This is a genomic window from Microcoleus sp. Pol10D4, assembly GCF_036701555.1.
Classification (GTDB): Bacteria; Cyanobacteriota; Cyanobacteriia; order Cyanobacteriales; family Microcoleaceae; genus Microcoleus.
Window position 1 is genome coordinate 1 of the sequence record NZ_JAUBRA010000002.1, and the last position, 115,343, is coordinate 115,343.

Consider the following 115,343-nt stretch of genomic DNA (forward strand, 5'->3'; position numbering starts at 1 on the left):
GGTTTAACTGCTTATCAATCCATTCAACAAGCTCTGTCTATTGATGGCTCCCTTTTTTCCCCTAGTTGAGCAATTACATTTGCTATTCATCAGAAAAACCCGATCGCCCTTATTGACTAAAAGCGATCGCACACCCACATCCTCCTACAAATCAGCAGCATGGTGCTTCAATTCATCCAAAGAAACGTATTCCAAAGTCAGGGCGTGAGTCGCACCCAAAACCACAAGCGGCGCACATCCCGCATCCATTGCTTCCTTCCAGCGAGAAGCGCACAAACACCAGCAATCCCCAGGCTTCAAACCGGGGAAATTAAATTCAGGAACCGGAGTGCTCAAATCATTTCCATTCGACTTGGTGAATTGCAAAAACTCTTCTGTAAGTTGAGCACAAACAGTGTGAGCCCCAAAGTCGCCACCACCTGTATTGCATTTGCCGTCCCGATAATATCCTGTCATTGGGGAAGTGCAGCAAGTCTCTAACTTTCCGCCCAGCACATTTGTAGCTTCCGTCACCATCGCAACTCCTGGATAAAACTCTTCGATCTAATTTTACACAAATCGTTGTTTATATATTTTTTCCATCGCAAAGTTGATGAATTTTTGTCCTCTGCGTTCTACTTCTTGTTTTCTAATCACAATAAATCCCTGGGTTTCAAAAAAAGGTCTAGCTGTAATGCTGGCTTCGGTAAATAACTTGTTAATTCCTAAATCTTTGGCTTTTGACTCAATTTGTTTTAAAATTAGCCTACCAACTCCTTGCCTTTGAAAATCTTGATGACAGTAAAAGCGATCGATATGGCCGCTTGCTTCTAATTCCCCAAAACCTGCAATTTTCTCACCCTCTTCTGCTACAAAAGTAAATTTACTGCTTAAACTTTTAGTCCAACTTTCAATATCGATATCGGCTGGTGCCCAAGCATCTACTTGTGCTTTTGTGTAATCGCGGATATTTACTTCGTGTACGGTGTCGTAAAAAAGTTTTACAATTTGTTGGGTATCACCGATTTCGTAGGTTCGTACTCTCATAAATTATCTCACTGCGATCGCTTCTTTTATATTAATTTGGGATTTTTAACCGCTTCGGAACGCGGATGGATGTTGGCTTCTACCATTTTGTCTCATTTCTTGCAGGGCGATCGACCCCAAATTTCTCGCCCACCCCTTGACAAACTCTATTAGTCTATGTTAATGAAGCAGAAGCAAACCTAACTCGGATTAACAGTACATCAATCCAGCCGCTTAACGAATAAAGCTTGAAACTTATGACACAAATTGGGCCCGATCCAAACCGACCCTATCCGATGGCCGATCAGCGGCGTGTATGCTTCATCAAAAACTTTATTAAATCCCCCAACATTATCGTCGGCGATTACTCATATTACGACGATCCAATAGATGCAGAAAACTTTGAAAAAAATGTACTTTATAACTATGGAAACGATCGATTAATTATTGGCAAATTTTGTGCGATCGCCACCAACGTCAAATTCATCATGAACGGTGCAAATCACAAACTCGACGGCATTTCAACTTATCCTTTTCCGGTTTTTGGGAATGGTTGGGAAACAGCCATGAATTTATTAATGGAACTGCCAAGTAAAGGCGATACCGTCATCGGCAATGATGTGTGGATCGGCTATGAATCGCTGATTATGCCCGGAGTCAAAATCGGCGACGGTGCAGTCATTGCAGCTAAATCCGTTGTAGTAAAAGACATTCCCCCTTACACCATTGTCGGTGGAAACCCCGCCCATCCAATCAAACAGCGTTTTAGCGATGGTGAAGTTGCAGAACTATTAGAAATTAGGTGGTGGGATTGGGAAAGAGACAAGATTTCGCGCAATGTCAGCATAATTATGCAAGGCGATATTCAAGCACTCAAAAAAGCCGAGTAAACTCGCAAATACAGCGATATTAATTTTAACTCTGATCCTGTGTACCGGTTCCGGCGCGATCGAAGGCGAGCCAACTCCCAGCAGCCGATCCCGGATACATCTTCTAATCTGCGTTCATCAGTGTCAATCTGCCTGCATCTGCGGTCAAAAAATCCCCAAAAATCACCATGAAAACCCAGAGATACCCCGGTACAGCACCGCCCCTACAACTTACTTATTAGCGGGGCCCACAGCCTCGATCGCATCCTCCAGGGCGATCGATACATGAGTCCAATGACTTCCCCCCTGACAAAAAGCCACGTAAGGTTCCCGCAGAGGCCCGTCAGCCGAAAACTCCGACGTACTCCCATCAATAAAAGTACCCCCAGCCATCACTAACTGACTTTCATACCCGTGCATCGGAGCCGGCACCGGATCTAAATAGGAACCGACGGGAGAATTTTGCTGAACAGCCCGACAAAAAGCAATTAACTTATCAGCAGAACCGAATTCGATCGCCTGAATCACATCTCGTCTTCTAGCCAAAGGCATAGGATTCACTCGATAACCCAACTTATAAAAAACATAAGCCGTCAAATGATTTCCCTTCATCGCCTCCCCCACACAACCGGGAGCCATAAACAAACCCTGAAACAGCAACCGATTCAAATCAAAAGTTGCACCGCCGCTGCTGCCGATTCCCGGCGCCGTCAAGCGACAAGTTGCCGCCTCCACTAAATCAGCCCTCCCGGCCACGTAACCGCCTGCAGGGACGATCGTACCCCCCGGATTTTTGATTAAAGAACCAGCCATCAGATCCGCACCCACAGCAGTAGGTTCGCAATCATCAACAAACTCCCCGTAACAATTATCAACAAAGCAAATTGTGCTAGGATTCTGATGTTTGACTATGGCGACGATTTTTTCAATCTCAGAAATAGACAAACTCGACCGCCAAGAATAGCCGCAAGAGCGCTGGATAAAAACCAGGCGAGTCTTTGCTGAAATAGTAGAGCTCAATGCCTGCCAATCCACACTTCCTTCGCGAGTTAGAGGCAACTGACGGTAACTAATGCCAAACTCAAGCAGTGAACCTTGACCTTGCCCCCGCAAGCCGATCACTTCTTCTAAAGTATCGTAGGGAGAACCAGCCACTGCCAACATTTCGTCACCAGGACGCAGGATGCCAAAAAGAGCACAGGCGATCGCGTGAGTACCTGAAACAAACTGTACCCGGACAGCCGCGGCCTGGGCCCCTACCACTTCGGCAAACACTCCGTCCAAAGTCTCCCGACCCAAATCATCGTGGCCGTAACCCGTAACCCCTGCAAAATGGTGGACTCCAACCCGGTGGCTGCGAAAAGCTTTTAAGACTCGTTGAAGATTTTGCTTGACTGTAGTGTCAATACCAGAAAAAATCTGAAAGAGTGCCTGTTCTGCTTCCTGTAGCCGTGAAACGCTATTCATCTATACCTCGCTCACCCTTTGCGTGCGCGCTGTTCATTATGGCGTAGATGCGGCCCCTAGTTTGTAAACATAATATATTCATGACGATTGCAACTTCCAAAAAAACTTCTCCTGATTGGCCTGTCGTAGGCTTTATGGCCTTTCTGCACATCGGTGCTTTATTTGCTTTGCTGCCGGGTAATTTTAGCTGGTCTGCGGTCGGGCTAGCAGTATTCCTGCATTGGGTAACAGGTGGTTTAGGAATTACTCTCGGATTTCACCGCCTCGTCACCCACCGCAGTTTTCAAACACCGAAATGGCTAGAGTATTTTCTAGTTATTTGCGGTACGCTTTCCTGCGAAGGTGGCCCGATCGACTGGGTAGGAATGCACCGGTTACACCACATACATTCCGACACCGAAACAGATCCCCACGATTCCAATCAAGGCTTCTGGTGGAGCCACATGGGTTGGATGCTCTCGGATCTCCCGATCAGAGTTGAAATCCCTCGCTTTACTAAAGACATCGGCGACGACCCAGTATACAAGTTTCTCCAAGCATATTTTATCCCCATCCAAGTTGTCTTCGGTGTTTTGCTTTATTTATTAGGCGGCTGGTCTTTCGTGGTTTGGGGCGTGTTTATGCGGATCGTGGTGGTGTTCCACTGCACTTGGCTGGTTAACAGCGCTACCCACAAATTCGGCTACCGCACCTACGAGTCGGGCGATAGCTCGACGAACTGTTGGTGGGTGGCTCTGCTCACCTACGGCGAAGGCTGGCACAACAACCACCACGCCTTTCAATACTCGGCTCGCCACGGTCTCCAATGGTGGGAAATCGACTTCACCTGGATGACAATTCAATTGCTGCAATCGCTGGGTTTGGCAACCAAAGTGAAATTAGCAGAAAAATAGAGATCGGCAATTAGTCATTGGTTGTCGCTCATCAGTTTTGGACTAATGGCTGGTGACCAATGCCTAATCCTGTCTTTGCGATCGGTATAGGTTGGGTTGAACAGAGATCGATCCGTATGGTGCGATCGACCCAACCAAAACCAGAATCAGTTATAATATAATTGGGAACAAAAAAATTTGTTTGGCCACCAAATTTTTTATTTTCAAAATACAACCGTAAATCTTTTTCAATCCTAATCCCAAATCTATCATTGATTCTTTATTAGTTTGGGCAAGTGTGCAGCAAAAAAAGTTCACTGCTCAATCCAAACTATTATGCGTGAATCCCGGTCGGCATCTCATCAGAAATCAAAAAAAGAATGACAATAGCAACTCAAGAAAAACTCCAATACAATTGGAAGCACGTTATTAGTTTAGCAGGACTTCATATCGGCGCTTTGTTCGCCCTGCTACCCAGTAACTTCAATTGGACAGCAGTTGGTTTAACAGTATTTATGCACTGGATAACCGGCGGTTTGGGAATAACTCTCGGATGGCATCGTATGCTCACCCACCGTAGCTTTCAGACACCAAAATTCGTAGAATACTTTCTAGCATTTTGCGGAGCCCTTGCCTGTCAAGGAGGAATAATTGATTGGGTTGGGCTGCACCGATTGCACCACACCCACTCTGACCAAAATGCGCTCGACCCTCACAATGCCCAAAAGGGTTTTTGGTGGAGTCACATCGGCTGGATGCTATATAAAGGTCCAGCTCACGCTGAAATTGCCCGCTGCACAAAAGACATTTCGAGCGATCCATTTTACCAATTTTTGCAAAACTACTTTCTCCCGATGCAAATCGTCTTTGGCGTCTTGCTTTACTTAGCAGCAGGCTGGCCGTTTGTAGTGTGGGTAATTTTTGTACGCTTAGTTTTGGTGTATCACTGCACCTGGTTTGTTAACAGCGCCACTCACAAATTTGGCTACCGCACTTACGAAACAAAGGATAGTTCTACTAACTGTTGGTGGGTTGCGCTTTTGACTTACGGCGAAGGCTGGCACAACAACCACCATGCTTATCAATACTCGGCCCGTCACGGGATGGAAAAGTGGGAAATTGACTTCACTTGGATGACTATTCAAGTTTTGGAAGCACTAGGTTTGGCTACTAAGGTGAAATTACCAGCTAAGTAGCAGCATGGGGCATGGGGCATGGGGCATGGGGAATTGGTAACAACTCACAAATAACCAACTGTCAACTGCCCACTGTCAACTGCCCACTGCCTAATGAGTCCGTTTTTGCTCGCCCCGGCCGCGCAAATATTCCGCTAAAAATGCCAACCCTCCCGAACCTACTATCAACAGCACGCTGAGAGCATTAATATCAGGTTTCACCCCAGTCCGAATCCGGCTAAAAATTTCCATCGGCAGAGTTGTAGTCCCGCTACCTGCGGTAAAACTAGCAATCAAAAAATCGTCCATGCTGAGGACAAAAGACAGCAGACAACCGGAAACAATTCCGGGTATTAATTGAGGGAGCAAAACCTGGATAAAAGCTTCAACAGGCGTTGCACCCAAATCCAAGGCAGCCTCTTCTAAATACGGGTTTAAATCTGCCAATCTAGTAGAAACAGCTAGGGCGATGTAAGCCAGACAAAACACAATGTGAGCGGCGACAATTGTCCACAAACTCAGAGGAATAGCCAGCGCCGCTAAAAATACCAGAGTAGCAACTGCGGTCGCAATATCTGGAATAATAATCGGCAAGTAGGAAACTCCCTGATATAAACTCTTGCCAGGAAAGCGGTAGCGGGCTAAACCAACGGCCATCAAAGTGCCGAGTACAGCCGAAATTGCAACTGCACAAACAGCTACTGTTAAACTGTTTCTCAGGGCAATTAAAATCCGCGTATCGCTAAATAATTTAACGTACCAATCTAAAGTAAATCCTTCCCAGCCGGCGCTAAAACGCGATTTGTTAAAGCTGTAAAAGGTGAGTACCAGGATCGGCAGGTACATATAAAAAAACATCAAAACGGCAAATATCACCTGCCAAGAAATCTTAAATTTAGGTTTTAAGTACATATCGGCTTGTATGTCCTCCTGTGGATTTTCGGGGGTATTTTCCATTTCTCGGTAATTGGGAATTGGTAATTAGTAATTGGTTATTGGAACAGTCAACAGTCAACAGTCAACAGTTAACAGTCAACAGTTAACTAACTTAGATTGCATTACGATCGCCATATTTGAGCAAAAGGGCAATTCCGATACTCACTGCAAAGATTAATACCATACTCAGAGCCGAACCCAGCCCCCAATTTTGAGTCGCCCCCAAAAACTGATTGTAAATTAAACGAGCCGCCGTCATGCTCGAAGCTCCACCAAGCAACTCCGGATCGACAAAATCGCCCAAACAGCTAATAAATACTAGCAAAGAACCCGCAGCAATTCCCGGCATCGTCTGAGGTACTGTCACTTTCCAGAAAGTTTCCACCGGATTGGCGCCCAAATCCTGAGATGCTTCTAGCAACCTGCGGTCTAACTTTTCCAAAGAAGCGTAGAGAATTGTCACGATATAAGGCAAATAACTGTAAGCCATGCCGATTAAAACTGCGGAACTTTGATTGAGCAATTCCAGAGGAGGAATGCCTACAAGTGCCAGCAGCGAGTTGAGAACCCCCGTAGGACGCAGAATTGTAATCCAAGCATACGATCGCAACAGCGAAGAAGTCCACAGCGGCAAAACAAAGCCTAACAAAGTTAAATTACGCCACTTTTTCGAGACATTGAGGGCGATCCAGTAAGCCACGGGAAATCCCAGCAGCAAACACAGAATAGTAGTCCCCGTTGCGAAAAAGAGCGATCGACCCATCACCTGCAAATTCAGCGGCTCAAACACTCGCAGGTAATTGCCGATTCCCGAAGGATTCACCAAATCTCCCGGTTTAATATTCGGCACCAAACTAAGCTGAAAAATCACCAAAGTTGGTATGACTAATAATAAAAGCAGCAACAATCCAGAAGGGCCGAGCAATGCCAGCGGCCCAGCCCACGCCGACCACGGGGAAACAGTTTCAGCCTTCAAGGAAGAATTGGGAGGAAGAGGAGGGGGAGTTCTAGTTGAAACAGCCATAGAGCAATTTTTTTGAGTTTTTAACCGCTGATTAACGCGGATTAACGCGGATATAATACGGATAGAGTGTGCGATCGGCTGTACGGGGGCGGGTTGATGTAAATATTGGGTAAGAATCAGAAATTGCGTGTAAAACCCGCCCTACGTTTGACGATTAGCCGCTGGTTAATTTAGTCCAATAGCGATCGTACACTTCCATAAATTTCCCTACCGGAGCCACACCTTCGCACTTTTTCAAAATAGCTTCCGGAGGGAAAAGAATGTCGTTTTGGCGGACTTCCGGCGGCAACAAACTAAAAGCATCTTCCAAAGGAGTTGAAAAACTGAGCCGCTCTACTAAAGAAGCAGCGACATCCGGTTGCAGCATAAAGTTAATCCATTTATAAGCTGCTTCGGGATTGGGAGCACCTTTAGGAATTACTAAAGTGTCAGTCCACAGAGAAGAACCGCTTTTGGGGACGACATACTTCAATTTATCGTTCTCTGAATCTGAAATTACTTCATTAGCATCAGAAGAATAACACATAGCTACCTTCAAATCCCCCGTCAGCATTTGAGGCCGCCAAGCATCAGTAGTAAAAGATGCGATCGCAGGTTTGAGCTGCACCAACTTTTCGTAAGCTTGTTTCACTTGCTCTTGGTTCGTAGAATTCAGAGAATAGCCCAGCATCCGCAACGCAGCGCCCATGACTTCTCGAACATCACTCGCCAGCGTCATTCGCTTTGCTAACTCCTGTTTGTGCTGCCACAAATAGTCCCAATCTTCTGGCTCTTCTTTGAGTTGTTCGCTGTTGTAAATTAAGCCTGTGGTTCCCCAACTCAAAGGCACGCTGTAGCGGTTTCCTGGGTCATAAACAGGGTTTTGGAACTGTTTTTTGAGCCGATCGATCCCGCCCAAAATCGACTGGTCTAATGGGTTCAACAGCCCGAGTTCCGTCATTTGAACCACCATGTAGTCAGACGGGTAAATGACGCTGTAGGCGCGGGCCCCGCCGGCTTGAACTCTCGCCAGCATTTCTTCGTTGGAGCTAAACACGTCTGCCACTACGCGAATGCCGGTTTTTTCGGCAAAGCGATCGAGCAAAGCGTTATCGGTATATCCTGCCCAAGTATAGATGAAAAGTTGGTCGGCATCACCTTTGACGGGAGGAGCAGATTGTACGTCTGCAAGCCGCCAGCCACAACTAGAAAGAGCTAACCCGGAAATTGTCGCCGCCGAATTTTTTAGGAACTGACGGCGTGTAGAATTAGCCGGGAAAATCCTGGAAATTGGTAAGTTAGTCGGAGGCACAGTTAGATTTTAGATTTTAGATTTTAGATTTTAGATTTGGAGATTGAAGATTGAAGATTGGGGAATGGGTAATTGGGAATTGGGAATTGGGAATTGGGAATTGGGAATTGTCCTATGTTATTTGTTAGGAGAACCAACCACCAACAAATGACTAATGACTAATGACTAATGACTAATGACTAATGACTAATGACTAATGACTAATGGCTAATACCAACTACCAACTGCCAACTGACTAATTCCTATCGGTCAATGCGAGACAATCAGTAGTTCCCCAATAAGCGTAAATCGGCGTGTGCGGATCTGGGAAAGAGCCGCCGGTATTTGGCTGGCGCACTGTAATTTTATCGCCCGACGCCAACTCAACCACGTAATGAACGTGGGTGCCCATGTACATAGTATTTTTGAGCCGCCCTTCAAAACAGTTGACCGACACTTCCGGCTGGTAGAGATTCAAATATACTTTTTCCGGCCGGACGCTGACCACAACAGAGTCGCCTGTGACACCATTCCACATATCCGACTGCTGAACGATTATTTTCAGATTGGCTGATGTGCGAACTGTGATAGTCGATCGGTCGATCGATTCTACCGTACCCGCAAACAAATTCGTATCGCCAATAAAATCCGCCACAAAAGCCGTCTGCGGGCACTCATAAATTTCTTCAGGAGAGCCAATTTGCTCAATCCTGCCCTCGTGCATCACCGCAATCCGGTCAGACAGACTCATCGCCTCTTCTTGGTCGTGAGTCACCATCACAAAAGTCAAACCCAATTCTTGATGCAAATTCGACAGTTCCAACTGCATCTGCTTCCGCAACTTCAAATCCAGAGCACCCAGGGGTTCGTCCAGTAGCAAAACCGCCGGTCGATTTACCAGAGCTCTCGCCAAAGCCACCCGTTGCTGCTGGCCGCCCGACATTTGACCGGGAAACCTGTTGGCGAAAGATTCCATTTTCACCAATTGCAAAACTTCCCGTACCCGTTCTTCAATTTCCGCTTTCCCCAGCTTTTTTATCCGCAATCCAAAAGCGATATTGTCCCAGACATTCATGTGTCCGAACAAAGCATAGCTTTGAAACACAGTATTTACCGGACGGCGGTAAGCTGGAGTGTTGGTCATCGACTGGCCGCGAATCATCAATTCGCCCGCCGAGGGAGTCTCGAACCCAGCGATTAAGCGCAGCGTCGTAGTCTTGCCACAGCCACTGGGCCCGAGGATGCTAAAAAATTCTCCTTGGCGGATGTTGAGGTCAACTCCGCGGACTGCGGTTTCGCCGTTAAATACCTTAAAGACCTTGCGGAGTTCAACGTCAAGCGCTGTATCCGTTGCTGTCGTACCTTGGTTGAGTGCTGTCTGAAACATATTCGCCCTTTCCTGGGGGTAATGCACGCCACTTAAATACAGTTTAAGTTTAGACTTTTCTGTATTTTAGGTGAGGAATGTTGGATGTAACAGGTTTTGGGATTTGTTCTTTAAATTCTATCCCAGAGTGTTACCGGGTCATACCGAATGTCCTGTGCCCCGCACCCTATTCGAGCAATCGGCCATCTATTTATTCTCAGGACTTGGCGTGGGAGATGGTTTTTGCGGTTTGTCTGTTTTGGGTGCTTCTGCTTTTTTCCACTCTGACAAAGGTCGCTGGACGGCATTTTTAAAGTCAAATGGCACTAGCAGCACGGGCAAATTTTGGGCTGAATTTTGAGGGGGCGCTTCCGGTGGATTGGCTTGAGCGTACAAGAAGCGGCCGCTAAAGTCTGTTTTGCCTAAAACTAGGCGGTGAGTTTCCTGGTTGTCCAGTTTTACTGTGACTGTAGCTTGGGGTTGGTCGAGACCGTATTCTGGCAGTTTAGCAGCAGTAATATTAATCGTGCGATCGCTCTTTCCTGTTGCCAGCCTGTCTAGCAAAAAATCCACCGATGCCTGACTTGCGTGTGCTTGCACTGGCAATTTCATTTCCCAGCTAGACTTGCCTCCTTTTGTAGCATAAACTCGTTCAAAAGTCAATATTTTTTCGGGAGTTTTGACTGTAAAGAATTGTACGCGATCGGAGTTAAAAGCAAAAATTTTCTGTTTTTCTTCCTTAGCGGCTTCTTGTTTCGGAGATACTTGCATCTCGAACAAAGCAACCAACCCAGTCATACTAAGCGCGACGGCTATCAATACTAATGTATTTTTCTGCAATTTCATAATAACTGAGAATTGGGCATTGGGAATTGGGCATTGGGCATTGGGAATTGGGCATTGGGCATTGGGAATTGGGGAGTTTGTTATTAATAACAACTGACAACTGTCAACTGACAACAGTCAACAGTCAACAGTCAACAGTCAACTAACTTATCTTCTCTTCCACCAGATAGCGCCGCCAATTCCCAGCCCGAGTAAAGGCCACATTAGCCAAGCTAAAACCAGCAATCCTACTTGAATGGCTGTCATGTTAATGCGCCGGTTAGTAGCTTTTTTCGGACTGATAGAAAAGCTTTGCTGGTCTGGTTTACTCAACCAACTGACTGAATTGAGAAACACGTCGCTATTGAGTTGTTGGTCAAACCAACCGTTAGTCACAAATTGAGATGTGCCAATTACTACCATTCGCGATGTTTTTCCAGAGGTTGAAGGCACAGAAGGAGTTGCCGTTGGACTGGGAGATGCTGTGGGAGATGCTGTGGGAGATGCTGTGGGTGTTGGCGAACTTTCTGGAGATGCTGTGGGAGATGCTGTGGGAGATGCTGTGGGCGTTGGCGAAGTCGTCGGTAATGCTGGAGGCGTTGCTTCTTGCGACACAATCACCGAATAGCTGATTGGGGAAGCTGTTGGCGAAGTTGTCGGTGATGGCGAAGTTGTCGGCGATGGTGAATCTGTCGGAGATGGTGAATCTGTCGGCGATGGTGAATCTGTCGGAGATGGCGAAGTTGTCGGCGATGGTGAATCTGTCGGAGATGGCGAAGTTGTCGGCGATGCTTGGGGTGAAGGTGATGGCGAATCTGTCGGAGATAGTGAATCTGTCGGAGATAGTGAATCTGTCGGCGATGGTGAATCTGTCGGCGATGCTTGGGGTGAAGGCGAGGGCGAAGTTGGTGTTGGTGAAGGTGAGGGCTTTAAGGGAGTGCTGTCAGTGGACGATCGAACTAAAGCTACACCTAATAATAGCGGGCCTTGTTTATCGGTCTTCTGATCAAACTCCAATTTCTTAGTCGTCAAATCGCTTTCCGCCCAACTTTCCTGACTCGTCCAAATCAGCGGTTTTTCCTCTATCCCTGCTACTGGCGAGGTTTCCAAAGCACGCGCAAATGGATAAAATGAAATACCGTTGCCAAAACTTTGAGTAATCGGATGTTCGCCGTAGCGCCTGACTGTTGGAACCGTGGGGCCCAGGCCAAATCTTTGACCAGTGCCCGAAGCATCGATGGCCAAACGGGCGTCTAGTTTTACGCCCCATTCTTCCAGCAATTTGCCCAATCCCGTATCAATTGCCGGGTCTACCATTAACAATAAACTGCCGCCGCGATCGAGATAAGCTCTTAGTGCTTTAATTTCTGTATCGGAAAACGGTTTGTCCTGCCCCGGAATGATTAAAGCATCTGCATCTTCTGGCACTTCTTTACGTTCGGTCAAATTCAGCGTTTGGGCGTTGTAGTATTTATCTTTCAAAGCTTTTTCAGCTTGCTGAATTCCGCCTTGACCTTCCTTTATCGGGCGGGCTCCTTTGCCTTGCAAAAAGTAAACTGTAGCAACGCGAGTGCTCAGGATTTCTTCTAAGGCATTGGTCAGTTTGATCTCTGAAAGACCTTGATTTGGGTCGCTACCAAAAGCAGTGCCACCTTTTTGCAGAACTTGTTTTTTGTCGCCGGATTGCAGGTAAACTTCTCCGATGCTAGTAATACTAAATTCCCGCGCTTTTCCAGGTTGGGTCTGCGGGTCAACAAACTCGAATTGGAACTTTTCGCCTCCCTCGCGTTTGTAGCTTTGCAGCAATTCTTTAATTTGGGGGTTTTGGATGGGGTCAAATACCCAAACTTTGACTGTTTGTTGCAGGTTTCGCAGTATTTGTTGAGTCTGCGGGGCAAGGGTAAATTGTTGGCTTTCGGTTAAGTCGATGCGGACGGGATAGCGAACGGCTATGAAGTTAATTACTCCGAGAATCACAAAGACGGCGAGGGTAGCAATTAGGGCGTTGGTGCTGGCTTGAGTGGAACGCTGCCCCCAAAAGCTTTGTTCGTAACTCAAATATAGCAGCCAAAGTGCGATCGTCACTGCTCCGGCAATAACTAAACCGACTGTCAGGGGGTCCCATACTCCAGATACAAATGCTGCTGTTACCCCCGCAGCGATGAGGAGGGGCCCCAGCAAAAAAACGTATTTCCAATTTGTTTTGCTAATTTTCATAATGTAAATATTGAGTGACAAAATTCCGGTTTGAGGATATTATTCTATATCGCATTAGCCTGCAACCATGCTGTTAAATCTGACGGCTTGTTGAAATCCAGCACGGCATCTCCTAGTTCTTCTAATTCCTGTATACCTAATTGACGGATGCAGTTTTCGGTTTCCGGTTGTATTGTGCCTAAGCGCTTCACTAGCTGACGCAATATTAACGAGAGTTGAGCGGTTTTTGTCACCTGTTCTCTTGCTACATCTATGGCAATCTGCTGGTCTTGAATCCACAATTCTTGCTTCTGCAATTCATTTAATTCTTCCTGAGTGAAGTTTTCTTCGGTGGCAATTCTAAAAGCTTTCTGAATTTCGGGAACTGCACTGAGTGTTTCTGGTACTGTCTCCAGAGTGCTGGCTTTTTCGAGAAAGTAAATCCATTGCTCTGCTGTTGTTGCTAATTCTGCTAATTCCTTGGTAAATTTTGGCAGTTCGATAAATACTAATTCTATTGCAGTATCTGGACACTCAAACTGTTGCTCTTTTTCTTGAAAAACAAACCGCGACAAAAATTCTGGCTGATTTTCAAACATTTCAAAGTCGGCAATTTTCAAGGAAATTACTGTTTTTAGTCTTTCGTAGCGTTCTTTTCCTGTTAATTGTTGGCTGTAGCTTCTGGCAGCGTTGTACAAAACTCTGTTCCCAAAGGAAGGCACGTTTATCAGTTGAATTTCAACTAGGGCGATTCTGCCGCCGTTAATTGTGGCTTTGACATCTAGGTGTGTGTCTTGGGTTGCGAGATTTTGAGGTTCTGGTTGGGAGTCGATTATTTCTAAGTCTTCGATGATTGGCTGTGCTTCATAAAGGATGGCGTTTAAAAAATTAATCAGGATGTCTTTGCTGTCGCTGGAACCGAATATTTTTTTGAACGCAAAGTCGATTTTGGGATTGATAAATCTCATTGTTTGAGGTATTTTGTAGAATGATTAACTGGGAAAAAATAACCTTCCCTTTGCTCTTTACTTCTCTTTACTTTGGCAAAAATAACCTTCTCTGTCTCTGCCTTACCTAATGTTTTTAAGAACGCTGATATCGCAAGGCATCGATGGATTGGGCGGTCAGAAATACTCCTAAAATGATGTAACTGGCAAACATAATTAAACTGCTGGTGTCGAAAACTCCCTTGACAAGATTGGTGTAATTTGTTAGCAGCGACAAATGTCCTAATGCTGTTCCGAAGGGGCCACCGATACTGACGGCGACTGCATCGATCACCCAGAGAAATAATACTAGAGTGAAGGTGAGGATGGCTGATAAAATTGTGCTGTCGGTGAGGGAGGAAATAAACATTCCGAGGGACAATACTCCTGCTGCTAGTAAGATTAAGCCGCCGTGTCCTAGCAGAAGAACTCCGGGGGGTACGGGTGGGGTTGAGGAACTGAGGGCGATCGCCTCGCAGAACAGCAGCGGCACTAACATCGTGGTATAAAATGTTAAAACACCGAGGAGTTTGCCAGTAGCAACGGCCCAGTTTGTTAAGGGCGATGTGGCTAATAGTTCTAAGGTTCCACGTTTGCGTTCTTCTGCGTAAAGTCCCATTGAGAGTACGGGTAGTACGAACAAGGAAAGGGAACCCATTATTCGCAGGAATAGTTGCAGGAATTCGTAGGCTACGTCGATCGGAGGTTCGGTAATTCCCATTTGGTCTCGCTGGCCGATTTGGGGAATTAACCCGTCGGGGGCTAGGAGGATAGCTATTAAAAAGTAGCCGGTGATTAGCCAAAAGACTGCTGCGATGGCATAGGCTAATGGCGAGGCAAAATAGCTTTGTAGTTCTTTGCGGTAAATTGCGACAATATTACTAATCATTACTAACATTTAGGAATTGGGAATGGGTAATTGGCTATTGGTAATTGGTTCATTCTGAGTCGCCTGCGGGTGGTGTTTCGCTGCTGTCGCTATCCTGTTTTTTTCTTTCTATTTGTCGCTTTTTGGTAACAGGTGGCTGTTCTGGTTGAGAATCGCTACTCGGTTGTGGCTTTTTTTTAAGTGGCCGATTTTTTACAACTGGTTGGGATTCTGGTTGAGAACGTTCGATCGACTTTGGCCCATCTAAAATCGGTTCGGGTTCTGGTTGAGAAAGCTCGATCGACTTTGGTGTATCTAAAATCGTTTCGGATTCTGGTTGAGAACGTTCGATCGACTTTGGTGTATCTAAAATCGGTTCGGATTCTGGTTGAGAACGTTCGATCGACTTTGGTGTATCTAAAATCGGTTCGGGTTCGGGTTGAGAACGTTTGATCGACTCTACCGTTTCTGAAACTTGCAGATTTTCGACAATCGGTTCGGGTTGAGGATGTTCGATCGACTCTACCATTTGAACAATGAGCAGATTTTCAACAATCGGTTCTGGTTGAGGATGTTCGATCGACTCTACCGTTTGAACAATGAGCAGATTCTCGACAACCGGTTCTGGTTGAGGTTGCTCGCTCGACTCTACTGTTTCCACAATCACCAGATTCTCGACAACCGGTTCTGGTTGAGGTTGCTCGCTCGACTCTTGTCTTTCTACAGTTTCCAGAAACTCTGCGACTGGTTGCATTCCGGGTTCTAAATCGCTTATTTCCTCTGGTGTTTCTGTAATGGGTTCGGATACTGGTTGAGAATAGTTGATCGACTCTTGCCTTTCGACAATCGGTTCTGGTTCATGATGCTCGATCGACTCTACTGTTTCTGAAACTTGCAGATTTTCGACAACTGGTTCGGATTCTGGTTGAGAATAGTCGATCAACTCTACTGTTTCTGAAAGTTGCAGATTTTCGACAATCGGTTCTGGTTCATGATGCTCGATCGACTCTACTGTTTCTGAAAGTTGCAGATTTTCGACAATCGGTTCTGGTTCATGATGCTCGATCGACTCTAATGTTTCTGAAACTTCTAGATTTTCGACAATCGGTTCTGGTTCATGATGCTCGATCGACTCTACTGTTTCTGAAACTTCTAGATTTTCGACAATCGGTTCTGGTTCATGATGCTCGATCGACTCTTGTCTTTCGACAACTGGTTCGGATTCTGGTTGAGAATAGTCGATCGACTCTACGGTTTCTGAAACTTCTAGATTTTCGACAACTGGTGCTGGTGGAGAAGGTTCTGGGAGTCTATCACTTTTATAAAAAACATTTTTTACAAAAGTGAGCATCCTGCTTGCTTGTTTAGATATCTGTAGCGAGTAAGATCCTCGGGTTTCTGTGACACCCAAACTGAGATGCTTCGCTTCACTCAAATCTACGGTTTCTGCAACTGGTTCTGATTCTGGTTGAGGATGTTCTATCGGCTCTACGGTTTCTGCAACTGGTTCTAATTCTGGTTGAGGATGTTCAATCAACTCTGCGGTTTCTGCAACTGATTCTAATTCTGGTGGAGAAAGTTCTATCGGCTCTACGGTTTCTGCAACCGGTTCCGATGCGGAATGAGAATCATAAACCAACTCTTCAGTTTCTGCAACTGGTTCCGATACTGAATGAGAATCATAGAGAGACTCTGGTTTATTTGAAACGGGCAGATTGTCCGGGATGATCGTCGGTTGTGATTCCGATTGATGAGAATCCGCGATCGAATCTTGAATTTCTGTGGCTTCTTGGAGATTTCGATCGACCTCCGGTTCGCTGTGAACCAGATTTTCTGCCGGTTTCTTTTCAGCCGCTGTCAGCCTTAAAAACACATCTTCCAGAGTAGCGCGAGAGCGACGCATTTCGCAGAGTCCGAATCCAGAGGCGAGGATAGCTGTAGCAATTTCTCGTCCGGGTTCTCTTTCCGGTTCGCACAATGCCCGCACGCGGTAGCGATTCACTAAAAATTGATTGCTGGGAATCAATTCGACCGATCGAACTCCCCGCAAATTTTCCAAAGAAGGCAACAGCAGACTGTTTACCAAATCTGCCTCGCCTTCGACTTCGAGTTCGTAGCCCTCTCCCACCGCCAACTCTCCCATCAAATTTTCGGGACTACCTGCAGCGACGATTTTTCCGCGATTGATGATGGTGACGCGGTTACAAGTCATGCTGACTTCCGGCAGAATGTGCGTGGAAAGGATGATTGTGTGCTGGCCGCCAAGACTTTTGATTAAATTGCGGACTTCGATGATTTGTCGGGGGTCGAGGCCGACGGTTGGTTCGTCTAAGATAATGACCGGTGGATCGTGGACGATCGCCTGCGCGATACCGACACGCTGCCGAAATCCTTTAGAAAGCTTGCGAATTAAAACTTTGCGTTTATCAACCAGGCCGCAGCGTTCGATCGCGGAGGTAACTCGTCGCGCGCGATCGCCCGCAGGTACTTGCTTGATCCGGGCGACAAAAAACAGAAACCCTTCCACAGTCATTTCTGGATACAGTGGCGGGTTTTCCGGCAGATAGCCGATGCGCTGTCTGACGGCCATCGAGTCTTCGTGAACATCCATGCCGGCGATGCGGGCCGTACCGCTGGATGCCGGCAAATATCCCGACAAAATCCGCATGGTTGTGGTTTTGCCAGCGCCGTTTGGTCCCAAAAAACCGAGAATTTCTCCTGATTCGACCGAAAAAGACACGTCCGCGATCGCTGCGGTCGAACCGTAAGTTTTGCTTAAGTGTTCTACTTCAATCATTTGTCAGAAGTCACGCGATTTTAGATTTTAGATTTTAGATTTACTTTGCCAACCACAGGCGGGACGCCTGTTCCACGAAGGGGAGAGTCCCGCCCGATCGGCGGGTCGATCGAAATTTATGGCGAAATTTTTAATTTGATTTTGTCTTCCAGTGTAGTCTGGCAAGAACCAAATCTATCATAAGGGTCGATCGGACTTTGAAGCAAAATGCTAGGTAGTAGGGTGCCGAACCCAGAAATGATTAGCCCCTGTACATCGAATCGCTACCAACTGACGCACCCTACCAGAGTCCGTGCCTAACCGAACCCTCAAGTAGCTGGCTTCGCTACAGAGGCGGGGCTGTTTCTAAGTTGAGTAGCGCTTACGCGCCCCTCCGCGTAACGCGCCTTCGCGGTTCGTTCAAAAAAATCTCAACTCCTTTTCCAAATCTTGATTTCCCCCAACCAACCAGCACTAACAATAGTCTTACCATCTGCACTAATCGCCACAGCGCTAACGTAGCCAGCATGACCGCTCAAATTACCTCTCAATTCGCCCGATCGCACATCCCAAAGTCTCACACTCTTATCCCAACTGCCAGTAACCAGCGTAGTGCCATCCCGACTGAAAGCCACCGACCAAACTCCGTCAGTATGCCCGCTTAAACGCCGAATTAACTGCCCGTTTGTGGCATTCCACAAACCGATTGTACCGTTGCTATTTCCCGCAGCTAAACTCTTGCCGTCGGGAGTAAAAGCTAGCGACAAAACAGCCAAGTTTTTGCCGCTAATGGTGCGAATTTCTTGACCCGTAGCTAAATTCCAGAACTTAATAGAACCGTCTTTGCTGCCGCTAGCTAAAGTTTTGCTATCTGGACTGATGGCAACTGCATTCACCAACCCAGAATGCCCGGTCAAAGTCCGCAGCAATTCCCCCGTTTTCGGGTTCCAAATCTTAATCGTTTTGTCCCAACTACCGCTGGCCACAAATTGACCATCAGGACTAACGGCAACGCTCGAAACTGCATTGGAATGCCCGCTCAAAGTGCGTACAACCGCGCCAGTTTCTAAATTCCAAATCTTCACCGTTTTGTCGTCGCTGCCGCTAGCTAATACCTTGCCATCCGCACTCGCAGCCAGTGCGTTTACGGCTTCCGTGTGACCTTGCAGGGTAGTTTTTAATTGCCCGCTGGGAAAATTCCAAACTGAGATAGTGCCGTTGCTATTTCCTGTAGTAAAATAAGCTGAAGCTAGGGCAAGGGAACTGACAACTTCGGAAGGCCCTTTGAGGGTATTTGTAGCAGCAAAGGCGATCGCACTTGCGGGCGTGCGGGGCGCATTTTTCGCCGGAGTTTTTGGGTTTCCGGCAGTAGGAGATTGGGGAACTACTGGCAGGGAAATAGTCGATCGCCATTTCATGAAAGTATTGATTTCTATTCCCGCCGCCACGATTTTATCGGAATTTTCCTCTAACCTGACAATGCCGTTAATTGCGACAAGTCGCCCCGCGTCATCGAGTACCGGCCCGCCGCTCATGCCCGCTCTCACTAAGTTATTGTATACCAAAGTATAACCGTTCCAGGGAGTTTGGCGGCCGGTAAGCTGACCTTCCGTAGCGATGAAAATCGGCTGTCTCAGAGAACCGCCGGATCTCGGCCAGCCAGCCACATAAGCCTTGTTTCCCTTAGTTGCTGCGGAATTAGCTAATTGAGCCAGGGGGTAGCTTTGAGTGCTGCTGAAGGGCACGATCGCCAAATCCGCACCGGGCATTCGCCGCACGAGGCTGTATGATACAGAGTGAGCTTTGCCGTCAGGAGTTACAACCTCGTAATCGCCGGCTTTATCGACAACGTGCCAGTTTGTGAGAATATAGTATGTGCTGCCTTGTTTCTCTAAAATTACTCCTGAACCGCCTTTTGGCCCCTGGATGCGAACAGTAATTTGTTGGGCAACGGTTTTAACTTTGTCGGCGGTTAATGCGAGGGCGATTTGAGGTGATGTGAGTGGGATGAGGGCGATCGAACTCAGGGCGATCGTAGCACTCAAAATAGCCGGAATTGTTCTGCTGTAATTCATTATTGTGTAAATTTAACATACCCACATATCCACTGACGCATAAGTTTTCCGGTTTGTGGCATATTGACAACGCCAAAATGCCTGCGCGATCGAACTTTCGACATTCGCACAAGCCTCAAAATATTTGACACCGCCCTCTGGCTAGCAGAAAAATTTAGAATCGGGAACCGCACCTAGCCTCAACAATAGCAACTGGCTGATCTCTATTCTTTTCTCGGCAAAGGATACTTTGAGCCGAACGCTGATCGGAAAAAGACCCATTAGCCATCCAGCCGAGGGGTGCGCCTGCGATCGCGCCGACTGCTAAACCAGTGATGAGGCTCCAAACAAGATGCTTTCTGGCGATCGGGTTTTGTTGCATAAAAATTTATCCTAAAGACTTATCCCTTACTAGAGGTACCATAAATAAAATTTACTGTCTTCCTCCTATTTACTTATTTCCTAAGTAGTAACCCACCCTCAGTAGGGTGGGAAATGTGCAGATTCTTCATCACTAAGTAGGGTGCGAATTACGCACCTTACTTAGTATATAGGCTGCCCAATTCTATGCCAAATCAAACAGCAAAAATTCAGCATCAGCCGTAGCTTCAATCGCCAATTCCGACTCGCCGCTAACCGCCGCAGCGTCGCCATTTTTTAAAGGCAAACCGTTGAGCCAAACCGAGCCGCGAGCCACTTGCACCCAAGCATGGCGATTCGGCTGCAAAGCATGAGAAACCCGCGAGTCTTTATCCAAAACAGCCGCATACAAATCCACATCTTGATGCACTTTAACAGCACCATCTCTCGCATCTCGTGCAGCCACTAAACGCAGTTTTCCGTGCCTTTCTGTTAGGGGAAATTCGCGCTGCTCGTAACTCGGCTGCAAGCCTTTTGTATCGGGTAACAGCCAGATTTGCAACAAATGAACTGGGTCTGTTTGCGAGCTATTGAACTCGCTGTGCTGGATACCCGTACCTGCACTCATCCGCTGCACTTCACCGGGTTTAATCACTGCACCAGTACCCAAACTATCCTTGTGTTCTAATGCTCCTTCTAATACATAAGTAATGATTTCCATGTCGCTGTGTCCGTGAGTGCCGAAACCTTTACCGGCGCTAACGAAATCCTCATTAATTACCCGCAAAGAGCGAAAATTCATAAAATTTGGATCGTAATAGCCGGCAAAAGAAAATGTGTGGTAACTGTCGAGCCAACCGTGATTTGCGTGTCCTCTTGCTTCACTTTTTCTAATGGTAATCATCTTGTTCTCCTCATTTAAAAACAATCAAAACTATGGTGTTTGTTTAGCAGTCATGGACGTAGAAATCTGTTTTTTTAGGATAGTAGTGCATCGCAGCTTTAATTTCGGTAAAAAACCGGGTTTCTTTGGTATTGATGCCTAAGTCCTATTTAGTTGTCAAATGAAACCAAAAGCGGTTGATGCACGATTGGTTTTTCCTTGATTATTGCTGCCTTTAAAGTTTGCTATGAGCGCCGTCGCAAAATGGAGAATTTGCGGTATGCTTGCAGTTGCACATCGCCACTGTTTTTTTCTCAGTTACTGCAAAAGCTAGCGGCACAAATTCGCTACCTTTATGGGAACCGTCACAAAAAGGCTGATTCTTAGCTTGACCGCAGGTGCACCAGTAGTAAGTACCGGGTTCAAGTTCCATAACGGCGGGTTTTTTATCAGCAATCACAGGTTGGCTCATCGTGTTCTCCTTTTTGATTGATGCCAGATGCAGGAATATATTTATTGGTTTAGTTTGTTTGATTTCTGCGATGTTTCTACTTTAAACCGAGTCAAGCTATTATGGGAAGTACGCACTTAAAAGTGCGGTAGTTACCAAAAAGATACTATGCAAGTCCAAGAAGTAAAAGTCGATCGAGCAAATTGCCCTGTAGAACGCACTCTAGAGGTGATTGGCGGGCGCTGGAAAGTCTTGATTCTGCGGGAGTTGTTTCCAGGAGTGAAGCGTTTTAACGAGCTGCAACGAGCTGTCAACGGCATTACTCAGAAGATGCTGACGCAGCAACTGCGCGAAATGGAATCAGACGGGATTGTGCACCGGGAAATTTACCTGCAAGTGCCGCCAAAAGTTGAATATTCGCTAACGCCTTTGGGCGAAAGTCTCAAACCGATTATTAATGCCATGCACGAATGGGGAATTCAGCATATTAGCGAAGATCGAGAATGAGAGGTTTCTAGATGTTTTTTTTCCGTCTTCCGACAGATTTCAAATTTTAAACCTAGTTCAAGAATAATAATATGAACAACATAGAGCGTCTTGCCACCCTCAACCGCATCCGCAAACTCAGCCGCCTGATGGATACCGCCATTGGCATCCCCGGCACTAAATTTCGCATTGGTTTAGACCCCATTATCGGTTTAGTTCCGGGTGCTGGGGATATCGTAGATACCGCGTTTTCCGCCTACCTAATTTATTTAGCAACTCGATTCAACATTCCCCAAAAGACTCTAGGCAAAATGGTTTACAACATCGGTCTAGAAGCCGTTGTGGGATCAGTACCTTTAGTCGGAGATATCTTCGATGCTTTTTATAAATCAAACATGAGAAATCTGGCGCTTTTAGAAGCACATCTCGAAGAAGTTGAACCCGAACTAGCCGCAGTTGCACAACCTATTCCTGAACCTATTAAAATGTAGGGCTGGTGTCACAAACAATAATTGTAAATAACCAACAAACTCTCAATCCTGCCCCCATCAAACAAGAAATTCCCGCGCCTATTTTTCGCATTTAAAATGTAGGGGCGGGTTTCACAAACAATAATTGTAAATAACCAAAAATATCTCAAACCCGCCCCCACCCAACGAGAAATCCCCGCGCCTATTTTTTGCATTTAATATAAATCAAGGTTGATGTGGATTATTTGTTAGGTGGGGGCGGGTTTCTTAGACAGGGTAAGAGCATCTCAATCAGTCTTGACAAAAGGATTTGAGAAGAAGCATCATGTATTCATCATTCATTGCAGCCCGTTTCCTTTTCTGTCGCAAGCTACGCTTGAGAGTAGTTTCTTGATTGACAGCATTCAGGGACATCCGTCTGATAGCAGCCAAGTTCCGAGGGCTATTCAACGACCGAATGCGACATCGATCTTCATTGAAAGTGACATCTAAAATCCAATGTTCTTGATTTTCAATGCTCCAATGTTGACGAATAGCGCGACCATTAACCTGGGCATCTACGGGTAAGGAACTCAGGTAGAACTGTACTTCATGAGTGGTTGTGTTCCACAAATAACGGAAACGTTCTACTATAACAATAGTCTGAATATCTGCCCAGTCTTCTTGTTTGTAAAGTCGTCCTAGTGCCGCCACTGGAACCGCCCAAACTTTTCGAGTTTCGACTCGATGATGTGCTTTTTCCGTTCGGGAATCTTCACTCACTTCAATTCCACCAAATTGGTTGGCTCTGGCTGTTTCAAACCAGGTCTTGACTTGTTTGTAAAGAGTTGGATGATTCTTTTTGAGGGTAACGACATAATCGGCTTTTTTTTGACGAATCAGCCGCACAATCTCGGTCTGAGTACCCATCGCATCCATCGTAATAATCGCTCCGGTGACATCGATTAATTCCAATAGAGCTGGGATAGCTGTGATTTCATTGGAATGGTTTTCCACTTTAACTTGTCCAAGTACCAACCGATTTTCGCTAGCCCAAGCTGTCACTAAATGTAAATTATTTACCCCGGTTTTTCGGTCATAAGAACCTCGGAGATTTTTGCCATCAATCGGGATAACTTGTTGGCCAACTGGCCCCATTAATTGTTTAACCCATTGAGTCAACTTCTGTTCTAAAACTTTCGGGTCTAGCTTTTCAAAAACTCGTCGAAAGGTATCATCGCTCGGGATGCCATTGGGTAAGTCTAAAAATTTTTGCAACCATTGCTGCTTACTGATTCCATAATTTTCCATGTCTTCCCATCCCTCACCTCCAGCTATTGTAGATAATATGGCAATGACGAGAATGTCTTTCAGTAGGTGGCGTTTGGTTCGGTTCACTCTTGGGTCGGGTACGTCATCAAAATAACTTGACAAGCTCCCTTGTAACTCTTGCATGGAAATAGGTGGGGCTTCTGAGCGTGGTTGCTTTGACGATTACGTTGGCCGGGCGGGCAGGAATCCTTTATCCATTGAGTTTTACGGCTTGATGACTTAGCTTTTAAGGCATTATAGAATTGCTCATACGTGAATGCCACGTTTTCTATAGTTGTCTTTTTGTCAAGTACAATTTATACCAAATTAGATGAGCTTACCCTGGTTTCTTAGATTGTTCATAGCTGGCCGATATTATTTGTAAAACCCGCCCCTATATTTTAATCATTGATGTCGTTTAACCGCTTCCACGAAAGCAATAACATCCGCTTCCAAAGTATTAAAAGCCGTTACCAGTCTAATAGTACATTCATCCCACCGATAAAACAGAAAACCCTCAGCTAAAACCGCTGTAATTACCGATTCGGGAAGTTGAATAAAAATCTCGTTTGCTTCAACCCGATGGCAAAAATTCGCTCCCTCAACTCCCGCCAAACCTTGGGCTAATTTGGCTGCCATATTATTTGCATGAGCCGCATTTTTCAGCCACAAATCATCCGTTATATACGCTTCCAACTGCGCCGACAAAAACCGCATTTTCGAGAAAAGATGCCCGCTGCGCTTGCGGTAAAAAGGGAAAGTTTTTGCTAATTCTTGATTAAAAAAAACCACAGCTTCCGCAGCCATCGCGCCGTTTTTTGTCGCTCCAAACGAGAGCATCTCTACACCGGCGCGCCAAGTGATATCCGCAGGAGAACAGCCTAGACTCGCGACAGAATTGGCAAAGCGAGCTCCATCCATGTGCAGGTGCAAATTGTGAGCGCGAACCACTTCCCAAATGTGGGAAATTTCTGCTGGATTGTAGACTGTGCCGGCTTCGGTTGCTTGAGTGATGCTGACGGCTGCGGGCTGTACGTGGTGGACGACACCTGCACCAGCGCGATCGAGTATTTTTCCTAAAGTCTCTGCCTCTATTTTACCATGATTTCCTGTTACTGTAACTAACTTGGAACCGCCTGTAAAAAACTCCGGCGCGCCGCATTCATCTAGATTAATATGAGATTCCCCGTGACAGTAAACAGCCCCGTAAGGAGGAGTCACAACCGCAAGGGCCAGAGCATTAGCAGCCGAACCGGTTGCTACAGGGAAAACAGTCACCGATGTCTCGAACAAATCCGAAAATTTAACTTGCAAACGCTGTGTATATTCATCATCTCCGTAAGACATCACAGCACCGCAATTAGCCGCTGCAATCGCCACCATAATCTCCGGCGAAACCCCGGTTGCATTGTCGCTACAAAAATTCATTAGAATAATTGGTAAATAGAATCTATAATATAACTCAACCCTCAACAGTCAACACTCAAGCATTAAACCAAGAGGAAGAATTATGGCAGAATACCGCCAAATAGAATACCGCATCGGCAAAGACGGCAAAATTACCGAAACCGTCCTCAACGCCACCGGTTCGAGTTGCACCGAAACCACCGCCGGAATTGAAAAAGCCCTCGGAAAAGTAGAATCTCAAGACTTGCTGCCAGAATATTACCAAGGCGAAGAAAATTTGGTCGTTGAACAAACGCAGACTTTAAAACAAGTTTAGAAGAGTTAAAGATGTTTGAGATCCTCGGTGCAACAGTTGATGTAACAACAGTGCCTGCCTTCAGCTTCGCGCTAGCTGTCGGGGGCATTTTTCTAATTGTAGTGTACCTTTATGCTGCATCTGAGGCGGGAGATGCGATCGAGTTTAAGTACGATACAATTCTGCGGGAACGCATGAATCAGCTAGACATTCTCGATTGGCAAGATTTAGGCGAAAAAGCAGGCTTAAGTCGCTTTGCGGTGCGCTTAGTGCGGCAGGGAGACGTGGGAAAACTCACGCTAGACCAACTGAGGCGGCTGGCAACAGTGCTGAATTTGAATTTTCAAGAGTTCGATCGTACTTTGCTCGCACTGCCAATATCGGCTACAATCACAACTAATCCCAGCGAAATAGAAGAATTGAGGCAGCAGTGTTTCCGGTTGCGATCAGAATTGCAGCAGCAAAAAGCTCAACTAACTGCCGATTTTCGCCGCGCTACCTTTGAACAGTTGCAAACTTTGTTAACCAACTATCCCGCCGCCCGCAAAATGGCAGAAGCCAAGCCGGATATGCCCGCCAAAAATCTCTCAGCTTTGTTTACTCCCTTAGAAAACCTGTTATCAAGCTGGGATTTTGAAACAATCGGTTCAGCTTGGGAACAAACTGCTTACAATCCGCAGTTGCACCAGCCGGATGTTGAGGATATAACCGAAGGAGAATTAGTTTATATTCGATTTGTAGGCTATCGGGAGGGAGAGCGAATTCTTACTCCGGCTAAAGTTAGTCGCACCCTGCCAGCGGGAATGAAAAATTAATTTTTAAATTTTAAATCAACATGACTACAGTTGCCATTGACTTCGGCACCAGCAATACGGTTGTCTGCATTCTTAACCCGGATACGCAAACACCAGAAACTTTGAGATTGGGGGAGATGTCCCGCATTTTGAAAACGAAGAATTTGAGCGGAGATGTTCGAGAAATATCTGTAGTACCAACTTTAATCTTTGTGAATAATGCCGGAGAGTTGGTGTTGGGAGAAAAAGTGCGATCGCAGCGTTTGGGACAATCTCAGCCAGACCGTTTTTTCAAAGCTTTTAAACGCAATTTAGCTGCCGACTTTCAGCCACCGCCCCGCAATATCGACGGCGAAACCTACACAGCCGAATCAGTAGCAGAACAGTTTATCAAAACTATTTGGAAACAATTATATTTACAAAATATACAGCCAGACAAAGTAATTTTTACAGTCCCCGTTGGAGCATTTGAGCGATATTTAGATTGGTTTCGCGACTTAGGAGAAAGTTTGGGAGTTGCGGAAATTCAGGTAATAGATGAATCCACAGCCGCCGCCCTGGGATATGCAGTAAAACGCCCCGGCTCTCTAGTTTTAGTAGTTGATTTTGGCGGCGGAACTTTAGATTTAAGTTTAGTCCGTACTGCTGTAACCCCCCCCTTACCCCCGCGAAGCTTGGAGGGGCTGGGGGGGGTGCGTGCCGAAGTGTTGGCAAAATCCGATGCTTATGTAGGCGGCGAAGATATTGACATCTGGATTGTCGAAGATTATTTGCGGCAAATTGGTTCGTCGCGGGCAGAAGTCGGCCCAGTTGGCTGGCAAAACTTATTAGAAATAGCGGAAAAATTAAAAATTCAACTTTCTCAAGTTAATGAGGCGAAGGAAAGCTGGTTTGACGATGAAAATTTTATGTCTTACGACTTGCAGCTAAACCGAGACAAGCTTGAGGAAATTCTGGAATCTAGGCAGTTGTTAGAACAGTTGCGGGAAAGTTTAGATGAAGTGCTGAGTATTGCACAGGGAAAAGGTATCGGCAAGGCAGATATTGAACAGGTTTTGCTGGTAGGAGGAACTTCTCTAATTCCGGCTGTATCTAATTTAGTGGTTTCGTATTTTGGGCGGCAAAAAGTCAAAGCTGACAAGCCGTTTGAAGCGGTGGCGCAGGGTGCTTTAGGGTTGACACAATTAGCGAGTGTTGACGATTATTTGCGTCACAGCTATGCAATTCGCCTCTGGGAACCTTATGCTAAAGCTTATGCTTATTCGCCGATATTTAGCAAGGAAATGAAGTATCCCTGTCAAAGTTCCGAAGAGTTGACGCTGCAAGTGGCAATTGAAGGGCAAAGGGAAATTCGGTTAGATATTGGGGAAGTTGCAGAGGTATCGCAAGCGGAGGTTATTTTTAACGAAAAAGGGCAAATGACGAGCAGCTTGCTCAACAAAAAAACGGATTTTCGGTCTCTGGAAAGCCACCACCAGCAGGTTTGCGTAGCGCATTTGAATCCGCCCGGGGTATTGGGAATTGACAGGGTTTCGGTGAGTTTTGAGGTGGATGAGAGGCGGGTTTTGTTGGTGACGGTGCGGGATTTGGTGACTGGTAAGGTGTTGGTGGAAAAAGGGGCGATCGCCAAACTGCAATAATGGTAAAATTTTTAGATAACATTCGGATCTTGAAATCGCTACTCCACAAACTCTCGTCCTGATGGTGCGCGGACTGAATAATATCGATTAAAATCAAATTTGTGCCGCCATGAAAAAGCAACAAAATAAATTCAGCCACCTGACGGCCATCGAAAGAATTTATCTGTCCTTTCCAGCAAGATTTTTATTAGATAAAAACTTGCTGCAAGGCAAAGTTTTAGATTTTGGGTGCGGCTTGGGCAGCGATGTTAGATTGTTGCAGCAAAAAGGCTTCGATATTGCGGGTTATGACCCTTATTATTTTCCGGAATTCCCCGAAAATAAATTCGACACAATCATTTGTTTTTATGTTTTGAATGTTTTGTTTCCCGAAGAACAAGCTAATGTCCTGATGGAAGTGTCGCACCTGTTGAAACCGGGAGGGAAGGCGTATTTTGCCGTGAGAAGGGATATAAAAAAAGAAGGCTTTCGAGAACATTATGTCCACAAAAAACCTACATATCAGTGCATTGTCAAACTTCCGTTTAAGCCAGTTCACCTAGATGAGTATTGCGAAATTTACAAATACGTGCATTACAACCATCAAAGAAATTCTACTAATAACTGCATATTCTGCAATCCGTATAAAAACCTAATTTTGCTAACTGAATCAGCGACAGCTTATGCGATGTTTGACGGTTATCCCGCCAGCAAAGGTCATGTTTTAATCATCCCAAAGCGTCACGTCGCCAATTATTTTGAACTACCGTTTCGAGAACAATCTGCTTGCTGGTTTATGGCTAATAAGGTACAAGAGATGTTAAGTAAAGAGTTTCAGCCTGACGGGTTTAATGTGGGGATAAATATTAATAAACAGGCTGGTCAAAGTCGCACTCACGCGGCTATTCATGTGATCCCGCGTTATAAGGGCGATGCGGCTGGGAATAAAGGCGGAATTAGGTATGTGATTCCCAAGAGTGAAAAATAAAAGTTAGCAAATTGTGAAAGGAATTATTTTTTACCGCAGAGGCGCAGAGAACACAGAGGAATAGAGAAGAGAGGAATTCATAATTTTTGTAAGGATTGTTATATTTGAGCAAACGGCGAGCAAAATAGAGTTAAAATGTGTTTGCAAGGTCTAAAACTACACATTAGCAGTAATTTGGTGTTCTGTTTATGTCTAAGCGCAAAAAGCAAGAATGGCTCAAGGAAACTCTAGAACTCAAAGAAGACCACAATTGGAAGTCAAAGCCTGGAACTCGAATTTTTGTAGCAGGAAGAGGTGCAGTCCGCTTTGATGTCCCGGAAGATTGGCATTTTGAACCGGATACTAATTCGTTCCGGTTTACGGATAAAAAGCCGCCGGATGATGATTGTCGTTTGGAGGTTTCGTTTAATTTGCTACCACCTAATAACTGGGCAGATTTTCCGCTGGTGCCGCTATTACAGAAGGTGGTTGAAGATGATACGCGAAATCCGCTCGCTCCTGGGGACATTATCCAATTGAAGCGGCAAACTGCCCGCATTGTTTGGACTGAATTTAAGTTTATCGATCCTCCAGAACAGCGGGAAGCTTATTCTCGAATCTGTATTGGATTGGGTTCTAATGTTCAGTGTTTGATTACTTTTGATTACTGGGTTGACGATGCAGAGCGTTTGACTCCTGTCTGGGATACGGTGATGGATTCGTTAGTTCTGGGTTTGTTTATTAGCGACCCTCGAACGGGGTTCGCACGTCCAGACTAGACGGATTTTCTGGGAAACTTTCAACCACTAATTTTGCTAAGTGTTGGATTGGCAAGCCACCAGTTAGTAAGTTTAGAACCTAGATTAAACTTTACAACCGCTTTGCCATGAAAATATCTGGCTTGCCAATTCCGTTTGCGTCGGGCATTACTCCCACGATCGCAAAACCCATTTTTTGATAAAATTCGTAGGGATGACCGCGCAAATTTCTAATTTTGGCGACGTGTTCCCAAACGTTAGGATAAAGATTGATGCCTGAAAGAGTGGTTTGATTGTCTTCGTCGTCGGTACCCACCCACAGCACGATCCCTCCCCGGTTTTTAGCTTCTGTTGCTAAATCAGCTACGAGCGATCGACCAATTCCTTGTCCGCAAAATTCTGTTCTCACTACCAGCGGGTGCAGTTCCCAAACATTACCGTCATACTGTTTAATCCCGCCAATCCATCCCAAAACTTGATTGCTGTCGCCGACAGCAATTCGACTGATGCGATCGGCTCCGAAAGATTCTTGCACTTCTTGCAAAGCAGAATTTAGATCGGGCCAAGCATCGGGCCAATGCTCTTTAAAACCTTCAACTATTAATCTAGCTACCTGTTGAATTTTTGGCTCGTCAACCGCACGCAAATCTGTAATTTGTACGTTCATGAATTTACATACTAAATCAAGGATTACGGACTAATACGCTCACACACCGGATTTTATAACCGGGGTAAACGGCAAAAACTAAATATTATTAATAGTCTTCAGGCTCCTTATGTTCCCAAAGAGAAAAGTTATTATTGGAAAGTTGCGTGAAGCGAAGCTATCCCGCAGGGAATCGCCCGTTAGCGTTAGCGAAGCGATCCGAAGGAAAGCCCTCGAAGAGGATCGCCAATTCCCCGCAAAATACTAACACAAGTGCCCTACAATTATCCCACCATCTGGCATCAACCAACCTGCTAACCCCATGCTTTGCGATTACCTAGTACAAATCCTCACCGCCCGCGTCTACGATGTTGCTCAAGAAACAGCCCTAGAAGTAGCCCCCAATCTATCAGCACGGCTCAACAATAAACTTTTGCTGAAGCGAGAGGATATGCAGTCGGTGTTTTCCTTCAAACTGCGGGGTGCGTACAACAAAATGGCGCAACTGTCGCCGGATTTGCTAGCACAAGGTGTGATTGCAGCTTCCGCCGGCAACCACGCCCAAGGAGTCGCCCTCGCTGCCCGCCACCTGGGAACTCGCGCGATTATCGTCATGCCCGTAACGACGCCGCAGGTGAAGATAAATGCGGTGATAGCCCGTGGTGGAGAGGTAGTTTTGCATGGGGATGCTTACGATGATGCTTACGCCTTTGCGCGTCAATTAGAGGCGGAAAAAGGTATGACTTTTATTCACCCTTTTGATGACCCCTACGTGATTGCTGGACAGGGTACGATCGGCATGGAAATTCTGCGGCAACATCAAAAACCAATTCACGCGATTTTTGTGGCAATTGGTGGCGGCGGATTGATTTCGGGAATTGCGGCCTATGTCAAGCGGTTGCGGCCGGAAATTAAGATTATTGGCGTCGAACCGGTGGATTCCGATGCAATGAATCAATCGCTGAAAGCGGGTAAACGGGTGCGTTTGTCGCAGGTGGGTTTATTTGCTGATGGCGTTGCTGTGCGAGAAGTGGGGGAGGAAACTTTTCGGTTGTGTCAGGAGTATGTGGATGAGATTATTTTGGTGCATACGGATGATGTTTGCGCGGCGATTAAGGATGTTTTTGAAGATACGCGATCGATATTAGAACCTGCTGGCGCTTTGGCGATCGCAGGTGCGAAAGCTTACGTCGAACGCGAACAAATCGCAGGACAAACATTAATTGCTGTTGCTTGCGGCGCGAACATGAATTTCGATCGGCTGCGTTTTGTAGCAGAAAGAGCCGAGTTTGGCGAACGCCGCGAAGCCATTTTTGCAGTCACAATTCCCGAACAAGCTGGCAGTCTCCGCAGGTTTTGCGAGTGTCTTGGAAAGCGCAATTTAACTGAATTTAGCTATCGAATTGCGGATGAAAAAGAAGCACATATTTTTATAGGCGTGCAAATTCAAAACCGTGCCGATGCGGTGAAGATAGCCGCCAGTTTTGAAGATTGTGGCTTCAAAACTTTGGATTTAACTGACGATGAATTAACGAAATTGCACGTCCGGCATATGGTGGGCGGGCGTTCGATGCTGGCCAATCATGAATTGTTTTATCGCTTTGAATTTCCCGAACGTCCGGGTGCGTTAATGAAGTTTGTCGGTTCCATGAGTCCTAACTGGAATATCAGCGTTTTTCACTATCGAAATAACGGCGCAGATTACGGGCGAATTGTGGTGGGAATTCAAGTACCGCCCGATGAGATGCAGGAATGGCAGGCTTTTTTGGATACGCTGGGCTATCAGTATGGGGATGAGAGTCAGAATCCGGCGTATAAGTTGTTTTTGAGGTAGGGTTTTTTGGGAAAGTTACCCTCTTTATGAAGTTTAAACCGGGGCAACCAGGGAAGGATTGCCCCTACAAAAACGAATTACTTGCAACGCGAGACTAAGAAATCTGCCGGATAATGAAGCTGCTAAGTATAATTAAGCAAAGAACACTAAATTTTGATATTTTTATGCAAACACCACAAAGTGAACAAATACCGGGAACTTTAATACAAAGTCTTTATGAAACAGATTTTTATGCTTGGACTCAGGAACAAGCAAAACTCCTCAAACATCGAGAATGGAGTCAAATTGACCTACCTAATTTAATCGAGGAGATTGAGTCATTGGGAAAACAACAACGCGCCGAATTAAGAAACCGCTTGAGCATTTTGATTGGACATTTGCTTAAATGGGAATATCAAGTATCAAAAAGAAGTCGCAGTTGGGTGAATACAATTTCCATCCAGCGTATCGATATATTAGAGTTACTCAAAGAAAATCCAAGTCTCAAACCTTACCTACAAGAAGCTCTCCAGACAGCTTACATCAAAGGAATGGCATTAGCTTCTGGAGAAACAAATCTGCCGCGAAAAACTTTTCCAGAGAATTGTCCGTATGTGTTGGAAGACATTTTTAGCGAGGCTTTTTATCCTGGTGAACCTGCAACAGATGATGTGATGGAATGAGAGCGATATTAGTTTTTTAATTAGGGCGATCGCACTTGGGTTTTCTGGTTAGGGCGATCGTTAAAAACATACAAAGCCCAAAAATTGCTATAATAATGATTCTTAGAAACTTAGCCTAGTCTTCTGCTTCCCCGTCCAAGATTTTGACTAATAATTCATAAGCAAGAATAGAAATATCTTTTCCTTGGTTTGTCGCTTTTTGAAAAATTTTTGCTGAGTCTTTGGGGCTAAGATTGACAGTAATAGTACCAAGATTGCCTTCCCCAGTCACAATAGAAACATCAGGAAGAATAGAAATATCTTTTCCTTGGTTGGCAGCTTTTTGAAAAATTTTTGCTGAGTCTTCGGGGCTAAGATTTATGGTAACAGTCCCAGGATTGCTTTCCACAGCAACTATAGGAACATCTTTTTCCTGTCTGGCAGTTTCTTGCACTGGTTTTGCTGAGGCGTCGGGGCTAAGATTAACAGTAACAGTGTCAGGAGTCGTTTCTCTATTCTTCTTGTTTTGATTATTGTGACTTACTTCAGTTATTCTTGAAGAAACCACAAACCCTGCAACTCCTAACCCTAGCATTGCTAGAGAACTGACAATAATATATTGAGCCTGGTTAGTATTTATTGGCAAAGGCTGAACTACTTCAACACCAGGAATCCCACTTACTATAGTTGGAGCTTTTGGTGGTTCTTGAGCGCGAGCTAACTTCATCAAGCCAAATGCGAAGAACAAGACACTCAAAACTATAACTCCTACACTCAGAATTTTAAAAAGCGTCTTTTTCATTTTATTGTCTCCTCTTTGATTAAATTATGGTGAATTGGATAGAAATTATCATTGCTTTGTCTGCTTTAACAATGATGCTCATAAAAATGGTTGGTTCTATTTTTAACCTCTGGTGCTGACTCCCATTCATCCTTAATTGACTTCCTTACCATTTCAGGTTGTTTTTCTGTATGGATATCTCTACAATTTGGATTTTCTGTTTTGAAGGTCAACTCACCACTATAGCGTCCTCTTAATGGATTGTCAGGATAAGGTTTGACATGAGGTGATATATAAGAGATTACTTGGTCAAAAATAATTTCTATCGTTGGTCCAACTACTGTTCTAAGTAAAGCATCTCCTAAATAAACCTCTAATTCTTTTAAGAAGAGTCCATTAGTAACAGGGTTACATCCAACTAGCAGAGGGATAAATAGAAGGATGAGCCACCAACTTGTTTTTCTCTGTTTTTTGTATTGCATGATAATTAGCTCCTTGTACTGTGATGATCTCAATAGCCTAGTTTTTTACTGTTCGATATTTCAGTTTACTGAATATATGGAAGCCGAGGAAAAACAAGCCTAAAAGACCTGCTACTCCAAAATGATATAAATTCTCTGACGTAACTCTAGCAAAGGGATGCGTGAAAGGAAAATATCTCGCATATTGAGCATCTATTAAGTTATCTATACCTAATTTTACCAAGTCTAGCAGAGACGGAAAAAATAAAGCAACAACGGCGATTACCATTTTTGAAAAGTAGTCAAATGCTAGGTCAAAATCTAAGAGTGCAATCATACCTCCGGCGAATATGATATAACTAACTAAACCCAAAACATCTAAAAGTAAATTGGCAGGGTAAATATGATGATATAGGGAAGTTACTAACACCCAAATTAGCGCTAAAGCACCAACCCAAACTCCATAAGCAATTACCCTGATTGCTCTAGCAGCAGCAATCTCCCAAGGAGAGCAAGGAGTAAGCCGCAGCCAGAGTAAGTGGCTTACTGAAAAACTATCTCCCAAGGGTAACAGTAACCCAGAAAATAGATAAAAGGCTATACAAATCCAAGCCCATGAAAACAATTCATGGAGAAGATTTATATAGACTGTTTCTCTGGCTCCTTGATATCCCTCTAAAGGGATATTAAAAAATGTTAGTTGTTCTTGATACCAGTCAAAAGGTAGTGTGGCAATAATTATTCCTACTCCTAATAAAATTAGCCAATGATATGAGTTGAGCAATTTTATAATTTCTGGCTTAACTATCACCCATGCCTTGTTTAAATTAATCATAATTTTTCCCTCTTTTGGAGAAGCCCTGTCATCTGGAATTTATGGATTGATGAATCTGTAAAGATTTCTTCCAAAGCTTGAAAAGCCCCATCTTTTGAGAGATTAAAATATTTTTTAGCCTCGGCGTTAATAGAATCAGTCTCTATTTGACAATCAAAACCTTGGCGCTCTTGTTCATGTAATTTACCTTGAAATAGCTCATAAACTTTATCGGTTAACCTAGCGACTTCATCCCGCCGATGAGAAATCCATAAAATCCCTGCTTGATGACAATTAGCAAGTCGTTGAACTTCTGACAATACAATTTTTTTACCTTCTTTGTCTAATCCTTCTGTTGCTTCATCTGCAATTAATAACTGTGGTTTCTTAGCCAAAGCTAAAAATGCCATCAGTCTAATCCGTTGTCCTTTGGATAGCTTGCTAACATCAGATTCATAAAAGCTAGGAATCTGTAGCCGTTCTTCAATTTCCCGGTAAGATAAGTCTTTTAGCTCCTTTTCTGGCTGGCATAGAGACTTAAAAATTTGCACAAGCTCTTTAACTAAAATCCCCGTTGGCAAGCCTAACTCTCCAGGGTAATAAGAGGGATCACCTATGTAGCCTAGCTGGGGGTAATTATTGCCCCATAAAACTTTTCTGCCAAATAAATTTACTGTTCCGTTGTTAGGAAAGCATAATCCTAGCAATAGTTTGATAATTGTAGATTTACCGCAGCCATTTTCTCCAATCAGACCAATATTATCACCCGGAAACAAGCTTAATGAAACATTATCTAAAAGCTGATTCTGGCTGTTAGCATAGCTAAATGTAACATTTTTTAACTCAAATAAGGGCTGTGGGCTTAGAGGTGAGTCAGTCAAAAAATTTGGTTGCATCAATACTGTTTACTCGCTAAATGTATATTGCTCACAGACTCTACCCAAATCCTACAAAATGGTGAAGTAGCAAATTTTTGGGCGACTTACAGAGTTACACTTTGACATTGAATATTAAAACACTGTTCCTACAGTAGACCGGTCGCCCAAAAAATGTAAAGCCAAAAAAGTTGGAAAAAGTGGGAACTTCCAACAATTGAGATCCAAGGTGCAAAAAGTTGGAAAAAGTGGGAAAAAGTTTGCTATAGTAACTAAAATTATCTCACCATCCCACCTATGGACAGTCCTCAGATATTGCAATTTGTCGATGAAGCTGTCTATACCAACACAGGTAAACGTCTAAATAACTTGCAGAGAAAAATTATTTCGGGAATACTGAATCGTCAAAGATATGCTGACGTTGCAGAAACTTATGGTTATAGCTCCCAGCACGTTAAAAAGGCTAGTCACGAGCTTTTACAAATGTTATCTGAAGTCTTTGGCGAACCTGTTAAAAAAAGTAATCTTGAATCCGTTATAGAAAGGCAAATAAATCATAATATAAATCTTGGTAATAAAAATACTTTTAAAAATAGTAACACAATTAGCTACATTAACAATTGTCCTAATCCTTCTACTCCTACCCCCGATAAAAGTCAGCCGGAAACTCCCGACTTGCAGCAGAAAAGCAAAAATCAAACTAAGATTGAAACAATTGATAAATTACGGCAGTTTGGCTTGAGCGACGAACAAATTGCAGAAGCGCTAGATCTACCTTTAGAGCAGGTTAAACAGGTGGACTTGGATGATCCAAAATCCCTGTAATCAAGGTTTCGCCATCAAATGTGAGAGGTTTAATCGGCGATCGCGCAGCTTCCAGATTGGCTCGCAGTTCCTTGGTACCGAGATGCCAGCGGTATGCTCCCAGGGCGATCGCCCCAACAATGCCAACTACAAGCGCGAGGATGATTAGTACGATCGCCGATCGCCACATGGTGATTGCTCTTGATACCTAAAAACGAGTTAATCAAGGGCGAGTCTTAAACCCATCTACCGACTACAACTCTCAGCGTTCCATCTGCCAAAGTTTCCTCTTCTTCAACATTAAAACCCTCTGACTGCACCGCCGCCATCAAACTTTTGCGCGCGTATTTTTGACTAATTGTATTGATAAATTCCTGCTGATTAATTCGAGCGCCCCAAAAATCCGCCACCAATTCGTAATCCTCTCCGTTGCGGCGAAAACCCAAATCGTAACCATTGGATTGCCGAATCACGTACTCGGCATTAGTTTTGTCACCCCGATAACCCCGTACCTGCACATTGGACTCTACTTGATAACCCAACTCTTCCAACACTTGATGCAGCAGTTCGCCGTTTTTGATCTGAACCTTGATAGTTGTGAAGTGTGACATATCACTTTCGGATTTTTGTGTGAAACGCTGATTTGATTATAATACTATAAACTGCAACAGTCAATAAGCTAGAACTTGCGCTCTTAAACGAGGTTTGAGCGTCAGCGAAAGCAGCCAGGTTACAAGCCCCCGGATTCATCTTTTCAGAAAATCACAACAGAGTATCCGATAACAATTGCCCCGATTTATCCGTGCGTGAGTTCGCTTTATTTAACCCTCCAATTATTCAATCTAAAATCTAAAATCTAAAATCTAAAATCGTATGATGGCCGACAATCCTAACCAACCCAGAGAATATGATGCCGTCCTCGGCGTTCAAAGTCAAATCCCGATCGCCGGCGCAGTTTTGGGAGGCATAGCCGGGGTCAAGCAGCGCTTCAACAGTCCTAGTATCGAGTCGCGAATTGCCGCTGTTAAAGATGCTCCTAAATACGGAGGCGCTGGTTTAAATTTAGCAATTGAGGCGCTGCTTGACCCCGCAGCAGAAGTGCAGCGAGTTGCTTATTTAATTTTGCGATCGAAGACAGAACCTCTAGTGCGCCAAGCTTTAAAAGAATTCGTGCCTTACAAGCTTTTTGACTGCATCCGCACTGTCAAAACTGGGACAAATGTTGCGATTAGTCCCGGAGGTGATCGCACGGCGAGTTTGCACGGCAAAATAATTAGAATTTGCGATGTAGAGACAGGAGAAATACTCTATACTCTTGACAAGTATCCCCGCGCTCAAGAAACTTTTGTCCTTTGCCAAGAAAGCGAAGTTTTTGTGAGGAGTAGAAATACTCCGAAACACCGCGCGATCGAAATTTTGCAGGGAGGAGAATTGCAGCATACTTCCCTCGGACATGAAGGGGAAATTAGCGCAATAGTCGTCAGTCCCGACAGTCAAGTTATCGCCAGCGGTTCGGCAGATACTACTATCAAAATTTGGAATTTAGAGACGGGAAAGTTAATCTGTACTTTTGGCAGTCTTTTAACTTGGGGAGCTCATAAAGCAGGAATTATTAGTCTTGCTTTTAGCCCGATCGCACAAACTCTCGCTAGCAGCAGTTCTGACGGTACAATTAAACTGTGGAACCTCCGCAGCAGAGAATGCTTTCAAACAATTAAGGGTTACGCGAATTGTCTGGCTTTCAGTCCAGACGGGCAGACTTTGGCTACTGGCGGCTGGGACAGAAATATCCAACTGCGCCAGCTATCGAATCCAGATAGTTCAATCACTTTGGCAGGGCATTTTAACTCGATAAATGCGATCCTCTTTAGTGCCGACGGACACACTGTTGTCAGTGCTAGTGCCGATGGTAATATCAAATTTTGGAATGCCAGTACCGGCGAAAACTTTTACACTCTCAGCGGACATCAAAGCTCTGTTACTTGTCTTACTTTTAGCCGCGATGGCGAAACTATTATCAGTGGTAGTATAGACAAAACTGTCAAAATTTGGGGAGTGAATTGAAGAAAGTTCGGCAACGGATTCTGTAACGGATGTAGCGGATGGAAGAAAGAGGGAATAGCGAATAGGGAAGAAAGCAGAAGGTAGAAGGCAGAAAGAAGAGGGAATCGACCTCATGATTTTCACAAATTAACTACTTCCTAACCATTCAGGCGCTGGCTATATTTACAATTTCCAGATTCCCGATGCCTCGGTGCGTGAATCTACGCACACAAATATAATAAATTTACAATCCGAGTTCTTGTGCAAGCCTAGAATTGCGGAACTTCTTTTTGCAATAGTACAAATAGTTACCGTAAAAATACCGACTGGCAGGCATTATTCAGCTTATTATCAATTTGTGAACTGTGGTCAGAAAGCCTGAGCAAGGGGCAATTCCTGAATATTTTAAAGTAGCTTTAATATATTGCATCTTGGTCGGATGAGTATTCCTGCTAATTGTAATATTTGACTTAAAAAGTTTATGCTTAAAAGATAGGCTGGGGTTAAATATACAGTGCGCCCTAGAGTAACCATGTCACACTGCAACCAATCCATCTGTCGTTCCCGCAATCTCGCAGAAATGTGCGATACTGCTGCCAGTTGGCAGCAAAAAGCCGATCGACTAACGGTAGAATTAAACACCACCCAGGATCGGCTTCACGCAGAAATAGATCGGCTCAAACAAGCCAACGAAACCCTTCACGCCGCTGTCAGTTGTGCCCCGATTTTCCTGTGGGCAACAGACAGAGAAGGCAAGTTAACCCTTGCAGCAGGGAAAGGATTAGAAAATTTGGGACTCAAACCAGGTGCAACTGTCGGGCGATCGATTTTTGAAGTTTACAGCAGCCAGCCAGATATCTTAGAAAATATTGCTGAGGTACTAGCAGGAAACGATCGCACTTGGAACATCCGAGAGAAGCATTTTATTCACGAAATTCGATCGGCAGCCCTGCGAGATGGAAACGGCGAAGTTGTCGGCGCAGTCGGTGTGTCTACTCAAATTACCGAGCGCGAGCACTCCATTGCCACTCTGAAAACGGCAAATCAAGAATTAGAAGAGAGACTTCAGCAGCAAACGGCAGTCTTCAATGCAGCACTTGCCGAAAGCGAAAAAAAGTACCGTAACCTCGTAGAAACCTCCCAAGAATTGATTTGGTCGATCGATATTGAAGGCCTCTTGACTTTTGTCAATTCCGCCGCCAAACGCATCTACGGTTACGAACCGCCTGAAATGATCGGACGCCGCTTCTCCGATTTTTTAGTTCCTCAGCAAGAAAGTAGACCAAGAGAAATATTTGCCCAACTTTTAGCGAGAACCAAAGTTCAGCCACAAACCGCTAATTCTCCTTACGAAACAGTACACATTCGCAAGGACGGTACTCCCGTTCACCTGCGCGTCAACAGCATAGTCAACCAAGCTGAAAACGGCGCTATTTTAGGGTTGTGCGGAACGGCGACAGATATTAGCGACCATAAGCGATCGGAAGAAGCACTCAAAGAAGCTACAGACCAACTTCGCGCCGTTTTGGATGCCGTACCCGGATTGATTTCTTGGATCAGTTCAGATTTGCGGTATATTGGAGTCAACCAGCACTTAGCAACCTCATTCAACCTGTCTCCTGAAAGCTTTGTCGGTCAAGAAATCAACTTTCTCGACAAAGGCTCGGCTTTCGGAGAATTGATCCGAATTTTTTTTGACAGTTCATCTCAGCAAATCTGCCAAGAAATAGAAATAGAAATTAACGGTTTCGCCCGCAACTATTTGATAGTAGCTCAGAAATATCATCAGGGAACCGCAGCAGTTTCTGTAGGTATAGACATTACCGACCGCAAGCGTGCGGAAGCTATCAAAAACCAATTGATCTGCTCGTTGCAAGAATCAGAACACAAATTTCGCAGCCTTTATGAAGCCACCAGCGACGCAGTAATGTTGCTTGACGAAAAGGAGTTTTTTGACTGCAACCTCGCTACTTTAAAAATATTTGGCTGTAGCAGCACAAAACAATTTTACGGCAAAAAACTGAGCGACTTTTCCCCACAATTTCAGCCTAGTGGACAAGACTCATCCAGTCTAGCAATACAGAGAATATCGACAGCAATGCAAACAGGTAGCTGTCGCTTTGACTGGGTACACAAACGAATCGACGGTTCAGAATTTCCCGCTGAAGTGCTGTTAAATGCAATGGAAATTAACGGACGAAAAGTAATTCAAGCAGTAGTACGGGATATTACAGATCGCAAGCGCGACGAAGATGGCATCAAAGCATCCCTCGCAGAAAAAGAAGTTCTCCTCAAAGAAATTCACCACCGTGTCAAAAACAACCTCCAAGTTATTTCCAGTTTGCTCAAACTTCAGTCACGCTACATCCAAGACAGCCACGTTAGTGAAATGTTAAAAGAAAGTCAAAACCGAGTCAGATCAATGGCCCTGGTTCACGAACAATTGTATCAATCCAAAGACTTGTCAAACATTGACTTTGCTGAATACATCCAAAATCTCGCCTACAATTTATTCCAAGCTTATGAAATTCATGCAGAAGGCGTTAAGTTGCAAACAAATATTGCGCCGTCTTCTCTTAATATTGATACGGCAGTTCCTTGCGGGTTAATTATCAACGAGCTTGTGACAAATGCCATTAAATATGCCTTTAAAGGACAAGTTAAAGGTAAAATTAACATAGATTTCACTTTAGATAATAACAGAGTTTGCGTGCTAACTGTGAGCGACAGCGGAATTGGTTTCCCTCAAGACTTAGATTATCGCAAAGCCCGAACGTTGGGTTTGCGACTGGTCGGGTCTTTAGTCAAGCAAATCCGGGGGGAAATAGAACTGTTAGAAACTCCTGGCACGACTTTTAGAATAACCTTTTCTCAACCCAATTTGCACTCTGAGGAGAAAAAATAGTGTCCAACAAAAAAATTCTGATCGTTGAAGACGAGAGCATCATTGCGGAAGACATTTCCGACAGTTTGATATCTCTAGGATATAGAATAACTGGCATGGTTTATTCTGGAGAAGAAGCGATTGAATCGGCAGCCAACTTGCGCCCGGATTTAGTTTTAATGGATGTCAACCTGCAAGGAGAAATCGACGGCATTACAGCAGCCGAAGAAATTCGCTTGCGCTTTCAAATTCCGGTAGTTTATCTGACAGCTTATGCCGATGAAACTACTTTGCGACGAGTCAATAGTACAAAACCGTTCGGATATATTGTCAAGCCATTTGAAGAAAAAAACTTGCACACAACTATTCAACTGGCACTCTACCGACATCAGTATGACAGCTTGACAAACCTGCCGAACCGTTCATTTTTGCGAGAAAAGTTAAGTCGAGAATTAGATGGTCAAAAAGAATTGTCAGGAGTCGTTCCAGTTGTCACGCTTAGCTTAGATAAAATCAACCGCATTAACAGTACCTGGGGACACGATATCGGGGACTCGGTGCTTTGCAGCATCGCCCAGCGGCTAACTAACTGCATGGAAAATATTAATATTGTTGCTCGTTTGGAAGCAGCCGAATTCGCGCTGATTCTCAAACCAGTTGCAGAAAAACAGGATGTGGCTAAGATTGCTCAAAGCATTTTAGATATTGTATCCCAAGGTATGATTGTCAAAGATTACGAAGTTTCTGTCACTGCTAGTATGGGGATCTGCTTGTATCCCGGTGACGGCACCGACGGAGATGAAATGCTGAAAAATGCTTATATAGCAATGTATCAATCTCAGCAGAAAGGCGGCAATACTTATCATTTTTATACGGCAAAAAATGCTAATTTGTTTATCAATACACTTCTTCAAGAAACTTCACTGCGCCAGGCTTTAAAAAGCTCAGAATTTGAAGTATACTATCAGCCGCAAATAGAAATCAAAACAGGTAAAATTATTGGTGCTGAAGCTTTGGTGCGCTGGAATCATCCAGAACGGGGGCGAGTTTCTCCGGGGGAATTTATTCCGATGGCTGAAGAAATTGGCTTGATTGCGCCGTTGGGTGAATGGGTATTAGAGACTGCTTGCAGGCAAACTAAAACATGGCAAAGAGCAGGTTTGCGGCCCCTGCGAGTGGCAGTTAACGTGTCAGCCCGTCAATTCGAGCGCAAAAATTTCACGGAAAGAGTCAGGGAGATATTAACAGAAACTGGTCTTGATCCCAAGTGTTTGGAATTAGAATTGACGGAAAGTCTGGTTTTGCAAGACGAAATTGCAGCAGCTAAAGCTTTTACGATGTGGAAAGATCAGGGTATTAGGATAGCAATTGATGATTTTGGGACTGGATATTCTTCTTTGAGTTATCCGAAACGCTTTCCGTTTGATGCGATAAAAATAGACAAGAGTTTTATTCGCAACATTGCAGACGATCGCCAAAATGCAGCGATAACAATAGCGATTATTCAAATGGCACACTGCATGAACATGACGGTGGTGGCTGAGGGGGTAGAAAATGAGCAGGAACTTGATTTTTTGTGCGAGTACGAGTGCGACGAAATTCAAGGTTATTTTTTCAGCAAAGCTCTACCAAGGGCTGAGTTTGAAGCGCTACTGAAAAGCGATAAGTGCTGGAATTTACATCAATTCCGGTTGCAATCCTCCGGAATAGTTGACTGTTGACTGTTGACTGATGACTAATGACTGATGACTGTTGACTGTTGACTGTTGACTGATGACTAATGACTAATTCAAAAGATACGATCGCCCAACCAACTTCCCAGCCACAGCCCAAAACCGGAAGTAGCCACCAACAGGATAAACGTATAAAGCGCACTGCCGTTGTGGATCAACCTTTCTGCAGCTACCATCCGGGCCACAACTCCTGCAATAATCCCGATCGCAGCCCAAGCCCCATAAACAGTCTTAGACCCGGCGATAGCCAAGGCTTGGACGATCGCCTCAGAACCCGCCCCAGCCAAAGCCCCCGCCCACGCCCCAATCCCCAGCCCGATCGCACCAGAGAACCCGACGGGGCCGCCAGAATTGACGCCTACTTCCGTCGCCAAACCACACGTCAAGCCGACAATCGCCCAACACACGGCCGCCACCAACGCCTTGGCCCAATCCCCAGAACCCGTTCCCGCCATCAATCCCACCACTGTCACCACTCCCCCTACAGCCAAAACAGCAGCCACGGCCCGAGACTGGGCCTCAGAACTGGCGATCGCCCCCAAACCTGCTCCAACTGCCCCCCAAGCAGCCCCTGTGACCATTCCTCCCGCCTGAAAACCGGCGATCGACCCCCCTACCGCCCCAGCTAAAACTAACGCCGCCAGCCACACTCTAGGCATTGCCGAACCCTCCGCCAGCAAAATCGCGGCCCACAGCCAATCTGCACCGCAGATTAAAGCCCACATCCACAGCGGGGCGTCTGATACTGATACCGTCAAAATCCAACCGGTCAAAGCGTAACTCGCCACGGCGATTGCCAGCGGCCACCAAGGGAAGCTTGAATAGTGTTGAGATGGCCGTACTTCCCTCGGCGCGCTTCGCGGTTTTGAGTATTGAGTTGAAAATTCTTTTTTCTTTTTCGAGATAAGCTTTCGATAGTTTTGAGATGGCCGTGCTTGCCTCGCAACGCTTCGCCCTGGTTGCTTTGTGCCCCGCCACGCTTGACGATTGTCAGTGGTAAATCGTTTCTTGCTTGAAGAGTTTTTTTGAGTGAGAAATTTTTTGGAGGCAGCTTTTGGGCGGGTTTGACGGCGCTGGGAACCAGGCCTGGCTGCTGATTTTCCAGAACGCCTTCTCAGCGGCTTTTCCGGCGCAGGGGGCGGTGGCTGCTGAAACTGTTGTTCGATCGACCTCGATGATTCAGGCTGACTCAGAAACAACACCAACTGCTGGTAAGCTTCATTAATTTCTGTTAATCGTTGTTGAGCTTTTTGTTGCAGGCGATCGTTGTGGGCAAACCGATCGGGATGCCACACAAACGCTAAATCCCTGTAAGCACGCTTAATTTCTTCTAGGGAACTTCCCGGCTCAATTTCGAGGATTTCGTAGCATCGATTAATGTCAGCCATAGGCTTGGGGCAGGTGTTTGTAAATTCGCGTGAAGCGAAGCTATCCCGTAGGGAATCGTACTTAACATCTTGTACTATTCTCAGCCAAGCTGCACAGTAAGCCGAGATCCGATCGAGTGTCAAGCGTCCTCAAGTCTGCGGGTCATTCGATTTTAGATTTTAGATTTTAGATTTTGGATTGACGCCACGGATAAATTCGGGGGCTTGAGGATTTTAGATTTTAGATTTTAGATTTTGGATTGATTCCACGGATAAATCACGTGGCGGGTACCACCTTTGAAATTCTTGGTCATCCTTCCGGTCGATCGATGCAGGCGGACAACTGAGTACAATGAGAAAATCCTTTCGTGCGATCGGTATTTGTGTCTGTGTCGGCAAATCAAGCTCCCATCTTCATCTTAGTTGACGGCCACTCCCTGGCCTTTCGATCCTACTTCGCCTTTGCCAAAAGTCGAGACGGAGGCTTGCGAACTACGACAGGCATTCCCACCAGCGTCTGTTTTGGCTTTCTCAAGTCGCTGCTGGAAGTTATGGCGGCCCACGACCCCCAGTACATGGCGATCGCCTTTGACCTCGCCACACCCACATTTCGCCACGAAGCAGACGAAACTTACAAAGCCGGTCGTGCGGAAACTCCCGAAGATTTTATTCCCGATATCAAAAACCTGCAAGAACTCCTCAGCTATTTGAATTTACCCGCCATAACTGCTCCCGGCTACGAGGCCGACGATGTTTTGGGAACTTTGGCAAACAAAGCCAGCGCCGCCGGTTATCAGGTCAAAATCCTCACGGGCGATCGAGATTTGTTTCAATTAGTAGAAACCGAAAAACAAATCAGCGTATTATATTTGAGTACCGATGAACTCAGGCGATCGGGCAAAGGCAAATCCCAAGAATACGGCCCCGAAGAAGTCAAAGCCAAACTCGGTATTTTGCCCCCACAAGTAATAGATTACAAAGCCCTGTGCGGCGACAAATCCGATAACATCCCCGGAGTAAAAGGCATCGGCGACAAAACCGCCCTGCAATTGCTGGAAGCTTACAATTCCCTTGATGGAATTTATGCAGCCATCGATGAGATTAAAGGAGCAACTAAGAAAAAGCTAGAAGAAGGCAAAGAAGCGGCTTATCATTCTCAACGCATGGCGACAATTGTCCAAGACGTGCCATTAGAAATCAATTTAGAAGATTGCAAGCTTATAGGTTTTGACGAATCAGCCTTGATTCCCATGCTGGAAAAGTTGGAATTTAAGACATTTTTAAGCAAAGTTAAACAAATTCAAAAGCGTTTTGGTGGTGTAGAAGAACCATTGGCAAAGGGCGGGCAAGATGCCCACCCCACAATCAATTCACTGGAGAGTGGAACAGGCATCTTGCCTGTTGCAAAGGGCGGGCAAGATGCCCAACCCCTACTCCCCACAATAGATAAGTCACCTCAAACTTCTGAAATTTCAGAAGATGAAAGTGACACATTTTACAGTTTGGCAGAAACCCTAGCCGCCCAGCAGGAAAACAAATTACCAATTAAACCCCGAATAATTCAAACAACCGAACAGTTAAATGAATTAGTCGAACTGCTGCAAACCTTCACCCACAAAGCCTCACCCGTGGCGTGGGATACCGAAACCACCGCGATCGAACCGCGAGACGCCGAATTAGTCGGAATTGGCTGCTGTTGGGGAACCGGCGGAGAGGATCTCGCTTACATTCCCACGGGACACAAAACGGGCACAAACTTGGACAAAGCCACAGTTTTAAATGCTTTGCGTCCGATTTTGGAAAGCGAGAATTATCCCAAAGCGCTGCAAAATGCTAAGTTCGATCGATCGATCCTGCGCTGTCAGGGAATCAAACTAGCAGGAGTCGTCTTCGACACCATGCTAGCCAGTTACGTACTCAATCCCGAAACCAGCCACAGCCTCAGCGAATTGTCCAAGAAATACTTAGTCGAGTCAGAAGACAATCACAGTGTCAGCGAATCGTTAAGGGAATACTTACGCACTAATCCCAAAAATTATAATCAATTAGTACCAAAAAACAAAACAATTGCTGACATCAGCATTCGAGAAGTAGCCGACTACTGCGGCATGGATGTTTACACTACATTTCACTTAGTTAAGGAACTTAAAGCCAAATTGAAGGAAGCTGATGAATCTAGCTTTCCCGGAAAAACTTTGGAGGGGTTATTGCTGGAAGTAGAACAGCCCCTAGAACCAGTTTTAGCAGAAATGGAATACTGCGGAATTCGCATTGATTCAGCATATCTGCAAGAACTATCGCAACAGCTAGAAAAGAGCTTAACAGAAATAGAAGAAAAAACTTATGCCGCAGCGGGAAGAAAGTTTAATTTAGGTTCCCCGAAACAACTCAGCGAAATCTTGTTAGAAAAAATCCCGGATGAGTTTCAGAAAAAGTCTCGCAAAACTAAGACGGGATACTCTACAGACGCGGCTGTTTTGGATAAATTGCAAGGAGACCACCCGATTGTAGACGATTTATTAGAACACCGAACATTATCCAAGTTGAAATCAACTTATGTCGATGCTTTGCCTCAGTTAGTGCGTAAGGATACTGGGCGAGTGCATACAGATTTCAACCAAGCGGCAACTGGTACGGGAAGGCTTTCTTCTTCTAATCCAAATTTACAAAATATTCCCATCCGCACCGAGTTTTCACGGCAAATTCGCAAGGCTTTTTTACCAGAAGCAGGTTGGCTGATGGTGTCGGCTGACTATTCTCAAATCGAACTGCGAATTTTGGCTCATTTGAGTCAAGAACCTGTGTTAATTGAAGCTTATCAAAATAACCGAGATGTGCATACCGTAACCGCTCAACTGTTGTTTGAAAAGGAAGAAATAACTCCCGACGAGCGCAGGTTTGGCAAGACGATTAATTTTGGGGTAGTTTACGGTATGGGGGCGATTAAGTTTGGCAAATCGATGGGTAAAAGCGCAGCAGACGGCAAAGAGTTTATTAAGCGATTTAACGAGCGTTACAGTAAAGTTTTTGAATATTTGGAGAAAGTAAAAAAAGAGGCGATCGCCCTCGGATACGTTACCACAATACTCGGCCGCCGCCGTTACTTAAACTTCGAGAGCGAAAGCCTCCGCGACTTAAAAGGCCGCAATCCCCAAGACATTCACTCCGATAGGCTTAAATCTCTCAGCAGAGATGACGCCCAATCTTTGCGGGCAGCAGCTAACGCTCCCATTCAAGGTTCCAGTGCTGATATCATTAAACTTGCCATGATTGAGGTAGACAAAATTTTGCAAAACTATCAGGCGCGGCTACTGCTGCAAGTTCACGATGAATTAATCTTTGAAGTACCTCCCAATGAATGGGAAGAATTGCAGCCGAAAATTAGAATGGCGATGGAAAATGCTCTGCCACTTAGCGTACCGCTGATAGTTGACATCCACGCTGGGCAAAATTGGATGGAAACTAAATAAAACAGAGAAATATGAGCCAACCTAAACTCGCCATTTTCCCAAAAATAAAAACCTTAAGCGCAGTTGCTGTGCTATTGCTACTATTTGGGTGTCCGCAAAAGTTCGCACCGAATAACTATGCTGTCAAGCGAGTCAGCGACGGCGACACCCTTGTCGCCAGCGATAGCGCTGGAAAAGATATCAAAGTGCGTTTTGCCTGTGTAGATGCACCGGAAGTGGCGCACACCAATGCTGAAAAAAATAGCAAAGCAGCAGCAAAGAAAAATCAATTTAAGTGGGGAAATCTAGCCCACCAAAGAATGCAGCAGCTTGTCAAAAAAGGGGGCGACCGCGTTGTTTTGACCGTCACCGATACTGACCGTTACGGTCGCAAAGTTAGCGAAGTTCGCTTGCCAAATGGTACATTTGCCCAAGAAGTTTTGATCCGCGAAGGATTAGCAATGGTTTACCGTCCTTACTTGAAAAACTGTCCGAGTGCAAGTATTCTGGAACAAGCGGAAGCCGAAGCTAAGAAAAATCGCCGCGGCGTTTGGGGAGATTCTAAATTTGTTCCCGCGTGGAAATTTCGGAACAGTGATAAATGATGGGAACAAAGCCCTTCGACTTCGCGATCGGGTAAAAAGAAGGAAAATGGTAGAAGTAGGAGCTAACTCTTGCCTTCGGAGTTTTGTTAGTCTAGTAGAGCCACAAGTTTCAACCTATTTGTATATTGACAGGGACAAGATTATGTTGTTGGGGTGGAATCGGGGAACCTGTATCAGACATTTACAGTCTTGGACTCACTCCGGTTTTTTTAAACCCCGTCTATACTATAAATCCTAGGTTTAGCTGCTCCGCATCGGCCCAGGAAGCGGGTTTCTAGATACCGATGCCGATCGTCCTAATTTAGTACAATACAATCAGGACGAGGTTCTGCTCCTACGGTTTGCAATCTGTGGAGTTTCGGCGATAGCTGACGCCAGATTCATCTAAAACCAGACATGAGTTCGATCGCACTTTTGTCCCAGCTTTTTTTAGGAAAAGTCAACAAATGTGATAGGCTCCAGATAAACTAATAGACTGCTGACAAAAGCGGTCTATTGCAATCACCCAAAATTAACTTTAAGGGACATCAATGAATTTCAAACATCTGGTTATTTCCGGCCTTGCCCTGCTCCTCGGTACTACAATCGTAGGAAATGCTATTGCTCAAGAACTGACCGAAAACGAAAAAACGGTTATTTGTCGCTTGAAAACAGAAGTTGACCAGCGGAAAGGCAACGGTCAAAAATTAGTATTTGTGCCGTTGCTCGGTCAAGTTCGCAACCAAGTTTCATCTCCTTTTAGAGCGACGCTGCATCCTAATGTGGAGTATGTTTTTGTTGCCACTTGCGACGGAAATTGCCAGGATTTAAACTTATCTCTTAAGGATGCAAGCGGCCAGGAAATAGCTGTGAGTCAAAAGACAGGCGAACTGGCGTCAATCTCTTTTACTCCCCCATCCCAAGGCGAATATCAAATCAGTGCTAAGCCTGGCGAATGCAAGACTGCAGAGGGTTGCAGTTACGGCATGGGAATCTTCGTTCCTGCCTCTGCGAGCGTACCTAATGCTTCAAGAATTCCTGCTGAGATAGCACAATTTCGACTTTGCCAGTAGGGGAACAGCTATAGAGTTGTGGGTTGCGAGTAGAGTAGAGTTATGAATTAGAAATCTAACTCATAACTCGCCACTCACAATATCGCAACCACGCCCGACGGTGAGCACGTTCTTAATTACTGAAATGCTCCCTTTGACTGTTTCTTCCTTCTTTCTTCTTCCTTCTGCTATAATTTGTTACGCATAACTCCTCCAAACTGTCAAGCCGATCGAGCTGTGGAACCCTGCAAAGGCCCAATAACTGCCGAAAGCGGGCTTGAAGCCAGAACTTTATTTACCCTCAGACAGGCATCAATTAGAATATAGATGGTGCCTCTCAAAGGTGACGAGTACATTGCCCATGTCTTTAACCTTAGCTTTGAAAAATCAACTGCAGAACCGTCCTCAAATAGGGTTGAAAAGTCTGTTGGGCCGCTTGGGTATCAGGCAGAAAATCGGCTGCGGATACGCATTGGTCATTGGTATTGCCGTTTTGGGTGCTGTGGCGGGACGGGGAGTAGAATCCTATCACAAGCAGCAAGTTAGAGAAAAACTAGCGCTCGACCGAGATAAAGCGGAAATCCTGACAAACCTCAACAACACGGTGCAGGAAGTCAGAATTCAGCAGCAAGAGCTGGCGAGTCTGACGGCCAAACCGCAAATTTTCGATAGCCAACGCTCGGAATTCCTGACTCGCGTTGCTCAGATGAGCGGCATCCTCGAACAACTGCAAACCTCGTCGCCTACGAAGAATCCCGAGGTTGCCAAAGACTACCAACAGCTTCAACAGTTCGCTCAAGTCAACGGCAAAACCGTAGAATCATACTTTCAACAAGTACAAAAATTGTTGGCTGCTGCCAAATTATCTGCTTTGAATCCGAAGCAGCAGCAGGCTTTGGGGCAAAACTTGAACAATTTTGTGGCTGGCGAAACTGCTTTGAAACTCAAACAGTTTTCCGAGGATTCAGCCCAACTGGCCGCCAACTTTCGGGAGAAAGCAGATGAGGCATTGAGAACCTACGAAAATGCCGAAAAACTCGGAACTCTCATTCTCGTTTGCTCTCTCTTGATATCAGGTGCGATCGCAGCAATTCTAGCAGCATACACCAGCGGGGCGATCGCTCGCTCCTTAGAAGCCACCACCCTCATCGCTCAGCGAGTGACAGAAGAATCTAACTTTGACCTGCAAGTACCCGTCACTACTTCCGACGAAGTGGGAATGCTAGCAATCTCCCTCAACGAACTGATCCAAAGAGTAGCTGAATACACCGAAGAATTGCACGAAGCAAAAGTAGCCGCCGAAGCTGCCAACCGCTCGAAAAGTGCATTTCTCGCCAACATGAGCCACGAACTACGCACCCCCCTCAACGCCATCATTAACTACAGCGAAATGCTGCAAGAAGATGCTCAAGATTCCGGTTCAGAAGACTTTCTCCCGGACTTAGAAAAAATTCAAACCGCAGGCAAACACCTGTTAGATATGATTAGCGACATTCTCGACATTTCCAAAATAGAAGCCGGTCACGTCACGCTTTATTTGGAAAACTTCGACGTGGCGACCATGATTGAAGAAGTGATGACTACTGCTCAACCGCTAGTAGAAAAGAAAGGCAATTCTTTAGCACTGAAAACCAAAGGCGAACTCGGCACAATGTACGCCGATCAACCGAAAGTGCGGCAAATTCTCCTTAATTTGCTCAGCAATGCTGCCAAGTTTACCGAAAAAGGCGTCATTACTATCGGCGTGGAAAGAATGAAAATTGAAAAATCAAGACCGACCAAACAAAATAAAAATAATGATTTTCAATCGGGTTCAAGCTACACTTCTCAAGTTTTAATGTTTCGAGTCAGCGACACCGGAATCGGCATGACGGACGAGCAATTAGAGCAGATATTCAAACCTTTTACCCAAGCTGATGCTTCGACTACCCGCAAGTACGGAGGCACGGGTTTGGGATTGACAATTAGCCAGCGTTTGTGTCAAATTCTCGGCGGCGAAATTAGCGTTGAAAGCGAGGATGGTAAGGGTTCAACTTTTATTGTCAGTCTCCCGGAACGGGTGGTGATGCAAGCATAAAGTCAGGCAAAATATTGATTTTGAAACGGATACACGGATTAATTATTGAGCATTCGTCAATAGTCAGGAGGCAGATATTCAAGGAAAAAGAAAGAGGGAGGAAGGAAGAGGGAAATTTTAAAATGTATTGATATAGCAACCGCCAAGGCGATGAGGGCATAAAGTGTAAATAGCCTCAATTGCCGTGCGATCGCAAAACCCATCTCCAAAGTTCTACTCTTAAATATTAATACTTCGGATAGTTTTTGATTACCAGTCGTAGAATAAGGGTTTCAAGGCTTTAAGGCGATCGAGCTAACAAGGGAAAACCCAGGGTTCCAGACTACGAAATAAAAACAGTTCGGACTATTGAAATATCAGAGCTTATGAATATTACTCGCGTCTCAGTGGACTCAGCAGGCAATCAGGGCAATCGAGGGCCATTGGGCATCTTTTCCTCTGCTTCCATTTCGCCCGACGGGCGGTTTGTGGCGTTTGAATCTCCAGCATCCAACCTCGTGCCGGGGGACACTAACGCTAGCGAGGATGTCTTTGTGCGGGACACGCTAGCCAATACCACCACCCGTGTCTCTGTTGACTCAGCAGGCAATCAGGCGAACGAGGACTCCTTTGACCCCTCTATTTCAGCCGACGGGCGGTTCGTGGCATTTTGGTCTGTTGCCACCAACCTCGTGCCGGGGGATACTAACGCTAACTCTGACATCTTCGTGCGGGACACGCTCACCAATACCACCACCCGCCTCTCTGTAGACTCAGAAGGCAATCAGGCGGACGATCAGACGTACTATGGCTCCATCAACCCTTCCATCTCAGCCGACGGACAGTTTGTGGCATTTGAGTCAAAGGACTCCTATCTCGTGCCGGGGGATACTAACGAAACCTACGACATCTTCGTGCGGGACACGCTCACCAATAGCACCACCCGCGTCTCTGTAGACTCAGCAGGAAATCAGGGGAACAATACCTCCGTAGACCCATTAACACGCTACGACGACTTTAGACGCGGCGGGTCTAAAAACTCCTCCATCTCATCCGACGGGAGGTTTGTGGCGTTTCAATCATATTCTTCCAACCTTGTGCCGGGGGATACTAACTATAGCCCTGACATCTTTGTGCGGGACACGCTTACCAATACCACCACCCGCCTCTCTGTAGATTCAGCAGGCAATCAGGGGAACGGGGAGTCCTACAATCCCTCTATTTCAGGCGACGGGAGGTTTGTAGCGTTTAGATCTGATGCCTCCAACCTCGTGCCGGGGGATACTAACGAAACCTATGACATCTTCGTGCGGGACACGCTCACCAATACCACCACCCGTGTGTCAGTAGATTCAGCAGGCAATCAGGCGAACGGCGACTCTTCCAACGCGTCCATTTCTGCCAACGGGCGCTTTGTGGCCTTTTATTCAGGTGCCAGCAACTTTGTGTCGGGGGATACTAACAATGCCTCCGACATCTTCGTGCGAGACACGCTCACCAATACCACCACCCGTGTGTCAGTAGATGCAGCAGGCAATCAGGGAAACAATGCCTCCTTCTACCCCTCCATCTCAGCAGATGGGCGGAGAGTAGCGTTTAATTCAAATTCTTCCAACCTCGTGCCGGGGGATACTAACAATACCCGCGATGTCTTTGTTTCTGACATCGGCAACACTCCAGGCAATAACCCTCCTGATAACAACATCAACGGCACTAGCGGCAACGACAACCTGGCTGGCACCAGCGGCAACGATATTATCAACGGTGTGGAAGGGAACGACGTACTTACCGGTTTGCGAGGCAACGATATCCTTGTCGGCGGCGACGGCAGCGATGTCCTGAATGGTGGCAAAGGTTTTGACACCCTCAACGGCGGTTTGGGAAACGATATTCTAGTCGGCGGTGGGGGCAACGATGTTTTTGTTTTAGGTATCGGATTGGGAGTTGATACGATCGCTGATTTCGCTAAGTCTCAAGATACCGTGCAATTAATCAATGGCTTGACGTTCGGACAGCTATCAATTTCGCCGGGAACTGACGGCACATTAATTACAGTAGCCAGCAGCGGTGAAGTTTTAGCTTCTTTGATAGGTGTTGCTCCCAATCTCATCGGTTCTGAAGATTTCATCTCGGTTTAGAGATAGTAAAGTGGTCATTTTTGAAATCACTTTTGCTCAGGGAACATGATTAAAATTGGCCAATAATCACTGTAAGTTTTGATAAGCTGTTCAGCATTTAATTTTTTTGCCTGAAAGCCAGGGTGCAAGGAGTCTAGGCTTCAAAAATCCCAATTTAAATGCGTATCAGCTATATTCCCAGGTTTTGACCTGGGAATATAGCAAGCCTAAAGAACAAAGCCTTGTACAAAAGTAGTTTTCAAGACTCCTTCAAAAGTGCGTTCTGTCTTGTCCACCAGCACAACTACATTGCGCCCATTCGGAGACAAACGAACTTCTCGGATTGAATAAGAGAACACCCAATCTTGAAAATTGTTCAGCGTTCCGAGGACACGCTGCCGACCGTTATGATTAATTACAAGACGCATGGCCGCGCTTTCTTTGCCAGCAGAAGCATTTTTTTGCCACTGTTCCAGGCGAATCTGTAAAGGCTTTGCTGTATTGACTTTGACGGCAACTGTCTCGCTTCCATTGGCTCCGGGAGTACGAGAAATAATGTTCAGTTTAGTTCCCGATCGAGGAGGAGTTAACTTCAAAGTTTGCCTGCTATTCCAACTTTTTTTAAGCAAGTCATCTTCGGCCATTTTAGTGCTTTTATTGGAGTCTGGCTCGCCATATTTAGTTTGGATACACCCATTTTTGATGCAGGAATTTGCAGCAACTTGGACAATTTGCAATTTTGCTTTGGGAATTCCCGCTCCTGTATCTCTGGAACTTTCTAAATACAAGTAGTAATTGCTGTCGGCGGAAAAACCCGACATCCGGTGTGCGGCACGCCAGGTACTTGCCAAAGCTTCAGGGGCTAGTGCGATCGCGGCACTTGCTATAATTCCTAACGAAATTAAAGGTAAAATTTTCATAGCTATATTTTCCATGTGTGAGAGTTATAGCGGCTGTTATTGATGAGTAAAACAATAACGCTTTGGGTTTAGCTATAGGACTGTGGCGCTTCTCAAGTCCTCTCTCCTATTTACATGAGTGTTTCTCCATTTTCCGCAGCAGGAGACTGTTTAAGAAGGTGCCGTTTTTTCAAGTGGCACTAGAAAGCATTTTTAATGTGAGAGTTGCTCTTATCCAAGAGTCCAACTTTTAGGGGCGATAGTTTGCTTTTCCTTGCGAGAGACTGCTACACAGGACGGAAATACCTATCTCAAGATAGGGGAACACCGATCCGCCCCCCCCTCCGCAACTGCCTACAATGACAATTGTACGGGGAATTAAGTAATTGCCTCTACAGCAGTCATCATTTTTAATGCAGGGAATTAAAATTTATGCAACCAAATAATCCAAACCAATTTACCGAAAAAGCCTGGGAAGCCCTCGCCCGCACCCCCGAAATCGTCAAAGCAGGTCAGCAGCAGCAGCTAGAAAGCGAACATTTGATGAAAGCTTTGCTGGAACAAGAATCGGGACTTGCTAGCAGCTTGTTTAACAAAGCTGGAGTTTCTGTAGCAAAATTGCGCGATCGCACTGACGAGTTTATCAGTCGTCAGCCCAAAATCTCAGGAAGCGGCGGCAACGTTTATCTAGGTCGTTCTCTCGACACTTTGCTCGATCGCGCCGAAACTTATCGCAAAGACTACGGCGATGAATTTATTTCGATCGAGCATTTGATACTAGGTTACGTTAAGGACGATCGTTTTGGCAAAAATCTACTACAAGAATTTAAACTAGATGAAGCCAAGCTCAAAGATATTATTACCCAAGTCCGGGGGAAGAACAAAGTGACCGATCAAAATCCAGAAGGCAAATACGAAGCGCTGGAAAAATACGGCCGAGATTTGACAGAAGCCGCGCGTCAAGGCAAACTCGATCCGGTAATCGGACGGGATGACGAAATCCGCCGCACGATTCAAATTTTGAGCCGTCGCACCAAGAATAATCCGGTATTGATTGGGGAACCGGGAGTCGGCAAAACTGCGATCGCCGAAGGACTCGCCCAGCGAATTATCACCGGAGATGTGCCACAATCTCTCAAAGACAGACAATTAATTAGCTTAGATATGGGCGCGTTAATTGCGGGTGCAAAATTCCGGGGAGAATTTGAAGAACGCTTGAAAGCGGTACTCAAAGAAGTGATGGATAGTAACGGCAAAGTCATCTTATTTATCGATGAAATTCACACCGTTGTCGGTGCTGGCGCAACTCAAGGCTCGATGGATGCCGGCAACTTACTTAAACCCATGTTAGCGAGGGGAGAATTGCGCTGTATCGGCGCTACAACTCTCGACGAATACCGCAAGTACCTCGAAAAAGATGCGGCACTAGAACGCCGCTTCCAGCAAGTTTATGTTGACCAACCGACAGTTGAAGATACTGTCTCGATTTTGCGGGGCTTGAAAGAACGCTACGAAGTTCACCACGGCGTGAAAATTTCTGACAGCGCCCTGGTGGCGGCGGCTACTTTGTCTACTCGATATATTAGCGATCGCTTCCTTCCAGACAAAGCCATTGACTTAGTGGACGAAGCAGCCGCTAAACTCAAAATGGAGATTACCTCCAAGCCAGAAGAACTAGACGAAATTGATCGCAGGATTTTGCAGCTAGAAATGGAAAGACTGTCGCTGCAAAAAGAAAGTAACGTGGCTTCGATCGAACGCTTGGAAAGACTGGAAAAAGACTTAGCCAACCTCAAGGAACAGCAAAGCGCTTTGAATGCCCAGTGGCAATCGGAAAAAGGTGTCATCGGCAGCATTCAAAAGATTAAAGAACAGATTGATAAGGTGAATATTGAAATTCAGCAAGCTGAATTAAAATATGACCTGAACCGCGCTGCTGAGTTGAAATATAGCAAGTTAACTGAATTGCAAAAACAATTGCAAGAAGCAGAAGCTCAACTTTCAGCAACTCAAACCACAGGTAAAACTCTGCTGCGGGAAGAAGTCACGGAAGCTGACATTGCCGAGATTATTTCCAAGTGGACGGGAATTCCGATTAGCAAGTTGGTTGAATCGGAAATGCAGAAACTTCTGCACTTGGAAGATGAACTGCACAAGCGGGTAATTGGACAGGATGAAGCGGTGACGGCTGTTGCAGATGCTATTCAGCGATCGCGCGCAGGTTTAGCAGATCCCAATCGTCCGGTTGCGAGTTTTATCTTCCTCGGCCCCACGGGTGTTGGCAAAACCGAATTAGCCAAAGCCTTAGCGTCTTATCTGTTCGACACCGAAGAAGCGATCGTCCGAATTGATATGTCGGAATACATGGAAAAACACGCGGTTTCGCGGTTAATTGGTGCGCCTCCGGGATACGTTGGCTACGACGAAGGTGGACAATTAACTGAGGCTGTGCGCCGCCGTCCTTACTCGGTGATTCTATTCGATGAAATCGAGAAAGCGCACCCGGATGTCTTCAACATCATGCTGCAAATTCTGGATGACGGCCGCGTTACCGATGCTCAAGGTCACACGGTAGACTTTAAGAATTCTGTGATTATTATGACATCGAATGTCGGCTCTCAATACATCTTAGATGTGGCAGGAGATAACGAACAAATGCGGAGTCGGGTGATGGAAGCGATGCGGGGAACTTTCCGCCCAGAATTCTTGAACCGGATTGATGAGATGATTATCTTCCACGGTTTGAGTAAGGCAGAACTGCGGCAGATTGTGCTGTTGCAAGTCAAGCGCTTGGAAAAACGGTTAGCCGATCGCAAGATGTCTCTGAAATTGTCGGAATCTGCGATCGATTTCTTAGCAGAAATTGGTTACGATCCGGTTTACGGTGCGCGGCCATTGAAGCGGGGAATTCAACGCGAGTTGGAAACGCAAATGGCGAAGGGTATTTTGCGGGGAGATTTTGCTGACGGCGATACCATTTTTGTGGATATCGAGAATGAAAGGTTGGCGTTTAAGCGGCTGCCGGCTCAGTTGGTGACTGCGAAATAATTTGGGTAGGGTGGGCTGCGGCCCACCTTATTTTTTTGAGGCGATGGTTCTTTTTTTTTACCGCAGATGTAGGCGGATGGACGCGGATGGACGCGGATGGGATTGCGGGCGATCGTTCTTAAGGGCGATCGCTTTCTGATTTATCTTTTTTCTGTTCTTGACGCTCTCGAACAGATTTAGTTAGCAGGTACGTTGCCAAACTGCTGACGGATCTGCTGTCTTCTTCTGCCCATTCTTCGAGAGCTTTTTGAATCTCTTCTGGCAAGTATGCGGTAACTCGTCCCCGTGAAGCCATTGGTTGCACTGCAAAACATCTCAACAAACTCCATCTTACGCCGTGGTCATCGCTTAAGGGCGATCGCTTTCTGATTCTTCCTTTTTCTGCTCTTGGCGCTCTCTGACTGCTTTAGCTGCCACATGGGATAGCAGGTTTGCAAGGGTTCTATCTTCTTCTTCAGCCCATTCGGACAAGGCTTGATGAACGTCTTCTGGCAGGGTAACTGTGACTCGCATTCGTGAAGGCATGGGCTGGGATGGTTTTACTTCAATTGTCTTCAATTTTACACTCCAACACCATTTGATATATCTTTGTGTCATTTGATGTCAATGGCATCAAATTATGCTATTAGTGTATATAAGGCTCAGGCCTTACAACGTCAGAAGCCAGCCCCTCACTGTCCAAGGTTCCGGGCTGGCTCTGGCTCCAAAAATATCAATGGAGACGAGTTCTATGTTGACATACAAAGACCGCTTGTGTTGTTGGGCGATCGCCCGTTTGTTACCTTCTCATCAATGGATGATTGTCGCCCGCTTCCGCAGTCGTTCAGATGCAGACGGGCATTTTCAGTTTCTGCGACAAACTATACCTCACGTTAAGTTTGAGGTTGTGTTCGATTTAAGCGGGGACAGTCACCGTTTAGCTGCATTGGGCCGCCCTTCCAATCCCGTCACCAGCGCGTTATAAATGGTAATTTTCGCGGCGATTTCAGTTAACTAAACGTTGGCGATCGCACTTTTGTTGATAAGTGCGATCGTCCTTCTCTGCTGGGATCATAGGTTCTGTAGAAGCGATTTTACTGGCAGAGTGATCTATTGGGCTGTCTCTACTAACTTACTTCCGCACCATCACAGACTTAATTACAGCATTCGGGTGATACTTATTAGTCTGATAGAATCCCCCTTTACCAGCGCCATAAACTCCCCCAAATTGTTTCCCTTCAGCCTTGGGAACAAACATAATGTTTCTAGTGGGTTGCTTGGCAAATACAACCCCTTCTCTCATTTCATTATCAACATTATAAGATAAAGTAGCTTTGCCGTAAATAGCCTCAGCTTGTTTCAACGTCATTCCCGGCCCGACGCCCTGAACTGTTTTATAATTAGAATTATCAGTCATCAAAAGTTCAATGACATCCGAATCTTTTAGCTTTGTACCCGCAGCATAAATAATCCGATATTGCACTTTTCCCGACTGGCTGACAGCCACGGCATCAAAGTCTACCATAAAAGGAGACTGAACTTTAAACTGCGCCGTGGAACCCAGAGCCTTTTTCAATTGTCCGAAAGTCATCCCCACCTTCGCCGCTCCAATTGTGCGATCGGAAATTGTTAAACTTGCAGTAGGTGTTTTTTGAGCAGCATTTGCCATTTCCCCCAACTTATTTGCACCCCCAGGCGCAACAGCGGAACCCGGAACCGAAATTAAAGTGAGGTAACTGCCGATCGCCAGCAAAGCAGCTATCATTGATCCAGACAAAACTTTAACATTCAACATGACTAATTCTCCTAGATTTCAAATGCGACTATCTACCCGCATCTTTTTGACTATCCTGGGCCTCACCCTCCTAGTTTGGATTCTCAGAGGTGTTGGGATATTGACATTCATTCCCGGTGGTGTTGTCTGGATACTGATTTTGTTTTCTTTTGTTGCGGGTATCCTCAGCACTTTACTCCGCAGGTAAGCCGGCATCCGGTAATTAATAATAGTTTTTTGACTGTTCACTGTTCACTGTTCACTGTTCACTGTTGTCATAACAAATAACAAATAACAAATGCCCAATGCCCAATGCCCAATGCCCAATGCCCAATGCCCGTTATTTTAGTTTCATTGCCTTTCCCACTGTCACATTCAACTGAGCGCCGATCAGCATCACCAAAGAAGAAAGATCGAGCCACAGCAGCAACACAATAAAAGTTCCGATCGTGCCGTAAGTCCAAGTATAATTGCCCAAGTGCAAAACATAAAACCGAAATAAAGCTGAAAATAGCGCCCACAAAATAGCAGCACAAACAGCTCCCGACAAAATAGGAATATCTGGTTGACGGCGGCTAGGCCCGTAGCGGTAAACAAAGGCAAAGGCCAGTGATACAATTCCCAAAGAAATCGGCCACCGCCACAGCCGCCAAACACCTAACAGTTGCGATTCCAAAGGGCAAGTGCTGGCGAGCAGCAAGCAATTTTGAACATCTTTTAAATCGCAATTGGCGACGGACTCCAGCAGGCAACTCTGGCGGGCAATAGCTTGTACAATTAAGTCGCTGACAAATACTACTCCCGATGCTAGAATTAACAGCACAATTGTACCGATACTGAGCGCCAGAGAAATAAGTTTTGCTTTCCAAAATGGTCTAGTTCGATCGCTGGGGATTTCATGGATGTGATCGAGTGCAGCCATCGCCGCGCTCATTACTCCAGAAAATGCCCAAATCGCCCCAAGAAAGCTCACCGAAAACAGCCCTTTACTCCGAGTTAACATAATTTCTTTGATTAACCCACCAATCAAGTTCCGAACGTTATCGGGTATAACTTCGCCCAAAAGACGGGCGATTTGATAAAGTGTTGACTGCAAAGGTTCAAAGAGGGCGATCGCAGATAAGATAGCCAACAGCCCCGGAAACAGCGCCAGCATAGAATTGTAGGCCATTTCCGCAGACAGCCCCGGCAAGCGCTGTTCTCCTGCCTTCGCGCCGACTTCTTTGAGCGTGTCCCAAGTCAAACACCGACAAAACAGCCAAAAACCACCAAATTTCCATTTGAGAGCTCGAAGCAGCCTCAAAAATGCCTTAAACAAAGCTAAAATCAGGTAGCGCAACCAGTAAAAAATGTTCATAGCGCACAGGCAATGGGGCGAAAGATGAGGTACACAAGTCGTTAATTAATTAAGCCATTATCAACTCGCAATTGCCAATTCCCAATTCCCCAATCTAAAATCTAAAATCTAAAATCTAAAATCAATATTATGGCTCAGGATGTCAGACAGTGGTTAGATGAAATTAAGCGGCTGCAACAGCAGTTAACAGAAGTTTCGCGCGATCGAGATGAGGCCGGTGAAAGTGCGGTTCAGTGGCGCCAACTCTACAATACCGAAGCCGAGCAGCGGCGGAATGATGCTAAATTAACTCAGCAAAGCATCGCTGCTCTGGAAGCACAAATACAGCAATTACAAAATTTTTCCCCCATTATGCCCGAAGGCGACGATGCTGGAGTTGCTCGCCAGCAGGAAGTCGAACAACTGCAAACAGTAGGCGAACTTAAAGCTAAGTTAGCAGAAGTTCTTCAAGAGCGCGATCGGGCGATCGAACAAGTTAAACAACTCACTCAAGCCCTCAAACAAGAAGAAGCCCGTCACGCCGAAACTAGCAAAAATTTAACTAGCGCCCTCGGAGATGCCGTTGACTTGCTCACGAAAGCCCAAAATCCTGCCCCTGCAAAAACGGAGACAGTATATTCTTTAGAAATAGTACCTACTCGCACTGCAAATCCTGGCGAAACTGCTCTGGAAATCCGCCAAACTTCTGCCCCAGGCAAAAATCCCGCCCAACTTCCACCTTCTAAAAATCAGTTACTCGATCTACCGCCCTTTGGGAATTAGAAGTTACAAATTCAGGAATTGTCGGCATGGCGAGTCCCTTTAGCAGATGGGATTTAGTCAGCGATGCGTTGTTTTTGCCTTAACTGCAATTAGGCTGCATTAACTTCTCAGCTTCTTTAGGATATTCATTTCCGCTTATATCGGAATAATTAAACCACAGAGGACGCAGAGGAAGGGAAGAGAGATGAATAATTCCGATGAAGGGCTGAGTTGATATTATTCCGCATCTACGGATGGTCTACTAATCGATGTAACTGTACTATATCCCAACCTATAATCTGCATTCAAAATTTTGAGGACTGCCAAAATATCTTCCTTGCATCGTACCAACCTACAGTCTTTAGATAGAACTTAATCGAGCTAGATTCTACTACTATCGACAACGACTGATGCACGAGGAAACTTCATGAAGGCAGAGATATCCATAGTCTGGAAAAAGATTCAGAGCATGATCGACGGCTTTCTGATCATGCTCCCTAATATTGTGCTGGCGTTAATTGTCTTTGCAATTTTTTACTTTGTGGGTCGGCAAATTAAGAGAGTGGTCAGGCGAGTTACCCGCAAGCACCACCAAGCTCGAAATTTGGGGCTGGTGTTAGGACGGTTAGCGCAGGGTACGATCGTTCTAGTTGGTCTATTTATTTCTCTTTCGATTATAATTCCCACATTGAAAGCTGGCGATTTGGTGCAACTGCTGGGAATTAGCGGGGTGGCGATTGGTTTTGCCTTTCGCGATATCTTGCAAAACTTCTTAGCTGGTATCCTAATTCTATTGACGGAACCGTTCCGAATCGATGACCAAATTGTGTTTAAAAACTTTGAGGGAACGGTAGAAAATATTGAGACGCGCGCTACAACAATCGAAACCTATGATGGTCGGCGGATTGTCATTCCTAATGCCGAATTGTTTACGAATACGGTGACAGTGAATACTGCTTTCGATAAACGCCGCATGGAATACGATATTAGTATTGGTTACGGCGACGATATTGATTACGCCAAGCAGTTAATCCTGGAAGCAATGTACAGCGTGAAGGAGGTGTTGAAAGCTCCTGAACCCGATGTGCTGGCGATGGAGTTAACAGAAAGTACCGTCAATATCCGCGTTCGGTGGTGGATTGCTCCGCCGCGCCGAATTGACGATCTGCGATCGCGCGACAAGGTAATTTCTGCTATTAAAAAAAAGCTATATGTGGAAAATGGCCTCGATTTGCCTTATCCCACGCGGAACATCTTGTTCCACGATCAAACCGAAGAGACAGATGGCGATCGCTCGCAGCAGCGCGAAGGAAAAGTTCCGAAACCTCGTCGTATGCGCCGCTCTTTACGAAAACTGGTCGAAAGGCGATCGCAACAAGACGGCAACGGAAAATCTTAACAGCATCACAATTAAGGAAAAATATCAAGTTGAAAAGACTTTGGGATTCGCTGCACTTGGCTCGTGCAACCGGAATTGATATCACTCGCCGATTGATCAAAAGAGTAACAAACCAGAATTGATATGATGCCTAATTTTCAAGCAAAAACCACAGTCCGATTGCCATAAACTAAAACACGATTTTGTAAATGATATCGCACGGCTCTTGCTAACACAACCCTTTCTAAATCTTTACCTTTGCGAATCAAATCAGACACTTCATCGCGGTGACTCACCCGCACAACATCTTGTTCGATAATCGGGCCAGCATCTAAATCCGGTGTAACATAGTGGGCTGTTGCACCGATAATTTTTACCCCTCTTTCATAAGCCCTTTCGTAGGGATTTGCACCCACAAACGCGGGTAAAAATGAATGGTGAATATTAATCACATTGGGAAATCTTCTGATAAAGTCTTGACTCAAAATTTGCATATATTTAGCCAAAACTACTAAATCAATCTTATATTTCTTAAGAATTTCTAACTGTTGTGCTTCTTGAATAGCTTTATTGTCTTTAGTAATGGGAATATACTCAAAGTCGATACCGTATTGTGCGGCCAGAGGCTTTAAATTTTCATGGTTGCTGATTATCAGGGGGATTTCACCCCTAATTTCTTGCGATCGCTGTCGCCAAATCAAGTCTAATAAACAGTGATCTTGACGGCTTACCCAGATTGCGATGCGTCGAATTTTATGAGAAAAATGCAATTGCCAATTGGCTTGTAAGTCCTTGGCAATTTCACTAAAAGCAGGTGTTATTTGTTCGGTGGTTAAGTCAAAATCATCTAATTGCCATTCTAACCTGCTAAGAAATAATCCAGCGGTAAAATCTGTATGGTGATCTGCGTGGATAATATTGCCGTTGTGGGAGGCGATAAAATTGGCAAGTAAGGCGACGAGTCCTTTGCGATCGGGACAGGAAATTAACAGGGTTGCAGTAGGGCTAGTCATTGTATAATCGCTAAAGTTTTATTGACGCTCCGCAGCATACAAGCTCTTTGAAGTTATTCTGTAGGGTGTACGCTACGCAGCTTACTGTTACTCGAACTACCGCCGTTTGGTAATCAGGAATTTAAAATACTGCTTACTCCGAAGATTTGTTGTGCGGTTAACTGCAAGTCTGGGAAGAGTGAAGAAATCAGTCGATCGCTCTTTTGAAACAACTTTTTTTGATACTCATCTTCTCGCAGCATACAAATCGTAATTGTCGGCTGTTTGGGTTTGCCAATATATTCTCTGCCGCCAATGCCCAGATAATCCACAATCCAATACTCATGCACTCCCAGCAGTGCGTAATCTTCAACTTTACGGGCGTAGTCGTTCTGCCAATTGGTGCTGACGACTTCAGCGATTAGTTTAATTGAGTTTCCCGATGTAATTACAGGTTCTTGTTGCCACAAAGGTTCATTAATTAGTTGAGTTCGATCTACTACAAGTACGTCGGGGCGAAACGCTGTTGCTGTTCCTAATAATTTGATGAGACAGCGAGGGGGAATAAAGTAGGGTAGATCCAGACGATCGATTTCTACATTGAGTTTTCGTCCGAGGAAGGCGGATACTTGTTCGTGCGGCCCCGTTGGTTCCATTGCGGTTAATTCACCATCGATTAGTTCGTAACGCTCGCTGTCGCCAAAGTTGGCAATAAATTCATCAACACTTAGAAGTTTGGCAGGTGATTGAACCATTCTGTTTGCTCCTGGTGATGAATTAAGAATTTTTTTAACGAACCGCAGAGGACGCAGAGGAAGAGAAGAGAGAGAAGATGACAAAGAGTTTTCATATTTCCCTATTCCCTCTTCCTTCTTTTAAAACCCCATCGCCCCAGCTACTGCATCCAAACTCGGAGCAATGCCACTTTTAAATTGATTGTTGCTGTGATTAATTGCGGTATCCGGGTCTTTCAAACCGTTACCAGTTAGCACGCAAACTACCGTCGCCCCAGTCGGAACTTGGTCTTTTACCTTCAGCAAACCGGCCACAGAAGCTGCACTCGCCGGTTCGCAGAAAATTCCTTCCTGTGATGCTAACAAACGGTAAGCGTCGAGAATTTCGGCGTCGGTGACTGCGGCAAAACTGCCACGGCTGGCTTCGGAAGCTGCGATCGCCTGTTTCCAGCTAGCAGGGTTGCCGATCCGAATTGCCGTCGCCAGGGTTTCTGGGTTCGCCACTGCTTGGCCCGTTACCAAAGGCGCAGCCCCGGCTGCTTGAAATCCCATCATCTGCGGCAAGCGCGAACATTTTTTGGCTTGGTGGTATTGACAAAAACCCATCCAGTATGCTGTGATGTTTCCCGCATTTCCCACGGGAATGCACAGCCAGTCTGGGGCGTCGCCTAAAGCGTCCACCACTTCAAAAGCACCGGTTTTCTGGCCTTCCAAGCGGTAAGGATTGACGGAGTTGACCAATGTCACCGGATAATTGACAGCCATTTCGCGGACAATTTCTAAGGCGCGATCGAAATTTCCCTGAATCGAAATTACTTCCGCACCGTAAAGCAAAGCTTGCGCCAGCTTGCCCAAAGCCACGTAACCTTCGGGAATCAACACGAAAGCTCGCATTCCCCCGCGTCGGGCGTAGGCGGCCGCGGCGGCCGAAGTATTGCCCGTACTGGCGCAAATTACAGCTTCGGCACCAGCTTCCTTTGCCTTGGAAATCGCCATTGTCATCCCCCGGTCTTTGAAACTACCAGTGGGGTTGAGGCCGTCGTATTTCACCAAGACGCGCACGTCTCGACCGATGAGAGAGGCGATCGCAGGTGCTGGAATCAAGGGAGTATTGCCCTCTTGGAGAGTGACTACCGGCGTGGTTTCCGTCACCGGCAGGTAGGGGCGATAAGCTTCGATCAAGCCGGGCCAGCCGTAGCGTTTCGGCTCGGCTGCGCGGGCAGCGGAGTTAGCAGCGGAGTTAGCAACAGAGTCAGTAGTAGGTAGAATCAGGGTCACGATGTCAATGGTTTTAGGCAATGGCCAAAGAATTTACACTAATTTTAGCTTGATCGGTTAATTTGATGTTTAATACGATCGGTTCAGGTTAAAGTAACTTAATGGTGTGAATGTGTAGATATGTCTACTCAATTACTAATGTCAAATAATTCATCCACTCTTTCCCGGCCTCAAGTGACCGCGAGCAACCCCGAAATGGCTAGTTCTTCTAGCCTATCGACCAGTTTTGCCCGCAAAGTAGATTTGGTAAAGTGCCCCTACCAAGCCGATCAGCAAGTTAAGTTCCTGCACTTGCAAGCAGAAATCGAATCCTTGCTGCTGGAAGTGCAAAGCCTCAAACAGCAACGCTCGATCACTGGCTTGCCGGCTCTCGACCCGATTTCTGGCAGCAAGAGCAATTAGCAGACAACAGCGCCTAATGCTAATTGTCCTGCCCCTGTGTTATAAAAACAAAGGTTTTGCTACCCGCAGTGTTTTTTGGCGAAAGTGCTAGAAATTCCTAACTGCGGATAGCGATCGCTAGCATTTGCTAAAACGCGCTTGCCTACTGCTCAACTCGTCTGCCGCAAGCTGGCAACGAGCTGAGATTTTACTGCGCTTTTTTATGCGCTAATTTTGTTAAGCCATCCTCATGGCATACGGAGAATCGAAATCAATTTATGACAGCATCGATCGAAAAACCACTAAATTTGACATCCGCAAGTGACACCTCCAACCTGCGCCTCAAAGATATTCTCAAAACCCTGCCGCGGGAAGTATTCGTCAAAAACCCCCGCAAAGCTTGGACAAAAGTAATCGTCAACGTTTTGCTCGTTGCTGTCGGTTATTGGGGCATAGCAGTCTCTCCTTGGTTTCTACTACCCCTAATGTGGATTTTCACAGGAACCGGATTAACCGGTTTTTTTGTGATCGGCCACGACTGCGGCCATCGGTCATTTGCTAACCGCCGCTGGGTAAACGATTTAGTGGGACATATTGCATTTCTGCCGTTAATTTTCCCGTTTCACGCATGGCGGCATGGACACAATTACCACCACAAGCACACCAACAAAATTGGCGAAGATAATGCTTGGCAGCCGATGACAGCAGCAGACTACGCTGGCGCGTCCAAGCCTTTACAAATAGCTTATAGTTTAATATTCGGTCGGATGTGGTGGATCGGCTCGATCGCCCACTGGGCAAAAGTGCACTTTATGTGGTGGCGCTTCAAAGGCCAACAGAAACAAGAACAAGTGCGGTTTTCAGTTTTTGTCGTTTTAATCGGTGCTGCGATCGGATTCCCGATTTTAATTGCAACCACAGGCATTTGGGGATTTGTCAAATTTTGGTTAGTGCCCTGGCTGGTTTACCATTTCTGGATGAGCACTTTTACGATCGTCCACCACACAGCACCAGACATTTCCTTTAAAGAACCGGAAGAATGGAACGAAGCCCAAGCGCAACTATCGGGAACAGTTCACTGCGATTATCCCCGCTGGGTAGAGTTTCTGTGCCACGACATTAACGTCCACGTTCCCCACCACCTTTCAACTGCTATTCCCTGGTACAATTTGCGCCTGGCCCACAGCAGCTTAAAGGAAAATTGGCAAGATCATCTCTACGAAACAGAATTTTCTTGGTCTTTAATGAAGCGGATTGCCGACAACTGTCACTTGTACAATCCTGCTGGTGGCTATAAAACATTGCAGGAATTTAACGCTAAAACCAAGTAAGTTTTAAACGCGATAAATGCCACAAAAACCCGGTTTGTCAAACACAACCGGGTTTTTAGATATTACAATCCCTAGCCTTTGTAAGGAGAGGAATGCGCGCCCTACTGTCAATATCACAATCCGTACCATTATTAAATCAGTCATTCCCAATCTAAAATCTAAAATCTAAAATCTAAAATCGAATGACTTTCAATCCCAATAACTGTCGCAACGAAAGCGAAGTAGAAAGCAAACTCATTGTCAGCTATCTGCTACCAAAACTAGGCTATACCCCCGACACTTGGCACCAAGAAATAGAATTTGGGACTATTCGCCTAGACTTCCTCTCATTTGCCACCCAAGTTATCCCCATAGTTGTCGAGACAGACTCGCCGATGAGTGTAGTTATGGAGGCTAAACATCCGAAAGAAAATTTAGACCGCCACCTGCGAAAACTCACTCGCTATTTAACAAGTTTGAGCATCCGCTACGGACTCATAACTAACGGTAAAGAAATTAGAATTTACGAAAGAGTCGCCGATCATATCGAGCTAGTCTTTAAGTGTGCTGGAAAAGACATTGAAAATAGAATTGAGGAAATTATCGCTTTAATTGGCAGAGATAGTTTAAATTTTATAAAAAATCCCGATAATCTTCAACTGGAAGATAGTAAAATTAATTTTGTTAGTCCTGAGTTAATTAGCGAAGTCCCAGTACAGCCCAACAATCCCGCCCCCGCAGAACCTGAGCCAAGTCAAATCTCAGAACCGGAACAAATACCTGAAAATTATCTAGTTAAGCCTCAAGTTAAATCCGATGTAACCGTTCCCCCAAAAACTCAAAATACGATGAAAATCATTGCAGTTTACCACAATAAAGGTGGCGTTGGCAAAACTACAACAGTAGTCAATTTAGCCGCAGCGCTGAGCAAACAAGGTAAAAGAGTCTTGGTAATCGACTTAGACAGTCAGGCAAATACAACCTTTGCGACAGGTTTAGTAAAATTCGAGGATGAAGAACAAGATGATTTGAAAAACAACAATATTCTTCACGTCTTGCAGTCAGCAGATTTTTACTCAATATCAGCAGTCGCGAGAAAGTCTAATTTTTGCACTCCAGCAATAGATGTGATTCCTTCTCATATTGATTTAATGCAATATGAAAATGAACTGAACTCACTGGATTACAGTAAAATAATTCTGATTCAAAAACTAGCCGAAGTACAAGAAAAGTACGATATTGTACTGATTGATACGCCGCCATCTTTGAATTTATATGCTAGAGTTGCTTTGATTGCTGCTGATTATTTAATTATTCCTTCTGACTTAAAGCCTTTTGCCAATCAAGGACTAATTCATGTCAAAGATTTTATCGGAAAAATCAATGGATTCAAGAAACTAATTGGCAGAAATCCTCTAGAAATTTTAGGCGTACTTCCTTGTAAAATATCAACTAACACTAAATTTATACAGTACAGTTTGCCCAAACGGAGGGCGGCAATTCCCAAACGCTACGGCCTGGAAATTATGGAAAGCGCCATTTACGAAAGAGATGATTTGGCTAAGTGTGCAGAACAAACTCAGATGGTGGGAGATATGGAAATTGCCGATCCGATTTCCGTGCTAGACTTTAATCCAGATTCTACCGCATCTCAAGAATTTGAAGTATTAGCAATGGAAGTCTTGGAAAAGATAGGTGGTAAATAATGAAAAAATTATTGGTGTCGCTGGTTCTAGTTAAAAAGATTACATCCACAGTTCCCCGTTCCAATTTTGCCGATCGCGATTTGGAGAAACTGGCGCAACTGATTTTAGAATTAGGAGGATTGATCAACCCCATAATTCTCCGCCGCAACGGTATGGATACCTACGAGATAGTAGACGGAGACTTTGAATACTACGCTGCGGTGAAAGCCAGGGAAATCAACCCTATGAAAGGCGAGACAATCGGAGCATTTATTCTTGAACCCGAAAATGAAGGAGTGCTTTTAGAGCAAGTTCAAGCGCTGAGGAAATCAGCCAAAACTGAAAATTTAGTTGAGAACCCAGAAACCTTGTTTCTTGAGGAAAATACTTCGTCACAGCCCGCAGATTCAATCAAAAACCCGGTTTCTTTGGTCGAAGTTCCTAAATCCTGTGAGAATGAAACTCCTCAATCATCATCCAGTTTAGAACAGAGGCTAACCAATCTTGAAGCTCAGTTTGAAAACCAAATTAATGAATTAAAAGCCGAGTATGCCCGTGAAAAACAGGTATTAGCACTGAGTATACAAGAAGTTGAAAACCGACTTTTACAACAAGTATCTCTGTTAGTTGAAGCTGGGTTAGCAAACAGAATTAATGAGTTGAAATCCGAGTTGCCAACCGAAAAACAAGTGTTGGTAGAGAGAATACCAGAAGTTAAAAAAGTAACTTCGGAATCAATGTCGGCGTTGGAAGCACTAAATAATTTAGATCAATCTGCACTGTTCGCGAATTTTAAAGATGCTGGATTAAAGCTTCCAGTAATCAAAACAATCATCGAACAGCGAGGTGTGCGACAGTTTACATCATTTGCAAATGTGGTGGAACGTGTTGATAAGTTAGGTGACAAAACAATGATTAAAATAATTGACAAGTGGCAAAAATACTCATAACTTGCAACTCCTGCGGCTACTCGCAACGTCAGCCCGATCGCCCTGACGCCAAAAAAAGTAAAGATGAGTAAAGCATTGTATCGTTGGTGTCCCACAGGCAGTTAAACTCATCACAGTCGCTTTTTTTAGGAATTGCAGTAACTTTTGCTGTAGCACGGGCGAGGGCGGGACGCCATCGCCCGGGCTGTCACCGCACAGCCAGCCGCACAAGTACAGCAGCAAAGCGATATCTCCCCCAGATAACCGAGTGCGATCCTAGACTTGGAAGACTCAGGCCAAGAAACCCTTATAACTTAACCACAGTCTGGGTAAGGTGTTTGTCTCGCACCCTACAATTAGAGTTCTTGGGTTGGTCATGCTGCACTTAAAATGCAGGCTGTAAAGTGCAAATATACATAAACACCCAAACACCAGATTTTAATGAGAAAAGGGGACTTATAACAAGATGGAGCGATCGTCGGATCAAAACCGAATAGTTGAATATTTGCGAATTAAGCCAATTAGTCACAGCCAGATTTACACTTCCCAAATTGCAGTACCAGAGCCTCATCGGGGCGAAATTCCTCGCGAACGCCGCGAAGCTCTCAGGAGAAGTCTGATCGAGCAAGGCAGCAACTTAATTCCTTTAATTGTACGCCCTACAGAAGCTTATAGCAACGAAGAAGAATATGAAGTAGTCTGCGGCTCAGATTGGTGTATTGTTGCTAAAGAACTCGGCATCGAGCAAATGTGGGCTTGGGTATTTGAAATGACCGACGAGGAGGTAGCTGTTGCTCAAGCAGAAATGGAACATTTAGCTCCGCAACCTACTCAGAAAACTGCACAAATTGAGACTGTACTGCAACAATTTGAGCTATCATTTCAAAAAAAGGTAGATAGTCTAACAAAACAAATAGAACAATCTGTTAAAAAAAATGAAGACCTGCTAAAAAAGCACGTAAAAGCTCTAACTGATCAGAACTTTGAGCGTAATCAAATAGAACAGATTAAGCATTTGCTCGAACAAGTGGAAAAAGCATTTCATGAAAAGGTAGATAAAATGGCTAAAAAAATTGAACAATCGAGCAGCAACCGTCCGCCAACATCGGCTGTTATTTCTGAGGGAAATCTAGAAGGTGCTTTGAGACAGTTGGATGAACTGGAAAAACTACTGTCAACAAAATTAGAACGCACAGTCCAAACAATTAATCAGTTTGTTTCCGACGCTATTGAAGACGTAGAAAATGACCTGAAAAATCAAATTGAAACGCTCCGCCGCCAACTGGGAGCCACAGTGACGCACTCAGAAATACAGCCAGAGGCACAACCGAAGAAGCAGTCAAAAACGCAGCCGAAGAAGCAGTCGAAAGCACAGCAGAAACCTCAGTTACCGCAGTTGCAGTTGGAGTTGCCGTTTCCGTCCCCAGAAGAAGACTACGAAAGTCTTTCGCTGAGACGGTTGAAGGCGATCGGCAAAGACAGGAAAGTGCGGGGCTACGCGCGCATGAAACGACCGGAAATTCTGGCCGCTCTCAGGGACACTGACGGCGAATAAAGCGGTAATTGCTAGTAGTTAAAGACTAATTTAGATCGATTCCGGCAACAATCACGGAGGGTGCAACCGGATTCGATATAATTCATCTGCGTTAATCTGTGTTGCATCTGCCCTCATCTGCGGTAAAAAAAAGTGAATATATTAACCGCAGATGACAAGGGATTGACGCCGATTCACGCAGATTAATATCAGAGAGATATGAAGAATTATGATGCTAGATTTGATATTGTTCGGTGTTCGATCGCATTTTTTTGCAAAAAGCGCGATCGGGCTTTCAGAACAGTCCTCGGCAGAGATATGAAAAGCTTGCTAAAATAGACACACAACCTCTTACTCCTCAGCCAGCAGCCATGTCCGCAACCGCAGAATTAGCTACTACCCAAGAGATACCAGAACAAGAGATACCGGAAAACTTTATCTTTCCTCCCGGCGATTTAGAGAGTGATGAACCTCCGGTGGAAACAGAACTGCACCTGCGACAAATAATCCTACTCCTCAACTGTCTAGAATGGCTGTGGCGAGATAGAAATGATTTCTATGCTGCTGGAGACCTCGCCCTTTATTACTGTTCTAAGCAACTCAAATCGAAGGACTTCCGAGGCTCAGACTTTTTTGTGGTACTCGGAACTGAACGCAAAACTCGGAAAAGCTGGGTAGTTTGGGATGAAGAGGGAAAGTACCCCAATATTATCGTAGAAATCCTGTCTCCCAAAACAGCGGATATAGACAAAAACTTTAAAAAACAACTCTATCAAGATACTTTTCGCACTCATGATTACTTTTGGTTTGATCCCGAAACTTTAGAATTAGCTGGGTTTCATTTAGTTGACGGGGAATATGAACCAATCGCACCGAACGAATTTGGGCATCTGCGAAGTCAGCAGCTCGATTTGAGTCTCGGAATTTGTGGCGGAAAATTGCGTTTCTTTACAGCAGAAGGAGAGCTTGTCCCTACTCCTGAAGAGGTTGCAGAAAGGGAGGCTCAACGAGCCGATCGCCTGGCCGCGAAACTGCGAGAATTAAACATTGATCCCGATACAATTTAGCGCATCCCCTACTCACAAAAACACGGTTTACTGCCGCGTGTATCGGTGCTTCACCCCAATCGGAAAATACTCCGCATCGCCCGTCTCCGTTAATGTCACCACAGGTAACTGATATTCGGGCGGCACATAATTAGCAAATTCGCTGTTTAGCCGCCGCAATTGTGCGAGAATTGAAGATGTGATCGCCTGCTTCATCTCCTCATCGCCCTCCACCCCCGCTGCTAATTCCACAACCACCGATAAAAACCGATTTTGATCCGCATTTTCCTTGACTTGCAGCACAAATTTTCCCGTCACCCATTCCCGAATGGTGGGAACTTCTAAACCTACGGTGACATTTTCCGGGTAAATGTTAGCACCGAAGTAGGAAACGGTAAAGTGCGTTAGCGAAGCCCTCGAAGAGGATCGCCCAAATACATAGACAAATGGCAAGCAGCGAATTCCTCTGGGGAAATCAGGAACTTTCATACCTGCTGCTTGCTGCAAATGTGCCACAGGGTTAAATCCCCATTCAGCCAAAAAATTGAGCATTGCTTCGTAAGAAATTAAACCGCCGTTATCCGAGATGTGATAGCGTATTAGCGGGATGCCATTGTCGCCAGAAAATAACAGCGTGCCGTCATTATTCACTTCAAAAAAGCGGCTTTTCGGATCGTACTGTACCAGCGTTGGCAACCGCGATTCCCCGAATAAATTGCGTGCTGCTTCGGGATTGTTTGCTAAAAAGCGACGGATGCAAATACTCAGCGGTGTCTCGTTGCCCAAAACGCCCGCATCGGCAGTACCGTAAAGGCTCGCAGAGTTGTAATATAGATTGTCAGAATGAGTGCGATCGCTCACCAAACTCCGCCATTCTTCGCTAAACACTTCCCCCGCAAACACCATCTTAATTCGATATTTTTGCCACTCCACACCCCCAGCAATTCCGCTATCAATCACATCTTTGATAAACGGCGGATATCCCAACAAAACTACTTGCTCAAAATGCTCCCCAAGTTCCTGCACAACTCGGAATATTTCAGTCTTATTATTCCCAGGCGTCACAACTGTAACTGGATAGCCCTTACTCGCTAGATAGCGGCAGCAATTTGCCGTGTACATTCCACCTACCCAAGTTCCCAACGGAAAGCAAATGACAGCTAAAGTTGAGCGAGTGTCGGCGTAAAAACTGTCGTGAAATATTTGTTCAAAACGAGCGGCAATTTGCAACTCGTCGCTGATAAAACGCGGCCAAAATGTCGGGTTTCCTGTCGAACCAGATGAAACAGCAATGAAATCGCAAGTTTCTAATTTGCCCTGGTAGCACAACTGAGGTAGCGGGTGACAGCGTAAATAATTCTCTTTGGTAATTAGCGGCAATTTTTGGAAGTCTTCAAAGGTTTGAATTGAGGCGGGATTGATGTTAAATGCAGCTAGGAAAGTCTGGTAAGCTGGTACTGTGGCCGCGACTTTTTGAAAAAGCGCGTGAAGCGCAGCTATCCCGTAGGGAATCGCCCTGGATTCGGCAACTCGATTCTGCTGGTGTTGCAATCGTTCCTCAAGCGGCGCCATCAAAAACTCTTCAAACGCCCCAATTGCTCGCTGACGCTGTTCTGGCTGCATGATTTGCTCCTTAAAATGCGTATTGTAAAACTTCGTTGAGTTTGTAAGCACTTATAAGCAATAGTAGTATGATATTATCATAGCGGTCGAGTGAAATACGCGCAATCTCAAAAAGAAAAGCCTTAAATGCAGTTAACAGAACGACATATCATTAAATCTACGGAACACCGTTTCGCTGAAATTGATCGACTAGCTTTTAAATCCAAGAATCTCTACAATGCCGCCAACTACGTCATTCGTCAGAGTTTTATTTATGGATGGGGCTATGTCGGCTACAACGAAATGAACCGCTTAATGAAGTCTCACGAAGCGTACAAGGCTTTACCTGCCAAGGTTAGCCAACAAATCTTAATGGTGTTGGACAAGAATTGGAAATCATTCTTTGAAGCGGTTAAAGCTTACAAAACGGATTCCTCTAAATTCACTGGTCGCCCAAAACTGCCGAAATACAAAGATAAAACTAAAGGGCGAAACATTCTCGTTTACACAATTCAAGCAATTAGCAGCAAACAGTTGAAAAAGGGAATCATTAAACTTTCGGGGACTGACCTTTCGATCAAAACTAAAATTAATCCCGCTCGAATTTGCCAAGTCAGATTAGTTCCCAAATGCGATTGCTATGTAATGGAGGTGATTTATGATGAACCGGAGTCCACCTTTAGTGGTGACAACTTTGTAGCTAGCATTGATTTAGGACTGGATAATTTAGCGGCGCTAACTTCAAGTCAACCGGGGTTTACCCCACTGTTGGTTAATGGGCGACCGTTGAAATCTATCAACCAGTTCTACAACAAGCGCAAAGCCAAGTTGCAATGTCAGTTGAAAGGAAATCGCAGAACCTCATGTCGCATTCAGCGTTTAACTCGCTGTCGCCACCAAAAAGTTGATAATTACTTGCATCACACAAGTCGCCTAATTGTTGACCATTTGGTAGCGAAACAAATTGGGACGCTAGTAATTGGTAAGAATGCACAATGGAAAACCGAGATCGATCTAGGGAAGCAAACTAACCAAAACTTTGTCAGCATTCCTCACGCTCGATTAATCGAGATGTTGGATTACAAAGCTCGACTGGTTGGAATCGAAGTAATTGTACAAGAAGAGTCCTACACCTCGCGAGCGAACTTCCTGGGTTTAGACCCAATCCCAGTTTACGGAAAAACTGATAAAGACCCCGTTTTCACGGGCAAGCGAATTAAACGAGGTTTGTACAAAACATCAATTGGTCAATTAATCAATTCTGATGTTAACGGTTCGTACAATATCCTCAGAAAAGCAATCTCAAATGCGTTTAGCAATGGGATAGGGAGCTGCGTAGTTCAGCCGAGGCGGGTCAATCCGCTCAAAGTAAAAGTGAAAGGGGCGGGGCTTGAAGCCTCCCATGTCTATAAATGACTATACTTTTACCAGCTATTTTGCACCTCGATCGCTCAAGATTCAATTAGTAGCGCTAACACCCGATCGCACATTGGACTGGACACTAAAAATTTGAACACATTTTGAGGTCGATCGAAAAAATGGCGCAGTAGATAAACTTCCATAGCACGAAACCGCTGTTTTCACAATAACCACAGGGGATAGCCAAGCTGCCGATCGACTAATAAACACTGACACACTATGTCAAGATTAATTCAGCGATCGCCCAAAACTCCCAGTCTCAGTTAAGCGTGAAAATCCGACGCAGCAAGTTCCAATGAACAATCCCATCTACCCCGGCATAACTCTCAACAATCACTACCGCATCGTCCGCGAATTGGGACACGGAGGCTTCGGGCGCACCTACCTCGCTGAAGATGCCCACCGATTTAACGAACCCTGCGTTTTAAAAGAATTTGCGCCCCAAGTACATGGAAGTTACGCTTTACAAAAATCCGAGGAACTGTTCGAGCGGGAAGCGGGAGTGCTCTACAAGCTGCAACACAATCAAATCCCCCGCTTTCGCGAACTCTTCCGCGTCAGTATCAGCGATCGAGGCTACCTATTTCTCGTCCAAGACTACGTACCCGGTCAAACTTACCGCTTTCTGCTCGACGCCCGCAAGCGTCAGGGTTTGCGGTTTATAGAAGCAGAAATCAATCAATTGCTGCTGCAGATTTTGCCCGTGCTCGAATACATTCACTCTTTGGGAGTGATTCACCGCGACATCTCCCCGGACAACCTGATTCTGCGGAGTTCTGACGGGATGCCAGTGCTGATCGACTTCGGCGGAGTAAAACAAGTCGCCGCCACCGTAGAATCTCTTTTCGCTGAGGCTAACGGCACTCCCGCCCCCGCGACTCGCATCGGCAAGCTCGGCTATGCTCCCATCGAACAGATGCAGATGGGCATCGTCTCTCCCCACAGCGATTTGTACGCTCTGGCGGCAACGGTTTTAGTGTTGCTGACGGGGAAGGAACCGCATCAGTTGCTCGACAGCCAGACGCTGAATTGGAACTGGCGGGCGGAATGTTCTCTGTCTCCGAATTTGTCCCTGGTGCTGGATAAAATGCTTGCTCAGCAGCCGAGCCAGCGTTATTCCTCGGCTCGCGAGGTAATGCTCGCTCTCTCCGGCAATCCGCCTTTACAGCCACATTTGCCACCAGCCCCGGATTTTGGGATCACGCAGCCACCGGATCTCTCGCCTATACCCGTGCCCGCTCCCACGCCAAAACTGCCGGGCACTCCGGTGCGAATTGCTGCTATTGGCAATCAGCAAAAAATGCCTGCTTGGAAAATGGTTTTGTTTGTGGTGGCTGTGCTATCAACTATGGGGGGAGTTGGCTGGTTTGCGGGCAATTCTTTGTTAAATCTGCAATCAAAAGTGCAGAAAGTTCCCCAGCCTTCAAGCCCGAAGCAGCAGCAAGAAGATGCTTTGCAAGATCGCTTTGTAAAGCTCAAAATTAACGATCGATTCTATAACGGTTACGTCAACCTTGTGGACGAGACTTTCTATGCCAAATACCCGGAATTGGGGGGACGATTGTTAAAAGAAGGCGAGGAAGATCGCCAGTGGCGCGAAAGGTGGCAGAAAATCGGCGACGAGTTGCTCGACAAGCTGGAAAATATCAGCAGCGGTGCTAGAGCGCGGTTGGGCACTTACGACACCACTGATATCGATCGCTGGAAAACTGAGGTTAACAAGCTGAATTTGAGCAGTCGGGCTTTGTACGATTTGGCTGATGCTAAGTTCTTTTCTTGGTTTCCACAACAGCCGCGCGATCGCAATATCATCGGTTTGCCGATCGGACAAATTTGGCAAGCAATTACCGCCGACGAACTCGAAGCCTTACAAGCTGGAGCAACTGTCGAAAGCGTTGAATTTGACCGCCTATCGAAGAGCAAACGCCTCACAGGCAATCTCAAACCCGGAGAAGGGAAAGCTTACATTGCCAGGTTCGCTCAAAATCAAACTTTGCGCGTGAATTTGCAAGCACCGCGCAAATCTACGCTACTGTCAATTTATACTCCGGGGGGGACAAAGGGCGCGCGAGCTTTGCTGGAAGATGCAGAGGGACTTAGTTGGTCAGGATTGCTGGATGATGCTGGTTTTTATGAATTCGTGGTAGTTTCTCAGACATCCGAGCCGATCGCTTACGAGTTGAACCTGACGGCCGAATAACTGCTATTGACAATCAAGCATCCAGGATACAAGCCCCCGGATTCATTCCTTCGCAGACTCAGGACTCAGAAATAAAAAACCTGTATCCGATGAAACTTGCCCCCCGAATTTATCCGTGGGGTCGCCTCTAAAATCTAAAATCTAAAATCTAAAATCTAAAATCGATTGACGCTCTCTATCCACCCGCGCAATAATAAGGTAATACCGATCAGGTAAGTTTTCCTGTTCAAACAAAGAATATGCTGAGATTCGCGATCGTAGCTTTAGTGACTTTTGGATTAGTATTGGTGACTGGACTAGGTTTACATCCTGCCAATGCGACAGTCAGCACTCCCGAATTTTATGCTTGGAACTTTGCCTCTGTAGGCAGTAGCGAGCTGGTTTGTAAAAAGACCCTGGTAGTTCCGCAGAACCTGATAATTCCGTCATCATCAATGCACGCTGTCAGTATTACTTCTGCAATTGTAGATAAAAAGTTTTGCGCGAATTCCACTAAGCCTGTGAATTAAGGCAGTGCATAATAGGATTTCCGGTTAGAGAACCATAATTAAGTTCTCCGTTAGTCGATTTGAGATTTGAGATTTGAGATTTACTTCACAGATGAATCTGGCAGGTTGAACCTTAATCTAAAATTTTTATCTCTCCACGGCTGTTGTCTGAAAGCAAATATCCTTTTTTGGATGAATCAGGACGCTGCATCCTGATTCATCCATTGAGAAAAAACTCTAGTTTTCAGTAAAAACACGGACTAATTATGAACAATTAACCGGACATCATATAAGTGATAGCCTGAGTAATTTCCGCCATCGGCGCACTGAAACTCTTGGCTAATTTCTTTTATGAGAAATATTGAAGATTTTGTAATAAAAGTTTATCAAACGAGTCGGGCGCAGCAGTTTTCTGCTCTTGAAAGAGAGCGAAATCTCCCCAATTTAGGCAGTTCTTTGATTGTGACTTAAGAACCGAGGGGAAATATTCAGCCATTTGGCTAATGGTTTATTGGCTAATTAGCTGAATTATTAATTTGCTAGTTTGAGTATGCTAGAGTTAGTCAGGTTCAGATATATAGTGCCATCTGTTATCTAAGTATCATGCTCAAAATTTTGGTAATTGAAGACGACGAATTAATCCGGGAAACTCTTCTGCAACTCCTGGAATCTCACAGCTACCGGGTCATTGCGGCCGAGAACGGTCGAGCTGGGGTGCAGATGGCACTTTCGGAGATACCGGATTTAATTTTGTGCGATGTGCAGATGCCGGAACTCGACGGTTATGACGTGTTGCGGACTCTGCGGCAAAACTCGCTAGCTGGAACAATTCCATTTATTTTCCTCACGGCTCAAAGTGACAAAACCGATTTTCGTCGGGGGATGGAATTGGGGGCAGACGATTACTTGACAAAGCCGTTTACCAAGGCTGAATTGCTGGGAGCCATTGCTTCTCGCGTCTTGAAACGGCAAACTATTACTCAACCGCTGACTGTCGCGCTTCACCAAGCAGAAGCCAGACTTAAAGATTTAGTTAACGACTCCACCAAGGTTACGACTCTCTCTCCTGAAAAGTTTGCTCTCGAAGCTTTGCTGCGCCACGCTTTGGAACAAGGTGAGTTTCAGGTATACTATCAGCCACAAGTGAATATTGCTACCGGGCAAGTTATCGGCGCCGAAGCTTTAGTGCGCTGGCAAAATCCCGATCGAGGAATAATTTCTCCCGGAGAATTTATTCCCTTAGCAGAAGAAACAGGTTTAATTATTCAGATTGGCGAGTGGGTACTGCTTTCAGCTTGCGCTCAAGCCGCTAGTTGGCTGGCGGCGGGGTTTTCGCCCTTTACAATATCAGTAAACTTGTCGGCCCGGCAGTTGTCTGACCCGGAACTCAAGGCGCGAATCGTCCAAATATTGGAAACTACAGGTTTAGAGCCTGCTAATTTAGAATTAGAAATGACCGAAAGCGCTTTGGTGGAAAATGCGACAGTAGCAGGCGCTACTTTAAACCAACTAAAAGCTCTAGGAATTCGGATTGCTATTGACGACTTCGGCACCGGTTACGCTACTTTAGGATATCTTAAGCAATTTGCTTTTGACAGTTTAAAGATCGATCGAATTTTCGTCCGTAATGCCAACGAAGATACTCAAAATGCTGCTATTACTACAGCAGTAATTTTACTGGGTCACAGTTTGAATATGACTGTAATTGCTGAGGGAGTGGAAACAGAAGCAGAACTAGATTTTTTGAAACAACATCAGTGCGATATCATGCAGGGGTATCTGTTCAGTCGCCCCGAACCAGCAGCGATAATTGAAAGTATGTTGGTTGCCGACCCGAGTTTGTTCGCGCCGCCCCCAGTAGTAGCACCTGCTCGCGTTGTTCCTTTTGTACCTGTGTCCGAACCCGAAAAATCTAAAAACCTTTCAATGTCGGGTCTAGGAATAGTGTAAGTGTTACCAAAATTTCTATTTTATAGGATAAAATTCTTTCTTTTACCTTCTATTTTCTGCAGAAAAGTTGACGCTTCCTCATAAAAAGTTGTAGCTTTTGATGATAGGCGAATCAAAGAAGGAGATTGTTCCCCATATTGCTCTACTGCTTCCCCTTTTATGCGCTAGGCGCCCCTAATTGGACTATTTGAGAAAGTGTGGCGTCTTGAAATTGCAAGCTTTTATCAAGTTGCAGGAGGTAAACTCAATTAAGTTCCTACTTTGGGACTGGCAGTTTCAAGAACTGTCCAACTGGAATTGGTGCAAGCCTGTCATGGAAAGAATATTAGTGGTGGACGACGAAGCAGACTGTCAAACAGTCTTAGCAATGTACCTGGAAAGTCAAGGATATCGGGTGGAATGCGCTAATTCAGGGGTTGAGGCGCTCTCGATTTTTGAAAATGCCCCCCCAGATTTGGTAATTTCAGATGTCATGATGCCGGAAATGGACGGGTTTGAGTTTTGTCGCCGTTTGCGAACTACCCGTTTGGGACAGTTAGTCCCCTTTATATTTTTGTCGGGTCAAGGCGAGTTGGAGTCAAAAGTTGAAGGTCATTCGATCGGCGGTGACGATTATCTGGTAAAACCTTTTCAGTCTGAAGAAATCTTAGCCAAGGTAAAGGCGCAGTTAGAGCGCTCTCACCGGATTCACGCCGAAATTGTCCGACTGCTGCAAACTTCTAGCGGTAGGGCGGTGGAACCACAACTTGTGGCAGTATTGCCAGCACCTGCACCTTTGCCTTTAACACCAGCCGAGGAAAGAGTTTTTTGGGAGGTTATCCAGGGTTATACTAACAAACAAATTAGCGATCGGCTGTTTATTAGCCCCCGGACTGTGCAAGCTCATTTAGGCAGCATTTTCAGCAAATTACAATTAGAAAATCGTGCCCAGCTTGTGAGATTTGCCCTAGAAAGAGGATACAAACCACCTCAAACTTAGCTCGGATCTCAACCTAGGGTGCGCCAGCCAGCCAGTGGATTTTAGATTTTAGATTTTAGATTTTAGATTTACTCCACAGATTCATCTGGGAACTCAAACTTTAGTCTAAAATTTGGAGCTTTCCACTACTTAAGTCGGGGGCTTGTATCCGTTTTTTGGCCGGGTCAGTCGATTTTAGATTTTAGATTTTAGATTTACTCCACAGATTCATCTGGGAACTCAAACTTTAGTCTAAAATTTGGAGATTTCCACTACTTAAGTCGGGGGCTTGTATCCGTTTTTGGGCCGGGATCAAAAACTCCCGTAGCTGCCAAAAAAATGGAGGCTGACGCACTCAGCAGGCAAATTATTCCACATTCAAAACACAATAAGGAAAATTCGTTATCACGCAAACCCCCGGCCCCAAATTCGTACCCCGCAAGTTGGCACGTTCCAAATCAGCCTGTCGCACGTTATTCGCCGCATCAATATTTGTCCCGGTCAATTGAGCCCTAGGAAGCCTGGTATTTGACAAAATAGCAGCCTGCAAATTACTCTCGCGCACATCCGCGAAAGACAAATCCGCTCCGCTTAAATTCGCACGATTCAAATTCACTCTAAACACCAGCGAACGCCTCAAATCGGCATTCGACAAATTAGCTTCCAGCAGAGAAGCTTCGGCCAGATTCGCATTAAAAAGTTTAGCACCGCGCAAATCCGCACTCGTCAGATTAGCTCGCCCCAAAAAAGCATTAGACAAATCCGCATTTCGCAGATTAGCATCGTACAACTCAGCACCGTACAACTCAGCGTTGACTAAATTAGCATTAGACAAATTAGCATCACTTAAATCCGCTTCTAGCAAATTAGCTTCATAGAGATTTGCTCCGCTTAAATCCGCTCCTCTTAAATTAGCTCTGTACAAGCTAGCCTTGAACAAATCAGCATTTCTCAAGTCACAGCCCTCGCACTCTTTAGTTTCCAGCAATTGCCTAACATGATCTGGATTTTGAGCTTTAACGGGATCGACCAGCCCAAACAAAGCTAAACTTGCCGTTACAGTTGCCAAGAGTTTAAGTTTCACAAACAAACCTCACTGCTACTTCAAAAAAATTATACTAGCAAACTATAGACTTTAAACCCATATCCTTCTCTCTTTTCTCTTGCTCTGCGTTCTCTGCGCCCTCTGCGGTAAATCTTCAAAAAAATGATTCGCAGCCAAGGATATAGGCCAGCTTCCAGCAAGGCGGGCAAAGCCCGCCCTACTTAACTTAATTAAGCTTCATCTAAAGCAGCAACACCAGGCAATTCCTTACCTTCGAGCAGCTCCAAACTAGCACCACCACCAGTAGAAATGTGGCTCATTTGTTCACCTAAATTCAACTGTTCAACAGCCGCCACCGAGTCACCACCACCGATAATTGTGGTAGTACCAGTTTTAGTAAGTCCAGCCAAAGAATGAGCGATACCTTCAGTTCCCACAGCAAACTTCTCCATCTCAAACACGCCCATGGGCCCGTTCCAGATAACAGTTTTGCAATCGGCCAAAGCATCTTGGAAAGTTTTTACTGAATCCGGGCCGATATCCAAACCCATCCAACCGTCGGGGATGCTTTCAACAGAGACAGTTTGAGTGTTAGCATCAGCAGCAAACTTGTCAGCAACTACCACATCAGTAGGTAACAGAAAAGCAACTCCCCGTTCCTTCGCCTTAGCTTCCAAAGACTTAGCCAGTTCCAGCTTGTCCTCTTCCACTAAAGACTTGCCCACGTTCAAGCCTCGAGCTTTGTAGAACGTGAAAACCATGCCACCACCCAACAGCAGTTTGTCGCACTTTTCGAGCAGTTTTTCAATGACTCCAATCTTGCTGGAAACCTTAGAACCGCCGATTATAGCAGCTAAAGGACGCTGAGGATTGTCGATCGCACTGCCGAGATATTGCAGTTCCTTCTCCATCAAAAACCCAGCCACAGAAGGACTCAGATACTTAGTAACACCCTCAGTAGAAGCGTGAGCCCGGTGAGCCGTACCAAAAGCATCATTGACATACAAATCCGCCACAGAAGCTAACTTCTTAGCAAATTCTGGGTCGTTTGCCTCCTCCTCTGGGTAGAAGCGGACATTTTCCAGCAACAGCACATCGCCATCTTGCATCGCGGCGACTGTAGCAGCGACTTCATCACCGATGCAGTCGTCAGTCTTTTTGACCTCTTTGCCCAACAATTCCGACAGGCGCACAGCAACGGGCGTCAAGCGCAACTTCTCCGTCACACCCTTGGGACGGCCGAAGTGGCTGCACAAAATCACCTTAGCGCCCTTGGACGCTAAATCTTGAATTGTCGGCAGAGCCGCCCGGATGCGAGTATCATCGGTGATATTGCCGTTGTCGAGCGGCACGTTAAAGTCCGCCCGCACCAATACCCGTTTGCCCGATAAGTCCGATGCCGATAAATTTGCTACAGTTTTTTTTGTCACAGGATTAACCTCCTAATATGTGTGTTTTTGTCGAATTCCGTTGAAATGGCGGCACTGGTAACTTGCACCCCGGCCTCGGACGCATTCAACCGCGCCCGTATAAAAAACGGAAGATGGAACAAACGGCACTGATTGGCTTAACCTAAACATTTTATCGGAGTCCGTGTCCCGGAGATGTGCAGTATGTTCAAGACAGTCTTATTTCCTGTAGATCAAAGCCGAGAAGCCCGCGAAGCTGCCGAAAAGGTGGTCAATATCGTAAAAACCTACGGTGCTCGTTTAGTTATTCTCTCGGTAGTCGAGCCCCCAGCCGAGGAGGCCGACGCCCCCGCGCGAGAGGTGATGACTTCCCCCGAAGCAGTCGCCAAACTTCTTTCTGAGGCCCAATCGATGTTTTCCCAGCAGGGAATTGAAGCTGAAATCATCGAACGGGAAGGCAAACCTGCTTTCACGATTTGTGATGTGGCTGACGAAATTGGGGCAGATTTGATTGTGATGGGCTGTCGGGGGATGGGTTTAACCGATGATGGGGCGTCTGACAGCGTTACCAATCGGGTGATCAATCTGTCTCCTTGTGCAGTTTTGATTGTGCCTTAGTCAGTTGACTGTTGACAGTTGTCAGTTGACTGTTGACTGTTGGCAGTTGGCAGTTGGCAGTTGACTGTTGTCATTCAACAACTAACCAATAACAACTAACAACTAACAACTAACAACTGTCAACTAACAACTAACAACTAACAACTAACAACTAACAACTAACAAGTAACAAAAGTCAACAGTCAACAGTCAACAGTCAACAGTCAACAGTCAACAGTCAACAGTCAACAGTCAACAGTCAACTAACTAATGAAAATTCACTGGTATCCCGGTCACATTGCCAAAGCTGAACGGGCATTAAAAGAACAGCTAAAGCGGGTAGATGTGGTGCTCGAAGTCCGAGATGCCCGCATTCCATTGGCTACTTATCACCCCCAAATGCCGAATTGGGTGGGCGGCAAGGCACGAGTATTGGTCGTCAACCGCATGGATATGATTACGCCTCGATCGCGCGAGACGTGGGAAACATGGTTTGATGCCCAGGGGGAAACTGCGTATTTTACTAATGCCGAGCACGGTCAAGGAGTAGACGCTGTGGCGGATGCCGTGCAGGATGCTGGGGTGCAGCTCAATAAAAGAAGGTTCGATCGAGGTATGCTGCCCCGTCCAGTCCGGGCAGTGGTAATGGGATTTCCCAATGTCGGAAAATCTGCTTTAATTAATCGGCTGTTAGGGCGGAGAGTGGTAGACAGTGCCCGCAGAGCTGGAGTAACTAAATCGCTCCGATGGATTCGCATTTCTGACGAAATTGAATTATTAGACGCCCCCGGAGTGATCCCAACCCGAATTAACAATCAAGAAAATGCCCTAAAATTAGCTATTTGCGAAGATATTGGCGAAGCAGCTTACGACAATCAAGTAGTAGCAGCAGCTATGGTAGATTTGCTCCAAGGGCTGGAGGCGACTGATGACACGTTGATATCACTATCAGGTTTCAAATCCAGGTATAAATTAGATGCAGCCTCTAGTAATGGTGAAGATTATTTGCACGAGGTAGCAAAAGACAGGTACAAAGGAGATGTCGAACGGACGGCGAGGCAGATGTTAAACGATTTTAGAACTGGTGTTTTGGGTCAACTTACTTTGGAGTTGCCGCCGGCTTGATCAGACTCGTAACCTACAACTAATCAGAAATGGTATTCAATAGAGAGTTGCTGACCCTGATAATGTGAACTTCGTCTCCTATGTGTAATATTTTTTCTGCTGATTGAGGTGCGAGTCGCGTGTTGACTATCAGCCGAGTAAAGTGATTTAAATGCCCTTTTTTTAGCAGGTCAGGCATAATTTCCTTCTGCTTTGCTGTTAGTATATTTTTAAAATTTAGATCGCTTGCTTGCGCCGCATAATTTCGCGTAGATAGGAGACATGGCTGACCTGGATTAATAGCTTCAAATATTACAGTCCCTATTTTAAACCTCACAATTTCATCGGCTTGTGGTAAAAGTTGGTCTTCCCAAAAAGCCGGGACATCTCCTATTTCAATATTAGCTCGCAAGCGATGGCGCATCTCGTTAACGCAAACTCTCGGAAACCAAGATGCAACTTCGGCAATTGTTTCGGTACTGATAATGCTTGGCCCTGGTGCAGCGGTATTGTCGGGAAAACCTGTAAGCAAGTTTTCAATTAATTTGACAGGGAAACCAAAGTAGCTGCTCAACCAAGATTCTATTCCCAAGCGTTCTCTATCTACATGAAAAAATATTTCTTGTTCGGTGCCTTGAATTTTCAGACCGGCAATTCTCTTTTTGATGTCAAAGGATAAGCGTAGAAAACTGACTCCGCTGTTGTGCTTAGTGTTAACCAATTCTCCTGCTGCATCGCAGATTGCAAAAGAACGATCGCCTTCTAGAGCTCCGCTGGCTAGAATAGGTGCTTGACTGACTGCTATGCCGTCAAGGGACTTGACCGGATAGATATGAATGCTGGCAACGTAGGACATTTCGAGCCATTGATAAATAATAGTCGTTTTAGATACATTCTAGCATCCCTGTCCGCAGAAGGATGACTGCTGTTGACTTTACTAAATAAAATAGGAATGAAATAAAAAGGGCCAACTTTTTTGAAGTTTAAATTTTGCCGGAGCTGCTTGTAAAGAAAAATTAAAGAAGTCGGGCTGAGCTTGTGGTATATATTATGCTAAAAAATACAAACAATTGAACCGAGTTGCAAGCAGTCAGGAACCTCAGCCTAAAGGCATGAGGCTTGAAAGAGAAATCTCGAAAGCCGTACTGACCAGACTAAGGCTTAATTGCCTACGTTTTGAGAGTCACGACACCGGGAGAATGCGTAGCTAGTTCCTTGCTCTGTCGCTGAAGGTTAAACAGTTCTAAGGTCACTGGAACAGTGCTTTCAGCCTAACAAGCTCTCAAAACATTGTCGAAGCTAACATTACCCCGCAAGGGAGGCTCGAAAAGAGCAAAACACTATGCGTACAGGGCTGGGAAGTTTGAGGCGGTAATTGTCCCGTTGAAAGTGCAACACAAAAGCACACCGAGCCAACCAGTCCCAAGGCGGTAGTAAATCAAAAATGTAAAGCCGTCCTAAAAGGACGGGGTTTCTACCCATTTTTCTGATGACTGAAAGCGAAAGAACAGGTATGATTTCGCGACGGAATTTAATGCTGAGGGCTGGTGCAGGGATGCTGGCGGCAAGCTTGGCACCTGCGTTTTTACAAGCCGAAGCAGCAAAGGCAGAGGCAATCTCTGACATTACTCCTACTGACATTACTCCTAGCAGTGCTCTTAAGAAATTGATGGAGGGGAATCAACGCTACATTGAGCAAAAACGGACATTTCCCGACCAAGCTCGATCGCGAGTTGTAGAAGTAGCAAAGGGTCAACACCCGTTTGCAACCATCCTGGCTTGTTCTGATTCGCGCGTTGCTCCCGAAATTATCTTCGACCAAGGATTAGGGGACTTATTTGATATCCGAGTAGCTGGCAATTTTCTCGACGATGTGGTTCTCGGAAATATAGAATATGCGGCCTTAGAATTAGGCGTGCCACTATTAGTAATTCTGGGTCACGAACGCTGCGGTGCTGTCAAAGCAGCTTTAGATGGTAAAGCTGTGCCGGGTCACATTAGCACTTTGGTGGCGGCGATTAAACCCGCAGTAGATTCGACCAAAGGTCAAACAGGCAATGCGTGGGATAACGCAGTCAGAGCTAATGTGAAAATGAATGTAAATAAGTTACAATCCTCGTCGCCTATTTTAGCTGAAGCAATCAAAGCCGGCAAGCTTAAAGTTGTTGGGGGCCGCTACGATTTGGATAGCGGCAAAGTAGAGATAATTGCTTGATTTTGCTGTTAATTTTTACAGTAGGGGTAATGCCCCCGTGCTTACCCCGTCCGGTTCGAGGGGCAACCACGGGGGGATTGCCCCTACAAATTACTTGGTAACAAGTTTAGATCAAACCCATTTCTTGCAGTCCCCGGCGCAGGCGTTCTGCTTCAAAAGGGCGGCGCTGTTCGTGAAGGGCGATCGCTCTTTTAAATTCTGCTAAACTTTCTGGCATTTTGCCAATTTTGAGCAAGGCTACTGCCAAGTTTTGATGAGCTTCCGCGTGTTCGGGATCGATTTTTATCGCTTGTCGGTAATAGGCGATCGCATCTGCTAAATTTCCGGCTGCCTTCAGCGTCAATCCTAAATTGTAGTGACCTACTCCAAAATTAGGGTCAATTTTTAAAGCTGCTTTGTAAGCTTTTTCAGCAGATTTCAAATCTCCTTCATCTTTGAGCAAATTGCCCAAGTTATTGTAAGCACCCAACTTGAGTGGCGGGAACACATTGGTATTAATTGCCGCTTGATAGTGTTCTTTTGCTTTTACAAATTGCTGCTGCTGGCGATATGCAATTCCCAAATGATAGTTTAGTTCGTAAAGAATAGAATCATTAATTGCCTCCGCAGTCAAGCCTTTGGTTAATAAATTAATTCCCCGCCCGATTTGCCCGCTTTCTACATACAAAGCGCCTAATTTGCTACAAGCATAAGCATCGTTTGGATAATAAGCTATATAGCGTTCCATTGCTGCTTGAGCTTTTTGGAATTTACTTTTTGCGGCGATCGCATCTTTTTGATAACCAGAGTGCCAAATCGCCACATCGGGGAGAGAAGCTATTTTCCAATTTGGTTCCCTCTGCAAAATCTCAGCCACGCTGTCGTCTACCATTGCGTGGTAAGGGCGAGAAAAGCGGATATCGAGGCGATTGCGAAACAAGCGCGACACTAGGGAATAGGGAGATTGAGAGGCACCGATTTCTTGGCGGATGAGATTGATTAGCAGCAGCCGATCGCTCGCAATTGCCTGCTTTATTTGAGGGAGAATCTCCGGTACCAACACCTCATCGGCATCCAACACCAAAATCCAGTCGCCCTGGGCGTGCTTCAGACACTCATTGCGCGGCGCTGCGAAGTCGTCGCACCATTCAAAGTCATAAACCCTCGCCCCGGATTCTCGGGCAATTTCACGAGTGCGATCGCCCGAACCCGTATCCACCACCACCATTTCGTCAACAACACCCTTAACGCTGTCCAAAGTCCGCGACAGTGTTGCCTCTTCATTCTTCACAATCATGCACAGAGTCAGATCCATCGGGCGCAAACTTTCCTCATTTCACAAAATTATTGTAATTTTTTACCAGTAAAACACAAAAAGTCCCAGAAAAAATTCTCCTATTTCCTTTTTGCTTTGAGCATAAGTACCTTTCTTCCCTCGAAAAAGTGGGTTAACTCTTTTGAGATATTAAAAAGCCTCAAACTCCGACGATTCATGAGAAATCCTACCACTTTCGGTTCATCCCTGCGGTAGAGGTAAGAGCGGGATAGGGGTTGTTATTCTAAGAACATAAGACAAGGCACAAGAAAAGTTTAAGTATTCAGGAGAAAGAGAAATGGGAATTATTGCTTGGATCGTTTTAGGACTGATTGCCGGTGCGCTAGCCAAAGCCATTTATCCGGGATCTCAAGGCGGCGGTTTTCTGGCAACAACAGGTTTAGGAATTTTGGGCGCGTTAGTGGGAGGTTATCTAGGCCAAGTCTTGCTGGGGACGAGCGGGGGAGCATCCTTCGGAGCATTGACTCTACCCAGCATAGCTTTTGCAGTCGTAGGTGCGATCGTTCTACTATTCATCTGGGGATTGTTAACTCAGCGTGCTGCATAACAAATATTGCCAATTCCCAGTCGATCGACTTTTAGGGTATTCATAAACCCGGTTTCTTCCAGAAACCGGGCTTTTCAGTTGTTGGTAGGATGCGTCAATCGATTTTAGATTTTAGATTTTAGATTTTAGAGGCGACCCCACGGGTAAATGCGGGGGCTTGAGGATTTTCGATTTGAGATTTTGGATTGATTCCACGGATAAATCACGTGGCGGGTACCATCAAGAAATTCTTGGTCAGCCTACTTTTACCAAATCCGGGTTAAAAACCCCTATTAGACTCAGCGCTGGCAACAGTTCAAGAGCAAAACATTTGTCAGAGTCAAGTGGGACTGAAGAATAAATGGGTAAAAATCCCGGATTTGGTATCAATTAATCAATCCGCAAATTGAAAGGCAAGCGAACATAAACCCCCTGCGGGTCGTTCATCGACTTGATAACAGCCAATTCATCTTGCATTTTCTTAAATTCGGCCGTTAGCGGGTCAAGTTTGGCGGCGGGTTTCAAAACGTGAACGCCTGAAATTCTTTCCAAAATTCGCTCCTCCAAACTGCGGCGTTTGGGATATTCTTCCACCTTCCAATCGTCGCCGAGTTTAGCTTGCTTAGCAGCCTCTCTGACAGCATCTTCAAGCCCGCCAATTTCATCGACTAAACCCAACTGTTTCGCAGCCGTACCAGACCACACCCTGCCTTGAGCAATTTCTTGTACCTTGTTTTTCGGCAGTTTGCGGGAGTTGGCGACTTTAGTAATAAATCGATCGTAAATGCGATCGACTACCCTCTGAATATTCGCCAATTCTTGAGGATTTTTCGGACGGGAAACCGTGTTAGTATCCGCAAAGCGGGCGGTTTTCACCACGTCCCAAGTCAGGCCGTTGTTAGCAGCCAACTTTTCGGCGTTGAACAGCATTCCAAAAACGCCGATCGAACCGGTTATCGTATTTGGTTCGGCAAAAATGCGGCTGGAACCCATCGAAATCCAATAGCCGCCGGAAGCTGCTAAATTTCCCATCGAAACGATCACTGGTTTCTTTTTGCCCGTCAGCATAACTTCGCGCCCAATGACTTCGGCCGCCGTCGCACTGCCTCCGGGACTGTTGACGCGCAAAACTACGGCTTTTACGTCGTCATCTTCTCGAATTTTCCGCATTTCTTGAGCGATGCGATCGCCTCCTACTTGAGTCGGGCCCCCTTCGCCGTCTACAATCTCTCCTTCAGCGTAAAGTATAGCAATTTGGTTTTTCTTGTCAGCGTGAGTTGAATTTTTATTCTCAGCAACTTTCGCGTAGTTTTTCAAACTAATTTGCTTGAAAGATTTGTTTTCGCGATCGGTTCCTGTGAGTTTTTTGAGTTCGGTCGATATTTCGTCAAAGTATACAACTTTATCAACTAACTTGTTTTTGAGAGCTTCGTCAGCCATCAAAGTTCCGCCATTATCTGCAAGCGCTTGCAGTTGCGGAACAGTCACTTTGCGGCTCGGAGCGACAGTTTGCAGGTATTCTCCCCACATATCTCCGAGCAACTTTTGAGTTTGCTGGCGATTTTCGGGACTCATTTTTGTGAGTAAAAACGGCTCAACGGCTGACTTGTATTTGCCGACGCGAGTCACTTGCACTCCCACGCCGTATTTTTCCAAAGCACCGGTGAAAAACATTGCCTGACTGCTAAAACCGTTGATTTCCAAAGCGCCGTAAGGATTGACTGCAATTGTATTAGCAACGGAACCGAGGTAATAATCTCGCTCATTCCAGTCCATCTGGTAAGCAAAAATAGGTTTTTTGGCATCTCGGAAACGCTGCAATGCCGATCGAACTTCTTTGAGATTGGCAAACCCGCTGCTGCTCGAATCCGAGCTGCCTTCGAGATAAATGCCAACGATTTTCGGGTCTTTTTTCGCATATTCGATCGTATCTAAAACAGTCCGCAGCGTCACAGCATCGCCGGAATCGTCCGAAAGCACATCTTGAATCGCTGCGCCTGTGCTGCGGATCGGTTTGCTGTCAGTGATATTTAAAGAAAGGTCTAATACCAATACAGACTTATCTTTAACTTGCGGGCCTGAATCTTTAGACGACGATGCAGCCATAGCAATTAGTAGTACCAGTCCCCCCAATCCTATGCTGCCCAGCAGCAACAATCCTAGGAAGGTTCCCAGTAAACTTGCACAGGTATATTTTAGGAAATCTTTCATTAGGTAATGTGTAATTGGTAATTAGTCATTAGTCAATAGTCAATAGTCATTAGTCAATAGTCAATAGTCAATAGTCATTAGTCATTAGTCATTAGTCATTAGTTATATCACATCCGGTTAGAGCGGAATGATACCGAGCGTGAAAGCGTCCTCGCACGCGAGCGAGACCTTACCACTGCACTCGGCAAAATATTATTCCGATGCCACCGGAAACGATATTATTGGTCATTCCTGCAAGTAGGATTTAGCAATTATTCGCTGTCGTTAGTTATTAGCTAATGACTGTTGACTGTTGACTAATGACTAATGACTTCTGACTAATGACTGCTGACTAATGACTTTTGACTGCTGACTCACTTTTATCTTAACCTTTCCAAAACCCCAGATTGTTGTAGCTCATCCAAATTACCGCAGCCTGTACAGAACATCACGGTGGCGATTTCTGCAATTAATACCTCAGCAAGGAGGGCTGCGGCTGATTCCGATTCCGCTGCAGCTTGTAGAAACGGCCGCGCCAGTCCCGCAATATCCGCGCCAAGGGCGATAGCCTTCGCTGCATCCAACCCGTTTTGCAAGCCTCCAGAGGCAATCAGGGGAACATCCGGCGCTACGGCGCGGGTGCTGACAATGCACTCGGCTGTCGGTATTCCCCAGTCGGCAAAGGTTGCGCCTAACCTGCGCTGCTTGCCATCTTTAGCTCGCTCTCCTTCTATTTTCGCCCAAGAAGTGCCTCCGGCCCCGGCAATGTCGATCGCACCTACCCCCGCAGCGAGCAATTTCTTTGCCATCTTTCCTGAAATACCGTTGCCGACTTCTTTAGCAATAACTGGTACTGGTAATTTAGCGCACAATTTGGCTATTTTATCTAGCAGTCCTTTAAAGTTAGTATCGCCTTCGGTTTGGACGCACTCTTGCAGCGGATTTAGGTGCAAAATTAGAGCATCGGCTTCTAAAATATCAACAATTTTTTGGCACTGTTCCAAACCGTAATTGTAGTTTAATTGAACTGCTCCGATATTGGCGAATAGTAGAATATCTGGAGCGCGGCGACGGACGGCAAATGTAGGAGCTAGTTGAGGATTTTCTACGATGATTCGCTGGGAACCGACTCCCATTGCCAGTTTGTATTCTTGAGCGACATCGGCGAGGCGATAATTGATGGTCTGGGCTAATTCTGTGCCACCGGTCATCGAGGAAATTAGCAGGGGAACGGCTAGTTTTTTGCCGAGAAATGTGGAGGTTAAATCGATTTGGGTGCGATCGAGTTCTGGCAAACAGCAGTGTTCAAAACGGTAGCGTTCGAGGCCGCTGGTAGTTTCGCGAAATTGTACGTCTTCTTCGAGGCAAATCCGCAGGTGGTCTGCTTTGCGAGTTTCGGTTTGCGAGGGGGAGGTTAGCGGCAAGTTCACAGTGGCTATTTGGGGAAAGAGTTGTGATATCATTTCCGGTTACACCGGAATGATGTTGACTGTTGACTGTTGACTGTTGACACTGAACAGTGAACAGTGAACTCGAATTTACTATTCCGATGCTAACGGATTTGATATAATTTGAGAATATAGCAATTTTATTTCATTTTTGAATTTTTTAATGAACCGCAGAGAGCGCAGAAGAGAAGAAAAGAGAGATGTTCGCAAATCCTGCGAGGGTTGCTGTATTATCCAGGAACAGTCAGCGGCATTCCGTTATCGGAAGCTTTTAATTTTAGTAAGAAAGGAACTGCTTTTTGCACCCATGCTTTAACTGACGGGTAATTTGCGGCATCTTCTCCGAAACAAATGTCCAGCATATCTGTGTGAATTATCCCCGGATTCAAAGGAACTGCTGCCAAACCTGCGGGCAATTCTTGAGCGAGCGATCGCGTAAGTCCTTCTATTGCCCACTTGGAAGCGCAATAGGGCGCAACTTCCGGCGAAGTTGACCTTCCCCAACCCGAACTAAAGTTGACAATTATGCCGCTTTTTTGAGCAATCATTGCCGGCACAAAGTGGCGAATTACATTAGCTGTACCTTTAATATTAACATCAATTACCTGGGAAAATTCTTCGTTGCTGATATTCCAAAGAGGGGCGAGATGATTAGCTATACCTGCATTATTAATTAGCAAATCTGGCGGCTCATTTTTTGCCATAAATTCTGTTGCCCAAGCTTTTACTTGCTCGTCGTTGGTGACATCCACACAAGTAAAATGGTGGGGCGCACTATATTTTTGTTGGAGTTTTTCCACCGCTTCGGAAGAACGGGCGCAGCCCACAACTGTATGTCCCAATTCAATAAACTTTTCGGTCATGGCAAGACCTAGACCGCGACTGCTTCCGGTAATTACAATTAATTTTGTCATAGATTTGCTCCAAGTTTGACCTTAAGTAATACAATACATATTGACTGGTGAATTGACAAATTGATCGCAGGAGAAAGCATGAAAGTAAAAGCAGCAGTTGCTCGCAGTGCCGGCAAACCTTTGAGTATTGAAACGGTTGATCTGGATGGGCCGAGGGCTGGAGAGGTGCTGGTGGAAATTAAAGCCACGGGTGTTTGTCACACTGATGCTTACACTCTTTCCGGTGCCGATCCTGAAGGCTTGTTTCCTGCTATCTTAGGCCACGAGGGAGCCGGGATTGTCGCAGAAGTTGGGCCGGGAGTAACGAGTGTCAAAGTGGGCGATCGGGTAATTCCTCTCTACATTCCTGAATGCCGCAACTGCGAATATTGTTTGAGCCGCAAAACGAATCTCTGTCAAGCAATTCGCGTGACTCAAGGCCAGGGAGTGATGCCCGACGGCACGAGCAGGTTTTCCATAGACGGGCAGAAACTTTACCATTACATGGGAACTTCTACCTTCGCTAATTATACAGTATTGCCGGAAATTGCAGTAGCAAAAATTCGCGAAGATGCTCCTTTTGATAAAGTTTGTTTAATCGGCTGTGGCGTCACAACTGGCATCGGTGCTGTCATCAATACTGCGAAAGTAGAGCCTGGTTCTAATGTGGTAGTTTTTGGTTTGGGCGGCGTGGGTTTGAATGTAATTCAAGCGGCTCGCATGGTGGGAGCTAACATGATTGTCGGCGTAGACTTGAATCCCGACAAGCGAGAGATGGCGGAAAAATTCGGCATGACTCACTTTGTCAATCCCCGCGAAGTGGAAGGCGATTTAGTGCCTTATTTGGTAGATTTAACCAAAGGCGGAGCTGATTACAGTTTTGAATGTATCGGCAACATTAATGTGATGCGCCAAGCTTTAGAATGCTGCCACAAAGGTTGGGGCGTGAGCGTAATTGTCGGGGTAGCGGGAGCCGGTCAAGAAATTAGCACCCGCCCGTTTCAGCTAGTAACTGGCCGGGTTTGGAAAGGGACGGCTTTTGGCGGGGCCAAAGGCAGAACTGATGTTCCTAAGATTGTTGATTGGTATATGGACGGTAAAATTGATATTGACAGTCTGGTAACTCAGGTAATGCCCATCGACAAAATCAATGAAGCTTTTGATTTGATGCACAAAGGCGAAGTAATTCGCACAGTGTTGACATTTTGAGTTTTTGAAGGAAGAGGGAAGAGGGAAGAAGGAAGACAAAACTTACGGGAAAAGTGGTTTTACGCGCTATCTATAGCCGTAAGGTACAGGGCTGCACCCTATACATAACTTCTCTTTTCTCTCTGCCTCTGCGTTCTCTGCGCCCTCTGCGGTTAATAAAAAAATCTCATTCACAAATGGAATAGAATTAATATGATATCAGAACCCCTAAAACTGCACAAAGAACAGAAAAGTTTCGGTGGCAAACTCGGATTTTACAGCCATCAATCCTCAACCTGCAACAGCGAGATGAAATTCGCTATTTACCAGCCCCCGCAAGCTTTATCTCAACCCGTACCAGTTTTGTATTTTCTATCAGGTTTAACCTGCACAGAAGAAAACTTTATGGCAAAAGCGGGGGCGCAGCAATTTGCGGCAAAATATGGGTTAATGCTGGTTGCGCCCGACACTAGCCCGCGCAATACTGGCATTTCTGGGGAAGATGACGATTGGGATTTAGGAAGTGGTGCGGGTTTTTATGTTGATGCGACAGCCGCACCTTGGAATGCTCACTATCGAATGTACAGTTATGTGGTTGATGAATTACCGAATTTAATCGCCGAAAATTTTCCAGCGATACCGGAAAAACAGGGAATTTTCGGTCATTCGATGGGCGGACACGGGGCGTTAATTTGCGCTTTGAAAAATGGATCTCGCTATCTTTCAGTTTCCGCTTTTGCGCCTATTGCCGCGCCAATGCGCTGCCCTTGGGGAGAAAAAGCTTTTGCAAACTACCTCGACAACGACAAAGAGATTTGGAGGGCTTGGGATGCTAGCGAATTGGTAGTTGCAGCGCGATACAACCGTCCGATTCTGATTGACTGCGGCACGGCTGATTCGTATCTTGCTGATGGGCAGTTGTTGCCGGAAGTGTTCGCGGAGGCTTGTGCAAAAGCGGGACAGCCACTAACTTTAAGGATGCAGGAAGGTTACGATCATAGCTATTATTTTATAGCTAGTTTTATGGAGGATCACATTCGGCATCACGCGGCTGTTTTGTGCGGGTAGTTCCTAGCAGGAAGCAGGCAATATGCCTGATCCACAACAACTGGTTCTTAGGCTCTGCCTGGGAACTGATATCCAGAGGCTCTGCCTCGAATTGCTGTCATGAAATGTGGAGGCAGAGCCTCCTAATCTGCTTGACCAGGCAGAGCCTGCTAACGAGTGAACTCACTTCTACGAGTACAGGTATTTTCGGTTAATTAAGATTAATCGGAAATACCCATTCTTTGTAATTGTCGTCGCGATTTTCGATAATCCCGGTTAGTTTGTCCAAAATCTTTTCGGTGATGGGTCGGTTTGTGGGCAAGTGATAGTTTTCTACTCGCTTAATTGGCGTAATTTTGGCTGCGGTTCCGCAGAGGAAAATCTCGTCTGCAATCAACAGTTCTGATCTATCAACTGGTCTTTCTATGACTTCAATTCCTAAGTCTCTGGCGATTGTGATTACGCTGTCTCTGGTAATTCCTTCGAGAATATCTTGCTCGAAACCGGGAGTCACTAATTTACCGTTTCTGGCGACAAATATGTTCATTCCTGAAGCTTCGCTGACTTTTCCCTGACTGTTCATCATAATTGCTTCGTCGAAGCCGGATTCTACTGCTTCGGTTTTGGCTAAAGCTGAGGTGATGTAGGCGCCGCTAATTTTACCTCTTAAGGGCAAACTGCGGTCTTCTTGGCGGTACCAAGAGCTAATTCTACAGTTGACTCCTTCTTTGGGCAAATAGTCTGAAAGTTCTAATCCGTAGACAAAAAAGTCTGTGTCTACGTTGTGCAGTCTGGGGGCAATTCCTAAACTGGATGTGTAGATAAAAGGGCGGATATAAAATGATTTTGTTGGTTGGTTTTTCTGGACAAAATCAATAATTATTTGTTGGATTTTGCTGGCGGGTAAATCGCAGTGAAGGAAGCTGGCACTTTGACTTAATCTTTGACAGTGACGGTCTAATCTAAATAGCAATATTCGATCGGCATTTTGGGGGTCGGGAATTCCCCGCAACCCGCCTAAAACTCCGGTTCCGTAGTGCAGTGCGTGGGTTGCTATGGAAATTTTGGCGTCGGTAAATGGGAGAAATTGGTTTTGAAAGTAGGCAATTGGCAGAAAACTATCCATGATTCAAGCTGGCGATGAGTTTTGCAGTCCGCTAGGAAAGCTGAATTGGATAATATTACCATAAGTTATACCATTTTAGATTTTAGATTTTAGATTTTAGATTTACAATGACTGATTTGATATAAGTTTGGAGGTGGTCTAAAGTTATCTTTTTTATTAAATGAGATGATTATTGTGTTATTTGATGGAGCGATAAAATAATATAAAATTCGGTCATTTGGGTTGATAATTGTTTTGGGAAAAAGTGCGATCCTCTTCGAGGGCTTCGCTAACGACTACAAACAAAAATCAACCAAGGGGCAACTATGGCACGTAAATGTTTCATCATTGAAATGGGGATGGGTATAGATCAGCACGGGCAGGAACCGACTGTAGCCTGTGCAAGGGCTGTACGAAATGCGATCGCCCACAATGCTTTGCTGGGCGTTTGGGAAGTGGCGGGTTTGACTGACCCCAATCAGATGATTGTTGAGGTTAAGGTGGCTGTTCCTTACCCGGAACAAGTGCGGGAACAGGAGGTGTTGGCGGTGCTGCCTTTTGGCAGCAAAACTCTGATTGTGGAGCAAGGAGGCATGATTGTGCCAGGAAGGGCGATCGCCTCTCTGAATGATAAAAATGATGAAATGCTAATCGCTGTGGCGGCTGTGAGTGTTTTTGTGGACACTGAGGACTAATTAATTTTGTGTTGTTTGAATAAATCGCCCGATCGCACTTGCTTGTTTCCGCGATCGGGCGATCGAACGCCTGTCTGTTAAAAAATGATTAATTTAGAGTAAATTGTAGGGTGCCCCAGAGATATGGCATGAAATATCGTAGAAAATCTGAGGCTCTGAGGCACGCTATAACTTAGTCTGTTCAACAGTGAGGTTTATTTGCCTACCTACTTAATTTTGAAGTTTTAAGGAATAATTTTTAATTGTTCAGGCGACCGGGTATGTAAGCAAGCCAGCAAAACCCTACGATTAAGAACAGCCACGTCGCTGTAATATTGCTGCCCAACAAGTTGCGGAAAAAATCTTCCATTGTTCTCAAAAATTATAGCGTTTAAAAGAATTTATTGCTGTTCCCTCTCGGAGCACAAGAGGTAAAGTCCGATCGCGTTTTAGGCGATCGGACTCTACTTCATATTATGGCTGGTTGGTATCTGCCAACATTTGGTTAACCATTTGCAGGTGCGCCTGAAGGTTCGGCAACTTCTGGGTGGCCCAAGCCTTCAACTCTGGATCTTGTCCCTGTTGAGATTGAGCCTGAAACAGAGCAATAGCCTGATTGTGGCTCTCGATCATAGCCTGCTTGTAAGCAGTGTCAAAACTTCTACCGGAGAGTCCCGAAAGTCGCTCCATCAAAGCTGTGTTCTGGGTACTCATCTCGGTTGGCAATTCAACCTGCTTTTGCATTACTAACTGCATCAGTTCTTGATTTGCCCGAGTGTGTTCCTCAACCATTTCTTGCCCGTATTGTTTCACACCAGCACTAGAACCGCGCTGCACTGCCAATCTGCCGAGTTCCACTTCCAGCATACCAATTTGACCTGCTTGCATGACAAAGTTTCTGTCTTGGCTGCTGAGAGAATTAGGCGAAGTTTCGCCACCTGTTGGAGTGTTGGGAGAACGGCTGGGAGTGTTGTTGGGGGGGAGGTTTGGAGAGGTAGGAAGAGTCTCATCGTCGGCTAGGTTATCAGCAAGCTCAAAAACCCGATCGCCCGACTGGTTTAAGCCGTGAGTGTGGCGGTTTAATTCTGCAAATCCCGGCACAGCTATCAAGGAACTAACGCCGGCAATTCCGGCAACTGTTACCAATTTGTGGAACAAACTTTTGCGATTGAGTGAAGTCATGAATTTCTAAGCCTCTAAGTTGTTTTCAAAAGTATGTGAAGCAAAGCTACCCCGTAGGGAATCGCCCGAAACTACCGATGGGAGGGTGTACTACCTTTCCTAAACAAGTTGATCAAACCAAACGCGCCCAAGGCACCCAGCCAGCCGAAATTGTTGGGGCTATCGCGCCGAGCACTCAAAACTCCAGAATTAGTATCAGCCGGCGTCGATGTCGTACCGTCTGTCGTACCGGTTGTACCGTCTGTCGTACCGGTTGTACCGTCTGTCGTACCCGTTGTACCCGTTGTACCCGTGCCTGTTGTACCCGTTGTACCCGTGCCTGTCGTACCAATACCCGTGCCTGTTGTACCAATACCCGTTGTACCCGTGCCGGTTGTACCCGTTGTACCAGTACCGGTTGTACCCGTACCCGTCGTATCGGTTGTACCAGTGCCGGTTGTATCGGTTGTACCCGTACCCGTTGTACCGGTGCCGGTTGTACCCGTGCCGGTTGTACCCGTGCCTGTTGTATCGGTTGTACCAGTGCCTGTTGTACCCGTGCCGGTTGTATCGGTTGTGCCAGTGCCGGCTGTACCCGTACCCGTTGTACCGGTGCCGGTTGTACCCGTGCCGGTTGTACCAGTGCCTGTTGTATCGGTTGTACCAGTGCCTGTTGTACCAGTGCCGGTTGTATCGGTTGTACCAGTGCCTGTTGTACCCGTGCCGGTTGTATCGGTTGTACCCGTGCCTGTTGTACCAGTGCCGGTTGTATCGGTTGTACCCGTGCCTGTTGTACCGGTTGTGCCGGTTGTACCCGTGCCTGTTGTACCGGTTGTGCCGGTTGTACCCGTGCCTGTTGTACCGGTTGTGCCGGTGCCAGTAGTGCCGTCTGTCGTACCAGTAGTGCCGGTGCCTGTACCAGTTGTGCCTGCACCGCTTCCAGCACCGCCTGACTGGGCAGAAGCAGGCACTGCTAAGGAAACCGTTGATAAACCTAAAGTACAAGCGCTTGCTAAAACAACTTTCAACAATTTAGAAGATTTCATGGTAATGCTTGCTTTTGCATAGAGTGCTGCGATCGGTTGTGATGCCAAAACCGGAGGGTCAAATTGACAGCGTAACGTGCAATTTTTCAACCTTTGCTGCGGAATAATGAAGGCAAGAGAGCAAATTTAGTCCCGTTCCCTTGATGATTTTTCCCTGATTAATTACACCGCCGCGTTAACAGTTTATAAGCTATTACTTATGCTTAAAGTTCGCCATTCATCTTTAGGAATATTTGAAAAAATAGCTTTTTATTTCAGGTGGTGGATGAAATTTGATTGAGCGGCCGACTAGCTCAATCAAAATTTGTGTACGCGGGATAGAAACCGGGCTGATATGAAAAATTTTGGGTTGAGTAACGAGACATCTACGAATCAACCGGGTTTCTCAGAGACGCGGCCGCTTCTTCCTATAAATTTTCCCTGGCAGCAGGTGCTTTAAGCCAGAAATTCTTGATTTTGTCACCGTCAGTTTTGCCTTAGCACTCCGCCAGATGAGTTAGTTTAAAATTTTTTTGAGGGCTATTTTTCCTTAACTTGCTGCTGGCAATTTCGCCCCTGGTAGCATACCGTTCAAACTTTCCCAGGAAACTAAAATATCTCAAAAAGCCCGATCGCTCGCTCTGAGTCGCCATAACACCTGCAACCCCGCAACAGCAAGGCTTTTGACTGGGATTTGAGTGGCATCTAACACGAAGGCGAACTGAGGGCTATCCGAATCCGGCCCGCGCGAGATTAAATTAACCAGCGGCGGCGAAGTCGTCAGAATTGCTTGTGAGGGCGATCGGCTAAACCCTGATATAGTAAAACCAAAGGTATGCCAGAGAGCGCTTGTTCCATAACACATTTTCCAAACGGACACCAACTATGCTGCATCGAGTTCTTGCCAGAAGTCGCTATCTAATGTTAATCGCTGTATTCGGTTCTTTTGCAACGTCTGTGACGCTTTTGATCTACGGTGCCCTGGAAACCCTCATTACCATCGGCCACACAGCTACAGTACCGGTTTCCAGCGAAAACTCCAAACAACTGATTCTGTCTAGCATCGAAGTTGTAGATTTGTTTCTCCTCGCCACAGTATTTTACATTACTGCACTCGGACTTTACGAGCTGTTTATAGACGAGCGCATCAAAGTACCACACTGGCTGGAAATTCACACCATCGATGACCTGAAAAGCAAACTCACCAGCGTGATTGTAGTAGTGTTGAGTGTATTGTTTCTCTCTGAAGTAGTTAGGTGGAACGGCGGGACGAACATCCTTCCCCTGGGAGCGGGTATCGCTTTAGTAATTGCTGCGCTGACGTATTTTCTAAGTTCGCAGGTGAAAAAGCCGAAGTCAGATTAAGGGCTGTTGGAGGAGGGAAATTAGCCAAATCCGGCTGAACCAGGAACGGCAATCAAGTTGTATTTCTTTTTACAAAAACTTTAATATTACATCTGTCTTCGGACTGATAAAAATGCAATCTTAAACTTGCTTTTAGAGAGAGGAAAGTAGTGGCTTCTAGTATATAACATTTAATTTGTGTTTAATAATTAGAGGTCATTATGCCAGAACAACAATTTGATACCATACCTTCAGAAGCACAAGAACTCCCCCAAGGAGCGAAACAAATTTTTCAGGCGGCTTTTAAGAGCGCCAGTGAAGATGGAATGAGCGCCGATGGTGCTACTAGCGTTGCTTGGAACAGTGTAAAATCTGAATATGTTCAAGGCGAAGGTGGCACGTGGCATCACAAGGGCGACGATACTAACCAAACCCGCAAATCTGTACAGTCTGGTGGCAATTAGTTATCAGCAATTAGTAATATCGTGTCCGCTAACATAACCCCTATCCGTTGTGTAGTGAGGGCTTCATTCCTCAACTTTTGATGAGAACCAAGAGTCCTCACTACCAACCAACTTCAGTGACGTTATGCTAGGGGGCATGAGATGATCAGTCATTAACAATTTAGTCATCACTTGTGATTAATGCTTTACGTTGATAGGTGTTGGAATCGCGGTGGTAAAGAAGTTAATGCAGCCTGTTAATAGGCTCGCGCATATCCCATTGCAATTCGGCTAAAACCAGCAAGCTAAATACCATTACGACTCCCGTAAATAGGAAAGACCAACCGCCCGTGTAAGGCAAAATCAAAATCCCCAACAGGTGAAATAAACTTGCCGCTAAAAGCGCGCGTGATCGCACTGCCAATCCAGTCAGTAAATACCCTATTCCGCTCATTCCCAACCATAGGGTACAGAGATGCGCCAACAGTTTTCCCCAACTACAAAAAATGGCTAAATCGGTCAGCAGCAATCCTAATAACATTAGTATTACCCAACCGTAAAGCACCCAAATCAGGCGTTCTATTTTGACCCAAGAGTATGTCATGCTTACCATTGCTGCTGTACCTACAAGGCTGAGCGCTGACCACAAACTGGCTTGCAGCATCCAACTCACAGAAAAAAATTGTGCTGTGCCGAAGATGGGTATTAACAGCAAGCTCCACAGCAAGCAAGTTCGATCGAGACAAGTATAAAATTGTGAATAAAATCGATCTTTGCCAAGGGGGAACTGAACCTGCCAAAGCCCTTCTAAATCCTGAACCTCGATGTTAAGCTGTTTCCGGCGCAGAGGCGGAACTGAATAATTAAAAAAGGTCATATCTGACACTATTAAAATTTACAATTAGTTGCTTAGGTAATATCTCATCAGCAATCGCTCTAATTGCAATCTGTCAATCGGATTAATCTAGTGAATTTGATAATCTGTCGGTAGTAATAGTTATTTTATCGCATCAGATAAAACAGGAAGAGAGAGATTGCACAACTTGATAAATAGCTCTTGCGACAGATGGCTGGAATATTAATTATTCGATACTTTGAAAATAGTCAACTTTGTTACAGAATTTATGCTCACTTCATCCCATCCTCTGAAACAGGTATTCCACTGCCCGGAAGAATCGGATTTTTACGCGCACTGCTTGGAAAGTTTAGTGTTAAATGCTAGTGACAATTCTCGACTTATCGTAGAGTTTGGTTCAGGAGAGGGAAGTCCAGTTATTAAGTCTTTGCTGAGAAGCGATTTTGATGGGGAAATACAGGGATTTGAGCTAAATAATGTAGCTTGGAAAATTGCTCAGTCTCAAATTAAGGAATATCAACTGAGCGAAAAATACACCGTCAACAATTGCTCTTTTTTTGATTCGCCTTTATACGAGTCGGCGGATTGTGTAATCTCAAATCCGCCTTACTTGCCTGCGGTGGATGATAAAATCTACCAGCCGCTGTTGCACGGCGGGAGTGATGGTTGTACAATTGCTAAGAAACTTTTATCTTTGGGCAGCGATGAAGTTTTGCTGATGGTTTCTAGCTATTCTAATCCTGTGGGTTTGATCGATTATGCCTTGGATAGAGGCTACTCGGTTGCAAATTTTGAAATTGCACCTTTAACTTTTGGCTATTATAGTTCGGAACCCAAGGTGAAAAGCGCGATCGCCACTCTCAGAGAACAGGGAATGGCTTTTTATTCGGAAAATATCTATCTGCTGGCTGGAGTTTTGTTTAAGAAGCACCAAAAGTCGCAAAGAGATTGGTCGATCGAGCTAATTCAGTTAATGACAGCATTTTAAGCTAATTCCTGGTAGGGTGCATCAGTCTTTGATACACCCTAGGATATAGCTGTTAATTGTGCTCTGTGGCTTGGATCGATCGCACTACAGCAGCAGCAGCCCGATCGCCGATCGACTTCTCCTGATCGTACCCCAACACCAGTTCCCACGCCTCCTGCGGGTATCTGTCAACCAGCGGGATCGCCACTTCATCCAACATCCAGCGGCCGTGACGCTCATCTTCTTTGATGTGCAGTTCCCAATAACCCATTGCAGCCTGCGAGAGGCCCAGACGCTGGGCGGCGGCTAGATAATTGCGGTAAGCGACGGGCCCCGCCACCTCAAAATAAGTTAATCCGCCGTTGTAGCGCAGAAAATGGCGCTTGCGTTCGGTAAGCAGGAAGTTGTGATTAATGCTTGCGAGCACTTGCCAAGGCACTAAATCGAAGTACGCTTCTGGTTCTGTACTCATGTCGAATTCGGCCAGCATTTGAGCAAAAAAGGTCGAGTGCTTGCGGGGGAGGCGACCGCCGCCATATTCTTCGATCAGCACTCGCGTAAGGGTGCACTGAATTTCGTTGCCTGCACCGCCGAGGATGCGAGAAAGGCGGCTGGCTTCCACTAAACCGTCGAAAGAGGCGATCGCCAGCAGGTGTTTGTATCCCTCTTCAGTCATCTGTTCCCGCTGGTAGCGATCAAGCTCAGTTAGCGGAGGATCGACATCGGCGGCGGCGCGATCGCGCAGCGCTTGCTTAACATCCGGCAATTTTTGCAGCGCTGCAACGTCGATTTGCGCGATTTCCCACTGCTGCCAAGGTTCCTCAATGCGATCGCGCACAGAACGCAAATAGTGCGATCGTTCGTTATTGTAGCGGCGCAAATCGTCGTACCAAAACAAGTTGAGGCGGTTGATGCGGTAAAGTATGCGCTGCAAGAAGCGGTGAGCGGCCTCATCGCCCGGTTCCTGTTGGTAAGCTGCTTGAAGTGCATAGGCGATCGCGCTTTCAAAATCGCTGACAAGCAACGGTTTTGCCGCCACCGTCTTGTCTAAATCCTCGACTTCTAGCAAATTGACAAATTGCCGATCGGCTGCTTCGTAATTTGGGGGTGCGGGTTGCTTTTTGGGAAGACTCGGCGAGTCTATTTTGGGGAGTAAATCTGCCGTGTTTTGCATGGAATCAACTTAATTATGACTTTGATTATTGTGCTGCCTGCCCAAACAGCCAACCGTTGCAGATTGCTGAGGATTCTGGCTAATTACTTTCAAGATAGCGAATCTGTCAGCCGCCTACACCCTTCCATTGATAGAGATTTTATAGAAATCAATTTGGTCACAACTGCCCCGATTCATTCCGAAAGCAGGGTGACTGACGGAGACTTTATCAAACTCCCCAAAGTAATTGGAGCTAATATCTGGGCATCTTTTGGAGCCGGCACTGCTTGCCGCCACGCTTTGATACCTCCTGAAAGGACAACAACATTCAGGCTAATATCCTTAATCTTATTAGTCTCATTTCCCGCCGATTCTTGGGAATGCCGAGCGACTTTTTCCAACTGTTTGTATGCTTTAACCGATCGCCCTCCTCTGGCACAATAAAGTACAATTATCGGCTGAGGTTGATCGGATTTAACCCTAGCTTTTACAATGGATTGAATCTGCTTGACACCGAACCCCATCTCAATATCAATTATGGGAACAAGCGGACTTTCACCGATGCGATCTTCCGCGTATTCTTCGGGCGATCGCACATCGATCAAAATCACTGGTTTCAACTTACCCTGCTGCAATTGGGCAACAGTTACTTGTTTCGTATTTAAACTGGCGATAAAAGTTAGGATATCCATGTGATGAAATAGGGCAACTGCACCCAGAGAAACAACACTCGTCAAGCCAAAACCCATAATTACCAGCCAAATCCGCAAATAACCATGAATACCTGGTTTTGCATTTTTATCTAGCATTTTTTATCATCCTTGAAAATGGATAGAACATTTGTCCGACATATCCAGCAGGTATAGAATCAGAGATTCCATATTTATGAGGCATTTTTTTCGCTGGCATATAGATAGTGCCAAATAGCAAATCTAACAGTGGCAACTGAACAGCAAAGTTTTTATTGTGGATTTGGGGAATTTTACTGTGATGCCAGTGATGAAATTGTGGGGTGGCTACGAACCATTTTAGAATGCCAAATTTTAATTTAATATTAGAATGAATTAAGAAAGCGATCGCCGCAGAATAAAGAGCATAAACTACCAAACTCTCCTTAGTAAATCCCAACCAGTAAAGAGGCATAATTTTGCAAACCTGAGTAAAGAGTTGCTCGCAGGGATGCACCCGCACGGCTGCTAACCAATCCATGTGTTCAATGCTGTGATGGACTGCATGAAATTGCCAAAGCCAAGGTACTTCATGCAGTAGTCTGTGAGCGATATAATATGCCATATCTGAAACGATAACTGCTTCTGCCAACTGCAACCACACAGGTTGAGAGGCTACTTTGCTTTGCAATTCCGGGTTGAGTAAATTAGTTATCAGCGACAAAATTACAGTCACAACAATAGCGCCTGATCTGCCAATAAAGTGACCTGTAAAAAAATATGTGGCATCGGTTGCCCATCCGAGACGGAATATCTTTTGCTTGTGCAAAGAAAAGATTCTTTCGAGGGGAATGAAGATGCAAGCTAAGACGATGAAGCCTTTGACAATTTCTGGCATAATTTTGGTCGCGATTTACTTACTCACTTCTACTGTCCCATCACCGCAAGCTAATTTACCGTTAATATTTCTTGGCTTAGCGGGTGGAGTTGGACTATCAGATTTGGCGATACATAATATAGTTAGCCTCGTACTTGTATCGGCAGCTTTCTTAGCCTTGGCAAGAGGAGTAGGTACTAAAAAAACAGCTCCGACAAAGCTCTTGGTATCCTTTTGTAACGTGCGGGATACGCCATAACTAAATGCAGCTTTTTTACCAGCAATTACTGAATAATTGTAGTGGGTTGTTTGAGATTTAATGCCAAGTCCTAAAGCATCAACAGAAGTAGCAAAGACACCTTTTTCGGCAAAATAAGCTTGTTGAGCACGGTTCATTGAGCCAACATATTGTTTAGCTTCTCGCTTCCCCGTCCCGTCACCACAACTACTGTTGAGAAAATAAGGGAGGGCGATCGCACCAAGTATTATGCTTCCCAGAGGAAAATAAATAAAAGTGATTTTCAGAAAAGTTCCTACCCATGATTTACGTTTTTTGTCAGGGAGAATCTTTTTTTCTGAAGATTCCACTTTTTTATCGAGTGCATCGAGTTGAGGATTTTTCTTAAGCTGCATGATTGTTCTTCAAATGTGTTAGCCGATTAGTTGTCCAGCGAGTAATTATTGGAGGAGAGGCGCGACAATATTCAGGTTTCAGGTAAATGCCTCATTGAGGTTAAACTGAATATATCACTGAGTGCGGCGGGGTATGCAAACCTCGCATATTGTGCCTTGCTTCTACTCTATCTCTATTAAATCACCAGGCTATTTGAGAACTCGACTGACTTTTCATCGACTTCTCATCGACTTTAGACATCACTGGCATTTGGCATTTAATAGGGCGTGTGACTATAATCGAAGAAATAATTAGAGGAAGGGTAAGTTATGGCAGTGCAGTTGCTCAAAAGACTTTTCACAGTAGAAGAATACCATCTGATGGGTAAAGCTGGTATTCTTTCAGAGGGCGATCGCGTAGAATTAATAGAAGGAGAACTTGTTCAAATGGCCGCAATTGGAACTCGTCACGCTTCGTCTGTGAGGCGCTTAGCCAGACTGTGCAGCCAAATTCCAGAAAATTTGGTTATTTTCGACGTGCAGAACCCCGTGCTGTTGAGCGATCGCACGGAACCGCAACCCGATTTAGTATTGCTGCAACCTCGCGCCGATTACTATTCAACTGCCCATCCTGTCCCATCCGAAGTTTTACTGTTAATAGAAGTAGCTGACACTTCAATAGATTATGACAGAGACGTGAAACTTCCTATTTACGCTCGATCAGGAATTCAGGAAGTCTGGATAGTAAATTTACAGGAAAACTGCTTGGAAGTTTACCGCCAGCCAACGGTTAACGGTTACAGTTTAATGCTGAGGTTTTGGCGTGGCGATCGAGTTTCGCCGCTGGCATTTCCAGAATTTGAAGTTAGTGTGGATTTGGCGATCGGGTAAATAGGGATTATTTGCAGTCAAGCCGATCGCCAAAATACTCCTGATACAACCGACATCTCGGAATGCAATGATTTCCATCCAATTTCACCAACCCCATACTATTTAACTTAAACCCCAATTCTGACCTCAATCTAACTGGCTGAGAAACATTCACAACCTCTCTCATCGCCTCCATTAATTCCGAATATTTCTCTAAATTCCATAAATGTCGCCGCAAATGATCGCTGTAAATTCCCGCTTCAGTTGCAGATTCTTTCACTAACCGATCTAAAGTCACATCTTGACGCGAAATATGATACATTCCTAGCCGTACTAAATAAGGATTTCCGCCCACTAACCCCATCAATTCTGCAACTTCATTCCCACTCCAATTCAATCCGTGTCGCTTTGCCAAATCTTGCACTTGCTGGGAATTAAACTCTGGCAATTCAATCGGTAAACCCACATTAAAAGGCGATTTGTTCACATCCAGCGGGATATAGACTTCCGTCGAATGCACCACAATCAAACGAAACTTTTTCCAAATATCTCTCCGTTTTGCTTCTTCGTGCAAAGCGCGCAATAACCCAAAAAAATCATCGGCAATTTCCGGGGATTCAAACAGGCGATCGCTCTCATCCAAGCCTAACGTCAGAGGTTTTGAGGATTCTGACAGCAAATACTGTTCAAAATAAGCCTTGCAGCACTGATTACTGCCAATTAAATCGGCTAATTCCCAACACTTGGGCAACTGCTCCAGCATTCCTAGCTCTTGACCGATGCTAGCACAAAACCACTGCAAAAATGTATCTGAATTAGCGAATATTTTCCTATTGGCTAGCTGAAAACTCAGCGCTACCGTGCGAGAACCTTGCTGTTCTGCGTGATGCAAAATCCTCGCCATCAAGGAAGTTTTGCCCATCTGTCTGGGCGCTTTAATGCGGATCAGTGCTCCCGGTTGGGCGATCGTCTCGTAACAGCGGGATTCGATCGGAGGGCGATCGATATAAAAACAAGAAGTGAGTTCAACTTGTCCTCCCGGCAATTCTGGCGGCGCGGCTGGCAGGGGTTGAATTATTGACTGTTTTGTGCTAGTAATTACTTGCCATTCTACAGCTAATTCATGGTCGGCAGTTAACGATGTGCGACCTTCTTTGATAATGGTTAAAATTTGTGATATTAACTTAAATGACTCGCCAACACCGCGCCACAGCCAGGGCTGAATTCCTGCTAAATAGCTCAGTAAATCAAAGGAAAGCGGTGTATTTAATTCAACTAAAATCGGTAAAATTGCGGGTTTATGACCAGTTAAATTATGCAATTCTTTGGCTAGCTGCACTTGTTCCAATACCATTTCGCTAGCGGCCGATTCTTCCGAAATCAGCAACAGCAAATAATCGCAACGCTTTAGATATGAGGCTGAGTCGCTGCTGTTGTTAATAAAAAAGACTTCGTGGCCTCCCGCACTCAAAGCTTGGTGTAACTGCTGGGAAAGGGTTTTGTGTGAGGTCGATCCTCTTCGAGGGCTTCGCCAACGGACGATCGCCACTTTTGCCCTCACCAGCACTACCTCCTCTGGCTCTGAATTCGCCTCAAAATCGGCTATATCGCGCCATTCCTGCCCCAATCCGCGACAAATTTCAATGAAATTGGCATAATCCACAGGTTTGCCATTCAGAAAATGGCTGACAGTAGATTGCGCCATCCCTAAATCCTCAGCCAGAATTTTCTGACTGGGGAAGCCATTTCTCAGGAGACAGGATTTAACTGCGCGAATGCACTCTTCGCGCACCCTTAGCGATCGTGGCATTGCTTATCACAATCAAAACACTGAAACCATCATAAATGCCAACCGTCCCTAAAGTCGATGAAAAGTCGATGAAAAGTCGATGAATTTTCAAATAACTCAGTCGCCAACTCAAATAGCCACCTGATTAGATTAGAAATAACAAGGTTGAATCCCATCAAAACGAGGTAAAAGCATTGTGTATTCTATCCTAATTTGGTCGCTGGCTTCAGCCACTAATCAACCAGGTTTCGCCTTCACCCCGCCCCTATTCTGGTTGCTGCTCGGAGTTGTGCTTAGTGCGATGGAGCTATTAATCATCAAAACTCAGCCCCAAAAATACAGATTTTACCTGCTAATGATGGGAGCTTCGGCTTTAATTGAATCCTTTATTTTGTGGAGAGGTTCGGTAGCATTTCAGTTTAGTTGGGCGAACATAATGTATGAAGATTTTGACTGGCAAATCTTCTACTGGATGGGGATAGCCCTCGCGCTGAGCATCTGGATTAGACCAATTTTTATTGTTCGCAAAAAGTTTGTGATTCCCGAAGCAACCGAAGCGACAACTATCTCCGAAATTTTCCCCGGAGAAACCGGAATGGTGATTTATGAAGGGGCTTCGTGGAAAGCTCGCAATGAAGATTCCCAAGGGGCGATCGCACCCAGACAAAAAGTTTACGTTTTGCGCCGCGAAGGAAACACGCTGATTGTTGTACCTGACAGATTAATTCACATCAACGGCTAAATCTGAGTTGGCTCTTTTATAACTCGGCGAGTTAAATCGCTTCTTACCAAACAAAGTCCCTCTAAGAGACTAAGAAATCACTATCAACTGTCAACTGTCAACTGTCAACTGTCAACTATTTACCAGGAGATTCACTATGTATCAGTATTTTTTGACGGTATTGTTTGCCATCACTGGAGTATCCTTAGCCAACAGCGTAAAAATTGTCCGTCAAGGAGATGAGGCATTAGTTGAAATTTTCGGAAAGTACGATCGAAAAAAACTAGAACCGGGTATAACATTTTTGATTCCCTTTGTCGAAACAGTCGCCTATAAACAAACTCTGCGCGAGCAAATTTTAAGGCTGTCACCGCAAGAATGCACGACGCGCGATCGGGTTGCCGTCACCGTTGATTTTATTGTGTACTGGCGAATCATTGACTTAGAAAAAGCTTCCTACAAAGTGCAGAATCTCAAGGAAGCGATGTTAAATATGCTGATTCTTTCAATTCGGACTCACCTTGCTAAATTATCTGTTGAGGAACTCTACACGGCTCGACATGAGATTAATAATGCTTTAGTGGAAGAGTTGGATACAACGACAGATCCTTGGGGTGTGAAGTTTACGAGAGTGGAATTGCGCGATTTTGCGATCGGCAGTAAAGTGATTCAGCCCACATCCATTGACCGGAAAGAAGTACAAAAGCTGCGAGCTTAGGGATTAGTATTCCATCGTTTTCCTCGTTACCAGGCTCTGCCTGGTAACGCAGATACAGAAGCTCTGCCTCGCCGATTTTAATTCGCATTGTATATACCATTTAAGGAGACAACACCATGACTAACAATAAAGAATCAATAGTTCGCAATGCAGCTTCTCGCGGTTGCGGATGCTTATTACTTATAGCCGGTATTGGAGTAATGAATGGGATAGCTCTGCCATTTTATCTAAATAATACCAATAGAAGCAAGCAGTCAGAAGCAAAACAGTATGTTGGATCAATGAACAAAGCCCAACAAGCTCACTTTGCTGAAAAAAGTGCTTTTGCTACTTCTGTTAATGCTTTGGAAATTGGGATTAAAACCGAGACGACCAATTTCAAGTATTCAGTTCGCACCACTAAAAAAGCAGGATTTAATTATGGATTATCCAAGGAAAAAGACTTCAAAAGTTATGTCGGCGGTGTCTTTCTAGTTCCTGCTAAAAACTTTGATCCAAATGCTGCTAAAGAGGAAATAACTACAACGTTCATATTGTGCCAAGCTGATTCTCCCGGTACAATTAAACCAGCGGAACCTACCTATGAAAATGGTAAAATTGCTTGTGGGAAAGGCACAAAAGAATGGCAAAACTAATCTAACTATACGCAATATAATGACCGTCGATTACAATATCAAATCGGCCTTCACTTGAGGTTTACTGGACTAAAGTTCTTACAACAAACAGAGAGGATACAAAACTATGAGTCAACAAAGTTCTAAATCAGCTAGCCTTGCATCGAATGTTGGTGGATGTTTAGTGCTTTTAATCATGATTGGAGTATTTGTTTTGCTGGTTAGACCATCATTTCTGAAGAAGGTTACGAACATAAAGCAATCGGAAGCCAGAGAGTATGTTAGCTCAATCAACCAAGGTCAGCAAGCCTATTTTGCCGAAAAAAATGTCTTTAGCACTTCTGTTAAGGCTTTAGGAATTGGCATTAAAACCGAGACAGAAAATTACCAATATTCCCTTGTGACTACAAAAAAAGCAACATTTAATTATGGAGTTTCAAAGCAAAAAGACCTTAAAAGCTATGTCGGTGGTGTCTTTGTAATTCCTGCTACACAAGTTGAATCAAAGGCTTCTAAAAATAAAATAACGACCACATCTATATTGTGCAAAGCTGATTCTGCGGGTACAATTAAACCACCAGAACCCACCAATCAAAATGGTAAGATTGCTTGTGCTACAGGCACCATACAAGTGAGACACGGTTATCACTAGAGGCTAGATTATGACAGTCTATTACCAATATCAAATCGGCATTCAATTGAGATTTACCGGACTAAAGTTCTTACTACAAACAGAGAGGGTACAAAATAATGAGTCAACAAAAATCTAAATCAGCTAGCATTGCATCTAATGGTTATGGATGCTTAGGGGTTTTAATGTTGATTGGAGTATTAGCTTCGGTAGCTGTGCCATCCTTTCAGGTTAAGCTTAGGAACAACAAGCAATGGGAACCCAGAGATTATATTAGCTTAATCAACAAACGTCAGCAAGCCTATTTTGCCGAAAAAAGTGTTTTTAGCACTTCTGTTAAGGCTTTAAAAATTCGCATTATTAAAACCGAGACAGAAAATTACAAATATTCCCACCCTACAACAAACAAAGCAACATTTAATTATGGAGTCTCAAAGCATAAAGATCTTAAAAGCTTTGTCGGTGCAGTTTTTGTAATTCCTGCTACAAAAGTTGAGTCAAATGCTTCTAAAAATAAAATAACGACCACATCTATATTTTGCCGATCTGATTCTCCTGGTACAATCAAACCACCAGAACCAACTTATCAAAATGGTAAAATTGCTTGTGCTCCAGGCACTATGGAAATGCCACAAACTTATGACTAGAGGCTAGATCATGACAGTCGATTACCAATATCAAATCGGCGGCAGTCTCCCGCAAAATGCACCTACTTATGTAGTGCGACAAGCTGACTCAGAACTTTATCAAGCCCTGAAAGCTGGAGAGTTTTGTTACGTGCTCAATTCCCGACAAATGGGCAAATCTAGTTTGCTGGTGCGAACTGTACAAAAACTCTCGGCTGATGGCATTGCCTGTGCTACGATCGACCTTTCGGACATTGGCAACCAGCAAGTCTCTCTAGATAAGTGGTACGGCGGCGTCGCTTACAAGCTATTGTGCAGTTTCAACCTGTTTAACCCAGTCGAGTTTATGGCTTGGTGGCGGGAGAGAGAGTTGATGTCGCCGGTGCAGCGCTTAGGAGAGTTAATTGAAGAATTGCTGCTGGTCAAAATTTCTCAAAACCTGGTCATTTTTATTGATGAAATTGATAGCGTTCTGAGTTTCCAAGAACCGCTAGACGATTTCTTTGCATTAATTAGATGTTGCTACAATAAACGCGCTCACAATTCAGAATACCAGCGCATTACATTTGCTTTGCTGGGAGTAGCTACGCCATCGGATTTAATTAGCGATGCAACTCGCACCCCCTTTAATATCGGTTTACCTATTGAATTGCACGGTTTTAACTTACAGGAAGCTCTGCCTTTAGCAAAGGGATTTGAGGGAAAAGTAGACAATCCTCAAGAGATTTTAAAAGAGATTTTGGACTGGACGGGAGGGCAGCCTTTTCTGACTCAAAAGCTTTGCAAGCTGATTTTGCACCATTTAAAAAGCTTAGCGTCTGCTTCTATTATATCAAATTCAACGGATGAAAGCAAAACTGAAAAATTTACTACAAATCAATTATTAATTAGCGAGATAGTGCAATCTCATATTATTGATAATTGGGAATCATCCGATGAACCGGTACACATCAAAACAATTCGCGATCGCCTTCTCAGAAGTCCGCACCGCGCCAGTAGGTTATTAGGACTATATCAAAAAATATTGCCACTTTCAGAACCCCCCTTGTTAAGGGGGGCAGGGGGGATCGGGGCCGATGATACTCCCGAACAAACCGAACAGCAACTGAGTGGAAATCAGCAACCTTCAGAACCCCCCTTGTTAAGGGGGGCAGGGGGGATCTGCGCCGATGATACTCCAGAACAAACAGAATTGCGGCTGAGCGGATTAGTAGTAAAACGAGCCGGAAAATTAACCGTATCCAACCGCATTTACGCAGCTATATTCAACCATAACTGGGTAGAAAAAGCACTCGGCGACTTGCGCCCCTATGCTGAATCCCTAACAGCATGGATAGCTACAAATTGTCAAGACGAATCTCGCTTGTTGCGGGGTCAAGCACTGGAAGATGCCCGACAGTGGGCGACAAATAAAAGCTTGAACACCCAAGATTATCAATTTTTAGGTGCGAGTCAAGAAGCGGAATTTGCCAAATTGCGCGATCGCGAAAAACAAACTCAAACTGAAATGGAACAACTGCGCCGCGAAAAAAAGTTACTAGAGGAACTAAGCGAAGCACAAAAGCAGAAAAAAGCGATTGCAGTTAAACTTTGGCGCGAGCAACAACTGAGAGTGCAAACAGTTACAGGAGCCGCAGTCATATTAATATCAATCCTGATAGTAGCTTTTTGGGTAAAACCGTCAATCGAAGAAAGAAACAACAAAATTCTCACTCTCAGTTTGCTATCAGAAACGCTATTTGCCGCAGATAAAAAAGAAGAAGCTTTGCTAGAAAGCATTAGAGCAGTTACAGAAATGAAACGATCGCTCGGAGTGAGTTCAGATATTCAGATGCGAGTGGCGATCGCCCTCGAACAGGCAGTTTACAACTTTCGGGAACGCCGCCGCTTGCAGACTCAAGCCAGTACCCTTGCTTTCGCGATTTTCAGTCCCGACAGTCAAACAATTGTGACTGCTACCGATGATAATTATATCAAGCTTTGGCAAACTAATGGAACTTTGCAAGCAACATTAACAGGGCATACTGATAAAATTATTAGGGCAATTTTCACTCCGAGCGGTCAGATGATTGTCTCTGCCAGCCACGACAAAACTCTCAAAATTTGGCAAAAAGATGGCAAGTTAATTCATGATATAAAAGGAAACAGCGGTCAAATAACAAGCGTATGTTTGAGTCCAGATGGTAAAATTATTGCTTCAGCAAGTACCGATGGAACCGT

At 45.3% G+C, this 115,343-nt stretch carries 105 protein-coding genes and 1 pseudogene (1 of these 106 running past the window's edge); 54 read left to right on the plus strand and 52 right to left on the minus strand.

The features are described 5' to 3' along the window. Positions 1 to 144: 144 nt before the first annotated feature. Together QUA36_RS01420 and QUA36_RS01425 are read right to left on the minus strand one after the other, a co-directional pair. A complete protein-coding gene (locus QUA36_RS01420) occupies positions 145 to 516 on the minus strand; it encodes a DUF2237 domain-containing protein (protein WP_333161808.1) in 372 nt (123 codons plus the stop codon). Positions 517 to 549: 33 nt separating this feature from the next. Further along, a complete protein-coding gene (locus QUA36_RS01425) occupies positions 550 to 1,026 on the minus strand; it encodes a GNAT family N-acetyltransferase (RefSeq protein ID WP_333455108.1) in 477 nt (158 codons plus the stop codon). 236 nt (positions 1,027 to 1,262) lie between these two features. On the opposite strand from QUA36_RS01425, the gene QUA36_RS01430 reads away from it, so the two are divergent. Continuing rightward, positions 1,263 to 1,895, plus strand: coding sequence for a Vat family streptogramin A O-acetyltransferase (locus QUA36_RS01430; protein WP_333455110.1), 633 nt, complete (start codon positions 1,263 to 1,265; stop codon positions 1,893 to 1,895). A gap of 210 nt (positions 1,896 to 2,105) precedes the next feature. Here QUA36_RS01430 and QUA36_RS01435 read toward each other — a convergent pair whose 3' ends face one another. Further along, complete coding sequence (locus QUA36_RS01435) at positions 2,106 to 3,341, minus strand: methionine gamma-lyase family protein (RefSeq protein ID WP_333161802.1); 1,236 nt, start codon at positions 3,339 to 3,341, stop codon at positions 2,106 to 2,108. 80 nt (positions 3,342 to 3,421) lie between these two features. On the opposite strand from QUA36_RS01435, the gene QUA36_RS01440 reads away from it, so the two are divergent. Together QUA36_RS01440 and QUA36_RS01445 are read left to right on the plus strand one after the other, a co-directional pair. Then, complete coding sequence (locus QUA36_RS01440; RefSeq protein ID WP_333161800.1) at positions 3,422 to 4,234, plus strand: acyl-CoA desaturase; 813 nt, start codon at positions 3,422 to 3,424, stop codon at positions 4,232 to 4,234. Between the two features lie 359 nt (positions 4,235 to 4,593). After that, positions 4,594 to 5,409: a fatty acid desaturase gene (locus tag QUA36_RS01445; protein ID WP_333161798.1), complete on the plus strand. Its 816-nt coding sequence runs from the start codon at positions 4,594 to 4,596 to the stop codon at positions 5,407 to 5,409. A 90-nt stretch (positions 5,410 to 5,499) separates the two neighbouring features. Here QUA36_RS01445 and QUA36_RS01450 read toward each other — a convergent pair whose 3' ends face one another. The 13 genes and pseudogenes from QUA36_RS01450 to QUA36_RS01510 form a co-directional block, all read right to left on the minus strand. Beyond that, a complete protein-coding gene (locus QUA36_RS01450; protein WP_333161796.1) occupies positions 5,500 to 6,345 on the minus strand; it encodes an ABC transporter permease in 846 nt (281 codons plus the stop codon). 91 nt (positions 6,346 to 6,436) lie between these two features. After that, positions 6,437 to 7,348 carry an ABC transporter permease gene (locus tag QUA36_RS01455; protein WP_333161794.1) on the minus strand — a complete coding sequence of 304 codons (912 nt, stop codon included), beginning with the start codon at positions 7,346 to 7,348 and terminating at the stop codon, positions 6,437 to 6,439. Positions 7,349 to 7,502: 154 nt separating this feature from the next. Then, positions 7,503 to 8,639 (minus strand): spermidine/putrescine ABC transporter substrate-binding protein, encoded by a 1,137-nt coding sequence (locus QUA36_RS01460; RefSeq protein ID WP_333161792.1) that lies wholly within the window; start codon positions 8,637 to 8,639, stop codon positions 7,503 to 7,505. A 235-nt stretch (positions 8,640 to 8,874) separates the two neighbouring features. Beyond that, positions 8,875 to 10,005 (minus strand): ABC transporter ATP-binding protein, encoded by a 1,131-nt coding sequence (locus QUA36_RS01465; protein WP_333161790.1) that lies wholly within the window; start codon positions 10,003 to 10,005, stop codon positions 8,875 to 8,877. Positions 10,006 to 10,191: 186 nt separating this feature from the next. Then, positions 10,192 to 10,944: a DUF4340 domain-containing protein gene (locus QUA36_RS01470; RefSeq protein ID WP_333455113.1), complete on the minus strand. Its 753-nt coding sequence runs from the start codon at positions 10,942 to 10,944 to the stop codon at positions 10,192 to 10,194. Positions 10,945 to 10,977: 33 nt separating this feature from the next. After that, a complete protein-coding gene (locus tag QUA36_RS01475; RefSeq protein ID WP_333455115.1) occupies positions 10,978 to 13,026 on the minus strand; it encodes a Gldg family protein in 2,049 nt (682 codons plus the stop codon). Positions 13,027 to 13,070: 44 nt separating this feature from the next. Next, a complete protein-coding gene (locus QUA36_RS01480) occupies positions 13,071 to 13,973 on the minus strand; it encodes an Rpn family recombination-promoting nuclease/putative transposase (protein ID WP_333161785.1) in 903 nt (300 codons plus the stop codon). Between the two features lie 115 nt (positions 13,974 to 14,088). Continuing rightward, positions 14,089 to 14,889, minus strand: coding sequence for an ABC transporter permease (locus QUA36_RS01485; RefSeq protein ID WP_333161783.1), 801 nt, complete (start codon positions 14,887 to 14,889; stop codon positions 14,089 to 14,091). 2,062 nt (positions 14,890 to 16,951) lie between these two features. Further along, a pseudogene (locus QUA36_RS01490) lies at positions 16,952 to 17,656 on the minus strand (ABC transporter ATP-binding protein); the annotation flags it as partial. A 410-nt stretch (positions 17,657 to 18,066) separates the two neighbouring features. Then, positions 18,067 to 19,710: a WD40 domain-containing protein gene (locus QUA36_RS01495; protein ID WP_333455116.1), complete on the minus strand. Its 1,644-nt coding sequence runs from the start codon at positions 19,708 to 19,710 to the stop codon at positions 18,067 to 18,069. Between the two features lie 154 nt (positions 19,711 to 19,864). Further along, the gene (locus QUA36_RS01500) at positions 19,865 to 20,071 is read right to left on the minus strand and encodes a hypothetical protein (protein WP_333455118.1); all 207 of its coding nucleotides are present in this window, start codon (positions 20,069 to 20,071) and stop codon (positions 19,865 to 19,867) included. Positions 20,072 to 20,254: 183 nt separating this feature from the next. Then, positions 20,255 to 20,953: a pirin family protein gene (locus QUA36_RS01505; RefSeq protein ID WP_333455120.1), complete on the minus strand. Its 699-nt coding sequence runs from the start codon at positions 20,951 to 20,953 to the stop codon at positions 20,255 to 20,257. A 214-nt stretch (positions 20,954 to 21,167) separates the two neighbouring features. Continuing rightward, positions 21,168 to 21,404, minus strand: a complete 237-nt coding sequence (locus QUA36_RS01510) for a CDGSH iron-sulfur domain-containing protein (protein WP_333452738.1) — start codon at positions 21,402 to 21,404, stop codon at positions 21,168 to 21,170. Between the two features lie 147 nt (positions 21,405 to 21,551). On the opposite strand from QUA36_RS01510, the gene QUA36_RS01515 reads away from it, so the two are divergent. Next, positions 21,552 to 21,890: a helix-turn-helix domain-containing protein gene (locus tag QUA36_RS01515; protein ID WP_333164356.1), complete on the plus strand. Its 339-nt coding sequence runs from the start codon at positions 21,552 to 21,554 to the stop codon at positions 21,888 to 21,890. Between the two features lie 71 nt (positions 21,891 to 21,961). Next, positions 21,962 to 22,360, plus strand: coding sequence for a DUF4112 domain-containing protein (locus tag QUA36_RS01520; protein WP_333164353.1), 399 nt, complete (start codon positions 21,962 to 21,964; stop codon positions 22,358 to 22,360). Positions 22,361 to 22,630: 270 nt separating this feature from the next. On the opposite strand, the gene QUA36_RS01525 is transcribed toward QUA36_RS01520, so the two are convergent. After that, positions 22,631 to 23,773 (minus strand): ISAs1 family transposase, encoded by a 1,143-nt coding sequence (locus QUA36_RS01525; RefSeq protein WP_333455122.1) that lies wholly within the window; start codon positions 23,771 to 23,773, stop codon positions 22,631 to 22,633. Positions 23,774 to 24,034: 261 nt separating this feature from the next. After that, positions 24,035 to 25,057 carry a beta-eliminating lyase-related protein gene (locus QUA36_RS01530; protein WP_333455124.1) on the minus strand — a complete coding sequence of 341 codons (1,023 nt, stop codon included), beginning with the start codon at positions 25,055 to 25,057 and terminating at the stop codon, positions 24,035 to 24,037. Positions 25,058 to 25,139: 82 nt separating this feature from the next. On the opposite strand from QUA36_RS01530, the gene QUA36_RS01535 reads away from it, so the two are divergent. From QUA36_RS01535 to QUA36_RS01555, 5 genes are all read left to right on the plus strand, one after another. Next, complete coding sequence (locus QUA36_RS01535; protein ID WP_006633566.1) at positions 25,140 to 25,352, plus strand: DUF2997 domain-containing protein; 213 nt, start codon at positions 25,140 to 25,142, stop codon at positions 25,350 to 25,352. Between the two features lie 11 nt (positions 25,353 to 25,363). Further along, positions 25,364 to 26,146 (plus strand): XRE family transcriptional regulator, encoded by a 783-nt coding sequence (locus tag QUA36_RS01540; RefSeq protein WP_333455126.1) that lies wholly within the window; start codon positions 25,364 to 25,366, stop codon positions 26,144 to 26,146. A 20-nt stretch (positions 26,147 to 26,166) separates the two neighbouring features. Continuing rightward, positions 26,167 to 27,765, plus strand: a complete 1,599-nt coding sequence (locus QUA36_RS01545) for an Hsp70 family protein (RefSeq protein WP_333455128.1) — start codon at positions 26,167 to 26,169, stop codon at positions 27,763 to 27,765. Positions 27,766 to 27,874: 109 nt separating this feature from the next. Continuing rightward, positions 27,875 to 28,732 (plus strand): bifunctional class I SAM-dependent methyltransferase/HIT family protein, encoded by an 858-nt coding sequence (locus QUA36_RS01550; protein WP_333455130.1) that lies wholly within the window; start codon positions 27,875 to 27,877, stop codon positions 28,730 to 28,732. 188 nt (positions 28,733 to 28,920) lie between these two features. Then, the gene (locus QUA36_RS01555) at positions 28,921 to 29,490 is read left to right on the plus strand and encodes a hypothetical protein (RefSeq protein WP_333164341.1); all 570 of its coding nucleotides are present in this window, start codon (positions 28,921 to 28,923) and stop codon (positions 29,488 to 29,490) included. A gap of 91 nt (positions 29,491 to 29,581) precedes the next feature. Here QUA36_RS01555 and QUA36_RS01560 read toward each other — a convergent pair whose 3' ends face one another. Beyond that, on the minus strand, positions 29,582 to 30,136 hold the full coding sequence (locus tag QUA36_RS01560) for a GNAT family N-acetyltransferase (protein WP_333455132.1): 555 nt from the start codon (positions 30,134 to 30,136) through the stop codon (positions 29,582 to 29,584). Between the two features lie 280 nt (positions 30,137 to 30,416). Between QUA36_RS01560 and ilvA the strand changes: the two genes are divergently transcribed. Together ilvA and QUA36_RS01570 are read left to right on the plus strand one after the other, a co-directional pair. Continuing rightward, on the plus strand, positions 30,417 to 31,949 hold the full coding sequence (gene ilvA / locus QUA36_RS01565; RefSeq protein ID WP_333455343.1) for a threonine ammonia-lyase, biosynthetic: 1,533 nt from the start codon (positions 30,417 to 30,419) through the stop codon (positions 31,947 to 31,949). A 164-nt stretch (positions 31,950 to 32,113) separates the two neighbouring features. Next, the gene (locus QUA36_RS01570) at positions 32,114 to 32,611 is read left to right on the plus strand and encodes a DUF29 domain-containing protein (RefSeq protein ID WP_333164336.1); all 498 of its coding nucleotides are present in this window, start codon (positions 32,114 to 32,116) and stop codon (positions 32,609 to 32,611) included. A 115-nt stretch (positions 32,612 to 32,726) separates the two neighbouring features. Here the strand turns inward: QUA36_RS01570 and QUA36_RS01575 are convergent, their stop codons facing one another. The 4 genes from QUA36_RS01575 to QUA36_RS01590 form a co-directional block, all read right to left on the minus strand. Continuing rightward, a complete protein-coding gene (locus QUA36_RS01575; RefSeq protein WP_333455133.1) occupies positions 32,727 to 33,392 on the minus strand; it encodes a hypothetical protein in 666 nt (221 codons plus the stop codon). A gap of 65 nt (positions 33,393 to 33,457) precedes the next feature. Then, complete coding sequence (locus QUA36_RS01580) at positions 33,458 to 33,853, minus strand: hypothetical protein (RefSeq protein ID WP_333455135.1); 396 nt, start codon at positions 33,851 to 33,853, stop codon at positions 33,458 to 33,460. 37 nt (positions 33,854 to 33,890) lie between these two features. After that, the gene (locus QUA36_RS01585; RefSeq protein WP_333455137.1) at positions 33,891 to 34,667 is read right to left on the minus strand and encodes a hypothetical protein; all 777 of its coding nucleotides are present in this window, start codon (positions 34,665 to 34,667) and stop codon (positions 33,891 to 33,893) included. Beyond that, the gene (locus QUA36_RS01590; protein WP_333455344.1) at positions 34,664 to 35,542 is read right to left on the minus strand and encodes an ABC transporter ATP-binding protein; all 879 of its coding nucleotides are present in this window, start codon (positions 35,540 to 35,542) and stop codon (positions 34,664 to 34,666) included. The genes QUA36_RS01585 and QUA36_RS01590 overlap by 4 nt, the downstream gene beginning before the upstream one ends. A 276-nt stretch (positions 35,543 to 35,818) precedes the next feature. Between QUA36_RS01590 and QUA36_RS01595 the strand changes: the two genes are divergently transcribed. Further along, positions 35,819 to 36,346, plus strand: coding sequence for a hypothetical protein (locus QUA36_RS01595; protein ID WP_333455139.1), 528 nt, complete (start codon positions 35,819 to 35,821; stop codon positions 36,344 to 36,346). Here the strand turns inward: QUA36_RS01595 and QUA36_RS01600 are convergent. Together QUA36_RS01600 and QUA36_RS01605 are read right to left on the minus strand one after the other, a co-directional pair. After that, a complete protein-coding gene (locus QUA36_RS01600; RefSeq protein ID WP_333455141.1) occupies positions 36,309 to 36,515 on the minus strand; it encodes a hypothetical protein in 207 nt (68 codons plus the stop codon). The genes QUA36_RS01595 and QUA36_RS01600 overlap by 38 nt on opposite strands. Positions 36,516 to 36,561: 46 nt before the next feature. Further along, the gene (locus tag QUA36_RS01605; protein WP_333455143.1) at positions 36,562 to 36,936 is read right to left on the minus strand and encodes a DUF1257 domain-containing protein; all 375 of its coding nucleotides are present in this window, start codon (positions 36,934 to 36,936) and stop codon (positions 36,562 to 36,564) included. 262 nt (positions 36,937 to 37,198) lie between these two features. Here QUA36_RS01605 and QUA36_RS01610 point away from each other — a divergent pair, with 262 nt between their 5' ends. The 3 genes from QUA36_RS01610 to QUA36_RS01620 all read left to right on the plus strand — a co-directional run bounded on the left by QUA36_RS01610 (position 37,199) and on the right by QUA36_RS01620 (position 42,973). Further along, positions 37,199 to 38,389 carry a WD40 repeat domain-containing protein gene (locus QUA36_RS01610; protein ID WP_333455144.1) on the plus strand — a complete coding sequence of 397 codons (1,191 nt, stop codon included), beginning with the start codon at positions 37,199 to 37,201 and terminating at the stop codon, positions 38,387 to 38,389. A gap of 511 nt (positions 38,390 to 38,900) precedes the next feature. Further along, entirely contained in the window at positions 38,901 to 41,273 is a 2,373-nt protein-coding gene (locus QUA36_RS01615) for a PAS domain S-box protein (protein ID WP_333455146.1), read from the plus strand. Further along, positions 41,273 to 42,973: an EAL domain-containing protein gene (locus QUA36_RS01620; protein ID WP_333455148.1), complete on the plus strand. Its 1,701-nt coding sequence runs from the start codon at positions 41,273 to 41,275 to the stop codon at positions 42,971 to 42,973. Before QUA36_RS01615 ends, QUA36_RS01620 begins: the two co-directional genes overlap by 1 nt. Positions 42,974 to 43,041: 68 nt before the next feature. On the opposite strand, the gene QUA36_RS01625 is transcribed toward QUA36_RS01620, so the two are convergent. Next, entirely contained in the window at positions 43,042 to 44,373 is a 1,332-nt protein-coding gene (locus QUA36_RS01625) for a J domain-containing protein (RefSeq protein ID WP_333455150.1), read from the minus strand. A gap of 347 nt (positions 44,374 to 44,720) precedes the next feature. Between QUA36_RS01625 and polA the strand changes: the two genes are divergently transcribed. The 5 genes from polA (at position 44,721) to QUA36_RS01650 (ending at position 53,631) form a co-directional block, all read left to right on the plus strand. Beyond that, the gene (gene polA / locus QUA36_RS01630; RefSeq protein WP_333455152.1) at positions 44,721 to 47,822 is read left to right on the plus strand and encodes a DNA polymerase I; all 3,102 of its coding nucleotides are present in this window, start codon (positions 44,721 to 44,723) and stop codon (positions 47,820 to 47,822) included. A gap of 11 nt (positions 47,823 to 47,833) precedes the next feature. After that, positions 47,834 to 48,406, plus strand: coding sequence for a thermonuclease family protein (locus QUA36_RS01635; RefSeq protein WP_333455154.1), 573 nt, complete (start codon positions 47,834 to 47,836; stop codon positions 48,404 to 48,406). Positions 48,407 to 48,936: 530 nt separating this feature from the next. Continuing rightward, the gene (locus QUA36_RS01640; protein WP_333455157.1) at positions 48,937 to 49,458 is read left to right on the plus strand and encodes a hypothetical protein; all 522 of its coding nucleotides are present in this window, start codon (positions 48,937 to 48,939) and stop codon (positions 49,456 to 49,458) included. A 340-nt stretch (positions 49,459 to 49,798) separates the two neighbouring features. Next, complete coding sequence (locus QUA36_RS01645) at positions 49,799 to 51,514, plus strand: ATP-binding protein (protein WP_333164313.1); 1,716 nt, start codon at positions 49,799 to 49,801, stop codon at positions 51,512 to 51,514. Positions 51,515 to 51,879: 365 nt separating this feature from the next. Continuing rightward, positions 51,880 to 53,631 (plus strand): calcium-binding protein, encoded by a 1,752-nt coding sequence (locus QUA36_RS01650; protein ID WP_333455158.1) that lies wholly within the window; start codon positions 51,880 to 51,882, stop codon positions 53,629 to 53,631. A 206-nt stretch (positions 53,632 to 53,837) separates the two neighbouring features. Here the strand turns inward: QUA36_RS01650 and QUA36_RS01655 are convergent, their stop codons facing one another. Further along, the gene (locus QUA36_RS01655; protein ID WP_333455160.1) at positions 53,838 to 54,530 is read right to left on the minus strand and encodes a DUF2259 domain-containing protein; all 693 of its coding nucleotides are present in this window, start codon (positions 54,528 to 54,530) and stop codon (positions 53,838 to 53,840) included. 411 nt (positions 54,531 to 54,941) lie between these two features. Here QUA36_RS01655 and clpB point away from each other — a divergent pair, with 411 nt between their 5' ends. Then, the gene (gene clpB, locus QUA36_RS01660; RefSeq protein ID WP_333455161.1) at positions 54,942 to 57,557 is read left to right on the plus strand and encodes an ATP-dependent chaperone ClpB; all 2,616 of its coding nucleotides are present in this window, start codon (positions 54,942 to 54,944) and stop codon (positions 57,555 to 57,557) included. Between the two features lie 118 nt (positions 57,558 to 57,675). Here the strand turns inward: clpB and QUA36_RS01665 are convergent, their stop codons facing one another. Next, positions 57,676 to 57,852: a ribbon-helix-helix domain-containing protein gene (locus QUA36_RS01665; RefSeq protein ID WP_096829277.1), complete on the minus strand. Its 177-nt coding sequence runs from the start codon at positions 57,850 to 57,852 to the stop codon at positions 57,676 to 57,678. A gap of 53 nt (positions 57,853 to 57,905) precedes the next feature. Further along, positions 57,906 to 58,082, minus strand: coding sequence for a ribbon-helix-helix domain-containing protein (locus QUA36_RS01670; protein ID WP_333029546.1), 177 nt, complete (start codon positions 58,080 to 58,082; stop codon positions 57,906 to 57,908). A gap of 205 nt (positions 58,083 to 58,287) precedes the next feature. Here QUA36_RS01670 and QUA36_RS01675 point away from each other — a divergent pair, with 205 nt between their 5' ends. After that, on the plus strand, positions 58,288 to 58,521 hold the full coding sequence (locus tag QUA36_RS01675; protein ID WP_333455163.1) for a hypothetical protein: 234 nt from the start codon (positions 58,288 to 58,290) through the stop codon (positions 58,519 to 58,521). Between the two features lie 147 nt (positions 58,522 to 58,668). Here QUA36_RS01675 and QUA36_RS01680 read toward each other — a convergent pair whose 3' ends face one another. Further along, the gene (locus QUA36_RS01680; RefSeq protein ID WP_333455165.1) at positions 58,669 to 59,331 is read right to left on the minus strand and encodes a hypothetical protein; all 663 of its coding nucleotides are present in this window, start codon (positions 59,329 to 59,331) and stop codon (positions 58,669 to 58,671) included. On the opposite strand from QUA36_RS01680, the gene QUA36_RS01685 reads away from it, so the two are divergent. Continuing rightward, positions 59,330 to 59,518, plus strand: coding sequence for a hypothetical protein (locus QUA36_RS01685; RefSeq protein WP_333455167.1), 189 nt, complete (start codon positions 59,330 to 59,332; stop codon positions 59,516 to 59,518). The two genes, QUA36_RS01680 and QUA36_RS01685, sit on opposite strands and share 2 nt — an antisense overlap. 132 nt (positions 59,519 to 59,650) lie before the next feature. Here QUA36_RS01685 and QUA36_RS01690 read toward each other — a convergent pair whose 3' ends face one another. Then, entirely contained in the window at positions 59,651 to 60,667 is a 1,017-nt protein-coding gene (locus QUA36_RS01690) for a YihY/virulence factor BrkB family protein (RefSeq protein WP_333452956.1), read from the minus strand. A 129-nt stretch (positions 60,668 to 60,796) separates the two neighbouring features. Between QUA36_RS01690 and QUA36_RS01695 the strand changes: the two genes are divergently transcribed. Further along, positions 60,797 to 61,429: a hypothetical protein gene (locus QUA36_RS01695; RefSeq protein WP_333455169.1), complete on the plus strand. Its 633-nt coding sequence runs from the start codon at positions 60,797 to 60,799 to the stop codon at positions 61,427 to 61,429. A 406-nt stretch (positions 61,430 to 61,835) separates the two neighbouring features. Next, positions 61,836 to 62,807 carry a mechanosensitive ion channel family protein gene (locus tag QUA36_RS01700; protein ID WP_333455171.1) on the plus strand — a complete coding sequence of 324 codons (972 nt, stop codon included), beginning with the start codon at positions 61,836 to 61,838 and terminating at the stop codon, positions 62,805 to 62,807. Positions 62,808 to 62,944: 137 nt separating this feature from the next. Here the strand turns inward: QUA36_RS01700 and purU are convergent, their stop codons facing one another. From purU to thrC, 3 genes are all read right to left on the minus strand, one after another. After that, complete coding sequence (gene purU, locus QUA36_RS01705) at positions 62,945 to 63,799, minus strand: formyltetrahydrofolate deformylase (protein WP_333455173.1); 855 nt, start codon at positions 63,797 to 63,799, stop codon at positions 62,945 to 62,947. A 113-nt stretch (positions 63,800 to 63,912) separates the two neighbouring features. After that, positions 63,913 to 64,533: a Uma2 family endonuclease gene (locus QUA36_RS01710; protein ID WP_333369617.1), complete on the minus strand. Its 621-nt coding sequence runs from the start codon at positions 64,531 to 64,533 to the stop codon at positions 63,913 to 63,915. Between the two features lie 120 nt (positions 64,534 to 64,653). Continuing rightward, on the minus strand, positions 64,654 to 65,790 hold the full coding sequence (gene thrC, locus QUA36_RS01715; RefSeq protein ID WP_445301411.1) for a threonine synthase: 1,137 nt from the start codon (positions 65,788 to 65,790) through the stop codon (positions 64,654 to 64,656). A 195-nt stretch (positions 65,791 to 65,985) separates the two neighbouring features. On the opposite strand from thrC, the gene QUA36_RS01720 reads away from it, so the two are divergent. The 6 genes from QUA36_RS01720 (at position 65,986) to QUA36_RS01745 (ending at position 72,696) form a co-directional block, all read left to right on the plus strand. Further along, positions 65,986 to 66,192, plus strand: a complete 207-nt coding sequence (locus tag QUA36_RS01720) for a hypothetical protein (RefSeq protein ID WP_333455175.1) — start codon at positions 65,986 to 65,988, stop codon at positions 66,190 to 66,192. A gap of 257 nt (positions 66,193 to 66,449) precedes the next feature. Further along, on the plus strand, positions 66,450 to 67,502 hold the full coding sequence (locus QUA36_RS01725; RefSeq protein ID WP_333455176.1) for a fatty acid desaturase: 1,053 nt from the start codon (positions 66,450 to 66,452) through the stop codon (positions 67,500 to 67,502). Positions 67,503 to 67,684: 182 nt separating this feature from the next. Beyond that, a complete protein-coding gene (locus tag QUA36_RS01730; RefSeq protein WP_333455178.1) occupies positions 67,685 to 69,187 on the plus strand; it encodes an AAA family ATPase in 1,503 nt (500 codons plus the stop codon). Beyond that, the gene (locus QUA36_RS01735) at positions 69,187 to 70,116 is read left to right on the plus strand and encodes a ParB N-terminal domain-containing protein (protein ID WP_333455180.1); all 930 of its coding nucleotides are present in this window, start codon (positions 69,187 to 69,189) and stop codon (positions 70,114 to 70,116) included. The genes QUA36_RS01730 and QUA36_RS01735 overlap by 1 nt, the downstream gene beginning before the upstream one ends. Before the next feature lie 445 nt (positions 70,117 to 70,561). Then, entirely contained in the window at positions 70,562 to 71,650 is a 1,089-nt protein-coding gene (locus QUA36_RS01740; protein ID WP_333455181.1) for a Rho termination factor (modular protein), read from the plus strand. Positions 71,651 to 72,000: 350 nt separating this feature from the next. Then, entirely contained in the window at positions 72,001 to 72,696 is a 696-nt protein-coding gene (locus tag QUA36_RS01745; RefSeq protein ID WP_333455183.1) for a Uma2 family endonuclease, read from the plus strand. Between the two features lie 27 nt (positions 72,697 to 72,723). Here the strand turns inward: QUA36_RS01745 and QUA36_RS01750 are convergent, their stop codons facing one another. After that, a complete protein-coding gene (locus QUA36_RS01750) occupies positions 72,724 to 74,298 on the minus strand; it encodes a phenylacetate--CoA ligase family protein (RefSeq protein WP_333455185.1) in 1,575 nt (524 codons plus the stop codon). Between the two features lie 126 nt (positions 74,299 to 74,424). On the opposite strand from QUA36_RS01750, the gene QUA36_RS01755 reads away from it, so the two are divergent. The 5 genes from QUA36_RS01755 to QUA36_RS01775 all read left to right on the plus strand — a co-directional run bounded on the left by QUA36_RS01755 (position 74,425) and on the right by QUA36_RS01775 (position 81,313). Further along, complete coding sequence (locus tag QUA36_RS01755) at positions 74,425 to 75,693, plus strand: transposase (RefSeq protein ID WP_333365525.1); 1,269 nt, start codon at positions 74,425 to 74,427, stop codon at positions 75,691 to 75,693. Between the two features lie 298 nt (positions 75,694 to 75,991). Next, the gene (locus QUA36_RS01760) at positions 75,992 to 77,896 is read left to right on the plus strand and encodes a serine/threonine-protein kinase (protein WP_333455187.1); all 1,905 of its coding nucleotides are present in this window, start codon (positions 75,992 to 75,994) and stop codon (positions 77,894 to 77,896) included. A 239-nt stretch (positions 77,897 to 78,135) separates the two neighbouring features. Further along, on the plus strand, positions 78,136 to 78,405 hold the full coding sequence (locus QUA36_RS01765) for a hypothetical protein (protein WP_333365520.1): 270 nt from the start codon (positions 78,136 to 78,138) through the stop codon (positions 78,403 to 78,405). Between the two features lie 582 nt (positions 78,406 to 78,987). Next, positions 78,988 to 80,334 carry an EAL domain-containing response regulator gene (locus QUA36_RS01770; protein WP_333164272.1) on the plus strand — a complete coding sequence of 449 codons (1,347 nt, stop codon included), beginning with the start codon at positions 78,988 to 78,990 and terminating at the stop codon, positions 80,332 to 80,334. 205 nt (positions 80,335 to 80,539) lie between these two features. Continuing rightward, positions 80,540 to 81,313 (plus strand): response regulator, encoded by a 774-nt coding sequence (locus QUA36_RS01775; protein WP_445251298.1) that lies wholly within the window; start codon positions 80,540 to 80,542, stop codon positions 81,311 to 81,313. Positions 81,314 to 81,659: 346 nt separating this feature from the next. Here the strand turns inward: QUA36_RS01775 and QUA36_RS01780 are convergent, their stop codons facing one another. Next, positions 81,660 to 82,376, minus strand: coding sequence for a pentapeptide repeat-containing protein (locus QUA36_RS01780; RefSeq protein WP_333455079.1), 717 nt, complete (start codon positions 82,374 to 82,376; stop codon positions 81,660 to 81,662). Between the two features lie 191 nt (positions 82,377 to 82,567). Then, a complete protein-coding gene (locus QUA36_RS01785; protein WP_333065849.1) occupies positions 82,568 to 83,767 on the minus strand; it encodes a phosphoglycerate kinase in 1,200 nt (399 codons plus the stop codon). A 183-nt stretch (positions 83,768 to 83,950) separates the two neighbouring features. Here QUA36_RS01785 and QUA36_RS01790 point away from each other — a divergent pair, with 183 nt between their 5' ends. Both QUA36_RS01790 and ylqF read left to right on the plus strand, forming a co-directional pair. Beyond that, on the plus strand, positions 83,951 to 84,364 hold the full coding sequence (locus tag QUA36_RS01790; RefSeq protein WP_333151871.1) for a universal stress protein: 414 nt from the start codon (positions 83,951 to 83,953) through the stop codon (positions 84,362 to 84,364). Between the two features lie 249 nt (positions 84,365 to 84,613). Then, positions 84,614 to 85,468: a ribosome biogenesis GTPase YlqF gene (gene ylqF / locus QUA36_RS01795; protein WP_333164267.1), complete on the plus strand. Its 855-nt coding sequence runs from the start codon at positions 84,614 to 84,616 to the stop codon at positions 85,466 to 85,468. A 19-nt stretch (positions 85,469 to 85,487) separates the two neighbouring features. Here ylqF and QUA36_RS01800 read toward each other — a convergent pair whose 3' ends face one another. Further along, positions 85,488 to 86,303 (minus strand): MOSC N-terminal beta barrel domain-containing protein, encoded by an 816-nt coding sequence (locus QUA36_RS01800; RefSeq protein WP_333454800.1) that lies wholly within the window; start codon positions 86,301 to 86,303, stop codon positions 85,488 to 85,490. Positions 86,304 to 86,936: 633 nt separating this feature from the next. On the opposite strand from QUA36_RS01800, the gene QUA36_RS01805 reads away from it, so the two are divergent. Then, the gene (locus tag QUA36_RS01805) at positions 86,937 to 87,662 is read left to right on the plus strand and encodes a carbonic anhydrase (RefSeq protein WP_333164264.1); all 726 of its coding nucleotides are present in this window, start codon (positions 86,937 to 86,939) and stop codon (positions 87,660 to 87,662) included. A gap of 106 nt (positions 87,663 to 87,768) precedes the next feature. Here QUA36_RS01805 and QUA36_RS01810 read toward each other — a convergent pair whose 3' ends face one another. Next, on the minus strand, positions 87,769 to 88,956 hold the full coding sequence (locus QUA36_RS01810) for a tetratricopeptide repeat protein (RefSeq protein WP_333455190.1): 1,188 nt from the start codon (positions 88,954 to 88,956) through the stop codon (positions 87,769 to 87,771). A gap of 298 nt (positions 88,957 to 89,254) precedes the next feature. Here QUA36_RS01810 and QUA36_RS01815 point away from each other — a divergent pair, with 298 nt between their 5' ends. Then, positions 89,255 to 89,524 (plus strand): GlsB/YeaQ/YmgE family stress response membrane protein, encoded by a 270-nt coding sequence (locus tag QUA36_RS01815; RefSeq protein WP_333164259.1) that lies wholly within the window; start codon positions 89,255 to 89,257, stop codon positions 89,522 to 89,524. A gap of 369 nt (positions 89,525 to 89,893) precedes the next feature. On the opposite strand, the gene sppA is transcribed toward QUA36_RS01815, so the two are convergent. From sppA to QUA36_RS01830, 3 genes are all read right to left on the minus strand, one after another. Beyond that, on the minus strand, positions 89,894 to 91,714 hold the full coding sequence (gene sppA, locus QUA36_RS01820) for a signal peptide peptidase SppA (protein WP_333455193.1): 1,821 nt from the start codon (positions 91,712 to 91,714) through the stop codon (positions 89,894 to 89,896). 359 nt (positions 91,715 to 92,073) lie between these two features. Beyond that, positions 92,074 to 93,156 (minus strand): type 2 isopentenyl-diphosphate Delta-isomerase, encoded by a 1,083-nt coding sequence (gene fni / locus QUA36_RS01825; protein ID WP_333455195.1) that lies wholly within the window; start codon positions 93,154 to 93,156, stop codon positions 92,074 to 92,076. 215 nt (positions 93,157 to 93,371) lie between these two features. After that, positions 93,372 to 94,055 carry an SDR family oxidoreductase gene (locus QUA36_RS01830; RefSeq protein ID WP_333455197.1) on the minus strand — a complete coding sequence of 228 codons (684 nt, stop codon included), beginning with the start codon at positions 94,053 to 94,055 and terminating at the stop codon, positions 93,372 to 93,374. A 78-nt stretch (positions 94,056 to 94,133) separates the two neighbouring features. Here QUA36_RS01830 and QUA36_RS01835 point away from each other — a divergent pair, with 78 nt between their 5' ends. Both QUA36_RS01835 and fghA read left to right on the plus strand, forming a co-directional pair. Next, positions 94,134 to 95,243: an S-(hydroxymethyl)glutathione dehydrogenase/class III alcohol dehydrogenase gene (locus tag QUA36_RS01835; protein ID WP_333279867.1), complete on the plus strand. Its 1,110-nt coding sequence runs from the start codon at positions 94,134 to 94,136 to the stop codon at positions 95,241 to 95,243. Positions 95,244 to 95,435: 192 nt separating this feature from the next. After that, complete coding sequence (gene fghA / locus QUA36_RS01840; protein WP_333455199.1) at positions 95,436 to 96,290, plus strand: S-formylglutathione hydrolase; 855 nt, start codon at positions 95,436 to 95,438, stop codon at positions 96,288 to 96,290. A 190-nt stretch (positions 96,291 to 96,480) separates the two neighbouring features. Here the strand turns inward: fghA and QUA36_RS01845 are convergent, their stop codons facing one another. Continuing rightward, a complete protein-coding gene (locus tag QUA36_RS01845; protein ID WP_333455201.1) occupies positions 96,481 to 97,395 on the minus strand; it encodes a branched-chain amino acid transaminase in 915 nt (304 codons plus the stop codon). A 305-nt stretch (positions 97,396 to 97,700) separates the two neighbouring features. On the opposite strand from QUA36_RS01845, the gene QUA36_RS01850 reads away from it, so the two are divergent. Further along, positions 97,701 to 98,069, plus strand: coding sequence for a Lin0512 family protein (locus QUA36_RS01850; RefSeq protein ID WP_333168719.1), 369 nt, complete (start codon positions 97,701 to 97,703; stop codon positions 98,067 to 98,069). A 453-nt stretch (positions 98,070 to 98,522) separates the two neighbouring features. Here the strand turns inward: QUA36_RS01850 and QUA36_RS01855 are convergent, their stop codons facing one another. The 3 genes from QUA36_RS01855 to QUA36_RS01865 form a co-directional block, all read right to left on the minus strand. After that, the gene (locus QUA36_RS01855) at positions 98,523 to 99,230 is read right to left on the minus strand and encodes a DUF4142 domain-containing protein (RefSeq protein WP_333168721.1); all 708 of its coding nucleotides are present in this window, start codon (positions 99,228 to 99,230) and stop codon (positions 98,523 to 98,525) included. A 71-nt stretch (positions 99,231 to 99,301) separates the two neighbouring features. Beyond that, positions 99,302 to 100,303, minus strand: coding sequence for a hypothetical protein (locus QUA36_RS01860; protein ID WP_333455203.1), 1,002 nt, complete (start codon positions 100,301 to 100,303; stop codon positions 99,302 to 99,304). A 550-nt stretch (positions 100,304 to 100,853) separates the two neighbouring features. Then, positions 100,854 to 101,099, minus strand: a complete 246-nt coding sequence (locus QUA36_RS01865; protein ID WP_333159310.1) for a hypothetical protein — start codon at positions 101,097 to 101,099, stop codon at positions 100,854 to 100,856. Between the two features lie 20 nt (positions 101,100 to 101,119). Here QUA36_RS01865 and QUA36_RS01870 point away from each other — a divergent pair, with 20 nt between their 5' ends. Continuing rightward, the gene (locus tag QUA36_RS01870) at positions 101,120 to 101,599 is read left to right on the plus strand and encodes a YqhA family protein (protein ID WP_333159308.1); all 480 of its coding nucleotides are present in this window, start codon (positions 101,120 to 101,122) and stop codon (positions 101,597 to 101,599) included. Between the two features lie 200 nt (positions 101,600 to 101,799). Beyond that, entirely contained in the window at positions 101,800 to 102,042 is a 243-nt protein-coding gene (locus QUA36_RS01875; protein WP_333159306.1) for a ChaB family protein, read from the plus strand. Positions 102,043 to 102,265: 223 nt separating this feature from the next. On the opposite strand, the gene QUA36_RS01880 is transcribed toward QUA36_RS01875, so the two are convergent. Beyond that, positions 102,266 to 102,898: a hypothetical protein gene (locus tag QUA36_RS01880; RefSeq protein WP_333455348.1), complete on the minus strand. Its 633-nt coding sequence runs from the start codon at positions 102,896 to 102,898 to the stop codon at positions 102,266 to 102,268. A gap of 247 nt (positions 102,899 to 103,145) precedes the next feature. Here QUA36_RS01880 and QUA36_RS01885 point away from each other — a divergent pair, with 247 nt between their 5' ends. Then, positions 103,146 to 103,865 carry an SAM-dependent methyltransferase gene (locus tag QUA36_RS01885; RefSeq protein WP_333455206.1) on the plus strand — a complete coding sequence of 240 codons (720 nt, stop codon included), beginning with the start codon at positions 103,146 to 103,148 and terminating at the stop codon, positions 103,863 to 103,865. A 52-nt stretch (positions 103,866 to 103,917) separates the two neighbouring features. Here the strand turns inward: QUA36_RS01885 and QUA36_RS01890 are convergent, their stop codons facing one another. The 4 genes from QUA36_RS01890 to QUA36_RS01905 all read right to left on the minus strand — a co-directional run bounded on the left by QUA36_RS01890 (position 103,918) and on the right by QUA36_RS01905 (position 107,175). After that, positions 103,918 to 105,018 carry an iron-containing redox enzyme family protein gene (locus QUA36_RS01890; protein ID WP_333455208.1) on the minus strand — a complete coding sequence of 367 codons (1,101 nt, stop codon included), beginning with the start codon at positions 105,016 to 105,018 and terminating at the stop codon, positions 103,918 to 103,920. Between the two features lie 173 nt (positions 105,019 to 105,191). After that, the gene (locus QUA36_RS01895) at positions 105,192 to 105,806 is read right to left on the minus strand and encodes a rhodanese-like domain-containing protein (protein WP_333455210.1); all 615 of its coding nucleotides are present in this window, start codon (positions 105,804 to 105,806) and stop codon (positions 105,192 to 105,194) included. After that, on the minus strand, positions 105,796 to 106,563 hold the full coding sequence (locus QUA36_RS01900; RefSeq protein ID WP_333455212.1) for a sterol desaturase family protein: 768 nt from the start codon (positions 106,561 to 106,563) through the stop codon (positions 105,796 to 105,798). The genes QUA36_RS01895 and QUA36_RS01900 overlap by 11 nt, the downstream gene beginning before the upstream one ends. Positions 106,564 to 106,578: 15 nt before the next feature. After that, a complete protein-coding gene (locus QUA36_RS01905) occupies positions 106,579 to 107,175 on the minus strand; it encodes a type IV pilin-like G/H family protein (RefSeq protein WP_333455214.1) in 597 nt (198 codons plus the stop codon). Positions 107,176 to 107,484: 309 nt separating this feature from the next. Between QUA36_RS01905 and QUA36_RS01910 the strand changes: the two genes are divergently transcribed. Beyond that, positions 107,485 to 108,045 (plus strand): Uma2 family endonuclease, encoded by a 561-nt coding sequence (locus QUA36_RS01910; protein WP_333455216.1) that lies wholly within the window; start codon positions 107,485 to 107,487, stop codon positions 108,043 to 108,045. Positions 108,046 to 108,052: 7 nt separating this feature from the next. Here the strand turns inward: QUA36_RS01910 and QUA36_RS01915 are convergent, their stop codons facing one another. After that, positions 108,053 to 109,834 carry an AAA-like domain-containing protein gene (locus QUA36_RS01915; RefSeq protein ID WP_333455218.1) on the minus strand — a complete coding sequence of 594 codons (1,782 nt, stop codon included), beginning with the start codon at positions 109,832 to 109,834 and terminating at the stop codon, positions 108,053 to 108,055. Positions 109,835 to 110,009: 175 nt separating this feature from the next. Between QUA36_RS01915 and QUA36_RS01920 the strand changes: the two genes are divergently transcribed. The 6 genes from QUA36_RS01920 to QUA36_RS01945 all read left to right on the plus strand — a co-directional run. Next, entirely contained in the window at positions 110,010 to 110,555 is a 546-nt protein-coding gene (locus tag QUA36_RS01920) for an NfeD family protein (RefSeq protein ID WP_333241328.1), read from the plus strand. Positions 110,556 to 110,691: 136 nt separating this feature from the next. Further along, complete coding sequence (locus QUA36_RS01925) at positions 110,692 to 111,252, plus strand: paraslipin (protein ID WP_333090579.1); 561 nt, start codon at positions 110,692 to 110,694, stop codon at positions 111,250 to 111,252. 116 nt (positions 111,253 to 111,368) lie between these two features. Beyond that, positions 111,369 to 111,887: a type IV pilin-like G/H family protein gene (locus QUA36_RS01930; RefSeq protein WP_333455220.1), complete on the plus strand. Its 519-nt coding sequence runs from the start codon at positions 111,369 to 111,371 to the stop codon at positions 111,885 to 111,887. A 106-nt stretch (positions 111,888 to 111,993) separates the two neighbouring features. Beyond that, a complete protein-coding gene (locus QUA36_RS01935; protein ID WP_333455222.1) occupies positions 111,994 to 112,518 on the plus strand; it encodes a type IV pilin-like G/H family protein in 525 nt (174 codons plus the stop codon). A gap of 98 nt (positions 112,519 to 112,616) precedes the next feature. Further along, positions 112,617 to 113,144 (plus strand): type IV pilin-like G/H family protein, encoded by a 528-nt coding sequence (locus QUA36_RS01940; RefSeq protein ID WP_333455224.1) that lies wholly within the window; start codon positions 112,617 to 112,619, stop codon positions 113,142 to 113,144. Positions 113,145 to 113,154: 10 nt separating this feature from the next. After that, on the plus strand, positions 113,155 to 115,343 hold the 5' portion of the coding sequence (locus QUA36_RS01945; protein ID WP_333455226.1) for an AAA-like domain-containing protein. The gene runs 697 nt beyond the window's last position; the window shows 2,189 of its 2,886 coding nt (coding positions 1–2,189); the start codon lies at positions 113,155 to 113,157; its stop codon lies beyond the right edge, outside the window.

Bases quoted from the DNA above. Each gene is read 5' to 3' on its own strand.
- QUA36_RS01420 (WP_333161808.1), bottom strand. From the start codon at position 516: ATGGTGACGGAAGCTACAAATGTGCTGGGCGGAAAGTTAGAGACTTGC.
- QUA36_RS01425 (WP_333455108.1), bottom strand. From the start codon at position 1,026: ATGAGAGTACGAACCTACGAAATCGGTGATACCCAACAAATTGTAAAA.
- QUA36_RS01430 (WP_333455110.1), top strand. From the start codon at position 1,263: ATGACACAAATTGGGCCCGATCCAAACCGACCCTATCCGATGGCCGAT.
- QUA36_RS01435 (WP_333161802.1), bottom strand. From the start codon at position 3,341: ATGAATAGCGTTTCACGGCTACAGGAAGCAGAACAGGCACTCTTTCAG.
- QUA36_RS01440 (WP_333161800.1), top strand. From the start codon at position 3,422: ATGACGATTGCAACTTCCAAAAAAACTTCTCCTGATTGGCCTGTCGTA.
- QUA36_RS01445 (WP_333161798.1), top strand. From the start codon at position 4,594: ATGACAATAGCAACTCAAGAAAAACTCCAATACAATTGGAAGCACGTT.
- QUA36_RS01450 (WP_333161796.1), bottom strand. From the start codon at position 6,345: ATGGAAAATACCCCCGAAAATCCACAGGAGGACATACAAGCCGATATG.
- QUA36_RS01455 (WP_333161794.1), bottom strand. From the start codon at position 7,348: ATGGCTGTTTCAACTAGAACTCCCCCTCCTCTTCCTCCCAATTCTTCC.
- QUA36_RS01465 (WP_333161790.1), bottom strand. From the start codon at position 10,005: ATGTTTCAGACAGCACTCAACCAAGGTACGACAGCAACGGATACAGCG.
- QUA36_RS01475 (WP_333455115.1), bottom strand. From the start codon at position 13,026: ATGAAAATTAGCAAAACAAATTGGAAATACGTTTTTTTGCTGGGGCCC.
- QUA36_RS01480 (WP_333161785.1), bottom strand. From the start codon at position 13,973: ATGAGATTTATCAATCCCAAAATCGACTTTGCGTTCAAAAAAATATTC.
- QUA36_RS01485 (WP_333161783.1), bottom strand. From the start codon at position 14,889: ATGTTAGTAATGATTAGTAATATTGTCGCAATTTACCGCAAAGAACTA.
- QUA36_RS01495 (WP_333455116.1), bottom strand. From the start codon at position 19,710: ATGAATTACAGCAGAACAATTCCGGCTATTTTGAGTGCTACGATCGCC.
- QUA36_RS01500 (WP_333455118.1), bottom strand. From the start codon at position 20,071: ATGCAACAAAACCCGATCGCCAGAAAGCATCTTGTTTGGAGCCTCATC.
- QUA36_RS01505 (WP_333455120.1), bottom strand. From the start codon at position 20,953: ATGATTACCATTAGAAAAAGTGAAGCAAGAGGACACGCAAATCACGGT.
- QUA36_RS01510 (WP_333452738.1), bottom strand. From the start codon at position 21,404: ATGAGCCAACCTGTGATTGCTGATAAAAAACCCGCCGTTATGGAACTT.
- QUA36_RS01515 (WP_333164356.1), top strand. From the start codon at position 21,552: ATGCAAGTCCAAGAAGTAAAAGTCGATCGAGCAAATTGCCCTGTAGAA.
- QUA36_RS01520 (WP_333164353.1), top strand. From the start codon at position 21,962: ATGAACAACATAGAGCGTCTTGCCACCCTCAACCGCATCCGCAAACTC.
- QUA36_RS01525 (WP_333455122.1), bottom strand. From the start codon at position 23,773: ATGCAAGAGTTACAAGGGAGCTTGTCAAGTTATTTTGATGACGTACCC.
- QUA36_RS01530 (WP_333455124.1), bottom strand. From the start codon at position 25,057: ATGAATTTTTGTAGCGACAATGCAACCGGGGTTTCGCCGGAGATTATG.
- QUA36_RS01535 (WP_006633566.1), top strand. From the start codon at position 25,140: ATGGCAGAATACCGCCAAATAGAATACCGCATCGGCAAAGACGGCAAA.
- QUA36_RS01540 (WP_333455126.1), top strand. From the start codon at position 25,364: ATGTTTGAGATCCTCGGTGCAACAGTTGATGTAACAACAGTGCCTGCC.
- QUA36_RS01545 (WP_333455128.1), top strand. From the start codon at position 26,167: ATGACTACAGTTGCCATTGACTTCGGCACCAGCAATACGGTTGTCTGC.
- QUA36_RS01550 (WP_333455130.1), top strand. From the start codon at position 27,875: ATGAAAAAGCAACAAAATAAATTCAGCCACCTGACGGCCATCGAAAGA.
- QUA36_RS01555 (WP_333164341.1), top strand. From the start codon at position 28,921: ATGTCTAAGCGCAAAAAGCAAGAATGGCTCAAGGAAACTCTAGAACTC.
- QUA36_RS01560 (WP_333455132.1), bottom strand. From the start codon at position 30,136: ATGAACGTACAAATTACAGATTTGCGTGCGGTTGACGAGCCAAAAATT.
- QUA36_RS01570 (WP_333164336.1), top strand. From the start codon at position 32,114: ATGCAAACACCACAAAGTGAACAAATACCGGGAACTTTAATACAAAGT.
- QUA36_RS01575 (WP_333455133.1), bottom strand. From the start codon at position 33,392: ATGAAAAAGACGCTTTTTAAAATTCTGAGTGTAGGAGTTATAGTTTTG.
- QUA36_RS01580 (WP_333455135.1), bottom strand. From the start codon at position 33,853: ATGCAATACAAAAAACAGAGAAAAACAAGTTGGTGGCTCATCCTTCTA.
- QUA36_RS01585 (WP_333455137.1), bottom strand. From the start codon at position 34,667: ATGATTAATTTAAACAAGGCATGGGTGATAGTTAAGCCAGAAATTATA.
- QUA36_RS01590 (WP_333455344.1), bottom strand. From the start codon at position 35,542: ATGCAACCAAATTTTTTGACTGACTCACCTCTAAGCCCACAGCCCTTA.
- QUA36_RS01595 (WP_333455139.1), top strand. From the start codon at position 35,819: ATGGACAGTCCTCAGATATTGCAATTTGTCGATGAAGCTGTCTATACC.
- QUA36_RS01600 (WP_333455141.1), bottom strand. From the start codon at position 36,515: ATGTGGCGATCGGCGATCGTACTAATCATCCTCGCGCTTGTAGTTGGC.
- QUA36_RS01605 (WP_333455143.1), bottom strand. From the start codon at position 36,936: ATGTCACACTTCACAACTATCAAGGTTCAGATCAAAAACGGCGAACTG.
- QUA36_RS01610 (WP_333455144.1), top strand. From the start codon at position 37,199: ATGATGGCCGACAATCCTAACCAACCCAGAGAATATGATGCCGTCCTC.
- QUA36_RS01615 (WP_333455146.1), top strand. From the start codon at position 38,901: ATGTCACACTGCAACCAATCCATCTGTCGTTCCCGCAATCTCGCAGAA.
- QUA36_RS01625 (WP_333455150.1), bottom strand. From the start codon at position 44,373: ATGGCTGACATTAATCGATGCTACGAAATCCTCGAAATTGAGCCGGGA.
- QUA36_RS01635 (WP_333455154.1), top strand. From the start codon at position 47,834: ATGAGCCAACCTAAACTCGCCATTTTCCCAAAAATAAAAACCTTAAGC.
- QUA36_RS01640 (WP_333455157.1), top strand. From the start codon at position 48,937: ATGAATTTCAAACATCTGGTTATTTCCGGCCTTGCCCTGCTCCTCGGT.
- QUA36_RS01645 (WP_333164313.1), top strand. From the start codon at position 49,799: ATGTCTTTAACCTTAGCTTTGAAAAATCAACTGCAGAACCGTCCTCAA.
- QUA36_RS01650 (WP_333455158.1), top strand. From the start codon at position 51,880: ATGAATATTACTCGCGTCTCAGTGGACTCAGCAGGCAATCAGGGCAAT.
- QUA36_RS01655 (WP_333455160.1), bottom strand. From the start codon at position 54,530: ATGAAAATTTTACCTTTAATTTCGTTAGGAATTATAGCAAGTGCCGCG.
- clpB (WP_333455161.1), top strand. From the start codon at position 54,942: ATGCAACCAAATAATCCAAACCAATTTACCGAAAAAGCCTGGGAAGCC.
- QUA36_RS01665 (WP_096829277.1), bottom strand. From the start codon at position 57,852: ATGGCTTCACGGGGACGAGTTACCGCATACTTGCCAGAAGAGATTCAA.
- QUA36_RS01670 (WP_333029546.1), bottom strand. From the start codon at position 58,082: ATGCCTTCACGAATGCGAGTCACAGTTACCCTGCCAGAAGACGTTCAT.
- QUA36_RS01675 (WP_333455163.1), top strand. From the start codon at position 58,288: ATGTTGACATACAAAGACCGCTTGTGTTGTTGGGCGATCGCCCGTTTG.
- QUA36_RS01685 (WP_333455167.1), top strand. From the start codon at position 59,330: ATGACTAATTCTCCTAGATTTCAAATGCGACTATCTACCCGCATCTTT.
- QUA36_RS01680 (WP_333455165.1), bottom strand. From the start codon at position 59,331: ATGTTGAATGTTAAAGTTTTGTCTGGATCAATGATAGCTGCTTTGCTG.
- QUA36_RS01690 (WP_333452956.1), bottom strand. From the start codon at position 60,667: ATGAACATTTTTTACTGGTTGCGCTACCTGATTTTAGCTTTGTTTAAG.
- QUA36_RS01695 (WP_333455169.1), top strand. From the start codon at position 60,797: ATGGCTCAGGATGTCAGACAGTGGTTAGATGAAATTAAGCGGCTGCAA.
- QUA36_RS01700 (WP_333455171.1), top strand. From the start codon at position 61,836: ATGAAGGCAGAGATATCCATAGTCTGGAAAAAGATTCAGAGCATGATC.
- purU (WP_333455173.1), bottom strand. From the start codon at position 63,799: ATGACTAGCCCTACTGCAACCCTGTTAATTTCCTGTCCCGATCGCAAA.
- QUA36_RS01710 (WP_333369617.1), bottom strand. From the start codon at position 64,533: ATGGTTCAATCACCTGCCAAACTTCTAAGTGTTGATGAATTTATTGCC.
- QUA36_RS01720 (WP_333455175.1), top strand. From the start codon at position 65,986: ATGGCTAGTTCTTCTAGCCTATCGACCAGTTTTGCCCGCAAAGTAGAT.
- QUA36_RS01725 (WP_333455176.1), top strand. From the start codon at position 66,450: ATGACAGCATCGATCGAAAAACCACTAAATTTGACATCCGCAAGTGAC.
- QUA36_RS01730 (WP_333455178.1), top strand. From the start codon at position 67,685: ATGACTTTCAATCCCAATAACTGTCGCAACGAAAGCGAAGTAGAAAGC.
- QUA36_RS01735 (WP_333455180.1), top strand. From the start codon at position 69,187: ATGAAAAAATTATTGGTGTCGCTGGTTCTAGTTAAAAAGATTACATCC.
- QUA36_RS01740 (WP_333455181.1), top strand. From the start codon at position 70,562: ATGGAGCGATCGTCGGATCAAAACCGAATAGTTGAATATTTGCGAATT.
- QUA36_RS01745 (WP_333455183.1), top strand. From the start codon at position 72,001: ATGTCCGCAACCGCAGAATTAGCTACTACCCAAGAGATACCAGAACAA.
- QUA36_RS01750 (WP_333455185.1), bottom strand. From the start codon at position 74,298: ATGCAGCCAGAACAGCGTCAGCGAGCAATTGGGGCGTTTGAAGAGTTT.
- QUA36_RS01755 (WP_333365525.1), top strand. From the start codon at position 74,425: ATGCAGTTAACAGAACGACATATCATTAAATCTACGGAACACCGTTTC.
- QUA36_RS01760 (WP_333455187.1), top strand. From the start codon at position 75,992: ATGAACAATCCCATCTACCCCGGCATAACTCTCAACAATCACTACCGC.
- QUA36_RS01765 (WP_333365520.1), top strand. From the start codon at position 78,136: ATGCTGAGATTCGCGATCGTAGCTTTAGTGACTTTTGGATTAGTATTG.
- QUA36_RS01770 (WP_333164272.1), top strand. From the start codon at position 78,988: ATGCTCAAAATTTTGGTAATTGAAGACGACGAATTAATCCGGGAAACT.
- QUA36_RS01790 (WP_333151871.1), top strand. From the start codon at position 83,951: ATGTTCAAGACAGTCTTATTTCCTGTAGATCAAAGCCGAGAAGCCCGC.
- ylqF (WP_333164267.1), top strand. From the start codon at position 84,614: ATGAAAATTCACTGGTATCCCGGTCACATTGCCAAAGCTGAACGGGCA.
- QUA36_RS01800 (WP_333454800.1), bottom strand. From the start codon at position 86,303: ATGTCCTACGTTGCCAGCATTCATATCTATCCGGTCAAGTCCCTTGAC.
- QUA36_RS01805 (WP_333164264.1), top strand. From the start codon at position 86,937: ATGACTGAAAGCGAAAGAACAGGTATGATTTCGCGACGGAATTTAATG.
- QUA36_RS01810 (WP_333455190.1), bottom strand. From the start codon at position 88,956: ATGGATCTGACTCTGTGCATGATTGTGAAGAATGAAGAGGCAACACTG.
- QUA36_RS01815 (WP_333164259.1), top strand. From the start codon at position 89,255: ATGGGAATTATTGCTTGGATCGTTTTAGGACTGATTGCCGGTGCGCTA.
- sppA (WP_333455193.1), bottom strand. From the start codon at position 91,714: ATGAAAGATTTCCTAAAATATACCTGTGCAAGTTTACTGGGAACCTTC.
- fni (WP_333455195.1), bottom strand. From the start codon at position 93,156: ATGATATCACAACTCTTTCCCCAAATAGCCACTGTGAACTTGCCGCTA.
- QUA36_RS01830 (WP_333455197.1), bottom strand. From the start codon at position 94,055: ATGACAAAATTAATTGTAATTACCGGAAGCAGTCGCGGTCTAGGTCTT.
- QUA36_RS01835 (WP_333279867.1), top strand. From the start codon at position 94,134: ATGAAAGTAAAAGCAGCAGTTGCTCGCAGTGCCGGCAAACCTTTGAGT.
- fghA (WP_333455199.1), top strand. From the start codon at position 95,436: ATGATATCAGAACCCCTAAAACTGCACAAAGAACAGAAAAGTTTCGGT.
- QUA36_RS01845 (WP_333455201.1), bottom strand. From the start codon at position 97,395: ATGGATAGTTTTCTGCCAATTGCCTACTTTCAAAACCAATTTCTCCCA.
- QUA36_RS01850 (WP_333168719.1), top strand. From the start codon at position 97,701: ATGGCACGTAAATGTTTCATCATTGAAATGGGGATGGGTATAGATCAG.
- QUA36_RS01855 (WP_333168721.1), bottom strand. From the start codon at position 99,230: ATGACTTCACTCAATCGCAAAAGTTTGTTCCACAAATTGGTAACAGTT.
- QUA36_RS01865 (WP_333159310.1), bottom strand. From the start codon at position 101,099: ATGTGTTATGGAACAAGCGCTCTCTGGCATACCTTTGGTTTTACTATA.
- QUA36_RS01870 (WP_333159308.1), top strand. From the start codon at position 101,120: ATGCTGCATCGAGTTCTTGCCAGAAGTCGCTATCTAATGTTAATCGCT.
- QUA36_RS01875 (WP_333159306.1), top strand. From the start codon at position 101,800: ATGCCAGAACAACAATTTGATACCATACCTTCAGAAGCACAAGAACTC.
- QUA36_RS01880 (WP_333455348.1), bottom strand. From the start codon at position 102,898: ATGACCTTTTTTAATTATTCAGTTCCGCCTCTGCGCCGGAAACAGCTT.
- QUA36_RS01885 (WP_333455206.1), top strand. From the start codon at position 103,146: ATGCTCACTTCATCCCATCCTCTGAAACAGGTATTCCACTGCCCGGAA.
- QUA36_RS01890 (WP_333455208.1), bottom strand. From the start codon at position 105,018: ATGCAAAACACGGCAGATTTACTCCCCAAAATAGACTCGCCGAGTCTT.
- QUA36_RS01895 (WP_333455210.1), bottom strand. From the start codon at position 105,806: ATGCTAGATAAAAATGCAAAACCAGGTATTCATGGTTATTTGCGGATT.
- QUA36_RS01900 (WP_333455212.1), bottom strand. From the start codon at position 106,563: ATGCCAGAAATTGTCAAAGGCTTCATCGTCTTAGCTTGCATCTTCATT.
- QUA36_RS01905 (WP_333455214.1), bottom strand. From the start codon at position 107,175: ATGCAGCTTAAGAAAAATCCTCAACTCGATGCACTCGATAAAAAAGTG.
- QUA36_RS01910 (WP_333455216.1), top strand. From the start codon at position 107,485: ATGGCAGTGCAGTTGCTCAAAAGACTTTTCACAGTAGAAGAATACCAT.
- QUA36_RS01915 (WP_333455218.1), bottom strand. From the start codon at position 109,834: ATGCCACGATCGCTAAGGGTGCGCGAAGAGTGCATTCGCGCAGTTAAA.
- QUA36_RS01925 (WP_333090579.1), top strand. From the start codon at position 110,692: ATGTATCAGTATTTTTTGACGGTATTGTTTGCCATCACTGGAGTATCC.
- QUA36_RS01930 (WP_333455220.1), top strand. From the start codon at position 111,369: ATGACTAACAATAAAGAATCAATAGTTCGCAATGCAGCTTCTCGCGGT.
- QUA36_RS01935 (WP_333455222.1), top strand. From the start codon at position 111,994: ATGAGTCAACAAAGTTCTAAATCAGCTAGCCTTGCATCGAATGTTGGT.
- QUA36_RS01940 (WP_333455224.1), top strand. From the start codon at position 112,617: ATGAGTCAACAAAAATCTAAATCAGCTAGCATTGCATCTAATGGTTAT.